Annotated in this window: 69 protein-coding genes, 1 tRNA gene and 1 rRNA gene; 41 read left to right on the top strand and 30 right to left on the bottom strand. The window is 70.1% G+C overall.

All coding sequences use genetic code 11. From position 1 onward, the window contains the following. The 3 genes from ABS52_11435 to ABS52_11445 form a co-directional block, all read right to left on the bottom strand. Positions 1-91: ribosomal RNA gene (locus tag ABS52_11435) — 16S ribosomal RNA — on the bottom strand; the annotation flags it as partial. A 246-nt stretch (positions 92-337) separates the two neighbouring features. Continuing rightward, positions 338-754, bottom strand: coding sequence for a hypothetical protein (locus tag ABS52_11440; GenBank protein ODT02886.1), 417 nt, complete (start codon positions 752-754; stop codon positions 338-340). Between the two features lie 24 nt (positions 755-778). Further along, complete coding sequence (locus tag ABS52_11445; protein ID ODT02887.1) at positions 779-2,620, bottom strand: GTP-binding protein TypA; 1,842 nt, start codon at positions 2,618-2,620, stop codon at positions 779-781. A 104-nt stretch (positions 2,621-2,724) separates the two neighbouring features. Here ABS52_11445 and ABS52_11450 point away from each other — a divergent pair, with 104 nt between their 5' ends. Further along, complete coding sequence (locus ABS52_11450; protein ID ODT02888.1) at positions 2,725-2,913, top strand: hypothetical protein; 189 nt, start codon at positions 2,725-2,727, stop codon at positions 2,911-2,913. 100 nt (positions 2,914-3,013) lie between these two features. Here the strand turns inward: ABS52_11450 and ABS52_11455 are convergent, their stop codons facing one another. The 3 genes from ABS52_11455 to ABS52_11465 all read right to left on the bottom strand — a co-directional run bounded on the left by ABS52_11455 (position 3,014) and on the right by ABS52_11465 (position 6,054). Beyond that, positions 3,014-4,612, bottom strand: a complete 1,599-nt coding sequence (locus tag ABS52_11455) for a hypothetical protein (protein ODT02889.1) — start codon at positions 4,610-4,612, stop codon at positions 3,014-3,016. Then, the gene (locus ABS52_11460) at positions 4,612-5,085 is read right to left on the bottom strand and encodes a hypothetical protein (protein ID ODT02890.1); all 474 of its coding nucleotides are present in this window, start codon (positions 5,083-5,085) and stop codon (positions 4,612-4,614) included. Before ABS52_11460 ends, ABS52_11455 begins: the two co-directional genes overlap by 1 nt. 90 nt (positions 5,086-5,175) lie before the next feature. Beyond that, entirely contained in the window at positions 5,176-6,054 is an 879-nt protein-coding gene (locus ABS52_11465) for a hypothetical protein (GenBank protein ID ODT02891.1), read from the bottom strand. Here ABS52_11465 and ABS52_11470 point away from each other — a divergent pair, their 5' ends adjacent. Beyond that, the gene (locus tag ABS52_11470) at positions 6,055-6,282 is read left to right on the top strand and encodes a hypothetical protein (protein ODT02892.1); all 228 of its coding nucleotides are present in this window, start codon (positions 6,055-6,057) and stop codon (positions 6,280-6,282) included. Positions 6,283-6,308: 26 nt separating this feature from the next. After that, positions 6,309-7,595, top strand: coding sequence for a hypothetical protein (locus ABS52_11475; GenBank protein ODT02945.1), 1,287 nt, complete (start codon positions 6,309-6,311; stop codon positions 7,593-7,595). A 31-nt stretch (positions 7,596-7,626) separates the two neighbouring features. Here ABS52_11475 and ABS52_11480 read toward each other — a convergent pair whose 3' ends face one another. The 6 genes from ABS52_11480 to ABS52_11505 form a co-directional block, all read right to left on the bottom strand. After that, entirely contained in the window at positions 7,627-8,538 is a 912-nt protein-coding gene (locus ABS52_11480) for a 4-hydroxythreonine-4-phosphate dehydrogenase PdxA (GenBank protein ODT02893.1), read from the bottom strand. Between the two features lie 38 nt (positions 8,539-8,576). Further along, positions 8,577-9,929 carry a hypothetical protein gene (locus tag ABS52_11485; GenBank protein ID ODT02894.1) on the bottom strand — a complete coding sequence of 451 codons (1,353 nt, stop codon included), beginning with the start codon at positions 9,927-9,929 and terminating at the stop codon, positions 8,577-8,579. A 108-nt stretch (positions 9,930-10,037) separates the two neighbouring features. Continuing rightward, positions 10,038-11,486, bottom strand: a complete 1,449-nt coding sequence (locus ABS52_11490) for a hypothetical protein (GenBank protein ODT02895.1) — start codon at positions 11,484-11,486, stop codon at positions 10,038-10,040. A 35-nt stretch (positions 11,487-11,521) separates the two neighbouring features. Beyond that, the gene (locus ABS52_11495; protein ODT02896.1) at positions 11,522-14,938 is read right to left on the bottom strand and encodes a transcription-repair coupling factor; all 3,417 of its coding nucleotides are present in this window, start codon (positions 14,936-14,938) and stop codon (positions 11,522-11,524) included. Further along, positions 14,938-16,746: a hypothetical protein gene (locus ABS52_11500; GenBank protein ID ODT02897.1), complete on the bottom strand. Its 1,809-nt coding sequence runs from the start codon at positions 16,744-16,746 to the stop codon at positions 14,938-14,940. The genes ABS52_11495 and ABS52_11500 overlap by 1 nt, the downstream gene beginning before the upstream one ends. Continuing rightward, positions 16,743-17,657 (bottom strand): hypothetical protein, encoded by a 915-nt coding sequence (locus tag ABS52_11505; protein ODT02898.1) that lies wholly within the window; start codon positions 17,655-17,657, stop codon positions 16,743-16,745. Before ABS52_11505 ends, ABS52_11500 begins: the two co-directional genes overlap by 4 nt. 217 nt (positions 17,658-17,874) lie before the next feature. Here ABS52_11505 and ABS52_11510 point away from each other — a divergent pair, with 217 nt between their 5' ends. The 13 genes from ABS52_11510 (at position 17,875) to ABS52_11570 (ending at position 31,025) form a co-directional block, all read left to right on the top strand. Beyond that, entirely contained in the window at positions 17,875-19,512 is a 1,638-nt protein-coding gene (locus ABS52_11510; GenBank protein ODT02899.1) for a hypothetical protein, read from the top strand. 152 nt (positions 19,513-19,664) lie between these two features. Further along, positions 19,665-21,461: an elongation factor 4 gene (locus tag ABS52_11515; GenBank protein ODT02900.1), complete on the top strand. Its 1,797-nt coding sequence runs from the start codon at positions 19,665-19,667 to the stop codon at positions 21,459-21,461. Between the two features lie 153 nt (positions 21,462-21,614). After that, positions 21,615-22,634 carry a hypothetical protein gene (locus ABS52_11520; protein ODT02901.1) on the top strand — a complete coding sequence of 340 codons (1,020 nt, stop codon included), beginning with the start codon at positions 21,615-21,617 and terminating at the stop codon, positions 22,632-22,634. 2 nt (positions 22,635-22,636) lie between these two features. Beyond that, positions 22,637-23,425, top strand: coding sequence for a hypothetical protein (locus ABS52_11525; GenBank protein ODT02902.1), 789 nt, complete (start codon positions 22,637-22,639; stop codon positions 23,423-23,425). A gap of 32 nt (positions 23,426-23,457) precedes the next feature. Continuing rightward, positions 23,458-24,459, top strand: a complete 1,002-nt coding sequence (locus tag ABS52_11530; protein ID ODT02903.1) for a hypothetical protein — start codon at positions 23,458-23,460, stop codon at positions 24,457-24,459. Then, positions 24,456-25,430, top strand: a complete 975-nt coding sequence (locus ABS52_11535; GenBank protein ID ODT02904.1) for a hypothetical protein — start codon at positions 24,456-24,458, stop codon at positions 25,428-25,430. Before ABS52_11530 ends, ABS52_11535 begins: the two co-directional genes overlap by 4 nt. After that, positions 25,427-26,317 carry a hypothetical protein gene (locus ABS52_11540; GenBank protein ODT02905.1) on the top strand — a complete coding sequence of 297 codons (891 nt, stop codon included), beginning with the start codon at positions 25,427-25,429 and terminating at the stop codon, positions 26,315-26,317. Before ABS52_11535 ends, ABS52_11540 begins: the two co-directional genes overlap by 4 nt. Beyond that, positions 26,314-26,868 carry a hypothetical protein gene (locus tag ABS52_11545; GenBank protein ID ODT02906.1) on the top strand — a complete coding sequence of 185 codons (555 nt, stop codon included), beginning with the start codon at positions 26,314-26,316 and terminating at the stop codon, positions 26,866-26,868. The genes ABS52_11540 and ABS52_11545 overlap by 4 nt, the downstream gene beginning before the upstream one ends. Positions 26,869-26,879: 11 nt before the next feature. Further along, entirely contained in the window at positions 26,880-27,161 is a 282-nt protein-coding gene (locus ABS52_11550; protein ID ODT02907.1) for a hypothetical protein, read from the top strand. Between the two features lie 50 nt (positions 27,162-27,211). Then, a complete protein-coding gene (locus ABS52_11555) occupies positions 27,212-27,907 on the top strand; it encodes a cell division ATP-binding protein FtsE (GenBank protein ODT02908.1) in 696 nt (231 codons plus the stop codon). 10 nt (positions 27,908-27,917) lie between these two features. Continuing rightward, the gene (locus tag ABS52_11560) at positions 27,918-28,769 is read left to right on the top strand and encodes a hypothetical protein (GenBank protein ID ODT02909.1); all 852 of its coding nucleotides are present in this window, start codon (positions 27,918-27,920) and stop codon (positions 28,767-28,769) included. After that, the gene (locus ABS52_11565) at positions 28,766-29,971 is read left to right on the top strand and encodes a hypothetical protein (protein ODT02910.1); all 1,206 of its coding nucleotides are present in this window, start codon (positions 28,766-28,768) and stop codon (positions 29,969-29,971) included. The genes ABS52_11560 and ABS52_11565 overlap by 4 nt, the downstream gene beginning before the upstream one ends. Before the next feature lie 154 nt (positions 29,972-30,125). Next, positions 30,126-31,025 (top strand): hypothetical protein, encoded by a 900-nt coding sequence (locus tag ABS52_11570; GenBank protein ODT02911.1) that lies wholly within the window; start codon positions 30,126-30,128, stop codon positions 31,023-31,025. A gap of 100 nt (positions 31,026-31,125) precedes the next feature. On the opposite strand, the gene ABS52_11575 is transcribed toward ABS52_11570, so the two are convergent. Next, complete coding sequence (locus ABS52_11575; protein ODT02912.1) at positions 31,126-33,588, bottom strand: hypothetical protein; 2,463 nt, start codon at positions 33,586-33,588, stop codon at positions 31,126-31,128. 116 nt (positions 33,589-33,704) lie between these two features. Next, positions 33,705-34,049 (bottom strand): hypothetical protein, encoded by a 345-nt coding sequence (locus ABS52_11580; protein ODT02913.1) that lies wholly within the window; start codon positions 34,047-34,049, stop codon positions 33,705-33,707. 220 nt (positions 34,050-34,269) lie between these two features. Between ABS52_11580 and ABS52_11585 the strand changes: the two genes are divergently transcribed. The 6 genes from ABS52_11585 to ABS52_11610 all read left to right on the top strand — a co-directional run bounded on the left by ABS52_11585 (position 34,270) and on the right by ABS52_11610 (position 40,824). After that, a complete protein-coding gene (locus ABS52_11585; GenBank protein ID ODT02914.1) occupies positions 34,270-35,589 on the top strand; it encodes a hypothetical protein in 1,320 nt (439 codons plus the stop codon). 19 nt (positions 35,590-35,608) lie between these two features. Beyond that, positions 35,609-36,532, top strand: a complete 924-nt coding sequence (locus tag ABS52_11590; GenBank protein ID ODT02915.1) for a hypothetical protein — start codon at positions 35,609-35,611, stop codon at positions 36,530-36,532. Continuing rightward, positions 36,529-37,332: a hypothetical protein gene (locus ABS52_11595; protein ID ODT02916.1), complete on the top strand. Its 804-nt coding sequence runs from the start codon at positions 36,529-36,531 to the stop codon at positions 37,330-37,332. The genes ABS52_11590 and ABS52_11595 overlap by 4 nt, the downstream gene beginning before the upstream one ends. Beyond that, positions 37,325-38,152, top strand: coding sequence for a hypothetical protein (locus ABS52_11600; GenBank protein ID ODT02917.1), 828 nt, complete (start codon positions 37,325-37,327; stop codon positions 38,150-38,152). The genes ABS52_11595 and ABS52_11600 overlap by 8 nt, the downstream gene beginning before the upstream one ends. 691 nt (positions 38,153-38,843) lie before the next feature. Then, entirely contained in the window at positions 38,844-39,254 is a 411-nt protein-coding gene (locus ABS52_11605; GenBank protein ID ODT02946.1) for a ribose-5-phosphate isomerase, read from the top strand. A 163-nt stretch (positions 39,255-39,417) separates the two neighbouring features. Beyond that, positions 39,418-40,824, top strand: a complete 1,407-nt coding sequence (locus ABS52_11610) for a hypothetical protein (protein ODT02918.1) — start codon at positions 39,418-39,420, stop codon at positions 40,822-40,824. Positions 40,825-40,934: 110 nt separating this feature from the next. Here ABS52_11610 and ABS52_11615 read toward each other — a convergent pair whose 3' ends face one another. The 3 genes from ABS52_11615 to ABS52_11625 all read right to left on the bottom strand — a co-directional run bounded on the left by ABS52_11615 (position 40,935) and on the right by ABS52_11625 (position 42,660). Beyond that, positions 40,935-41,384 (bottom strand): hypothetical protein, encoded by a 450-nt coding sequence (locus ABS52_11615; GenBank protein ODT02919.1) that lies wholly within the window; start codon positions 41,382-41,384, stop codon positions 40,935-40,937. A 116-nt stretch (positions 41,385-41,500) separates the two neighbouring features. Further along, positions 41,501-42,007: a hypothetical protein gene (locus ABS52_11620; protein ID ODT02920.1), complete on the bottom strand. Its 507-nt coding sequence runs from the start codon at positions 42,005-42,007 to the stop codon at positions 41,501-41,503. Positions 42,008-42,012: 5 nt separating this feature from the next. Continuing rightward, on the bottom strand, positions 42,013-42,660 hold the full coding sequence (locus ABS52_11625) for a hypothetical protein (protein ODT02921.1): 648 nt from the start codon (positions 42,658-42,660) through the stop codon (positions 42,013-42,015). A gap of 173 nt (positions 42,661-42,833) precedes the next feature. Between ABS52_11625 and ABS52_11630 the strand changes: the two genes are divergently transcribed. The 3 genes from ABS52_11630 to ABS52_11640 all read left to right on the top strand — a co-directional run bounded on the left by ABS52_11630 (position 42,834) and on the right by ABS52_11640 (position 48,178). After that, complete coding sequence (locus ABS52_11630; protein ODT02922.1) at positions 42,834-45,137, top strand: malic enzyme; 2,304 nt, start codon at positions 42,834-42,836, stop codon at positions 45,135-45,137. Positions 45,138-45,207: 70 nt separating this feature from the next. Further along, a complete protein-coding gene (locus tag ABS52_11635; GenBank protein ID ODT02923.1) occupies positions 45,208-46,803 on the top strand; it encodes a phosphoenolpyruvate carboxykinase (ATP) in 1,596 nt (531 codons plus the stop codon). A gap of 157 nt (positions 46,804-46,960) precedes the next feature. Next, positions 46,961-48,178 (top strand): hypothetical protein, encoded by a 1,218-nt coding sequence (locus tag ABS52_11640; GenBank protein ID ODT02924.1) that lies wholly within the window; start codon positions 46,961-46,963, stop codon positions 48,176-48,178. 49 nt (positions 48,179-48,227) lie between these two features. On the opposite strand, the gene ABS52_11645 is transcribed toward ABS52_11640, so the two are convergent. The 4 genes from ABS52_11645 to ABS52_11660 all read right to left on the bottom strand — a co-directional run bounded on the left by ABS52_11645 (position 48,228) and on the right by ABS52_11660 (position 52,151). Further along, positions 48,228-48,407 (bottom strand): hypothetical protein, encoded by a 180-nt coding sequence (locus ABS52_11645; protein ID ODT02925.1) that lies wholly within the window; start codon positions 48,405-48,407, stop codon positions 48,228-48,230. Next, the gene (locus tag ABS52_11650) at positions 48,407-49,156 is read right to left on the bottom strand and encodes a hypothetical protein (protein ODT02947.1); all 750 of its coding nucleotides are present in this window, start codon (positions 49,154-49,156) and stop codon (positions 48,407-48,409) included. The genes ABS52_11645 and ABS52_11650 overlap by 1 nt, the downstream gene beginning before the upstream one ends. Positions 49,157-49,191: 35 nt before the next feature. Further along, on the bottom strand, positions 49,192-50,169 hold the full coding sequence (locus tag ABS52_11655) for a hypothetical protein (protein ODT02926.1): 978 nt from the start codon (positions 50,167-50,169) through the stop codon (positions 49,192-49,194). A gap of 119 nt (positions 50,170-50,288) precedes the next feature. After that, complete coding sequence (locus ABS52_11660) at positions 50,289-52,151, bottom strand: hypothetical protein (protein ODT02927.1); 1,863 nt, start codon at positions 52,149-52,151, stop codon at positions 50,289-50,291. A 144-nt stretch (positions 52,152-52,295) separates the two neighbouring features. On the opposite strand from ABS52_11660, the gene ABS52_11665 reads away from it, so the two are divergent. The 6 genes from ABS52_11665 to ABS52_11690 all read left to right on the top strand — a co-directional run bounded on the left by ABS52_11665 (position 52,296) and on the right by ABS52_11690 (position 59,140). Then, positions 52,296-55,214 (top strand): excinuclease ABC subunit A, encoded by a 2,919-nt coding sequence (locus ABS52_11665; GenBank protein ID ODT02928.1) that lies wholly within the window; start codon positions 52,296-52,298, stop codon positions 55,212-55,214. A gap of 241 nt (positions 55,215-55,455) precedes the next feature. After that, entirely contained in the window at positions 55,456-56,865 is a 1,410-nt protein-coding gene (locus ABS52_11670; protein ID ODT02948.1) for a hypothetical protein, read from the top strand. Between the two features lie 92 nt (positions 56,866-56,957). Next, a tRNA-Asn gene (locus tag ABS52_11675) sits at positions 56,958-57,030 on the top strand. 138 nt (positions 57,031-57,168) lie between these two features. Continuing rightward, complete coding sequence (locus ABS52_11680) at positions 57,169-57,456, top strand: hypothetical protein (GenBank protein ID ODT02929.1); 288 nt, start codon at positions 57,169-57,171, stop codon at positions 57,454-57,456. Next, entirely contained in the window at positions 57,453-57,863 is a 411-nt protein-coding gene (locus tag ABS52_11685) for a hypothetical protein (GenBank protein ODT02930.1), read from the top strand. Before ABS52_11680 ends, ABS52_11685 begins: the two co-directional genes overlap by 4 nt. 131 nt (positions 57,864-57,994) lie before the next feature. Further along, positions 57,995-59,140 carry a hypothetical protein gene (locus ABS52_11690; protein ODT02931.1) on the top strand — a complete coding sequence of 382 codons (1,146 nt, stop codon included), beginning with the start codon at positions 57,995-57,997 and terminating at the stop codon, positions 59,138-59,140. A gap of 175 nt (positions 59,141-59,315) precedes the next feature. Here the strand turns inward: ABS52_11690 and ABS52_11695 are convergent, their stop codons facing one another. Continuing rightward, positions 59,316-60,839 carry a fumarate hydratase gene (locus ABS52_11695; GenBank protein ID ODT02932.1) on the bottom strand — a complete coding sequence of 508 codons (1,524 nt, stop codon included), beginning with the start codon at positions 60,837-60,839 and terminating at the stop codon, positions 59,316-59,318. 1,145 nt (positions 60,840-61,984) lie between these two features. Between ABS52_11695 and ABS52_11700 the strand changes: the two genes are divergently transcribed. The 7 genes from ABS52_11700 (at position 61,985) to ABS52_11730 (ending at position 70,304) form a co-directional block, all read left to right on the top strand. Next, a complete protein-coding gene (locus ABS52_11700; protein ID ODT02933.1) occupies positions 61,985-62,422 on the top strand; it encodes a hypothetical protein in 438 nt (145 codons plus the stop codon). Between the two features lie 317 nt (positions 62,423-62,739). Next, the gene (locus ABS52_11705; protein ID ODT02949.1) at positions 62,740-63,471 is read left to right on the top strand and encodes a hypothetical protein; all 732 of its coding nucleotides are present in this window, start codon (positions 62,740-62,742) and stop codon (positions 63,469-63,471) included. Between the two features lie 173 nt (positions 63,472-63,644). Further along, entirely contained in the window at positions 63,645-64,127 is a 483-nt protein-coding gene (locus tag ABS52_11710; GenBank protein ID ODT02950.1) for a hypothetical protein, read from the top strand. 448 nt (positions 64,128-64,575) lie between these two features. Continuing rightward, positions 64,576-67,812: a sialidase gene (locus tag ABS52_11715; protein ID ODT02951.1), complete on the top strand. Its 3,237-nt coding sequence runs from the start codon at positions 64,576-64,578 to the stop codon at positions 67,810-67,812. Positions 67,813-67,934: 122 nt separating this feature from the next. Beyond that, positions 67,935-68,336 carry a hypothetical protein gene (locus ABS52_11720; protein ODT02952.1) on the top strand — a complete coding sequence of 134 codons (402 nt, stop codon included), beginning with the start codon at positions 67,935-67,937 and terminating at the stop codon, positions 68,334-68,336. 74 nt (positions 68,337-68,410) lie between these two features. Beyond that, positions 68,411-68,776: a hypothetical protein gene (locus ABS52_11725; GenBank protein ODT02934.1), complete on the top strand. Its 366-nt coding sequence runs from the start codon at positions 68,411-68,413 to the stop codon at positions 68,774-68,776. 292 nt (positions 68,777-69,068) lie between these two features. After that, a complete protein-coding gene (locus ABS52_11730) occupies positions 69,069-70,304 on the top strand; it encodes a hypothetical protein (protein ODT02935.1) in 1,236 nt (411 codons plus the stop codon). 74 nt (positions 70,305-70,378) lie between these two features. Here the strand turns inward: ABS52_11730 and ABS52_11735 are convergent, their stop codons facing one another. The 8 genes from ABS52_11735 to ABS52_11770 all read right to left on the bottom strand — a co-directional run bounded on the left by ABS52_11735 (position 70,379) and on the right by ABS52_11770 (position 84,887). Beyond that, positions 70,379-73,456, bottom strand: a complete 3,078-nt coding sequence (locus tag ABS52_11735) for a hypothetical protein (protein ODT02936.1) — start codon at positions 73,454-73,456, stop codon at positions 70,379-70,381. Positions 73,457-73,713: 257 nt separating this feature from the next. Next, positions 73,714-75,000 (bottom strand): hypothetical protein, encoded by a 1,287-nt coding sequence (locus tag ABS52_11740; GenBank protein ID ODT02937.1) that lies wholly within the window; start codon positions 74,998-75,000, stop codon positions 73,714-73,716. A 106-nt stretch (positions 75,001-75,106) separates the two neighbouring features. Then, complete coding sequence (locus ABS52_11745; protein ID ODT02938.1) at positions 75,107-78,232, bottom strand: hypothetical protein; 3,126 nt, start codon at positions 78,230-78,232, stop codon at positions 75,107-75,109. A gap of 168 nt (positions 78,233-78,400) precedes the next feature. Continuing rightward, a complete protein-coding gene (locus tag ABS52_11750) occupies positions 78,401-78,886 on the bottom strand; it encodes a hypothetical protein (protein ODT02939.1) in 486 nt (161 codons plus the stop codon). Then, on the bottom strand, positions 78,879-79,571 hold the full coding sequence (locus ABS52_11755; protein ID ODT02953.1) for a Ni/Fe-hydrogenase, b-type cytochrome subunit: 693 nt from the start codon (positions 79,569-79,571) through the stop codon (positions 78,879-78,881). Before ABS52_11755 ends, ABS52_11750 begins: the two co-directional genes overlap by 8 nt. Before the next feature lie 71 nt (positions 79,572-79,642). After that, complete coding sequence (locus ABS52_11760) at positions 79,643-81,358, bottom strand: hydrogenase (GenBank protein ID ODT02940.1); 1,716 nt, start codon at positions 81,356-81,358, stop codon at positions 79,643-79,645. Next, the gene (locus ABS52_11765) at positions 81,351-82,508 is read right to left on the bottom strand and encodes a Ni/Fe hydrogenase (GenBank protein ODT02941.1); all 1,158 of its coding nucleotides are present in this window, start codon (positions 82,506-82,508) and stop codon (positions 81,351-81,353) included. Before ABS52_11765 ends, ABS52_11760 begins: the two co-directional genes overlap by 8 nt. A gap of 288 nt (positions 82,509-82,796) precedes the next feature. Further along, entirely contained in the window at positions 82,797-84,887 is a 2,091-nt protein-coding gene (locus ABS52_11770; GenBank protein ID ODT02942.1) for a peptidase S9, read from the bottom strand. 266 nt (positions 84,888-85,153) lie between these two features. Between ABS52_11770 and ABS52_11775 the strand changes: the two genes are divergently transcribed. From ABS52_11775 to ABS52_11785, 3 genes are all read left to right on the top strand, one after another. Beyond that, positions 85,154-85,648: a 5-(carboxyamino)imidazole ribonucleotide mutase gene (locus tag ABS52_11775; GenBank protein ODT02943.1), complete on the top strand. Its 495-nt coding sequence runs from the start codon at positions 85,154-85,156 to the stop codon at positions 85,646-85,648. Continuing rightward, entirely contained in the window at positions 85,645-86,778 is a 1,134-nt protein-coding gene (locus ABS52_11780) for a 5-(carboxyamino)imidazole ribonucleotide synthase (protein ODT02944.1), read from the top strand. The genes ABS52_11775 and ABS52_11780 overlap by 4 nt, the downstream gene beginning before the upstream one ends. Before the next feature lie 77 nt (positions 86,779-86,855). Next, a complete protein-coding gene (locus ABS52_11785; protein ODT02954.1) occupies positions 86,856-87,365 on the top strand; it encodes a hypothetical protein in 510 nt (169 codons plus the stop codon). Positions 87,366-87,531: the final 166 nt, after the last annotated feature.

The following is an 87,531-nucleotide window of genomic DNA, read 5'->3' on the forward strand; positions in this document are numbered from 1 at the left end:
GCCGGTTGACCCTTGCGGGCCCCCCTTGACTTGCATGTGTTAAGCACGCCGCCAGCGTTCGTCCTGAGCCAGGATCAAACTCTCCAAGAGAATTCGATACATAAGCTCGCTCGAACGCAGTCCTCGGATCAGTCGATCGCTCGGCGATCCAACGACTGCATCCGGAATCAATTCGTGTTTGTGACTCTCCCCGCGGCGCACGATCACCGCGGATCTCCAAGAGCCTCGCACACCACTTCGCTCGATTGTCAAACAGCAACGCCCCCCATGGATCCGAGGGGACGCGTAAGATAAGACGCCCAGTCACACCGTCAAGTGGGGTGCCCCCCACCCGGCACTACTCCTCGTATCGCCCCGGCCCAGGACGAGGACGCTCATCCTCATCCTCCGCATCATACTCGTCGTCCAGGTCGATCAGCGTGTCGTCGAAATCCTCCTCCTCCTCGTCCGCCTCGTCCTCGTCCGCCTCGTCGTCATCCTCCTCATCCTCATCCTCCTCATCCTCGTCGAGGTCGTCGTCGTACTCCTCTTCATCCTCGTCGAGGTCGATCGCCTCCGGATCGTCGAACTGGTCGTCGAACTCCTCGTCCTTCTCCAGTTCGTCGTCCTCCCCCTCCACGTCGTCGTCAAAGTCGTCGTCGTCGTCCCGCCGTGGCGACATCCCGTACGACATCCCGTACGACGTCCCCTCCGACGTCCCGTACGCCATCCCGTACGCGCCGCGCGCCTCCGACGACTCGAACTCGGGCAACATTGCTTTAGTCTCCTCGAATGAAAATTACGGCGCCGCGCGTTCCCGTTCGCGCTTTGCCTCACGAGAGAGCTTCTTCCGGTCGATCGCATTCAACATGCGCTTGCGCAAGCGCACCGCCGCGGGCGTGACCTCGATCAGCTCGTCGTCCTCTATGTACTCCAGCGCGCCTTCCAGCGTCAACTCCCGCGGCGGCTCCAGCTGGATCGCCTCGTCGGCCGACTTGGAACGCATGTTCGTCAGCTTCTTCTCCTTCGTCGGGTTCACGTCCATGTCGCCCGGACGCGAGTTCTCCCCGATGATCATCCCGTCGTACACCTGCTCCCCGGGACGCACGAACAACGTCGAGCGCTCCTGCAGGTTGCCCAGCGCGAACGCCACCACCGTCCCCTGCTCCATCGAAACCAGCGTGCCACGCGTCCGCCCCGTCAACGCCCCCGCCCACGCCCCGTACTCCAGGAACCGGTGGTGCAGGATCCCCGTCCCCCGCGTGTCCGTCAGGAACTCGCTGCGATACCCGAACAGCCCACGCGCCGGAATCCGGTACCGCACCCGTACCATCCCCTGCCCCGGATTCCGCATGTCGATCAGCTCGGCTCGCCGCGGCCCCAACTTCTCGATCACCACCCCGAGAAACTCCTCCGGGACGTCGATCATCAGCTCCTCGTACGGCTCCAGCTTCTCGCCGTTCGGCCCCTCCCGCGAGATGACACGCGGACGCGAGACCTGGAACTCGTACCCCTCGCGACGCATCGTCTCCATGAGGATCGAGAGGTGCAGCTCGCCACGCCCCGATACCGTCCACGTATCGGTCGAATCGGTCTCCTCGACCTTGAGCGCCACGTTCCGCTCCAGCTCCTTGTAGAGCCGCTCCCGAAGCTGGCGCGACGTCACGAACTTCCCGTCCTTCCCCGCAAACGGGGAATTGTTCACGAGGAAGTCCACCGAGATCGTCGGTTCCTCGACCGCGATCCCCTCCATCCGCTCCTGCGCCTCCACATCCGACAGGGTGCTTCCGATCTCTACTCCCTCCAGCCCCGCCAGGGCGACGATGTCCCCCGCCGACGCCGACTCGACCTCGATGCGCTCGAGTCCCTGGTGCGTGTACAACTTGGTGACGCGCGACGTCACGACCGGGAGCGCCGGATCGCTCGGCAGGAGCGCGATGTTCTCGCCCAACTTGACCCGGCCACGCTCGATGCGTCCGACCGCCAGCCGGCCGAGGTAGGGCGAATAGTCGAGCGTGGAGACGAGCATCTGGAACGTCCCGTCCCGGTCGCTCGGCGGCGGGGGGACGTGGGCGACGATCGCATCGAACAGCGGCGCCAGGTCGACCGGCGTCCGGGCAAGGTCGGTCGTGGCAACCCCCTCACGCCCGGATGCGAAGATGAACGGCGCGTCCAGGATGCTGTCGTCCGCCTCCAGCTCGATGAACAGGTCGAGGACTTCGTCGTGGACGCGCATCGGCTCGGCCCCGGGGCGATCGATCTTGTTGATCACCACGATCGGGGCGCGCTTGAGGTCGAGCGCCTTCCGGAGAACGAAGCGCGTCTGCGGCATGGGCCCGTCGAAGGCGTCCACCACCAGCAGAACCCCGTCGACCATGCGCAGGATTCGCTCGACCTCCCCGCCGAAATCGGCATGGCCCGGCGTATCGACGATGTTGATCTTCGTCTCCCGCCAGGTCACGGCCGTGTTCTTGGCCAGGATCGTGATTCCGCGTTCCCGCTCCAGCGGGTTCGAGTCCATCACGCGCTCGGCGACGACCTGATTCTCGCGGAAGGCGCCGGCCTGGCGTAGCATCTTGTCGACCAGGGTCGTCTTCCCGTGGTCGACGTGCGCGATGATGGCGATGTTGCGGATATCCATAGCCCCGAAGTATCACAGGTCAGGGGGGGGACCTTCAACCCTCTTGCCTATCCGGACGGGGAGTGCCAGCGTGTATTTGTCCTGACACTAGCCGGAGGTGTGCCATGCACCAGCAGCAGGAGCCCTCGAAGGACGTGTATCCCCAGGGCCGCGGATACGGCCACGACTACATGCGCGGCGGGGAGGTTCTGGGAGGCTATGGCTACAGTGCGCGCGAGGAGTACGAGCGCAGCCGCGGTGAGTTGAAAGGCCAGCCCCAGTCGACGGGCTCCAACGGCGAGGGCAGTACCTAGGCGTTCGCCCCGCGTGCGGCCATCGGGGCAGCCGGTGGCCGGCCACGTGACCAGCCACGACGACGGCGCGAGGAATGGATTCCTCGCGCCGTTCGCGTTCTCAGCGGCGCGTCCCGTACCCCGCGCGGGGGGGCGGCGTCTTGGCCTGCACCGTGCCCCCCTCCGGACGGGACGGCGACGCGTTAGGCGGCGACTCCGCCTCCGCGAAGGACATGTCGTAGCCGCGCGCCCTGAGGCTGGCCGCAATCGTCGGTTTGTCGATGGCGCGCAGGTACGCCTCCTTCGGCTCGACCATCCCCTTCTCCACCAGCTCGAGCAGCGACTCGTTGAGGCCGATCATGCCCAGGCGCCGCGATGTCTGCATCACGCTCGGGATCTGGAACGTCTTCGCCTCGCGAATGAGGTTCGAGATCGCCGGGGTCGCGAGGAGGACCTCCATCGCCGCCACCCGCCCGCCACCGACCTTGCGGCAGAGCGTCTGGGCGATGACCCCCTTCAGCGACTCCGACAGCATCACGCGGATCTGCTCCTGCCGGTCCGACGGAAACTGGTCGATGATGCGGTCGATGGTGCTCGCGGCCGTCGTGGTGTGCAGCGTCCCGAACACGAGGTGCCCCGTCTCCGCGGTCTCGATCGCGATCCCCACCGTCTCGAGGTCGCGCAGCTCACCGACCAGGACGACGTCGGGATCCTCGCGCAGCGCGGCGCGCAACGCATGCTTGAACGAGTTGGTGTGCATCCCGACCTGCCGCTGCGTGACGAGACATCCCTTGCTCTCGTGCACGAACTCGATCGGGTCCTCGATGGTCACGATGTGGTCCTGCCGCACGCGGTTCACCAGGTCGACCAGGGCACACAGGGTGGTCGACTTCCCGCTCCCCGTGGGACCGGTGACGAGGACCAGCCCCTTGGTCAGCCGGCAGAGCGCCTGCACCTCCGGGCTCAGCCCCAGCTCCTCGGCGGTGATGATGCGCGACGGGATCGCGCGGCACACCGCCCCCGGCCCGCGCCGGTCCGCGAAGGCGTTGACCCGGAAGCGCGCCACCCCCGGGATCTCGTAGGCGAAGTCGGTGTCGTTGTCCTCGGCAAACTCCCGGCGGTTCCGCTCCGGCATGATGGCGTGCAGCATCGCCCCCACGCCCTGGGCATCGAGGCGCGCGTACGCGTCGAGGCGGACGATGTCGCCGCTGATCCGCATCAGCGGATGGTCGCCGGTGCGCAGGTGCAAGTCCGAGGCCCCGCGCGTCATCTGCTCGCGCAGCAGCGCCTCCATCTCGGCGCGCGCCGACGGGTCCACGGCGCCCGTCGGGGGCTCCGCGCTCGCCGTGACCACGGTGGTCGGCACGACGGGCGTGGCCATCACCGCGGGGGGCGACACCGGCGTCGGATTTCCGCGCCCGCCGACCGCGCGCACCTCGGCGCGCCCGGTCCCATCCTGCCGCCACAGGCGCACCGAATACTTGCCTCCGCCCACGGTGGCCGAACGCACCTGCGGGTCCCCCTCGGCCAGCGCATCGACGACGGACGACGGTATCAGCTCCGACACCAGGGCCCGCCAGTGCGCCGCCGAGAGCGGGTGCTTGGTGATCGGGTGGATGCCATCGACTCGCGCGAGCGTGATCGGCTCGCCCTCCACGAGGGAGAGCGCATCGGCGCGCGTACTGGCGAGGACCTCGAGCAGGCGCGGGATCTGGGACATCAGGAGTCCTGCCGCACGTGCGCGATGCGCGCCCGGTTCAGGAGCACGACGCCTTCTTCCTTGTAGAGCGCCACGAAGCGCTCGGTGAACCGATTGAGGTAATCGAGGACGCGCCGGCGCCCCGTGACCTGATGGACGAGGATCGTCCCGACGTGCGCCGCGCCGCCCTGCATCACCACCTCCACCTCGGCCGGGGTGCCGAAGTCCCACTCGCCCTCATCGGCATCCTCACGCGCCACGAACAGTTCGCGCACCTGCTCCTTCGCCACGAGCAGGGTGAGCCCCTTCATGGTCGCGATCGGGAAGAACGGCTCGGCGCCATTGAGCACGTCGTGCGCCGTCTCGTGGCCGGAGCCGTTGCGGGCACTGGCCTGAACGAACAGTTCGCCGCTGATGCGTTCCCCGTCCAGGGTGATCAGCACGACGGGAAGCCGGGCCTTCTCGATTCGGAGGTCGTCCATGAGGTTCCACATGTCGGTCGCGCTTGCCGGGATGTCTCCACCGGAAACGACGCGCCGACGGGTGGTTACGTCACGACGAGGCGGCTGGCGGGAGCTCCCGCCCTACGGATGGCCGTTGTCGCACATCGGCTCGCCCTCGATCTGGACGGTGCAATGCAGGATGCCGAACTCGCGCATGGCCGCGACGGCGTCGCGCAGGACGCGCTGGTGATCCGCCTCACGGGGGACGACGGCGTGGGCGCTCATCGCCACCATCCCCGAGGTCACCGTCCAGACGTGCAGGTCGTGGACGGCCGACACCCCCTCCACCCGGGAGAGCGCGCCCCGCACCGCGCCCAGCGAAATGTGCGACGGAGTGGCCTCCAGCAGGACGTCGACGCTCTCGCGCACGAGGTGCCACGACGAGCGCACGATGAGGAGCGTGACCAGGATGGAGGCGATGGGATCGGCAGCCTGCCATCCGGTGAAGCGAATCGTGGCCCCGGCCGCGACGGTGCCGATCGAACCGAGCAGGTCCCCCAGCACGTGGAGGTACGCCCCGCGGGCGTTGAGCGAGTGGGCATGCAACGGGTGCAGGATCCACGCACAGGCCGCATTCACCAGGAGGCCGCCCGTGGCGACGGAGAGCATCAGCCCGGTGGCGACGGGCTCCGGGGCGCGGAGGCGGCCGAACGCCTCGAAGATGATGAAGCCGGAGACCACCAGGAGCGCCGCCCCGTTCAGGAAGGCGGCCAGGATCTCCCAGCGGAGGTAGCCGTAGGTCTTCTCGGGAACGGCGGGCTGGCGGGAGAACCAGGCGACGAAGAGCGAGAGGGCCAGCGCCGCCACGTCGGTGAGCATGTGGCCCGCGTCGGCCAGAAGGGCGAGCGAGTTGGCCAGGATCCCCCCGACGACCTCGGCAACGAGGAACGTCGCGGTGAGGGCCAGCGCCCAGCGCAACCGGCGCTGGAGCCCGGGATCGGTCCCGCTGTCGAGGTGCATGTGCACGTGATGGTGCCCATGCGGGTGCTCGTGATGGTGCTCCTGATCGTGCTCCCGAGGGTGCGCACGCGGGTGACCGTGCACGTGCGCATCGCCGTGCCCCGGGCCGTGCGCGTGCGCATGGCCGTGCGCCGTACCGGGGGACGGCGGTGGGGGGTGAGGGCGACGTGGCGGGGTCATCTGTACTGTGGACGACGAGTCACGGGGTCGGGTATGTTCCAAGGGTGACGAACAAAGTCCTGCTCATCGTCGCCCTGCTCCTCCTCAACGGCTTCTTCGTCGCGGTGGAGTTCGCCCTCGTCAGGTCACGCCGCACGCGCCTGGAGGCGATGGTGCACTCGGGCGATCGCCTGGCGAAGTACGCGCTCACCGCTACGGGCAATCTGGTGAGGGTGCTGTCGGCCAGCCAGTTGGGGATCACCCTCACATCGCTGGGGCTGGGGTGGGCGATCGAGGGGACGCTGGGAGCGTTCTTCGAGCGCTGGTTCGAGCAGCTCCCGCTGGCGCTCGAGGCATCGCTGCGGGTGAGTCTCGGGGCCGCGATCGCCCTCGCCTGCGCGACCTTCATGCACGTGGTGTTCGGCGAGCTGGCCCCGCGCGCGGCGGCGCTGAACCACCCGGAGCAGTTCGCGCGCTACCTGTCGCCCCTCCTGCTGGCCTTCGCGTGGCTCACGGCCCCCTTCACCTCGGTCCTCAACAAGTCGGCCGAACTGGTCCTGCGCCTCTTCGGTCAGCGCGCCGACGTGGGCGAGGAGACGGTGCACTCGCCCGACGAGCTGCGCATGCTGATCGAGCACAGCGAGGAGAGCGGGGCGATCGAGGCGCGCGACGCGGCGCTCATGGAAGGAGTGTTCGAGTTCAGCGAGAAGAACGCCCGCGAGGTGATGACGCCGCGAACGGAGATCGTCGCGCTTCCCATCGGCGCCACGCTCGAGGAGGCGCTGGCGCTGGTGGACGAGAGCAACTTCTCGCGCTACCCCGTCTACGACGAATCGCTGGACAACGTCGTGGGGGTGGTGCTGGCGAAGGACCTCCTGCGTGCGCTGCGGCGCGCCCCCATGCTGTTCTCCGTGCGGGACATCATTCGCGACGTCCTCGTCGTTCCGGGGTCGCGCGAAGTCGAGGAAGTCCTGTCCGACTTCAAGAAGCGCAAGGAGCACATGGCCGTCGTGCTCGACGAGTTCGGCGGAACGGCGGGAATCGTGACGATGGAAGACCTCCTCGAGGAGATCGTCGGCGAGATCCTCGACGAGTACGACGAGCCGGAACGGCGGGCGGTCGTGTCGTCGTCGGGCGAGACGATCCTGCCCGGGGAGACGCACGTCCCGGAGGTGAACGAGCAGTACGGGACGACCGTCCCGGAGGAGGACTACACGACGATCGGCGGCTACGTCTTCGGGGCGCTCGGGCGCCTCCCGGTGGTGGGCGATCGCGTCTCGGCGGGGGGAGCCACCTTCACGGTGCGCGACATGGAAGGGCGACGCATCAAGAGCCTGGCCATGCTCCTCGACGTGGCCCCGGCCGCGGCCGGGGAGCGTTAGGCGCCCGCGGCCGCCGGGTGCAACGCCGCCGCTACGACGCGGGCGCGCCGGGCGAGAGCGGCACGGCGCGCGCGGCAATCGCGGCGCACATGGTGACGGCGGCGATCATGCTCCCCGCGTCGGCGATGCCCTGCCCGGCGATGTCGAGCGCCGTCCCGTGATCGGGGGAGGTGCGCGGAAAGGGGAGGCCGAGCGTGACGTTCACCGCGTGCCCGAACGACGCGACCTTGATGGCGGTCATGCCGACGTCGTGGTACGGAGCGATCACCGCGTCGAACGCCCCGCGCATCGCCCGCACGAAGACGGTGTCGGCGGGGAACGGGCCGCTCACGCCGGCTTCCCGCGCCACCGGGGCCAGGAGGGTATCGTCCTCGTCGCCGAAGCGCCCGCCGTCGCCCGCGTGGGGATTGAGGGCGCAGAGGGCGATGCGCGGCTCGGCGATCCCGAACCAGTGGCGCAGGCCCTCGCGGGTGACGCGCACCGCGCGCATCAGGGCCTCGCGCGTGACCGCCGACGGCACCTCGCGCAGCGAGACGTGCGTGGTGGCCAGGACCACGCGCAGCGTGTCGGAGGCGAGCATCATCGCCACGTCGGCGCCGGTAAGGGCGGCGAGCATCTCGGTGTGCCCCGGGTAGTCGTAGCCTCCGGCCAGCAGCGCCGCCTTGTCGATGGGGGCCGTGACGATCCCGCCCACCCGTCCGGACTTCGCCAGCTGCACCGCGCGCTCGATCGCGAGGCCGGCCAGCCGGCCAGCGAGGGCCGGCCCCCCCCGGGCGTGCCACTCGCCCACCGCGTGCTGCACGTCCAACCCCGTCCCCGTGGGGCCGACCAGCTCGAACGCCCCGAGCGCCTGTACCTCGCTGCTGTCAAGCGCCTTGCGCACGACCTCCGGGCCGATCCCGCGAGGATCACCGAGGGTGATGGCGATGGGGCGGCGGGGCATGGACGGCGAGGCGAGGCGAGGGGGCGTCGGCGCCGAACTCAGCGAAGGGCGTCCGAGCCCCCAACCGCCCCTGCGCCGTCGAGCATGACGGCGACGTAGGTGTCCTTGCGCAGGCCGTCCAGGAGGCGTCGGTACGACTTCTCCTGCGACAGCTGCTCCCGGATCTGGTTGCGCAGGTCCTGCACGGTGTAGTCGCCCTCTTCCGCCACGTTGACCAGCTGGGCGATCACGAACTTCGGGACCCCGCGCTGCCGATCCTCGACCTCGAACGGCGGGACGAAGTCGCCGTTCTTCTTCCCGTCGAAGGCCTTCTGGTACGACTCGGGGAGGCGGGAGCGCTCGAACGGCTCCAGCACCCCCTTGGCCTCGTCGGAGGCGATGTCGTGGAAGCGCGCCACGAGGGTGTCGAAGGGAGTTCCCTTTTCCCAGAGCATCAGCACCGAGTCGGCCCGCGCTCGCGCCCGCGCGATGTCGGCCGAGTCGTACTTGGGCTTGATGAGGATGTGCCGCGCCTTGCGCTCCGCCGGCTGCACGCGATCGACGCGGATGATGTGGAAGCCGAACTGCGTCTCGACGATCGGCGAGATCTGCCCCGGCGGGAGGAGGAACATCATCTGGTCGAACGCGGGGACCATCTGGCCACGGCGCGACCATCCGAGGTCGCCCCCCTGCACGGCCGATCCCGAATCTTCGGAGACGCGCTTCGCGATCTTCTCGAAGTCGCCGCCGCTGGTGAGGTCCTTGTACACCGACTCCGCGCGGGCGTACGCCACCTTGCGGGCCGCCTCGGACGCCTCGGTCGGGACCACGATCTGGCGGAAGGTCACCGTGGCCGGGCGCTTCGGGAGGCGCTCTCGTTCCCGATTGAACGCATCGGTGATCTCGTCCTCGGAGACGGCGACCGTGATCATCTTCCCGTCCTGCCGCATCTTCTGGACGAGTCGCTCCTGCAGGGCACGGCGCCGTGCCTGGTCGGTGAGCCAGCGGCGATACTCCTCGATGGAGCCGAAGCCGCCGCTCTTCAGCGCCTGCGCGAACTCTCCCTCGTTCTTGAACTGGTCGCGCAGCCGTTTCATCTGCTGTTCGACCGTGGTCGTGAGGTCGGCGTCGGCCACGGTGATGGAGGTGTCGCGCTGGGCGCGCTGGACCATCACCTCCACGTCGATCATCTCGTTGACGATCGAGCGGGCCAGGGCGAGCTGGGCGGTGGAATCCTCGGGGACCTGAAGCCCCTGCGCCCGGCGCTGCGACAACTCCTCGAGCACGTCGCTCCAGAGGATGACGTGCTGTCCGACCACGGCGACGATCTTGTCGACGGGGATGTGAATGGGTTGCTGCGCGTGCGCCGCGCCCGCGGTGGCGGTGAGCATGGCGGCCAGCGCCGCCGCCACCCGAAGCAGATGTCTCATGCGCTCAAGGTACACGAATTGGGGGAGACAAGTTCAACGCGGGCGACCCCGGAGGATCGCCCGCGCCCGAACCATCGGAGTGGACCCGCGTTACTTCCGGGCACCCGTGTCGGCGGACGGCGGCGTGGCCCCCGGGACCGGGACGGCGGACGGCGGCGTCTGGGATGCGCGGGCCGAGTCGGCCTTGGCACGGATCGGCTGCGCGTCGGCCACCGCCTTGTCGAGGGCAGCCGAGTTGATCTTCCAGTCGTACTTCTTGTGGAGCGCCTGCACGAGCGGCGCCGGCACCTCGACGAACTGCGCCTCGCCGTTGACCAGCCGGCCGAGGTACTCGTCGATGCGCGAGGCGGCCAGGCGCGCCTTCTCCCCCTTGTTCTTGGCGCTGTCACCCAGGGCCGACGGGGCGATCCCGAGCCCGGCCCAGACGTTCCCCACCAGCCCCTTGAACGAGTTGCGGATCTCCGCCGTCTCGGCGCTGTCGGTGGTGACGTTGGCCTTCTCCGCCGCATCGAGGATGAGCTCGTTGCGCAGGAGGTTGAGGACGAACGTCTTCATGAGCGAGTCCGGAGCCTGGGCAATCTGCCCGCGGATCTGGTCCGGGTTCGGGAAGCCGTTGATCCAGCGGGCTACCTGCGCGGCGGTGAAGTTGCCGAGGCGCGAGGTGGCGACCACCGTGCGGTCGTTCTCGTGCTCGTTGGGATCGGCGGCGACGGCCTTGACCGTCTTGGCTGCCGTCTCCTTGACATCGACCTTCCCCTCGGTCTCGAGCCCGGTGATGTAGGTGCTCTCGGCGACGAAGCGCTGCCGCTGCGCGAACTGCTGGAGGAACGGCCCCTTGGCCTCGGCGTAGGTGGAGCGGCGCACGATGTGATAGCCGAACTGGGTGCGCACCAGGGGGCCGATCTCGCCCGGCTTGAGGGCGGCGACGGCTCGCGAGAACTCGGGGACCATGGCCGACGGCGGAAAGACGCCGAGGTCACCGCCCACGTCCTTCGTGCCATCGGTGCCGTATTCCTTGGCGAGGGCAGCGAAGTTGGCGGTCGTGGCGCGCTTGCGGACCCCTTCGGCCTTCTGCATCACCGCCAGGGTGTCGGCGTCCTGCCCTGCGGGGACCTGGAAGAGGATGTGCCTGGCCGCGAGGAGGTCCCCCTTCTCGAAGGCCGCCGAGGCCGTCGCATCGGAGGTGTCGGTGACCCACTTGTCCGAGACCTGCTTGTAGAACTTGTTGGTCTTGGCCGACGTGTAGACCGGCCACATGACCTCGTCGATGAGCTTGTCGTCGTTGAGCGAATCGCCGTTGGCGGCGGCGACACCGAGGAGCTGGTAGTTGACCCAGGCATCGGCGATGCTCTGCGCGACTTCCTTGCGGATGGGGACGCGGGACTTGCCCAGGAGGTCGGCCAGCTCCTGCACCGAGAGCTCCTGCGACCCGGCGCGCGCCGCGACGTCGACATGCGAGGAAAAGGCCTCTTTCAATCCATCACACGCAACGAGCGAGACAAGGGCGAGCGCACCACCGAGGAAGCGAAGGCGAGTCATGTTGGTCCGGATGAAGATGCTGGTGAGACTGCTGCTTACCCGCCCCGCGGCGGATCGTTCGGGCGCAGGAGCGAGAGGGCGCGCACGAGACCGTCGAGGATGCCGGCGCCGCCAAGCCGGGTGAGCTTGAGCGACAAGGGCTGCATGCGCCGGATCTCGGCGCGGAACTGCACCTCTCCGAAGGCCGCCGTGAGCCCCTTGAGGCGCGGCGTCGCGGAGTCGCGAAAAGTAACACGGGCTTCGTCACCGTGCACGAGGATCCCCTCGATCCCCAGCTCCCCGCCGACCAGGCGCAGGATGGCGCTGGCAAAGAGGTGATGCGCCTCGCGCGGGAGGGGGCCGAAGCGGTCGCGCACCTCGCCCTTGAGCGCCTCGATGGCGACCGGCTCGGTGAGGGCGGTGAGCCGGCGATAGATGTCGAGCTTCGCGTCGGGGGCGACGATGTAGTCGTCGGGGAGATAGGCCGGGAGGTCGAGCGAGACGTCGGTGGGGACGACGGGGGGGGCGGCATCGCCGGCCTGGACGCGCCTGACCGCTTCCTCGAGCATGCGCAGGTACAGCTCGAAGCCGACCGCCTGGACGTGGCCGGATTGCTCGGCGCCGAGGAGGTTCCCGGCGCCGCGCAGCTCCATGTCCTTGAGGGCCACGCGGTACCCCGCCCCGAGCTCGGTGTGGTGCTCCAGGACTTGCAGCCGGCGCTCCGCGTCCTCGTCGACCTGGTCGGGGACGACCAGGTAGCAGTAGGCGCGCCGGTGCGAGCGCCCCACCCGTCCGCGCAGCTGGTAGAGCTGGGCGAGGCCGAAGTGGTCGGCACGGTTGATGAACATCGTGTTGGCGTTAGGCACGTCGAGCCCGCTCTCCACGATGAGGGTCGAGACGAGGACGTCGACCTCGCCGGCCACGAAGCGGCGCATGACCTCCTCCAGGTCCTTCTCCCGCATCTGTCCGTGCCCCACGGCGACGCGGGCGCGCGGGGCGACCCGCCGGATGTGGTCGGCGATGGCCTCGATGGTCTCGATGCGGTTGTGGACGAAGAAGACCTGCCCGCCGCGATCGAGCTCGCGGGCGATCCCCTCCTCGATGATGCCGTCGTCCCACGGCTCCACGAAGGTCAGGACGGGCGAGCGATCGCGCGGCGGGGTCTGCATCAGCGTCATGTCGCGCAGCCCCGCCAGCGAGAGGTGCAACGTGCGCGGGATCGGCGTCGCCGTCAGCGTCAGGACGTCGGTCTCGAGCTTGAGATGCTTGAGCTTCTCCTTGTGCTTGACGCCGAAGCGGTGCTCCTCGTCGACGACGATGAGCCCCAGTTGGCCGAAGGCGACGTCGTCGGAGAGGAGGCGGTGGGTCCCGATCACGACGTCGATCGACTTCGCGGCCAGGTCGGCGAGGATCGCGGCCTGCTCCTTCGGCGTCTGGAAGCGCGACACGACGGCGATGCGGACGGGGAAGTCGGCCAGGCGCTCGGAGAAGGTGCGGAAGTGCTGCTCGGCGAGGATCGTCGTCGGGACGAGGACGGCGACCTGCCGTCCGCTCTGGATCGCCTTGAAGGCGGCCCGAATCGCGATCTCGGTCTTGCCGTAGCCCACGTCGCCCACCAGGAGGCGGTCCATGGGGCGCGGCTTCTCCATGTCCTCCTTGACGTCGGTCGTCGCCTTGCGCTGGTCGGGCGTATCCTCGAAGAGGAACGACGACTCGAGCTGGCGTTGCCAGGCGGTATCGGGGACGTGGGGGGGGCGGGAGGCCAGGTGACGGCGCGCGTACAGCAGGAGGAGCTCCTGCGTCATCTCCTCGATGGCCAGGCGCGTCCGTTCGCGCTGCTGCGCCCAGCGGCGTCCGCCGAGCTTGTGCAGCCTGGGCGGCGGGGCGTCGTCCCCGACGTCGACCCCCGACCGATACCGCTCCACCTGGTCGATGCGATAGAGCGGGACGTTGAGCCGGTCGCCTCCCTCGTACTCGATGACGGCGACCTCGATGGTGCTCTCCCGCATGAAGAGCTTCTCGATGCCGCGATAGATCCCGACCCCGTGCTCGAGGTGCACGACGTAGTCGCCCGGCTTGAGCGTGGTGATCGCCTCGAGGGCCGACCCGGTCGCATAACGACGGGCGCGGCGGAGGCGGCGCTCGCGGCGGAAGATCTCGTGGTCGGTCAGGACACGGAGCCCGGAGGCACCGGACGGGAGGCGGGAGGTGGGAGGCGGGAGTGCGCCGGTGCGCGGCGCCGTTTCGGGCCCGGCGCCAAACGCCCGTCCCCCATCCACCGTCTCCCGCCGGTCGGGCACGCCCGGCGGCACCACGAAGCCCCCGTTCAGCACGCCGATCACCAGGCTGGCCGGCGAGCGGGCCGCCGCCTCCTCGTTGAGCAGCTCGTCCAGGCGCTCGGCCTGCCCCGCGTTGTCGCAGAGGATCATCGTCGGCGTGCCGTCGCGCACCACCTGGCGGAGGAGGCGGATGTCGCGGGCGATGTTCTCCGGGGGACGAATGGGGAAGGTGATGCAGTCGCGCTCCCGCGACGGATCGGTGGCGGCGATGCGTCCCAGCGTGCCTAACGCGCGCTCGACCTCGGCCGGCGGGAGGAAGAGCTGGTCGCGCGGCACCACCTCCTCGCCGCGGCGCCGGGCCAGCTCGGCGTGGTGCTCCGCCTCGGCCCACGTGCGGGCGAGCTCGGGGACGAGGTGCGACTCGTCGGGGAGGACGAGGACGGTGTCGGGCGGGAAGAGCGCGAGGATGGAGACGCGGTCGCCGCCGGGCGTGCCGACGCTGGGCGCCGCATCGACCGGGAGGATGACGGCGACGGTGGCCGGGCGCGTGCTCCGCTGCGTCCCCAGCTCGAAGTGGCGCAGCTCGACGATCTCGTCGCCCCAGAACTCGAGGCGCACGGGTTCCGCCATGCCGAAGGAGTAGATGTCGAAGATCCCCCCCCGCACCGAGAACTGGGCCACGTCGTCCACCATCGTGACGCGCTCGAAGCCGATGGCCTCGAGATGCGCGGCGAGCTCCTCGGGGCGCCGGACGTCGCCCTTGCGCAACTCGAGGCGCGCCGTGCCTAACGCGTTGGGGAGGGCGGTGCGCTCCAGGAGGGCACGGGCGGTGGTGAGCAGGATGCGCACCGCCCCGCGCGAAACGCGCTCCAGCGTCTCGACCCGCTCGCCGGCCACCTCCGCATGGGGCTCCACCTCGCCGTAGCCCTCGCGCGGCGGGTACAGCGCGGCCGCCGCATCGTCGGCGAGGACGTGCAGGTCCGAGAGCCAGCGCTCCGCGTCGGCCACCGCGTCGGTGACGACGACGAAGAAGCGCTGCGGGAAGCGTCGGGCCAGCGCCGCGACCAGGACGGCGTCGCTGGAGCCGTGCAGTCCGGCGACGGCGACACGCGCCCCGGCCGAGGGGAAGACGTTGGCCACACGGGCGAAGGCGCCAAGGCGCTCGACCGCGTCGAGGATCGTGGGGAGCGCCATCAGGCGGCAGCGCCGCGGCGCTCGCCCCGTCGCAGCACGACCGTCTCGGCCACCAGGAGGGCGAGGGCGAGGACGATCAGCGGCACCTGCAGCGGGCGGCGCGACCCGACGTCGAAGAGCGAGCGCTTCCAGGCCGCGACGTCGGCGGTGACGACGGCCCCGCGTGTGCGCACGCGATCGCGCAGCGCCGCGAGCGGGAGGCGCGCCAGGTCCGACTCCTCGGGCTCGGCGTTCACGACCAGCGCGCCCACGCGATCGGGGCCGCGGCGGAGGAAGTACCCCCCGGCACGCGCCGGCGCGGTGCCGCCAGCCGCAATCGGCGTCACCTGTCCGTCGCCCCCCTCGAGCCCCTCCACCCCGGCCGGAAGGCGGACGCGCCCGCCGGGGGCGGCGTGGAGGATGGCGGTCGCCGACCCCGCCAGGCGCTGGGCGACGACGTCACCGAGCCACGGGACGAAGCTCGCGCGCAGGGGGAGGTCGGTGGCCGAAGGGTCGAGCGGCGAGCCAATGATGACGTAGCCGTCGCCCGCCACGATCCACGGCGCCCCCCCGGCGGTCGCGATGGTGTCGCCCGCGGCCCCGGACTGTGCTTCCAGCGGATAGCGGAACGAGGTGCGCACGCCATCGAACCGGTCGCCGCGCACCGCGGTCTCGTCGCGACGCGGCGGGGCGAAGCGCCACGGAAGTCCCAGGCGCTCGAGCGTGCGGTTGGCGGCGCCGAGCCGTGAGGGCTCGGAGGGCGCGAGGAGGAGGGCCGGGAGCCTGGGGACGCCGTCAGCTGCACCGAGCACGACGTCGTCGCCCGCGGCCACCCGGTCGTCCTGCAGCAGCGCATCGACGGCCGTGCGCAGGAAGGGGCCGGCGGCGGGATCGGGGCGCACGCGCGGGGCGGCGCCGATCCAGACGGCGAAGTGGCGCACGTCGTCGGCGCGCAACTCGTCCGGCTCCAGCTCCACGAGCCCGGCGCGCCACCCCCGGTCGACGGGGGCGGCGCGCACGGTGAGATCCTCACCGTCGCGCGCCGTCCCCCGCGCGAGCGTCCGCTCACCCAAGGCGATGCGATAGGTGGCGGAGTCGGACAGCCGGGCCCGGGCCACCACGGCGCCACGGGGGGTCCAGCGCTCCGGGCGCGCATCCGCGAGGATCACGGCCCGGTTGCGGGGCGGCGTCCCTGCCGGCGCGAGAACCGAGAGCGGGACGTCGCCGGTGGCGACGGGAGCGCTCCAGGTGGTCGCCTGCCCATCGGTGACGACCACGACCTGGCGCGCCGGGATCCCCGATCCGACGACCAGCCCCGCCGCCCGCGTGATGGCCGTGGCCAGGTCGCCTCGGCCGGGGAAGACGTCGGTGCGCGAGATCGCCTGGCGCACGGCGTCGAGCGATCCCCCAACGACGCTCCCGTCGACCGTGACGAGCCAGACCCGGTCGCTCCCGGTGGCGGCATTCGCCGCCTCGAGCGCTCGCGCGCGCAACGTGGCCAGGAGCGGTTCCCCGTCGACGATCGCGCTGGTGCTGAGCGAATTGTCGAGGACGACGGCCAGGGCGGTGGGGACGTGCCCCGCCCCCAGGAAGCTCCCGATGGGGCGCGCGGCGGCGAGGGCGACGGCCAGCACCGCGGCGATCCGCAGGAACATCAGCAGCAGGTTGCGGATCTTCAGCTGCCGGACGTTGTCCTTCTCGGCACGCTCCAGGTAGCGCACCGCGGGGAAGTCGATCCGGTTCTCGATGCGCCGGCGCCGCAGGTGCAAGAAGAGGGGGACGGCGACCGCCCCTGCCAGCAGCAGGTACAGGGGTGCGAGGAAGCTCACGGGAGTCGTTGGCGCGAGGCGAAGGCGCGGCGCAGCGGGACGCCGAAGGGGGAGTCGGTGAAGACGACCTCGTATCCCACGCCGAGGGCGGCCAGGCGCGAGCGCCAGTCGGCGATGGCCCGGTCCACCGTGGCACGGTACGCCTCGCGCACCTCCGACGCGGTGGCCGGGAGGTGCAACGCCTCGCGCTCGGGGTCGACGAAGATCGCCTCGGGGGCGACGTCGAACTCCCGCTCCGATGGATCCATGATGTGCAGGACGGTGACGCCATGCCCGCCGGCGCGCACGACCTTGAGCGCGCTGAGCGTGGCCTCCTCGTCGACGAGGAGGTCCGACACGAGGACGACGAGCCCGGGGCGCGAGACGAGCTTCCCCGCCTGGACGAGCGCGGCCGACATGTCGGAGTCTTCCCCCGCCCCGCCCTCCTCGAGCGCCTTCACGATGCGGCGCCACTGCACGTTGCGCGCGCGTGGCGGGATCACGCTGCGCAGCGCCTCGTCGTAGCGGATCAGGCCGACGGCGTCCTTCTGCCGGATCAGGAGGAGCGAGAGCGCCGCGACGACCTGCTCGGCGTAGGCGAGCTTGGTGAGCCGGGCCGGACTCCCGCGCCAGTCCATCGACTTGGAGACGTCGAGGACGACGGCGGCCCGCATGTTGGTCTCTTCCTCGAACTGCTTGACCATCCACTTGTCGGCCCGCGCCACGATCTTCCAGTCGATATAACGGAGGTCGTCGCCCGGCTGGTACGGACGGAACTCGGCGAATTCGACCGAGAAACCTTTGCGGGGGGATCGGTGTAGCCCTTGCAGGAATCCGTCGACGACCCACTTCGCCACGATTTCCATCCGGCCCAGCGAGGCAAGCTGGGCCGGGTCGATCAGGTCGGCGCGCGTGGCGCGGCTCGTCTCCATAGGGAGGCGGAAGCTAGAAAGGGGGTTGGGGCTGGTCAAATGCATCGAGTGGTGCCGCCTGCCTACGGGGGGCGCATGGAAAATGCTGGCGTGCACGTGGGGGGACGTTAGGTTGGATCGAGCAGGTGAACCGGCGCGAGCCCGCGGCAACCAGCGGCCGCGCCCGTCAGGCGGGAGGCGAGCCATGCAGGGTCGATCGTTGGTCACGGGAGCACTCGTGGCGCTGGCGCTGTCTGCGCCTGCCGGCGCGCAGTCCGTCCGCTGGAACGACCGCGTCGCGGTCGACACCGGTCCCGAGACGCCCACGGTACGCCTGTGGCTCGAGGGGACGCACACCTACTCGTACGGCGCCCCGGTCCGCGTCTGGTTCAACGTCAGCGACGACGCCTACGTGGTCGTCGCACGCGTCGACGGCAACGGGCATCTCACGGTGCTCTTTCCCACCAGCCGGACGCGGACGAGCGAGGTGAAGGGAGGCGAGGACATCCAGGTGCGGGGGCGTCGGGGAGCGGCCACCTTCTACGCGACGGACCGGATGGCCGGCGGCTTCGTCTTCGCCATGGCGTCGTACGACCCGCTGGACCTGTCGCGCCTCACGTCCCGCGACTTCGACCGGTACGTGACCGGGATCTACGTCGGGCGCCCGACCCGGGTCTATGTCGGCGACCCGCACCGGATCGTGTCGCGCTTCGCGAACCTCGTCCTCTTCAGCGACCAGTCGCCGTTCGACTATGCGGTCGACTACTACAACGTCGACGCACCGTACTACGTGACGTCGGCGGGGTTCTCGAACTTCTGCAACGGCTACTACGGACAGTATCGCCGCGGGCTGGCCGAGCGCTGGGACGACGAGATGTATTACGGGGACGGGTTCGGGGCGATGTACAATTGCGGGTTCTACAACTACTGCACCATGGGGTCGCCCTACGGCTTGGGGTACGACCTCTACGGCATGGGATTCGTGAACCCGCTCTGCTTCTATCCGCGCTCCAACCAGCCGACCTCCACACGCCCGCCCGTCCCTCCCCCGGGGAGCGACTCGGCGCGCGTTCCCGTCTGGCTCACCGACAGCGTACGCGTCGGGCGGCCTGACACGGTTGGCGTGGTCCCCGAGCGGCCGGTGGCCGAGCTGCGGGATGGGAACGAGGGCCTTCGTCGCGGCGCGACGGTGACGACCGGCCCGGGACGCCCGATTTCCGTGGGCGACGACGACCCCAGCGGTCGGTCGTACGCCATCCCGGGGCGCGCGCTCCGGCATTCGCCCACCACCTTTGGCGGCGGCCGCGAACGCGACATCGGCGGCGCACCCGGCCCCGATCGCATCTCGCCGGCGACGGACGGTGGCTCGACCATCACCTGGGTGCGCCCACCGCGCGAGGTCGGCGAGGGGGGACGGACGCCGTATGGTGACGGGGCGCTCCCGCGCAGGGGGCGTTCGGGTGACAATCGTGAGCCGGGCGACCTCCGCAACGGGCCCACGACGTTCGTGACCGGCGCCGAAGGTCGTGCGCCGGTTCGCGCCGCGCCGCCACGCTTCGACCCGCCGACACGGACCTACGGTCCGCGATTCGACGCGCCGCCGCCGAGCGTGCGGAACTCGTTCGATGCCCCGCGCTACGATCGGCCGTCGCGCTTCGACACGCCGCGCGACAATGGGGCGTCGCGCTCCGATCCCCCACGGGGCGACGGCGGTCGGCTCTCGCCTCCCATGGGGGGCGCGGGGAGCGGGACGTCGCATGTCGGCGACCAGGTGCGTGCCTCGCCAACGCCCCCGTCATCGGCTCCCGCCCGTGGGGCGGAGTCGCCCCACCCTCCGGCCTCGACGGGTGAGAAGAAGCCCCCGGGCGGGGCGTAGCGGCAACGCATACGGTCGGCGCGCGACATCCGACGGGGGAGCCTGGCGCAGGCTCCCCCGTCCGTGCCTGAAGGCGGGCCGAGTTATATTTCTGGGCTTCCCGGGGGCGTCCTCGTCGCCCCGGTGAACCATCCCATGCCCCGCGCTGCACCGTGAATCTCCAGCATATCCGCAACTTCTGCATCGTCGCGCACATCGACCACGGCAAGTCGACGCTGGCCGACCGCCTCATCGAGACCACGGGGACGCTCGAGCGGCGCGAGATGAAGTCGCAGGTGCTCGACACGCTCGACCTGGAGCGCGAGCGCGGGATCACGATCAAGCTCAACGCCGTGCGCATGGGGTACAAGGCGCGGGACGGGCAGCAATACGAGCTGAACCTGATCGACACCCCCGGGCACGTGGACTTCACCTACGAGGTCTCGCGTTCGCTGGCGGCGTGCGAAGGGGCCATCCTGGTGGTCGACGCGTCGCAGGGGATCCAGGCGCAGACCCTCTCGAACCTCTTCCTCGCGCTCGACGCGGGACTCGAGATCATCCCCGTCCTCAACAAGATCGACCTGCCGGGCGCGGAACCGGAGCGGCGCAAGCAGGAGGTGCACGACCTGATCGGGGTCGCCCCCGACGATATCCTCCTGGTGAGCGCCAAGGAGGGGCTCGGGGTCCCCGACCTGCTCGAGGCGATCGTGAAGCGCGTGCCGCCGCCCAGGGGCGACCCGAACGCGCCGCTCCGCGCGCTCATCTTCGACTCGTACTACGACCGCTACCGCGGCGCCATTCCGAGCATCCGCGTGGTGGACGGCGTGATGACGCCCGGGATGCAGATCACGTTCGGCGCGAACGACGCGCGCTACGAGGTGATCGAGGTCGGGATGTTGCAGCTGCGCCAGGTGAAGCAGGAGCAGCTGTCGGCCGGCGAGGTGGGGTACGTGGTGGCCAACGTGCGCAGCGTGAGGGAGACGCGCGCGGGCGACACGATCTTCGACGCCGACCACCACGCCACCGAGGCCCTGCCGGGGTACAAGGAGGTGCACTCGATGGTGTTCGCGGGGATCTACCCCACGGACACGTCGCAGTACGAGTCGCTGCGCGATGCGCTCTCCAAGCTCCAGCTCAACGACGCCTCGCTGCACTACGAGCCCGAGACGTCCACGGCGCTGGGCTTCGGCTTCCGCTGCGGCTTCCTGGGGCTGCTGCACATGGAGATCGTGCAGGAGCGGCTCGAGCGTGAGTTCAACCTCGACCTCGTGACCACCGTCCCGAACGTGGAGTACCACGTGTACAAGACGGACGGCGAGATGGAGCTGATCGAGAACCCGTCCAAGCTCCCGTCGCCGCAGGTGATCCAGCGCATCGACGAGCCCTACGTCAAGGCGCGCATCGTCTCCCCCACCGAGTACATCGGCCCGATCATGACGCTGGGGACGGAGCGCCGCGGCGTGTACCTGGGGATGAAGTACATCGACACGACGCGCGTGGAGTTCGACTGGGAGTTCCCGCTGGCCGAGATCGTCCTCGACTTCTACGATCGCCTCAAGACCATCTCGCGCGGCTACGCCTCGCTGGACTACGAGATGGCCGACTATCGCCCGGGGAAGCTCGTGAAGCTCGACCTGCTGATCAACGGCGACGTGCTCGACGCGTTCTCGGTGATCATCCACGTCGACAAGTCGTACGACTGGGGACGCAAGATCGCCGACAAGCTCAAGGAGCTCATCCCGCGCCAGCTGTTCGAGGTGATCATCCAGGCCGCCATCGGCACGAAGATCATCGCCCGGACCACGGTGAAGGCGCTGCGCAAGGACGTGCTCGCGAAGTGCTACGGCGGCGACATCTCGCGCAAGCGCAAGCTCCTGGAGAAGCAGAAGGAGGGGAAGAAGCGCATGAAGCAGGTCGGCGCGGTCGAGATCCCGCAGGAGGCGTTCCTGGCGGTGCTGCAAGTTGACTAGGGGCGGGACGGGAGACGGGGGACGGGAGACGGGCACGCGGCGCGCCGTGCGCGCCGCGGAAGGAGAATCCGCCTACCTCCTCGGCCGTCCCCCCCGCGCGCGGCAACGCCGCGCGCACGCTCGCCCCCCGTCCCCCGTCTCCCGGACGTCGTAGTGCGCTCCCTCGTCATCCAGACGAGCTTCCTGGGCGACATGGTGTTGACCACGCCGCTCATCCGCGCGCTGGCGACGCGGGGGCCGGTGGACGTGGTGGCGACGCCGGCCAACGCGGGACTGCTGGCGCATGACCCGCACGTGCGTCACGTGTACCGCTACGACAAGCGCGGGGCGCACGCCGGGGCACGGGGCTTCCGCGAGCTGGTGCGGCTGGCCAAGGCCGGCGGCGCGAGCGATACGGCCTTCCTGGCGCAGGGATCGTGGCGGAGCGCGGCGCTGGCGGTGGCGGCCGGCTACGCGGAGCGCGTCGGCTTCGAGACGTCGGCCGGACGCTGGCTCTACACGCGCCGCTTTCCCTACCGGCGCGACCGTCACCATGCCGAGCGTCTCTGGTCGCTCGCCGGGCACGGCCGAGACGCCGCGCCCCCGCCCGAGGTCGTGCGCCCGGCGCTGTATCCCGGGGTGGAGGACGAGGAGGCGGTGCAGCGCCTGCTGGACGCGCACGCGCATGCCGGAGAGCCGCTCCTGGCCGTGGCGCCGGGGTCGGTGTGGGCCACGAAGCGGTGGCCCTACTATGCCGCGCTGGCGCGCCGCCTGACGCTGCTCGGGCGCGTGATCGTGCTCGGGAGCGAGGGCGACCGCGCGTTGGCGCAGGCGATCGTGAGCGAGACGTTCGGCAGCGCCATCGACGCCACGGGGGCGCTCACGCTCCTCGGCTCGGCGGCGCTGCTGCGTCGTGCGCGGGTGCTGGTCACCAACGACTCGGCGCCGTTGCACCTGGCGTCGGCGATGGACACGCCGACGGTGGCCCTGTTCGGCCCGACCGTCCCCGCCTTCGGCTTCGGACCGCTGGCCACGGCGCGACGCGTGGCGGAGGTCCCGATGCTCGAGTGCCGCCCTTGCGACACGCACGGGCCACGCACCTGTCCGCTCAAGCACTGGCGGTGCATGCGAGACCTGACCGTCGCCGAGGTGCTGGACGCCGTGGACGCGGTGCGCGCCGAAACGGACGCCTGACGATGGGCGACATCGCCAACCCGGTGCTCGGCCTCGCCCTCGGGCTGGGCGTGGGATTCGTCCTTGGGCTCCTCGGCGGCGGCGGATCGATCCTGGCGCTCCCGATCTTTCTCTACGTCTTTCATGTCCCCACCAAGCCCGCCATCGCGATGAGCCTGGCGGTGGTGGGGATGAGTGCCTTCGTGGGCTTCCTGTCGCACTGGCGCCAGGGGACGGTGAACCTGCGCGTGGCGGTCCCGTTCGGCCTGTGCGCGATGGCCGGTGCGTTCGCCACGGCGCGGCTGGCGCACTTCGTCCCCGAGCAGATGCAACTCTCGCTCTTCGCCGCCTTCGCCCTGGCGGCGTCGGTGATGATGCTGCGCGACTCCCTTCGCCCGATCGCCGCGCTCCCCACGGAGGGGAGCGCAGCCGCCGGGGGGCGCTTCTCGTGGCTCCTCGCGCTGCAGGCGCTCGGCGTGGGAATCCTGACGTCGCTGATCGGCGCCGGCGGCGGGTTCGTCATCGTCCCCGCCCTCGTCCTGCTCGCGCAGGTCCCGGTGAAGCCCGCCGTGGGCAGCTCCCTCCTGATCATTACCATGAACTCGCTGAGCGGCTTCGCCGGCTACATCGGGCAGGTCCCGATCCAGTGGGAGCTCGTCGCGTCGTTCACCGGCGTCGCCGCCGTGGGTGCGCTCACCGGAACGCGTCTGGTGCGCCACGTTCCGCAGGCCCGCATCAAGCAGGGGTTCGCTGTCATGATCCTGCTGCTGGGGACATATTTTGCCCTGAGGAAACTGCACATCGTCCCCTAGCACTCCCTCTCGTCTTCCCGTCTTCGCGTCCCATGGCCAGAGCCAAGCGTCCCCGCTACATCGTCGGCGTCGATCTCGGCGGCACCAACATCGTGGTGGGCGCCGTGGCCGAGGACGGGAGCAAGGACTTCGCGATGCGGTCCGAGCCGACGCGTTCCGACCAGGGGGCGCAGGCGGTCGTGGATCGCATCGTCCGAATGATCGAGACGGCGATCCGCGAGACGGCGGCCACCACCGGGGGGCGTCGCGAGGACTTCCTGGGAGTGGGCGTGGGCGCGCCGGGGCCTCTCGATCGCGAGCGCGGCATCGTGATCACCACGCCGAACCTCGGTTGGCAGAACTTCCCGCTGCGCGACGTGATCGCCGAGCGGGTGGGGCTCCCCGTGACGCTCGACAACGACGCGAACTGCGCGACGCTGGGGGAATGGTGGCTTGGCGCCGCGCAGGGGGGGCGCAACGTGGTGGGGATGACGATCGGCACCGGGATCGGCGGGGGGCTCATCCTGGACGGGCGCCTGTACCACGGTTCGTCGGACATCGCGGGCGAGATCGGCCACACGACCATCGACGTCACCGGGCGCCGCTGCAAGTGCGGGAACTACGGCTGCCTGGAGGCGTACGCGTCGGGGCCATCGATCGCCGAGCGCGCGCGCGAACAGATGGCGGGGAACCACGAATCGATCATGTACGCGCTGGTGCACGGTGAGCTGGAGCGGCTGACCGCCGCCATCGTGTACGATGCGGCGAAGAAGGGAGACGAGGCGGCGCTGGAGGTCGTGCGCGAGACGGCGCGCTTCCTCGGGACGGGGATCGCGAACCTCCTGAACATCTTCAACCCCGACGTGGTGGTGATTGCCGGCGGGGTGACCCAGGCGGGCGATACGCTGTTCGACCCGCTGCGGCGCGAGGTTCGGCGCCGGGCATTCGCGCCGGCGGTGGAGGCCTGCCGGATCGTCCCCGGCTCGCTCCCCGGTACGGCGGGGGTGGTGGGGGCGGTGGCGACCTTCAAGCAGCAGGCACCGGGCGTGACGTGAGGCGCGTCGGGGTCATCGGGAGTTTCGTCTGGGACGTGATCCACGGACGGGACCCGCGCAGCGCACCGGTGGAGGAGTGGGGCGGGATCACGTACGCGCTCTCGGCGTTCGACGCCGCGCTCCCTGACGACTGGGTGGTGGTGCCGCTGGCGCGCGTCGGCTACGACCTGCATGCGCGCGCGCGCGAGTTCCTGCGCACGCTGCGCCGCCTCGCCCCCGACGCCGAGCCGATCGAGGTGCCCCAGCGGAACAACCGGGTGGAGCTGCGCTACCTGTCGGCGGAGCGGCGCAGCGAGGTGTTGACGGGCGGTGTCCCGCCCTGGCCGTGGCTCGGGCTCAAGCCGCTCCTGCGCGACCTCGACGCCCTGTACATCAACCTGATCAGCGGCTTCGAGCTGGAGCTGGAGACGGCGCAACTCATCCGGCAGCACTTCGCGGGCCCCATCTACCTCGACCTGCACTCGCTGGCCCTGGAGGTGCAGCCCGACGGGCTCCGCGCGCTGCACCCGGTGCCTAACGCGGCGGCCTGGCTGGCGTGCGCCGACCTGGTGCAGATGAACGAGGACGAACTGGCGATGTTGGCCCCCGACCCGATGGCGCTGGCCGCGACAGCACTGGCGCAGCAAGTGTCGGCGCTGGTGGTGACACTCGGGGCCCGGGGGGCGGTGTACTTCACGGCGCCGGGCTTCGACGGGCTGGGTGACCTCCAGCGGCGCGGCGCCGGAACATCCGTTCTCGGCGCGGTGCGCACGGCGCTCGTGGCGGCAGAACGTGCCGATGTCAAGAGTGGCGAGGGCGACCCGACCGGGTGCGGCGACGTGTTTGGCGCGACACTCTTCTCGCGACTGCTCGCCGGTGATACGTTCACGGTCGCGTTTCCGCGTGCGCTCAAGGCCGCCGCGCGAAACGTCGCGTACCGCGGGGCTCGCGGCCTCGCTCACCACCTCCGCGGCGAACTGATTCCCTCGTGACCACCGTCATCACCGTCCCTCCGTCGCTCGACGATCACACGTTCGAACAGGTGCTCGAGCAGCTGGCGCCGGTGGCCGTCGACCAGAAGGTCCTGGTCGACGCGCGACACACACGATGGGCGTCGCCCTACGGCCTGACCGCCCTCCTCACGCTCGCGCAGTCGCGCGGGACCCAGGCGGCCTTCACCGGCCCCGAGACCGAGGAGACGGCGTCGTACTGGCAGCGCGCGGGATTCTACCGCCATGCCGAGGAGCTCTTCGAGATGCACGGCCACGTCCCGCGCGCCCGCGCGCAGGTGGCCGAGTCGAACGTCCTCCTCGAGATCACGCCGGTGGCCAAGAGCGACGACGTGCACGATGTCGTCGAACGCATCCAGGCCAAGGCGCAGCAGATCCTCGTCAACGAGTTGAACCTGGACCCGATGGCGACGATGCGCTTTGCCATGACGCTTTCCGAAGTTTGCCAGAACATCGTGGAACACGCGCAGACCATGGGGTGGGTGGCGGTGCAGACGTACCGCTACCGCCAGCGGCTCGGCCGGCGCGTGGTGGTCATCGCCGTCTGTGACGCCGGCATCGGCTTCCGCCGCTCGCTCGAGAGCGCGCCGGGGCGCAAGCTGAGCGACCGGTGGGACGACGGGATGGCGCTGGAAGAAGCGGTGATTCGTGGCGTGAGTCGATTCCGGGATCCGGGACGCGGGCAGGGGCTCGCCGGGGTGCGTCGGTACGTCGGGCGGTGGGACGGGAAGCTCGCGGTGCGCAGTGGCACGGCGCGCATCGCCCTCGTGCCGCAGTGGGACGACGACCTCCCCATGCGCGAGAACCTGTCGCCGCTCCCGGGCGCCCAGGTTCAGATCACGATCCCAGAACGAGTGCCGCAGCGGTGATCTACCACATCTCAGTCAGCTCCGTCCTCCGCAAGACGGTCTGCGACCTGTACACGAACCTGGTCACGCGACCGACCGGGGTGGCGGTGCGCCAGGCCATCGAGGCGGCGCTCGCCGAGCTCCCCGAGCCGAACGTGACGGTCATCGACTTCGCGCACGTGAAGATGCTCGACTTCTCGTGCGCCGACGAAGTCGTCGGCAAGCTCCTCGACTACTACCAGCGGGCCGAGGGACAGCCCCAGCGCTACTTCCTGATCCGCGGCGTGCACGACGGCCACCTCGAGGCCATCGAGGCGGTGCTGGAGCGATACAACCTCGCCGTGATCGTCGAGGACGAGCACGGGACGATCCGCCTCGTGGGGTCGCTGGACGACGGGGCGCGCCGCGCGTGGCAGGTGGTCAATGCGCACGGGCGGGTGAAGCCGCAGGAGCTCGAGCGCGAGCTGGGGGCGCCCGCCGGTGTGGCATCGCGCGTACTCGACGTCCTCTCGTCGCGGCGGCTCGTGATGTGGCGCGACGACGGCTGTGTCTCCCTCCCCCAGGCGCTCTAGCGGGCGGCCCGGTGTCGCTGGCGTCCAATCCACCGCTGCAGGTCGTGGCCTTCTGGGCCACGCGTCGCGGTGACCCCGAGCGGGGGCCGCTGGTGCGCATGCGCCCCGACGATGCCGCCGAGCGGCTGCTCAACGAAGGCGACGTGGCCTGGATCCACGGACCGCGGCGGAACGAGCTGGCCACCATCGCCCTGGACGCGACCCTCCCCAAGGGGGGGATCGCCGTGCGCGACATCGCCGGACTGGCCGTCTCCGAGGTGGTGCGGCTCTCGCGCCCCGATCGCCCGCGCTGACCTCGGGGGGCGTTCGTTCGTCCTGTGTCACGGTGACTAGCTTTCCAGCCGTGATCCGATTCGCCAACGTCTTCAAAGAGTATCCGCGCACCGGCGTCGCCCTCAATGACGTGTCGTTCACCGTCAACAAGGGCGAGTTCGTGTTCCTCACGGGGCCGAGCGGCGCGGGGAAGAGCTCGATCCTGAAGCACATCTACTTCGACCAGCTCCCCACGCGCGGAGAAGTCTGGGTGAGCGGGACCCGTTCCAAGGGGGTCACGCGCAAGGAGATCTCGATGCTGCGCCGGAAGCTGGGGGTCGTGTTCCAGGACTTCCGCCTCCTCGAGGACCGCTCGGTCGAGCAGAACGTCGCCTTCGCGCTCGAGGTGATCGGGACACCGCACGACAAGATCCACCCGAAGGTGTCACGGCTCCTCACGCAGATGGGGCTGGCCTCCAAGTCCAGGAACCTTCCGCGCGAGCTGAGCGGGGGCGAACAACAGCGGGTCGCCATCGCCCGCGCGCTGGCCAACGATCCGTTCGTCCTCGTGGCCGACGAGCCCACGGGGAACCTCGACGATCGCGCCACGCGCGGGGTCTTCCAACTGCTGCGCGACATCAACGCGGCGGGGACCGCGGTGGTGATGGCGACGCACGACCTCGATCTCGTGAAGCGCGCCAACCTCCGCGTGCTGGAAGTCAATCGGGGGCAGTTGGTGTACGACTCGTCGGAAGAGAAGCGCCGCGCGCCGGAGCTGACGCCATGAGGGACGACGCATGAAGCTGGCCGTTCGCGAGGCACTGCTGGGATTCAGGCGGGCGCCGCTCCTCAGCGTGCTGAGCATCACGACGATCGCCTTCTCGCTCTTCGCCTTCGGCCTCTTCTCGCTGGTCGCGCTCAACATCCGCAATACGCTGCGCGCGGTGGAATCGCGGGTGGAGATCCGCGCCTTCCTGGCCGAGTCGGCCGAAGCCGAGGCGATCGCCGCCGCCATGGGCGAGGTGGGCGCCCTCCCGGAGGTGGCGCGCGTCGAGTACGTCACGCCGGAGCAGGCGTTGGCACGCGCGCGCCAGGAGCTGGGCGAGTTCCGCGACGTCTTCGAGGCCGGCTTCCTCCCCGGCTCCCTCGACATCCGGCTGCGCGAGGGGTATCGCGACCCCGCCACGGTCAAGCGGATCGCCGACCGGGTCCGGACGTACGCGTTCGTGGACGACGTCCGCTTCGGTGAGGAGTGGGTGCAGAAGCTCTACAGCATCCGCAACGTCGCGACGGCGGCCGGGATCATCCTTGGGCTCGCCTTCGCGGGCGTGGCGATCATCGTGATCGGGGCGACGATCCGCATGGCGGTCATGGCGCGGAGCCGCGAGATCTCGATCATGCGCCTGGTGGGGGCGACGGACGGCTTCATCCGGCGCCCGTTCCTCATCGAGGGGTTCCTCAAGGGGGTGATGGGTGGAGGGCTGGCGCTCCTCCTCACGTACCTGGCGAGCACGCTCATCTCGCGCTACTTCATCCAGACCGAGTTCTTCGACGCGCGGCTCGCGTTCCTCGGCTTGTTAGGCGGGGCCGTGATCGGCATCGTGGGCAGCGCCATCTCGGTCGGGCGCCAGATCCGCCGCGTGCTGTGACGGTGCGCGCCGCGCGCTGGACGGCGCTCGTGGTGGCGGGGGTGGCGCTCGCCCTCCCCCGCCCCGCGCAGGGCCAGAGCGCCGAGCAGCGGCTCCGGCAGCAGCGCGAGGAGCTGGAGACGATCCGCCGCGAGCGCGCGGAGCTGCAGTCGCGCCTGCAGGAGTTGCAGGGCCGGGCGCACGACCTGGCCGACGAGGCGCAGAACCTCCACCGGCAGGCCGAGGCGACCTCCCGCCTGGTCCGGTCGCTCGACCAGCAGCTCCTGACCATCAACGCCGACGTCGACTCCACGGCGACCTCGCTGGCGCGCGCCGAACAGGAGGTGCAGCTCCGGCGCGCCGCGCTCAAGCGGCGGGTGGTCGACATCTACAAGCGCGGCCCGCTCTACACCACCGAGGCGCTCCTGTCGGCCCGCACCTTCGGCGAGTTGGTCGGCCGCTACAAGTACCTGCACGAGCTGGCGCTGCACGATCGCGCCGTCGTGGCCCGCGTCCAGGTCCTCTACGACGAGATCGACCGGCAGCGCGCACTCCTCGTCAAGCTGCAGGAGGAGCTCAAGCGCAACCGCGAGGAGAAGGCGCTGGAGGAGCAGCGGCTGCGCTCCATGGAAGGGGCTCGGACGCGCAACCTCGCGCAGGTGCAACAGTCGCAGCGGCAGATCCAGGACCGGCTGGCCCGCATCCAGCGCGACGAGCAGCGGCTCGCGCAGCTCCTCGCGTCGCTGGAGGAGGCGCGGCGGCGCAGCGAGGCGCGCCCCAACGCGCCAGCCCCGACGGCCAGCACGCTCAAGACGAGTGACTTCGGGAAGCTCGACTGGCCGGTGGAGGGCGACATCATCTATCGGTTCGGACGCGCCATCAACCCGAACAACACCGCCATCCGCTGGAACGGGGTCGGGATCCGCGCCCCGCAGGGGACTCCGGTGAAGGCGATCGCCGCCGGCGAGGTGATGGTGGCCGACCCGATCGGGACGTACGGACTCACGGTGATCGTGCAGCACGGCGGCGGCGACTACTCGGTGTACGGCTCACTCTCGCGCGCCGACGTGCACAAGGGAGACAAGGTGGGGAAGGGCGAGGTGATCGGGGCGGTGGGCCGCGCCGACCCCGAGATGGACGCGCACCTCCACCTCGAGATCCGCCCCAAGGGGCGCGCGACCGACCCGCTGGCGTGGCTGACCCTGCGCGCGGGGAGTCGCTAGGAAGGGCGGACGGGAGTCGGGTGACGGGAGCGCGCGGCTGCGCCGCGCGCTGNCTGGGAGCACGCGCGGCGCAGCCGCGCTACTGCCGGTGGCTTTCAACGGCGATGGTCGGTCCGATACCTTTCGCCTCCGTCGCCGCCCCTCGACCCGTCGCATGCCCACACGCTCTCCCAGTTCCCGGCTCCCGTCTCCCGTCCCGCCCATCGCCCCGTTAGGCGCCCATGTCTCGACGGCCGGCGGCGTCCCGTCGGCCATCCCGCGCGCCAAGGCCATCGGGGCCACGGCGATGCAGATCTTCACCAAGCAGGCGAACCAGTGGAAGGAGCCGGCCATCGCCGAGGGCGATCGGGCCACCTTCCTGGGCACACTGGCCGCGACCGAGGTCGTCGTCACCAACGCGCACGACTCGTACCTCATCAACCTCGCCTCGCCGGACCCGGTGCTGTGGACCCGGTCGCTCATCTCGTTCGTCTCGGAGCTGAAGCGCTGCGAGGCCCTGCGGCTGACGTACCTCGTCTCGCACCCGGGCAACTACATGGACGATCGGGCGAACGGCCTGGCCCGCAACGCGGAGGCCATCAGCATCGCCCTCGACGTGGTCCCGGGAACGACCACGCTCCTCCTCGAGACCACCGCGGGGAGCGGCACGGCGATCGGCGCATCGTTCGAGGAGATGGCGGCGCTCATCGAGACGATCGATCGCTCGGTGCGGCACCGCGTGGGGGTGTGCGTCGACACCGCGCACGTGTTCGCCGCCGGCTACGACCTGGCGAACGCCTATGACGACGTGTGGCAGCGCTTTGGCGACACGATCGGCTTCGCGCGGCTCGGCATGATGCACCTGAACGACTCCAAGGCGCCCTTCGCCTCCCGCAAGGACCGGCACGAGCTGATCGGCGAGGGGGCCATCGGCGAAGGTGCGTTTCGCCGCATCATGACCGACCCGCGCCTCGCGGGCGTGGCCAAGGTGATCGAGACGCCGAAGGGAGACGAGCCCGAGGTGATGGACACGCGCATGCTGGAGCGCCTCCGCGCGTACGCCCGCGGCGAGTGAGGCCGCGCGCAGCGAGCGCGCGGCGAGGTGGCCGCCGTCGGGACTCGAGCCCGCGCGGGGGCGCCGCCAAACTGCGCCCCCGCACGCACGACCCGGCCGCCTAGAACCCGATCTTGTACACCAGCGCCACGTTCCGCCCGGGGTTCGCCGCAAAACTCTTGATGCGGCTCGTCGCGTCGAAGTACCGCTCGTCGAGCAGGTTGTCGGCTCGCAGCACGATCGTCTGCACCGTCGCCCCGCGCAGGAGCGTCCATCCGAGCGACAGGTTCATGAGCGTGTAGGAGTCGGTCGCGACGTCGAGCGCATCACCCGAGACCCTGGACTGGTCGAGGACGTGGCGCACGCCGCCCCCGATGCTCATCCGGGAATTGTCCCACCGCAGGTTCGCCGCCACACGGGCGGCGGGGATGTAGGGAAGGTTCGTGTCATCGGCGAAGCGTCCACGCACCCAGTCGGCGCTCGCGCCGAGGACCCAGTGGCGTGCGACCTCTCCCTCCCCCTGCAGCTCGAAACCGAAGAGCCGCGCGTCCTGCTGGAAGAAGTTCACCAGCGGGACGGTCGCGGGCCCCTCCTCGGTGTCGACGGTGCGCTCGCCCACGGCGCGAGGCGCGATGTAGCCGGCAATGGCGTTGAGGTACGTGCTGACCTGCACGAAGCCGCGCGCCGACTGGGCGCGCAGCACGCCCTCCACCCCCGTGCTCGTCTCGGCGCGCAGGTTGGGGTTGCCGACGTCGTAGGTGCCGACCGCGACGTGATAGCCGTCGGCGTAGACCTCGTCGACCGACGGCGCGCGAAAGGCACGCTGCGCGTTCACGTTGAAGGTGGCGCCCGTCGCGATGGGCAGGCTCAGCCCGAGCGAGGCCGACGTGTGGTTGAAGGCGCGCGTGAACCCCACGCCGAAGCGCGCGTCGTCGGCCGACTCGAGACCGAACCAGTCATGGCGCGCCCCCAGCTGCAAACGGGCGACACGGGCATCGGCTCCCCCGCCGGCTCGCAGCGGGAACTCCTGGAACAGCAGGACGGCGAGGTTCCGGTTGTCGGCCGACGGCGTGAACGCCTCCTCCCCGCGCGGGGTGTACGAACGGAGGTACCCCTGCACGCCCACCGACCCGGTGAGCCGCCCGTGCTGCGTGCGCCCGAGCACGTTGAAGGTCTGCGTGTTGAGGCTGAAGGTCGTCCCCACGGCCCCCGTGGCCTCGAGCTCGTCGTGCGTGTAGTGCTGCGCCGTGCCATCGACGCGGATGGTGGGGAGGAACGACGTCCCGGTGTTGAGGGTCGCGCGCAGCGCCGCCTGATTGCGGCCGCCATCCAGGCGGATCCCTTCCCCGCCGTCGGGGAACGGGACCCCGAACTCGAACTGGGTCGTGCGCACCACCACGCCAACCTGTGCGCGATCACCTACATACCCGATGCCGACGGAGCCCCCGACGTTCTCCGCGTCGGTATTGGCCTGCCGCCCGCCCCCCCCGACGCGCAGGTCGTCGGTCCGTCGCATGGTGCCGCGGACGACGAGGGCGAAGCTGTCACCGATGGGGATCGTCCCCCCGCCCCCCAGGACGCCGCCGGGCGTCACCGTCTCTCCCTGGCCGCCGAGGAAGAAGGATGACGTCCCCGGGACCGACGTCGGAATGTCGTTGGCGATGACGTTCACGACCCCGCCGAGTGCGTTGTTCCCGTACAGCAGCGAGGCGGGGCCGCGGATCACCTCGATCCGCTCGGCGCTGAACGGGTCGATCGAGAGCGCATGGTCCGCGGAGGCGCCGGCGAGGTCGCCGGTGCGCTCACCGTCCTGCAGCACGAGGATGCGATCGCCGGTGAGGCCACGGATGACGGGGATGTTGGCCATCGGCCCGTTGTAGCGCATCGCCATCCCGGGCTCCCCGGCCAGGGTCTGGGCGACCGATCCCCCCATGTTGAGGGCGAGGTTCTTCCCGGAGAGCTCGACGGTCGCCTGGGTGACGGCGAGCGGGTCGGTCCCGGTGGGCGCGGCCGAGACGATGACCCCCGTCAGGCGCAAGGCGGAGCGGCGCAGGACGATGTCCAGCCGCACGTCGTCGCCCGATTCCGGGATCGTGACCACGGCATGCTGTGGGGCGTAGCCGATGAGCGACACGTCGACGTGGTAGATCCCGGGCGCGAGGCCACGGATCAGGAACTCGCCGTTCGCGTCGGACTGGAGCACGCGGTTGACGACGCTCACCACGACCTGCGCGTGGGCGAGCGGGTGCCCCGCGCTGTCGCGCACCGTGCCGGCGATCCCCGGCACGACGGCGGGCACGGCGGCGCGCGGCGTGACCATGGGCCGTGGGTGGGCAGGTGCCGGTGCGTCGAACCCGGCAGGCGCCGACGGCACCGCCGCCGCGGCGATCGGTGCGGCCGCCATGAGGAGGGCGCCCTGTCGCATCGCCATGCGCGCGCCACTCAGCGCCCGCGCGGCCCAACCCGGCGTCGGGGGTCGGTTTCGGGGCGGCGTGCCGAGGGCGTGCACGACGGCGTATGCGATCGTGTGTACGATGGAATGAGGCGCGATCGAGCGATCGCGTACGAGGTATGTGCGTGACATGAGTGAATTCCGCAGCAACGCGTGTGACGCAGCCGACGGCCCGCGGGCGTGCGACTGACGTGGAGTCGGGAGCTGTGCAGGGTCCGCGCGCACTCGAGGGGAGGGCGCGGCGTCACTCAGGCCGGTGGGGCCCTCGACTGGATCGCGGCGTCGAGCGCCGCGTCGTGGCGCGCCAGCCAGACGGCGCGCGGCGGCCAGGCGCGGACGCCTGTGCCCGCGAGGGGCGTGCCCGGAACGAACGGGTCGGCGACGAGGTGTGTCGCCACATTGCACAGGACGCAGTGTTCCTGGTGCGCGATGGCGTGAGCCGACCCGGGCTCCTCGAAATGGACGATCGAGCGCTCGGATGCCGCGTAGGCCGCGGGTCGCGCGTCGATGAGGGACGCGACGCCAGGGGCGAAGCCCTGAACGACCGCCACGAGGGCGGCGAGCAGGCGAAGGGCGAGGCGTCTCGAGAGCATGCCATACCATAGCGGCCGTTGCGGGGCGGGACAATTCCCCGCGGCGCCCCCCGCATCTTCACGGCAATCGTCATGGCACGTACAGGTGCGGCTCCTAAGTTGACCCCGGTTCCGTCACTCTGGCGGGACTCCGGCGACGGGGCGCGTCGCGAGGGGCCCGTCGCGAAGGGAGCGCCGCGTCACCGTGCCAGTCCAAGCGTCGGCAGCCAGCTGCCGTGTCATGCGCCCCACCGCGCGGGGTCACGTCGGCGCGGTGCGCCTCGGCATCTACGTGGGCGTGCTTGCGCTCGTCGCCCTCGCCGCTCCGCTTGCCCTCGCAGCCCAGCAACGCGACTCCACCGCCAAGCGATCCAGGGCCGACTCGCTGCGGGGCGACAGCGCGCGCGCCGCCGACTCCCTCGCCCTCGTGCGGGAGCTCGAAGCGTCCGCGGCAAGCACCCGCCCAGCCGCCGCCGCGCAAGGCCCCAGCGGACCGTCCAACCCGCGCCTCCTGCCGGACCTGAGTGCCGTGGCCGATCTCATTGGTGATCTCTCACCCAAGGGGAGCACGCAAGAGGGGGGGAGTCGCCTCGGGATTCGCGAGGTGGAGGTGGCGATCCAGGCGGCGGTGGATCCGTTCTTCCGCGGCGACATCTACTTCGGCTTCTCCGACGCCGAAGGCGCGTCGATCGAGCAGGCGTATCTCACGGCCACGTCGCTTCCGTGGGGATTGGAGCTTCGCGCGGGCCGGCTCCTGCTTCCGGTCGGCAAGGCGAACACGACGCACCGGCACGACCTGCACACCTTCGAGTATCCGTGGGTGCTTCAACGATTCCTGGGCCCCGAGGGACTCAAGGGAACGGGGCTGTACGCCAGCCGGATCTTTTCACCGTTCGGGTTCTACCAGGAGGTGATCCTGACGGCGATGGATCGCTTCGGTGAGGCGCCCGAGGGGTTGCAGGCGACGGAGCAGCCGAACCGGCGCCTGGCAGGCATGGGGTATTCGGCCCGCCTGCGGAACTACTGGGACCTGTCGCAGGCCGCCAACGTCGAGCTCTCCGCATCGGCGGTGACCGGGCGCCGGGAGCAGCCCGTGACCGGCGCCGCGGGCGTCAACGCGACGCTCGCCCGGCAATCGGTCGTTGGGGGCGACGTCACCTTCCGGTGGCGGCCGCTGCAACAGGGGTTGTACCGGTCGTTCATCCTGCAGGGCGAGCTGCTCCGACAGCTCAACGAGCGCTCGCCGTCATTGCCGGCCGCCAGCGGGCCCGTCACGTACGACGGGCCGACCCGGGACTTCACGGGCGGGTACGCGTTCGCGCGATGGCAGCTGTCGCGGCGCGGCTACCTCGGGGCGCGCATCGACGCGCTGCAGGACCCTGCCTACGGCGGGGGAACGACACGGGCCGCCTCGGGTTACCTCCAGTTCTACCCCAGCGAGTTCTCGAAGCTCCTCGCCGGGGTCGAGCGCGTCGCCCCGCCTTCGGGCAACGCCCGGACGACGCGCGTCATCCTGCAGGCCACCTTCGCCCTTGGCCCGCACAAGCCGCATCCCTTCTGAGCCATCCTCGTCGCTTCCGATGACCCGCACCGCCTCGTTGCACCTGATCCTTGCGATGGCGCTCGCCACCTCCCTCGTCCCCGCGCGGGCGGCGGAGGCGCAGCTCCGCGTCGTCACCAGCACCACCGACCTCTACGACATTGCCCGCGCCGTGGGCGGCGACCGCATCGTGGCGGCCCACATCGGCGAGGGGTACCAGGACCCGCACTTCATCGAGGCCAAGCCGAGCTTCGTGCTCCAGCTGCAAAAGGCCGACGTCTGGGCCTTCGTGGGACTCGACCTCGAGATCGGGTGGATGCCGCTCCTGCTGGACGGGGCGCGCAACCCGCGCATCCGCATGGGGGGGAACGGCTACCTGGACGTGTCGCGCGTCATCCCCGTGCTCGACGTCGCCCGCGGCAACGTGGATCGTTCGCAGGGCGACGTGCACCCGCTGGGGAACCCGCACTACTGGCTCGATCCGGAGAACGGGCGCCGGATCGCGCGTCTCTTTCGTGACAAGTTCTCCGAGCTCGCCCCCGCCGACGCCCCGCGCTTCTCCGCGAATGAACGGGCCTTCGAGGAGCGGCTGGCGGCGGCCGAACGCGGCTGGGCGGGCGACCTCGCCGCCATCAAGGGAAAGCCGGTGGTGGCCTGGCACACCAGCTGGCGCTACTTCGCCGGGTACACGGGAATGACCATCGTCGGCTTCATGGAACCGAAGCCCGGCGTCCCTCCCTCGCCCTCGCACCTGGCGGGGCTCATCCAGACCATGAAGCAGACCGGGGCGCGCGTGATCGTCATGGAGCCCTTCTACGACCGGAAGACGGCCGACTTCGTGGCCTCGAAGACGGGGGCCAAGGTCCTCATCCTCCCCACCTCGGTGGGCGGCGCCAAGGGGCTCGACGACTACGTCTCGGTCATCCGCCACGACGTGCAGCAGATCGCGGCCGCCGTGCGATGAGCGACCTCGTCCTGTTCGAGGGGGTGACGTTAGGCTATGGCCGCCGGATCGTCCTGGCCAACCTGAACTTCAGCATCGCGGAGGGCGACTTCCTCGGCTTTGTCGGTCCCAACGGCGCCGGGAAGACGACGGTGCTCCGCGCGCTGCTGGGGACGCTCACCCCCATCGCCGGGACCGTGCGGCGGGCTCCCGGCCTCCGATTCGGCTATGTCCCGCAGCGAGAGCAGGTCAGCTCGCACTTTCCGCTGCGAGTGATCGACGTGGTCCTGATGGGACGTTACGACCGCATCGGCCTGGGGCGACGGCCGGGGCGCGACGACAGGCAGCGAGCCCTGCGCGCGCTCGAGCAGGTCGGCATCGGCGACCTCGCCGAGCGGCGGCTGACCGCGCTGTCGGGCGGGCAGAAGCAACGAACCCTCATCGCGCGCGCCCTCGTGGGCGAGCCCAACGTCCTGGTGCTCGACGAGCCGACCAACGGGATGGACCTCGTCTCCACGACGCAGATCCTGGGGCTCGTGCGCGACCTGCACGAGCGGAGCGGCCTCACCGTGCTGATGGTGAGCCACGCGCTCAACGAAGTGGCCAACTATGTCGAGCGCATCGCCCTCGTGGTGGGGGGCGGCTTCCGCATCGGCCGGGTCGACGAGATCCTCTCCGAGGAGACGCTGCGCCAGATGTACGGCATCGACGTGGAGGTCGAGAGCTTCGATGGCCATCGCGTCGTCCTCGCCAAGCGCGTCCCGTACAGCGGCGCCTTCCAGGTGACCGGACAGCACCCCGTCGGGAGGCCCGATGCTTGACGCCGTCCTCCTGTTCCGCGAGTCGCTCTACGGAACACTGGTCATCGCGCTGGCATGCGCCGTGATCGGGGTCTACGTCGTCCTGCGCCGCATCGTCTTCGTGGGGGCTGCGCTGGCGCAGATCTCCTCGGCGGGTATCGCGATCGCCTTGTGGCTGGCGGGGCTCGGGGTGGCGCACGGCCTCACCGGGCACCCGCTCGCGGTATCGCTCCTGATCACCCTCGGCGGCGTCGCCTTCTTCGCCACCCCCGACCGCGGCGACATCCCGCCAGACGCGGGGATCGGCGTCGCCTACGCCGTGGCGGCGGCGGCAGGGATCCTGTTCATCGCCAAGGCCAAGTCGGGCGAGGCACACGACATCTTCCTGCAGGGGAACATCCTCGGCATCACCCGGCACGACACGCTCCTCCTCCTGAGTGCGTCGCTCCCCGTCCTCGTCGCACACGCCGTGTTCTACAAGGAGTTCCTCTTCGTCTCCTTCGACCGCGAAACCGCGCGCACGCTCGGCTATCGCGTGCGGCGCTGGGACCTGGCGCTCTACCTCACGCTCGGCGTGGTCATTGCCTTCGCCATGCAGTTCGCGGGGGTGATGCTGGTCTTCAACTTTCTCGTCCTGCCCGCGGTGACCGGCCTCCTCGTCTCGCGGAGCATGCGGGGGACGTTCGTCGTGTCGATCGCGTCGGCCCTCCTCGCCGCGCTCGTCGGCTTCGCCGGTTCCATTCCGTTCGACTTGCCGACCGGTCCGGCGATCATCGCCGTCTCGGGGTTCCTCGTCGCCGTGGCGTGGAGCGTGAAGCACCTGCAACGAGGAAGTGCCTGAGGGGGGGCGGTCAGGGCATATGGGAGGGGTACGGAGGGGCACGGAGGGGCACGGAGGGGCACGGAGGGGCACGAAGGGGCACGAAGGGGCACGGAGGGGCACGGAGGGGCACGGAAGGGCGCTGAAGGGCGCTGAAGGGCGCTGAAGGCCACTGGGAGGCGCCGAGAAACGGCGAGGCGTGCGTATGGGCGCCGCGGAGGCATCGCGAAGGGCGCCGGGCACAGAACCCGCGGCGAGTTCGCGCGCGAGGAGCGTCGCCTCCCTCTCGCGCATGCCAGCAACGACGCATCATGTTTCCGCGTGCGCGACGAAGCCACGCCGATCTTCCGGCGCCGCGCGCGCGTCCCCGCCCTTGCCCCGCGCTAGCCCCGCCCGTGCCCCCCGAAACTCCCCCACTTCACTACCTGGTCGCATGCCCCGTCGCCGGCTGATCACCGAACGAGACGTCGTGCGTGCGCACCGCGAGCACCAGGCATCGATTGCCGCCGACGGCGCGCTCGTCACACCGGCCGCGCGAGACGCAGCCAGCAGACTCGGTGTCGTCCTGTCGACCGCAGCCGCCTCGCCGGGGACGTCGACGCCGGCCCCGGCGCGCCCATCCGTGACCGCGGCGCGCTCCCCCGAGCGTCGTCCCCCTCCGACCGCCGCCGCCACCCGCGTGGCGATCGGCGCCGACCACGGCGGCGTCGCCATGAAGGACGCGATCCTCGCGTACCTGCGCGAGCGCGGCGCGGCGGTGCACGACGTCGGCACCTTCGGAACCGATGCCGTCGACTATCCCGACTTCGCCGTGGCCGTGGCGCGCGCCGTCGCATCCGGGGCGGCCGACGTCGGGATCATGGTCGACGGTGCCGGGATCGGGAGCTGCATGGCGGCGAACAAGGTCCCCGGGGCGCGCGCGGCCATGTGCCACGACGTCACCACCGCGTCGAACGCCCGCGAGCACAACAACGCCAACGTGCTCACGTTAGGCGGGACGCTGATCGGCGCGCGCCTCGCGCTCGACATCGTGCGCACCTTCCTCGACACGCCGTTCGCCGGGGGGCGCCACGCGCGGCGCGTCGACAAGGTCGACGCCCTCGATGCGGCGCGTGTCCCTTGACGCTCCCTGGCGTCGCCTGACATCTCCTAACGCCACCTAATACCACCTAACGCCACCTGACGCCACCTAACGCTACTCGGCGCCCTCACCCCTTCCATCACCCCCACCCCCCGTGCCCCTCCCGTCTGCTCCTCGCTCGTCCTCGCGCCTCCTCGGCGCGTGCGTGCTCCTCGCCCTGGCCGCGCCGAGCGGTCTCCACGCCCAGGAGACCCCGACCCAGCGCGCCGCCGCCGTCGATGTCGTGAAGCGACAGGGTGAGCTGCAGCAGCGCATCGGCGCGGCCGCGCTGGCGACCCGACTGACCACCGCCGGGAACGCGCGGCGCGACGCCGTCGTCGCCCGGGCCCGGGCCCTCTGGGAGACCGAGCTCCAGGCGATGGCCGACGACATCACCCGGCATCCCGAGGTCGGCTTCAAGGAGGAGCGTTCGGTGAAGCTCCTCACCGACTACCTCACCAGGCACGGCTTCGCGGTGGAGACGGGGGTGGCGGGGCTCTCGACGGCGTTCGTCGCCCGCTACACCAAGGGGACGCCCGGCCCCAACCTCGGCGTCATCGTCGAGTACGACGCGCTGCGCGGGACGCTGCGGGACTATCACGGCGACCAGCACTCCGCGCAGGGGCCCGTGGGCCTGGCCGCCGCGGTCGCCGTGGCGGAGTTCCTGACCAGCAGCAAGACGCCGGGGACCGTCACCGTGTACGGCACGCCAGCCGAGGAGATGATGCCCCCGCCCTCGAAGAGCGTGATGCACCAGGGCGGGGTCTTCAACGGCGCCGACGTCATCGTCCGCTCGCACTCGTCGACCAACACGCAACGTCCCGCGCCCGGCTTCGGCACCTGCTGCCTCAACATCGACGGGGTGCGCTACGTCTTCTCCGGCGCGCCGGCGCACCAGATGACCGCCTGGGAGGGGCGCGACGCGCTGACCGCCGTCATCCACCTCTTCCAGGCCATCGACGGGCTGCGCAAGAACATGCGTCCCGAGACGCGCATCCAGGGGATCATCACCGAGGGGGGGAAGGCCCCCAACGTCGTCCCCGACCGCGCGGTGGCCGACTTCTACATCCGCTACCCGGACGAGGTGTACCTGGCACAGGTCCGTGAGCTGGTCGACAACGCGGCGCGCGGCGCCGCGCTCGCGACCGGGACGAGGGTGACCATCGAGAACTACGGCGCCATGCGCGACGGGATCTCGGTTGCGGCGCTGAACGAGGTCGCCTTCGCGTACCTCAGGAAGTACGGCGCGACCCGCGTGCTGACCGAGCCCCAGAAGCCGCAGGGCTACGAGGAGACCGGCTCCGTCTCTCGCGACATTCCCGGCGCCGGCTTCTCCGCATTCACCTCGACCGGCGGCTTCCACACGTACGAAATGGAGGCCGACGCCCTGGGCGAGGTGGGACATGCCGGCTTCCGCATCGATGCCATGGCCATGGCGGCGCTCCTCACCGACTTCGCCACCGACGCCGAGTTCCGCGCCAAGGTGAAGGAGGAGTTCGCGACCACCAGGGCGCTGTTCGGCGATTACGTGGCGGCACTGCAGAAGGCCTACCCCCTCCCGGCGGTCAAGTAGCGCGGCGTCGTCCGCCAGACGCAACAACGGGGCGCCGGCCGGCCTGGCTGGCGCCCCCTCGTCGTCTTCGCGCCTCACGCAGGCGGGAACCCGCCTCGTCCCCGCCCCGCTCAGGCAGGGACCTTGGCGCCTCCCCACCCTGCAGGATCGGCATCCTGCTCGAAGAGCGCGTCGAGGTTCACGAGCAGGCGGTCTCCCTCGCGTCGCACCGCGAAGCGGTCCATCGCCCGTGTGGCACGCCCCGAAATGAAGACGCCATCGGGTTGGTACTGCGACTTGTGGCGCGGACACTGGAAGCGCCCGGCCGTCGGGTTCCAGCGAAGGGCCGTGTTCTGGTGCGGGCAGCTGAGGGCGAAGGCGTACAGCATCCCCGCATGGCGGGCGATGATGACCCCCGCCTGCTTGTCGATCGAGACGCCGTCGGTTGCCGGGACGGGATACGCCACCTCCTGTCCGCCAGCCGCAACCCCGCGCACCACGGCCGCCGGGAGCGCCATCGCGTCGCGGGGGAGGAGGCCGTCCACGGCCAGCGCGGCCAGCGCGGCCAGCGCCGCCGCCATCCCGCCAAGGAAGGCGCGACGGCTGGCGCGCAGGTCACACCCGCCGCAGGCCTCGGCACCGGGCGGCTCGGCAGCTGGTGTGCCTTCTGGTTCCATGCGGTACATGATCTCCCCCATCAGGCAGCGGTCACGAGGAACGTGCTCGACAGCACCAGCGCGAACCACAGCGCCAGGCTGGCGTACGAAAGGCCGGCGAGTCGCTTCCACTGCCGCCGCTCGCCCTCGGGGCCAGGCGGCGCGGGAATCGGGCGTTCGGCGCGCGTGATGAGGGCGCCGTTGGCGAGCAGCGCAACCAGCAGCCCCATCTTCACCCAGAACACCGGCGTCCCCAGCAGCGTCTCCACGTCGGCGGCCAGGAGGAGGATCCCGCTGGCGACGACTACGCCCAATCCCAGGAGGATCGCGCGGTGCGAGGCGCGCAGCCCTTGCAGCGCGTGCGCGCGCTCCCCGGGCTCGCGGCGCGCCGCGGCCAGGGTGGCACGATCGGTCGTCACCGCACCACCGCCGCTGAGCAGCACCCCCCCCAGGTGCGCGAACATCACGAACGACTGCAACACGGTGCTGTGGTTGTACAGGTCTGCCCACGGCTGTGCAGCGGCGGCGAGATGGGCCACGATGGACATCGCGCTCACTCGCGGCGGAATGGCGGCAGCATCATCAGCCACCCCGCGGCCGCGATCCCCATCGAGGTGAGGGCCAGCGACTTGTGCGTCTGCAGGCGTGAGCGGTCGCTCCCCCCCTCGTCCTCGGCGAAGGCCGGGGTGATCGCGAATCCCGCATCGGCGGCGAGCATCAGGACGGCGTGGGCCGTGCGCCAGCGACGGGCAGTCGGGTCCCGACGTGAGTCCCACCAGTTCCACCCCCCCGTGAGCGTGTTCACGCCGAACAGGACCCCCGTGGCGCCGGCGAGCGCCGGGTGCCAGTCGCGCGCCCACTTCGGGGCGCCGTCACGCCCCTTGTCCAGCAGCTGCTGCCCCGCTGCGTACTGCGCGACGAAGATCGGGAGCATCGTCCACGATGCCAGCTGGTGGATGCGCAGCCTACGCCCGTACCAGTCGCTGTACTCGATCGCCGCCGGGCGCCGGCGCGTGGTGTCGCCCGGCGCGGCCACGACCACCGCGCGGGAGGGGAGCTCGCCGGGCGGCCCCATCACGAATGGCGAGGCGACCCGCTCCTGCCCTCCTGCCAGGGAGGGAATCGCAAGGGCCGCGGCGAGCGCCATGGCGCCCAGCGCTCCGGTCGGCGCCCTGCGTCCGTGCGAGGAGTTCACCCACATACCATCCCTCCGCTGGTGGTTCGTCGGTCGCGTCCCGGAGATCTAGCGCGATCCCCTTAACGACCGATGAATGCCCGCGCTCCCCCTTCCCTTCGCGGGCACCGGGATTTCACCCTCACGCAGGGTGGGGGATGCCCATCTTGCATCACCATTCCCCCCGGTAGATTACGGGCATGAAACGCATCGACGCCCTCGACTATCACGCCCTTCCCAAACCGGGGAAGATCGCGGTCGTTCCGACCAAGCCCCTGAACAACCAGCGCGACCTTTCCCTGGCCTACTCGCCCGGGGTCGCGGAACCCTGCCTGGAGATCCAGAAGAACCCCAACGACGCCTACCGCTACACGGCGCGGGGGAACCTGGTCGCCGTCGTGACCAACGGCACCGCGGTCCTCGGGCTCGGGAACATCGGCGCGCTCGCGGGGAAGCCGGTCATGGAGGGCAAGGGCAACCTGTTCAAGCAGTTCGCCGACATCGACGTCTTCGACCTCGAGGTCGGGTCGGAGAACGCCGACGACGTGATCCGCTTCTGCCAGCTCCTCGAGCCGACCGTGGGAGGGATCAACCTCGAGGACATCAAGGCGCCCGACTGCTTCTACATCGAGGAGACGCTGCGGAAGACGATGAAGATCCCCGTCTTCCACGACGACCAGCACGGGACGGCGATCATCTCCGGCGCCGCGCTCCTCAACGCCGTCGAGGTCGTGGAGAAGGACATCTCGCAGATCCGGGTCGTCTTTTCGGGGGCGGGCGCGTCGGCCATCGCGACCGCCTCGCACTACGTCCGGCTCGGAGTCCGGCGCGAGAACATCACCATGTGCGACAAGGCCGGCGTGATCTGGAAGGGGCGCCCCGAGCACATGGATCCGTACAAGGCGCGTTTCGCCAACGACACCAGCGCCCGCACCCTCAAGGAGGCGCTGGCCGGGGCCGATGTCTTCGTGGGGCTATCGGCGGCTGGGGCCATGACCCAGGACATGGTGGCGGTCATGGGCCCCAACCCCATCATCTTCGCCCTCGCCAACCCCGTCCCGGAGATCCTCCCCGAGGAAGTCAAGGCGGTTCGCGACGACGCGATCGTCGCCACCGGACGTTCGGACTACCCGAACCAGGTCAACAACGTCCTGGGCTTCCCCTTCATCTTCCGTGGGGCGCTCGACGCGCGAGCGACCGAGGTCAACGAGGAGATGAAGATGGCCGCCACCCGCGCCCTCGCCGCCCTCGCCAAGGAAGACGTGCCGGAGTCGGTGTCGGCGCTGTACGGACTCAGCAAGGTGAAGTTCGGGCGCGAGTACCTGATCCCCTTCCCCTTCGACCCGCGGGCCCTGCTGTGGGTGGCGCCGGCGGTGGCGTGGGCAGCCGTGGCCAGCGGAGTCGCCCAGGAGTTCATCGAGGTCGAGGAGTACCGCCAGCAGCTGGAGGCCCGCCTCGGCCGCGCCAAGGGGATCATGCGCGGGATCATCAACCGTGCCCTTCGCGACCCCAAGCGGATCGCCCTCCCCGAGGGCGAGGCGCGCAAGATGATTCGGGCCGCCCGCCTTCTCGTGGACGAGGGAATCGCCCAGCCCATCCTGCTCGGCAACGAGGAGACCATTCGGCGCAAGGCGCAGCAGGACGGCATCGACATCTCCGACATCCAGATCGAGGATCCGGCACGCTCCCCGCGACTGGAGAGCTACGCCGTGCACCTCTGGGAGCGGCGGCAGCGCAAGGGATTGTCGCTGGCGGAGGCGCACCGTCGCGTCGTCAATGGCAACTATTTCGGGAACGTCATGGTCGCCAAGGGCGACGCCGATGCGCTCCTGACCGGGATGACGACCACCTACCCGGAGGCGCTCCGCCCCGCCCTGGAGGTGATCGGGGCCAATCCCAAGGCGGGGCTGGTCGCCGGGATGTACATGCTTGTCTTCGAGAAGCACGTCATCTTCTGCGGTGACACGACCGTCAACATCGAGCCGACATCGGAGCAGCTGGCGCAGATCGCCTACGCCGCCGCCCGCATCGTGCGGGCCTTCGGGCAGACGCCGAAGGTGGCCATGTTGTCGTTCTCCAACTTTGGCTCGGTACGCCACCCCGAGGCCTCGCGGGTGGCCCAGGCCGTGGCGCTCGTTCGCCAACGCGATCCGTCGCTCATGGTGGACGGCGAGATGCAGGCCGATACCGCGGTGGACGAAGCCATCCTCGCCGAGTCGTTCCCGTTCAGCACTCTCAAGGAATCGGCCAACGTGTTGATCTTCCCCAACTTGAGTGCGGGGAACATTGCGTACAAGTTGTTACGGGACCTGGGCGGTGCGACCGCCATTGGTCCGATCCTGGTCGGCATGGCCCACCCTGTTCATATCCTGGAGCAGGGGGCGGACGTTCCCGACATCGTGAACATGGCCGCCGTCGCGGTCATGGACGCGCAGGAGCGCGGACGCTCGTCGTCACGGGATCTGCAACCCCCGGGCGGGGCACGCGCGTTTTCCTTCCTCTGATCGTCATACTCCACCTACCAGGGCCACGCCCGGCGCTCCCGGCCGCGGCGTGCCCATTTCCCGACTTCTCATGGCCATCACGACTTCCCCCCAGAATGCCCTCGCGGGCCAGGGGCTCAATCCGAAGGGGACGATCCACTGGAACCTCATCTCCCCGATGCTGGTGCAGGAGGCGATCGCGCGCCACGAAGGGACGCTGGCCGACATGGGCCCGTTCGTCGCCATCACCGCGCCGCACACCGGGCGGTCGCCCAACGACAAGTTCGTGGTGAAGGAACCCTCCACCGCCGGGGACGTCGACTGGGGGAAGGTGAACCAGCCGATCTCGGAGGAGCACTTCGAGCTCCTCCTGGCAGAGGTGCGGGCGTACCTCGATGCGCTGGACGACGTGTTCGTCCAGGACCTCTTCTGCGGCGCCGATCCCCGGCACCGGCTCAGCGTCCGCTACGTCACGCCTAACGCCTGGCACGCCCACTTCGTGCGGAACATGTTCATCCGCCCGGCAGCGGACGAACTGGCGAGCTTCGCCCCCAACTTCACCGTCCTGCACGCCCCCGAGTTCCACGCCACGCCCGAGAAGCACGGAACGCGCAGCGGAACCTTCATCGTCTTGCACCTGGCCAAGCGCATGATCCTCATCGGGGGGACGCGCTACGCCGGCGAGCTCAAGAAGGCGATGTTCACGGTGATGAACTACCTGATGCCGAAGCAGGGGGTCCTCTCCATGCACTGCTCGGCGAACATCGGCCCCAAGGGTGACACCGCCCTCTTCTTCGGCCTGTCGGGTACGGGGAAGACGACGCTCTCGGCCGACCCGGAGCGCGGGCTCATCGGCGACGACGAGCACGGCTGGTCGGACGAGGGCGTCTTCAACTACGAGGGCGGGTGCTACGCCAAGGTGATCAACCTGTCGCCGGAGCAGGAGCCCGACATCTATGCCACCACGCAGATGTTCGGGACGATCCTCGAGAACGTCGTCCTCGACCCGGCCACGCGCAAGGTGCGCTTCGAGGAGCAGACGATCACCGAGAACACGCGCGCCTCGTACCCGCTGCACTACATCCGCAATCACGTCCCCTCGGGACGCGGCGGGCACCCGAAGAACATTGTCTTCCTGACCGCCGACGCCTTCGGCGTCCTCCCGCCCATCGCGCGCCTGACGCGCGAGCAGGCGATGTACTACTTCATGAGCGGCTACACCGCCAAGGTGGCGGGGACGGAGCGCGGCGTCACCGAGCCGCAGGCGACGTTCTCCTCGTGCTTCGGCGCGGTCTTCCTGGTGTGGCACGCCTCCAAGTACGCCGAGATGCTCGGCCAGCTGATCGACGAGCACGGGTCGCGCGTCTGGCTCGTGAACACCGGTTGGAGCGGCGGCCCCTACGGCGTGGGCTCGCGGATGAAGCTCGCCTACACGCGCGCGATGGTCCGCGCCCTCCTCGACGACGCGCTCGAGGGCATCCCCTTCTCCCCCGACCCCATCTTCGGGCTGTCGATCCCGGCCAAGGTGCCTAACGTCCCGTCCGAGGTCCTGGACCCGCGCCGGACGTGGGGCGAGGGCGCCGCCTACGACGCCCAGGCGAAGAAGCTGGCGGAGATGTTCCGGAAGAACTTCGAGAAGTTCGGGGCGGTCGCCCCGGCGATCGTCGCCGCGGGACCCAAGGGCTAGCGACACGACGCGCGCGTCGGCATCCGCGTTGCCGACGTCCCGGAACGACTCACCCGCGCCATCCGGCCGCCCTGCAACAGCATGATGCTGGCGCAGGGCGGCCGTTTCGCCATCTTCTCGTCTTCTCGTCTTCTCGTCTTCTCGTTTCTGTGGTCCCGTGATCATTCGCGACCCCCTCTGGAACAACATCCGCGTCGACCCGTTCGCCCAGCGGCTGGTCGACACGCGCGTCTTCCAGCGCCTGCGCTACGTGCGGCAGCTGGGGTGGGCGTACCTCGTCTATCCCGGTGCCACGCACGCGCGCTTCGAGCACGCGCTGGGCGCCTACCACCTCGCGGGCATCACGTTGCGCCTGCTGGACGAGCGCGGCGCCCTGGCAGGGATCGATCCGCGCGAGGGGGCCATCGTGCGCGCCGCCGCGCTCCTGCACGATGTGGGACACTACCCGTACTCGCACGCCCTCGAGGAAATCGGGGCCCCCCATCACGAGGAGGTCGCACGCCCGCTCATCACCACCGGCGAGGTGGCCGGCGTGCTGGCGGAGCTGGCCCCCGACGCCCCCGAGCGCGTGCTGGCGCTCATTCGCGGCACGTCGCGCTCCCCGCTGCAAGGGCTCGTCTCCGGGTCGCTCGACCTCGACAAGATCGAGTATCTCCGGCGCGACACCCTCATGTGCGGCGTCCCGTATGGCGCCATCGATGCCGACCGGCTCATCAACGCCCTGACCGTCATCCCCGATCCGGACACGGGCGCCCGTCGCATCGGCGTCCTGGAGAAGGGGCTCTCGGCGCTCGAGTCGCTCCTCTTCGCCAAGTACCAGATGTATCGCAACGTGTACTGGCACCACGCCGTGCGCAGCGCGACGGCGATGTACAAGCGCATGGTCGACATGGCGCTCGAGCGGGGGGTACTCGACGTGCGCGAACTCGGGCGCCTGACCGACGAGGCGCTGCTGCACACGCTGGAGACGCGCGCGCCCTCGCCCATGCTCGATGCGCTGCGCAACCGCCGGCTCTTCAAGCGCGCGTTCGAGTGCCCGGCCGCCGACCTGGAGGAGGACGAGGGAGAGTGGATCGCCTCCAACCGCGCGCGCGCGGTCGCCGTCGAGAACGCCCTGGCGGTGGAGTGCGGCCTCGCCCCCGGCGAGGTCCTCCTCGACTACCCCGAGAAGACGCAGATGCTGGGGCTCGACATCCCCGTGGTGCGGCGCAACGGCGAGGTGATGCAGCTGACGAGCGCCGGCCTCAGGGGGGCCCTCAACCTCACGCAGCTCTCCGACCAGCTCTACCGCACGGCGCGCTGGCTGCGGGTCTTCACGGCGCGCCCGGTCGAGCTTGGGGCAGAGCGGGTCATGGAAGTCGTGCGAGCCGGCTGACGAACGCCACGCCTCGCCGGCGTCCCCCGCGCCGGGGCGCGGGGCGATCTCACCCCTTCTCGCGTCCGCGCGCCTCGGCGAGCTTGCGCGCGATGCCGCGGTAGAACGCGGCGTGCTCCTCCTGTCCCTGCTGCTCGAAGCCCAGGGCGCACGCCTCCAGGGCGTAGAGGATGTTCCCCAGGTACAGCGCCGCGATCGCGGCAACCGTCTCGTCGTCGGCCATCGCCATTACCCGCCGTGCGCGGGCCCTTCGGCCGTCGGCGTATCGGAGGTGGTGTCGAGCTGCATCACCTGCACGACGATGGCGGTGATGTTGTCCAACCCCCCCCGGTAGTTGGCCTCCGCGATGAGCGCGTCGACCACGCGCCCGGCCGAGGCCCGCGAGAGCAGGAGCTGTTGCAGCCGGCGGTCGTCGACCATCCCCGTCAGGCCGTCCGAGGCGACGAGGAAGACGTCACCCGTCTTGAGCTCGCCCGAATAGGTGTCGGGCTCGACCACGTCGCTCGCCCCGACACAGCGGGTGATCACGTTGCTGTAGGGGTGGTAGCGTGCCTGCTCGGGGGTGAGGAAGCCGGCGTCGACCTGCTCCTGGACGTAGGAGTGGTCCTTGGTCAGCTGGCGGAGGGCGCCGTCGCGCAGGAGGTACACCCGAGAGTCCCCGACCTGTCCGATGAGGTAGCGCGACCCCGCCACGACGAGGACCGAGGCGGTCGTCCCCATCCCCTGCTTGTCCGCTTCCTGGATGGTGCGGTCGTAGATGGCGCGGTTGGCGATGCGCAGCGACTCCGCGATCCGGAGGCGCGCCGCCTCGCCGTAGGCCTCGTTGAGTTCCTGCAACTCGCGCGAGACGATCTGGACCGCCATCTCCGACGCCACTTCGCCGGCCGCGTGCCCGCCCATCCCGTCGGCGACGATGAAGACCCCCTTCTCACGCGTGGCGTGGGCGAAGAAGGCGTCTTCGTTTCCCGATCGAATCATGCCCACATCGCTGCGGGCGGCAACGGTCAGCTCCACTAGCGACCCTGCAGGACGAGGTAGATGATTACCGCACCGAGTGCCACGAGCGCCCCCCACACCCATCCCGATACGCCCGCGCGCCCAGGCGGAGCTTCACGTGATTCACTGCCGCGCGCAAGCGCCTGCGATTGCTGGTCCGCGTCGACCGGCGTCGGCGCGGACGATGCCACGGCCACCGTCGCCGCCCCACCACGGGAGTACGCGGCGGACGTCGTGGCGCCCGACACGCCGGCCGGGCGCTTCACCGCGGGAATCGCGGCCGTGGCCTGAAGCGACGGCACCTCGGTGAGCGATCGCTGCGGGACCGGCGGCTCGGGATCCGCGTAGAAGCGGAACTCGTCCGGGCCGAGGCGCACGGTGTCACCTCGCGCCAAGGCGAGCGACCCCTGCACGCGATCCCCGTTCACGAAGACACCATTGGTGCTGATGTCGACCAACTCGTAGCCACCGGGCGCCGGCACGATGCGCGCATGCCGACGCGAGACGTTGGTGGCGGCCACCACGACGTCGCACCCCGCATCCCGCCCCAGTGTGAGCCCTTCGGCGGGGACGGCGTACTCGCGTCCGTCGGTCAGCGACACGAGGCGGCCGCGTGAGCGCGCCTCGCCGATTCCGGCGCTCGGCGTCGCCGCCCGCACCTCCCCTTGGGAGGGGAGCTCCTGCGTCGTCCCCGCCTGCGCCTCGTCGGCGAATCGCAGCTCGCACCCGTCGATGACCACGCGATCGCCGTGCAGGAGCGGGGCGGGCTCACGCCCGACCGGAATCCCGTTCACGAAGACCCCCGCCTCGCCCTGGTCCACGCGAAGCGATGCATGGCCGGCCTCGCCGATCGTGATCGCCACGAGCGCGACATCCGCGGCATCACCCGGCGCGGCCCCGGGAGGAACGCGGAGGTCAGCTCCAGCTCCCCGGCCGACGCGCGTCTCGCCCTTGGCGAGCCGATACTGCGCGTCGTTGTGCTGGAGATAGGGCATGCGCTGGGGTGAGGGGCGGGACTTGGGGCACGACCGAAATCCTGCAGGCGGCGTACCCGGTGCAAGTGGGGGAAACTATTGTCTCCCCCGCTGGGGCCGCAAGCTGCGGCAGCGCTTGCTCATGCGCCGCTCTCCACCCCGCGCTGCAGGCGCCAGAGCCGCGCGTACAGTCCGCCGTGTGCCAGCAGCTCGCGGTGCGAGCCACGTTCGCGCACTTCGCCGTGATGCATCACGAGGATCTCGTCGGCGTCCCGAATGGTGCTCAGCCTGTGGGCGATGGCGATCGTCGTCCGCCCACGCATCAACTCGGCGAGCGCCCGCTGGATCTCCCCCTCGATCTCGCTGTCTACCGCGCTCGTTGCCTCATCGAGGACGAGGACGGCAGGGTCGGCGGCGATGGCCCGGGCGAACGACAGGAGCTGGCGCTCGCCGACGCTCACCGAGCTCCCACGCTCGCCCAACTCGTATGCGTAGCCGCCGGGAAGGCGCGCCACGATGCGATCGGCCCCCACCCGCGCCGCCGCCGCGCGGACGTCATCGAGTGAGCGAGGCGACGACAGCCGGATGTTCGAGGCGATGTCGCCGGCGAACAGGAAGATGTCCTGCTGCACGTAGCCGATGACGCGCCGCACCTCGGTCACGGGGAGGTCGCGCACGTCGATGCCATTCACCCGGATGTGTCCCCGCTGCGGCACGTAGAACCGCAGGAGGAGGTTGATGATCGTCGTCTTCCCCGCCCCGGTGTGGCCGACGATCGCCAGGGTCCGCCCGGGACGAGCGGTGAACGAGACATCGCGCAGCACCCACTGCGGCTCGTTCGTGGCGGCATCGTTGGCGCCGCGCTGCGCCGTAGGGTAGGCGAACCAGACGTGGTCGAATTCGATGGAGACGGGAGACGGGAGATGGGGGACGGGAGTGCCGGCCCGCGCATGCGCCACGGCGTCGCCCGCACGTCCGGTCGTCGCCGTCGTGTCCACCTCCTCGTCCAGCAGGCGAAAGATGCGCTCGGACGATGCCATGGCCTGCTGCAGCGTGTTGTACTTGTCCGAGAGGTCCTGGAGCGGCTCGAAGAAGCGGCGTACGAGCTGGAGGAAGGCGGCCACCGTCCCCACGGTCATCGTCCCGGTATCGACGCGCCACGCCCCCGTCACGAGAATGGACGCGATGGCGACGGTCGTGAGCAGTTCGATGACCGGGAAGTACAGCGCATAGACGGTGATCGACTTGAGGTGTGCGTCGAGGTGATCGGCGTTGAGCCGGTCGAACCGGCGCCCCTCCTCGCCCTCGCGCCCGAACAGCTGCACCACCCGGACGCCCGACAGGCGTTCCTGCAGGAAGGCGTTGATGCGTGCCAGTCGCGTGCGGATGGCGCGGTAGGCCTCGCGCACCCGCACCCGGAAGACGTTGGACGCCGCGAGCACGAGCGGGATGACGACGAAGGCGGCCAGGGCGAGGCGCCAGTCGACGACCAGCATCATGATGCTGATCGCCAGGAGGGTGAAGAGATCGCCCAGCCCGGCGACGACTCCCGAGGTGAAGAGCTCGTTGAGCGACTCCACGTCGGAGGTGACCCGGGTGACGAGGCGTCCCACCGGGTTGCGATCGAAGAAGGCGATGGGGAGGCGCTGGAGGTGGGCGAAGAGCTGGGTCCGGAGGTCGTGCATCACGCGCTGCCCGAGGCGCGCGGTGAGGACGGTCTCGCCGTAGCTGCAGGCGAACTGGGCGACGAGGGTCGCGGCGAAGAGGAGGGCGGCGTGCGCGATGTCGGTGGTGTCGCGCGCCGGGACGGCGACGTCGATCACGTGCCGGGTCAGGAGGGGACCCACCAGCTGCAGCGCGCCATCCACCATGAGGAGGGCGAGCGAGGCGAAGATCACCCCGCGGTACGGCCACGCGTAGCGGAGCAGGCGTCGCGCGAGCCGGGCGTCGTACGCCTTGCCGAGGACTTCCTCCTCGGTGGGATCGGGGGGGTGGTTGGACATGCCACGAGAAGGCTAGCCGACGATGGCGGAGCCCGCGAGGCACCGCGCGCGATCGGGCGCCACGTCACCGACGAGCGCCGGCGAGGCGGCGCCCCCGGCGAAGGGGCGTCGACCAGCCGTGCGACGGCTGGTAGCTTTCCGAAGGTGAAGGACGCGATCGTCATCCGGGGCGCCCGGCAGCACAATCTCAAGGGGATCGACGTGGCCATCCCGCGGCGCGCCGTGACCGTGGTGACCGGGCCGTCGGGATCGGGCAAGTCGTCCCTCGCCTTCGACACGATCTACGCCGAGGGGCAGCGCCGCTACGTCGAGTCGTTGTCGTCGTACGCGCGGCAGTTCCTCGAACGGATGGAGAAGCCCGACGTCGATGCCGTCGACGGGATCTCGCCGGCGGTGGCGATCGAGCAGAAGAATCCCACCAAGTCGTCGCGGTCCACCGTGGGGACGGCGACCGAGATCTACGACTACCTGCGCCTGCTCTGGGCGCGCGTGGGGCGCACCGTCTGCCCCCTCTGCGGGCGTGAGATGACGCCGGACACGGTGGACGCCGTGACCGACCAGCTCCTCGCCCTCCCCGCCGGGACGCGGATGCTGGTCGCCTTCCCGTTGCGGCTGTCGAGCAAGGTGACGCACGCCGTGGTGGTGGAGAACCTGCGCGCCCAGGGCTTCCTGCGCGTGGTGGCCGACGGGCGCACGCTGCACGTGGACGACTTCGCGGCCGAGCGGATCGACCTCACGAGGGTGGGCGAGCTGCTCGTCGTGGTGGATCGGGTCGCGAGCCATCCCGAGCAGCGGGGGCGCATCGCGGAAGGGGTGGCGACGGCGTTCCGGGAGGGGGAGGGAGACTGTGCGGTGGTGGTGCAGGAAGACGGGACTGGGGAGCCGGGAGACGGCGGTGGTGCCGCGCGCCCTCCCGTCGCCCGTCGCCCGTCGCGCGTCGTCCGATTCACCGAGCGCTTCGAGTGTCCCAACGACGGCACCCGCGCGCCCGCGCCGTCGCCCCAGCTCTTCTCGTTCAACAACCCGCGCGGGGCCTGCGCCACCTGCAACGGCTTCGGCGCCGTGCTGGAGTACGACGAGGCGCTCATCGTGCCTAACGCCGAACGCTCCGTGCGCGACGGGGCCATCCACCCGTGGACCATGCCGCGCTACGAGGCCAAACGGCGCGCCGTCGTCGAGTTCTGCCGCAAGGAAGGGATCGACCCCGACGCGCCGTGGAGCGCGCTCGCCCCGGCGCAGCGCCACGCCCTCCTGCACCACACCGGCCGCGGCTACAAGGGGATCTTCCCCTTCCTCCGCGACCTGGAGGAGAAGCGCTACAAGCAGTACATCCGCGTCTTCCTCCGGCAGTACCAGTCGGCGAAGGAGTGCGGGACCTGCCACGGGAGCAAGCTCCAGCCGGCCGCCCTCGACGTGCGGGTCGCCGGACGGACGATCGCCGAGGTCTCGGCCCTCCCGATCGACCAGCTGCGTGCCTGGCTCGACGCGCTCGCGCTCACGCCGTTCGAGCAGCGGGTGGCCGACCACATCCTCCGCGAGGCGCGGGACCGCGTGCGCTTCCTCTGCGACGTGGGGCTCACCTACCTCACCCTGCACCGCGCCACGCGGACGCTGTCGGGGGGCGAGGCGCAGCGCATCTCGCTCGCCAACGCCCTGGGCTCATCGCTGGTCGACACGCTCTACGTCCTGGACGAGCCGTCCATCGGGCTGCACGCGCGCGACCTCGACCGGCTCCTCGCCCTCCTCGCGCGGCTGCGCGACCGCGGCAACACGGTGCTCCTGGTGGAGCACGACCTGGCCGCCATCCGCACGGCCGACCACATGGTCGAGCTGGGGCCGGGGAGCGGCGAGCACGGGGGGCGCGTCGTCTTCGCCGGGCCGGTCGCCGACGCCGCCGCGTCGCCACTCACGGGGCAGTACCTCACCGGGGCTCGCGCCATCCCCCTCCCCGCGCGGCACCGCGCGGCGGGGCCGCGCTGGCTCACCCTGACCGGGGCGCGCGAGCACAACCTGCGCGGGGTCGACATCCGCATCCCGTTAGGCACGCTGACCTGCGTGACCGGGGTGTCCGGTTCGGGGAAGAGCACCCTGGTCCACGACGTCCTCTATCGCGCCCTCGAGTACCGCCTCACCGGCGAGCACTCGGCCAAGCAGCACCTCGGCGAGAAGGTGGGGGCGTACACCGAGCTGCGCGGCCACGAGGCGCTCGACGCCGTCGTCCTCATCGACCAGGACCCCATCGGGCGCTCCCCGCGCTCCAACCCGGTCACCTACGTCAAGGCGTACGACGAGATCCGGCGCATCTTCGCCGCGCTCCCGCTCGCCCGGCAGCGGAAGTACTCGGCGTCGACCTTCTCCTTCAACGTGAAGGGGGGACGCTGCGACAAGTGCGAGGGGGCCGGATACCTCGAGGTGGAGATGGTGTTCATGGCCGACGTCTTCGTCCCCTGCGAGGACTGCGCCGGCCGCCGCTTCAAGCCGGAGGTGCTCGAGGTCACCCTCCACGGCAAGAGCATCCACGACGTCTTGCAGCTCACGGTGGACCAGGCCATCCGCTTCTTCCCGTACGAGGAGAAGCTCGGCCAGGCGCTCTGGCAGCTGCAACAGGTCGGGCTCGGGTACCTGCGCCTGGGCCAGCCGGCGACCACGCTGTCCGGTGGCGAGGCGCAGCGCGTCAAGATCGCCCGCGAGCTCGCCCTCGCCGGACGGGCCGGCGGGCGCAAGCTCTACCTGCTGGACGAGCCCACCACGGGATTGCACCTGGAGGACGTGCGCAAGCTGGCCGAGGTGCTCGACCGGCTGGTCGACGCGGGCCATACCGTGCTCCTCATCGAGCACAACCTCGACGTCGTCAAGCTGGCCGACTGGGTCATCGACGTCGGCCCCGACGGGGGCGACGGAGGCGGAACCATCGTCGCCATGGGAACGCCCGAGGACATCGCCACGACCGACGGGTCGCACACGGGGCGCTTCCTCCGCGAGCTGCTCGACGGCGGCACCGCTCGGACGGCGACGCGACGACGCCCGGCGCCGCGTGCCGCCCGCAAGCCGCGCGCACGCTAGCTGCCGCGTCACCCCGCCGCGCGCGGGCGGGCGTGGGGCGCCGCCGGCGGGCGTCGACCGCGCGCCCCGCAACCGGTACATTGGCTCGCCACCACCGCATGGAGACCGCCCACGCATGACCAGCCCCCGCTACGCACGCGCGCTCGCACTGAGCTGCGCCGCCGCCCTCGCCGCCGCGAGCGCCGCGGGATGCGCGCGGGGGGCAGCGTCGGGCGATGGGGCGGGACGCCCCGCGCCCGCCATGGCGCCGGCGACGACGCCAGCCTTCACCATCCTGCACTTCAACGACGTGTACGAGATCACCCCCGTCGAAGGGGGACGATCGGGGGGGCTGGCACGCGTGGCCGCCCTGCGCCGGCGACTGGCCGACTCGGTCGGGCCGGTGGTCACGACCCTCGGCGGAGACTTCGTCTCCCCGTCGGCGCTCGGGACCGCGCGCGTCGACGGCGAACGCCTCGCCGGGCGGCAGATGGTGGCCGTCCTCAATGCCCTCGGCCTCGACTGGGCCACGTTAGGCAACCACGAGTTCGACATCCCCGAGGCGGCCTTCCGCGCACGCCTGGCGGAATCGCGCTTCCGGTACGTCGCCTCCAACGTGACCGACAGCGCCGGCCGCCCCTTCCCCGGCGTGTCGCCCCATGCCATCGCGACCGTTGCATCCGGCGGCCGCACCATCCGGATCGGCTTCGTCGGCGTGGTCCTTCCCGCCAACCCGCAGCCATGGGTGCGCTACGACGCGCCGATCCCCTCGCTCCGCCGGCACGCGGCCATGATCCGCGATTCGGTCGACGTGCTCGTCGCGCTGACGCACCTCGCCATCGCCGACGACCAGCGCGCCGCCGAGTCCATCCCCGAAATCGACCTCATCCTCGGCGGGCACGAACACGAGAACTACCTCCTGCAGCGCGGGGCGCACTTCACCCCCATCATCAAGGGTGACGCCAACGTGCGCAGCGTCGCCGTGGTCCGCGTCGAGGCCGGCGCGCCGGGGAGGCACCCGCGCGTGCAGAGCACGCTCGTCCCGGTGACCGATGCCCTGGCCAGCGACAGCGCCGTTGCCGCCGAGGTGCACCGATGGGTCGACAAGGCGTACGCCGGCTACCGCAGCCAGGGGTTCGCCCCCGAGAGCGTGGTGGCCGAGCTGCGCTCGCCGCTGGACGGGCGCGAGAGCGTCGTGCGCACCCGCTCCGGCTCGCTGAGCGATGTCATCCTCGCCGCGATGCGCGCCGACGTCCCCGATGCCGACGCCGCGATCTTCAATGGCGGGTCGATCCGCATCGACGACGTCGTCCCGGCCGGGCCCATCACGCAATACGACGTGATCCGGATCCTCCCCTTCGGGGGGAACCTCGTTCGGGTGCAACTCAGCGGCGCCCTGTTGCGCCGGGTGCTGCAAGCGGGGCGTTCGAATGCCGGAAGCGGCGGCTTCCTCCACGTCTCCGGCGCCTCGCTCGACGCGGCGGGGAGTGCTGTGGTGGGCGGGGCGCCCGTGGACGACGGGCGATACTACACGGTGGCGCTCACCGACTTCCTCCTCTCGGGCAACGAGGTCGGTCTCTCGTTCCTGAAGCGCGATGCCGACGGGGTACGCGGCGTGCAGGAACTGCGCGACATCCGGCAGGCGCTCATGGCGCAGTTGCGGCGGATGTAAGCGATTGGCCCGATGGGATTTGCAGCAATGCCCAAGCGGGGGGCGACGCGGGTTGACCGGGTGCGGTGGGGTGTCTACTTTTCGCGACCTGATCCCGAGTAGCTCAGGTGGTAGAGCGGGTGACTGTTAATCACCATGTCGGGGGTTCGAGTCCCTCCTCGGGAGCTGTCCCAACCGCAAAGGCCCGTGCCGGAAGGCACGGGCCTTTGCGCGTTCTGGCGACCACGGTCCGCGCACGTCCGTATGCCCGCTCGATGCACACATGCACTTGACAACATGTACGAGTGCATCGAGGTTACATGCATGAGCCAGCATGATTCAGCTCCGAAGCGTGTCCGCGAGCCCGTCCAGGTGTATCTGGAAGCCGACGACAGCGCGCTGCTCTCCCGTCTCGCGGAGGAGACGGGGCTGTCCAAGGCCGAAATCCTGCGTCGCGGCCTGCGCGGCTTCGCCACGCAGCACGGGAGTGGGAGTCCGATGCTTCGTTTCGTCGCCGACAGCGACGCCTCGGGATGGCGTACGGGGGTGGCGGCGGCACACGACGAAGTCCTGGCGGAGAGCTACCGTGCCAAGCGAAAGCAGCGCGCGTGAGTGGGGTCTTTCTCGACACGTCGGGATGGTTCGCGGCGCTGAGCCCGAAGGAGCCACGACACGCGGAAGCGTTCGCCGCCTATCGTGAATGGATCGAGGGACGCGTGGCGCTGGTTACCACCAACCTGGTGGTCGCCGAAATGCAGATCCTGCTCACCAGGTACCGGGGGAGCGCCGAGGGGCTCCGATTCCTCGACAGCCTGTACCAGGATCCCACCCACACGGTCGTCTTCGTCGATCGAACCATCGAGCGCGCGGCCGTCGACCGATGGCTGCGACGATTCGGCGATCAGCGCCTGAGCCTGGCCGATGCCGTGAGCTTCGAGGTCATGCGATCGCGAAAGCTCCGGTACGCCCTCGCTCTCGACGAGCACTTCGCCATGGCGGGGTTCGAGGCGGTGCCCTGAGGCCGCGCGCCGTCGGCGCCTAGGACGCGCGCCGTCGGCGCCTAGGACGCGCACGGCGGCGGGCTCGACGATGAGGCGCCCCACATGGGTCCACCGGGAACTTCCCCGCCCTGCGCCGGCTACAATTGTCGATGCAGTTCTCGCCGCCGAGTGCGCCGCGAACCCGCGGCGCCCTGCGCCTGCCACCGATGCCCGCCCTGCTCGGCGCCGCCCTCCTGGCCGCCCAGGGGCCCACGACCGCGAGTCCTTCCCGCCCCGACGCCGCCCCCGTGATCGAAGTCCACCCGTGTAGGCAGCTCCGAGCCGACCGCACGACCGCCCCGGAACGCCAGCTCACCTGGAGCAGCCGGTGGAGCACGGCACACGCCTCCTGGTGCGACGCGGTCGGGCCGGCGCTGGGGCATCGCCCGGAGAGCGACGGCGCACGCGAGGTCGCCCTCGAGGAGCTCGCCATCGTCTCGTGGAACATGCAGGGTGGCGGCGGCGACATCGACTCGCTCATTCGCGACATCCGACGCGGGCGCGTGCACGGCGCTCCGCGTCCGGACTTCGTGCTTCTGGTGCAGGAAGCCGTTCGCACCGGGGGCGACGTCCCCGAGCGCCCCGTCGCGGGGAGCAAGGTCGGGAAGCGCGTCGCACCAGGGGTGCAGGGGCGACGCCGGCAGTCCATCGACGAGGTTGCGCGGCGGAACGGGTTGCACCTGTTCTACGTCCCTTCGGTGCGCAACGGGGGAGCCGCCGATCCGGCAGAAGACCGGGGGAACGCGATCCTCTCATCCGTCCCGCTGGATGACCTCGAGGCCATCGAGCTCCCACTGGAGCGCGAGCGTCGCGTGGCCGTGGCCGCGCGCATTCGCACGCGGAGCGCGGCGGGTGACCCCGTCGCGGTGCAGCTGGTGAACCTGCACCTCGACCTCCGCTCGTCGTGGGGGCGCGTGCACCGCAGCCTCGGTGCGGCGCGCGCGGAGCAGGCGCGGAGCACGGTGGAGCGCTTCACCGGCGATTCGGTCGTGGTGGTGGGCGGCGACCTCAACACCTGGTTCCGGGGGCACCGGGAAGACGCCGTGCGCATCCTGCGCGAGGCGTTCCCTCACGCGGATACCGTGACCACGACGCGCACCCTCAGCACGCCGGCGTTCCTCCCCGACCTGACGCTGGATCACCTGTTCTTCCGGCTCCCGGGCGGGATGTCGGCCACGCACGCGGTGCTGGGAGATCGCTACGGCTCCGACCACTACCCCGTGGCGGCGCAGTTGCGCCCGCGGGCGCTGCGCTGACGCGAGCCGCTGACGCGAGCCGCTGAGGGGCGCCTGAGGGGCGCCTGAGGGGCGCCTGAGGGGCGCCTGAGGGGCGCCTGACGCACGACAGAGGCACATCGGGCCCGCGCCCGACGCCCCGCGACCGCATGCGTCCGCGGGGCCACCGAGGGTGGCCCCGTGACCCTGCGCGACGCTATCCGGCCAGCACCGGGAGCCGCCGGAGCTTCTCCTCCCACTCCTTCGGCCCGCTCTCGTGCACGTTGTGCCCGGCCGCATCCACCGCGACCGTCACCGGCATCTCCTCGACCTCGAACTCGTAGATCGCCTCCATCCCTAAATCGGCAAAGGCGACGACGCGAGACGACCGGATGGCCTTGGACACGAGGTAGGCCGCGCCGCCCACCGCCATGAGATAGGCCGCCTTGTGCTTGCGGATGGCCTCGAGCCCAGCAGGCCCGCGCTCGGCCTTCCCGATCATCGCGATGAGCCCCGTCTGCCCGAGCATCATCTCGGTGAACTTGTCCATGCGCGTCGCCGTCGTCGGCCCGGCTGGCCCCACCGCCTCGTCGCGCACCGGATCCACCGGCCCGACGTAGTAGATCACGCGGTTGGTGAAGTCGACGCCATCGGGGAGCGTCTCTCCCTTGGCGAAGAGGTCGGCGATGCGCTTGTGCGCCGCGTCGCGACCGGTGAGGAGCTTGCCGTTGAGCAGGAGGCGGTCGCCGGCCTTCCAGGTGGCCACGACTTCCGGCGTCAGCGTGTCCAGGTCCACGCGCTTCGCGTTCGCATCCGGCTTCCAGGTGACCTGCGGCCAGTCGGAGAGCTTCGGGATCGGGAGTTGCGCGACGCCGGAGCCGTCGAGCGTGAAATGCGCGTGGCGCGTGGCGGCGCAGTTGGGAATCATGGCGATCGGCTTCGACGCGGCGTGCGTCGGGTAGTCGAAGATCTTCACGTCGAGCACGGTCGACAGCCCGCCCAGCCCCTGCGCCCCGATGCCTAACGCGTTGATCTTGTCGCAGAGCTCGATGCGCAGCTCCTCGATCTTGTTCTGCGGCCCGCGGGCCTTGAGCTGCGCCATGTCGATGTGCTCCATCAGCGACTCCTTGGCCATCACCATCGCCTTCTCGGCCGAGCCGCCGATCCCGATCCCCAGCATCCCCGGGGGGCACCACCCGGCGCCCATCTGCGGGACGGTCTTGAGGACCCAGTCGACGATGGAGTCGCTGGGGTTGAGCATCGCGAACTTCGTCTTGTTCTCCGACCCGCCCCCCTTGGCGGCGAGCTTGACCTCGACGGTGTCGCCGGGGACGAGCTCGTAGTGCACCACGGCCGGGGTGTTGTCGCGCGTGTTCTTGCGCGTGAAGGCGGGGTCGGCGACGATCGAGGCACGCAGGACGTTCGTGGGCTCGAGGTAGGCGCGGCGCACCCCCTCGTTCACCATCTCCTGCACCGACATCGACGCGTCCCAGCGTACGTCCATCCCCACCTTGAGGAAGACGACGACGATCCCCGTGTCCTGGCAGATGGGGCGATGTCCCTCGGCGCACATGCGCGAGTTCGTGAGGATCTGCGCGATGGCATCCTTCGCCGCGGGAGACTGTTCGCGCTCGTACGCGTCGGCCAGTGCCTGGATGTAATCCAGCGGGTGGTAGTACGAGATGTGCTGGAGCGCGTCGGCGATCGACTGGATGAAGTCGGCTTGTTTGATGGTCGTCATGCGTCGAAAGCTACAAGGAATGCTCCACGTGCCCAACCACCGCCGTGTGACATACATATCTTGCCCCCCCCTCGAGTCGACGCTAGGGTAGAGCGTCCTGCCAATCCCGGCATGGCCGAGCAACGTTGGAGGCAACATGCGAAACGCATTCGCGGGGTTGATGACGGTGGTGCTTGCGGGGCTCCTGCTCGCGGGAGCACCAATGCTGACGGGGGCGCCGGCGAACGCCGCGTGCACGGACGACGGGTGTCCGAACGCCAATCCGAACGTGGACTGCTGGACGAATGGGCAGTGGTATTACAACCTCTGCAACCAGGCCTGCATCTGAAGGTGAACTGCGCGGGCGAGTCGCCCCTGTCGACGCGCCCGCGCCACACCAGAGGCCCCGAAGCGCCCCCACACGCCCACATCGAACTGGAGGATCCACGGTGCCGATCTGTCGCCGCGCCAGCCTCGTCGCATGCGTCGTGATTCCGCTCCTGCTGGCGTGGAGGGCCGCTCCCGCGCAATCGCGGTGGCGTCTTTCCGATCCGGTAGTCGCGATCGGTCGAGGCGAGAGTGCGGGATTTGGAAATGTCGCTGGGGCCCTTCGCCTTGCAAACGGCGGCATCATCGCCGCCGACGGTCAGACCCTCGAACTTCGCTACTTCGACGCCAGTGGGCGACTCGTCGCACGGGCCGGGCGGCGAGGTGATGGCCCGGGGGAGTTCCGATCGATCCGCGCCCTGTTGCGGTGCGGGGGCGACTCGGCATTCGTATACGATCCGATCCTCTTGAGGGTCTCGGTATTCGCGCCGTCTGGTCGATACGTTCGCGCTATCGATCTGCGGGCGGCGGGGATCGGCATTCCTCCATACGAGGCGTACTGCAACAGCCGCGGCATGTTGGTATTTGTCAACCGGTCGCCGTCACCGCCCGCGGCGATCGGCCCGCGACGTCCGATGGTTGAACTGACGGCTCTCCCCACATCCGGCTCGGGACTCAAGTCGTTCGGGCGCTCCCCCGCCAGCGAACGCTATTTCACCGGACGGGAGGACATGCCGCGCCCGCTTGGCGCGCTCACACTCGTTGCCGTCGGGCCCTCGGGTATCCACGTGAGTACCGGGCGAGATGAAGCTGGCGAGCGCCGCGTGGAGATCCGAAGAATGCGGGCCGACGGGACCCCGCGCCGTCCCGCGATCGTGGACCTCCCGCGCGCGCGAGTGACGAGTCGACAGCTGCAAACCTTCATCGACGCGCAGGTCGACGCGCAGCGCAGCCGGTCGGACGGCGCACGCGTGCGCAGCCTGCTGGAATCGTTGCAGTACCCCGATGAGTATCCGCCGCTCGCCCGACTCCTCGCCGGCGCGGGCGGTGACCTCTGGGCATCCGAGTATCCGATCCCGGGCGCCGATTCGGTCCGCTGGCACGTGATCGCGCCGGATGGAGCGTTGCGCGCCACGCTCATGGCCCCCGTGGCGCTCGACATCGTCGATGTCGGCGACGGCGCACTGCTCGGGGTCTGGCGCGACGACATGGGGGTGCCGACCGTGCGGGTGCATCGGTTTGGCGCGAGCGGTGGGAGAGCTGACGCTCGTCGCTAGGGGCGGGGCGTGTGGCGACGCGGGGCCCCGAACCGACAATGGTTCAAATGACCCAAGCCATCCCCTTCGTGTGGTCGTAGTCTCCTCGCACGGCGCCGCGGAGGTCGCGCGCTGGCCTCCACGGTGAGACGACCGCAACGAAGGTGAGCGAAATGGCAGCGCGAACGATATTTCGGTGGGGTGGGCGGATCGTGGCAGGGCTCCTGGTGCTGGTGCTCCTCGGCGCCGCCTCCGCGTATGGCGTCTCCGAACGCCGCGGACGCCGGACGTACGACGTCCCCGAGCACTCGGTCACCGTCGTCTCCGACTCAGCGACGATCGAGCGCGGCCGTCACCTGGCGACGATTCGCGGCTGCAACGAGTGCCATGCCCCGAACATGGGGGGGAGGGTCATGGTCGACGACCCGGCCATCGGGCGCCTCGTGAGCACCAACCTCACGAATGGGCGCAAGGGCGGCGCCCTCTCCGATCGTGACTGGGAGCGCGCGGTACGGCACGGGGTGCGCGGCGATTCCACCCCGCTCACCGTCATGCCGGCGCACGAGTTCACGGGCTTCGCCGACGAAGACCTCGCCGCGATCATCGGGTGGACGCGAAGCTTGCCGTCGGTCTCCGATTCGCTTCCGACCACGCGCGTCGGTCCGCTCGGGCGCGCGCTGCACGCGGCGGGAGAACTCGTCCTGTATCCCGCCGAGCGAATCGATCACGAGGCGGTGCACCCCGGGCGAGTCGTCCCCGCCCCGGATGCGCCGTACGGCAAGTACATGGCGGCCGGGTGCATCGGATGCCACGGCGCCACCTACTCGGGCGGCAAGATCGCGGGCGCCCCGCCCGAGTGGCCAGCGGCCGGGAATCTCACGCCGACGGGGATGACAGCATACGACGAAGCGAGCTTCATCGCCGCCCTGCGCACCGGGAGGCGTCCCGACGGGACCGCGATCCGTCCGCCGATGGACCCGAAGCTGATGGGGGCGATGACCGACGTGGAGCTGAAGGCGGTCTGGGCCTTCCTCAGAACGCTCCCGCCCAGGGCGACGGGCGAGCGATAGGCGTCGCCACCGGCAACGACGACGAGGCGCGGCCGGCGGGCCGCGCCCTTTTCACGTTCCTTGTGGCCGTGGCGTAGGCTCCACACGCGGTCGCCGGAGCGCGACTACATTTCGGCATCGCGGCGCACTTCCGCGCCCGTCCGAGCATCGTCCGACGTGTGAGCCTGCAGCAGCTGTACGCCCAGTACCTCCCGATCCTGCGTCCCGTCCTGCGCGTCGGCCCCATCGTCGGCGGGATCGCGATCCTGGCGTGGCGCGTACGCGAGACGCGCGTGCCGGTCACCCCCCGCGCCATCGTGATCCCGCCGCTGGCGATGAGCACCGGCTTCGCCATGTTCGCCGTCCCGATGACGCGCGTTCCGTGGTCGTGGGCCATCGGCGCCTTCCTCCTCGGCGCCCTCGTGCTCTCCTGGCCGCTGGTGCGCTCCACCCGCCTGGAGCCGCGCGATGGAGTGATCTACGTGAAGCGGTCGCGCGCGTTCATGGCGATCCTTCTCGTATTGCTGGCACTGCGGCTCGCCCTGCACGACTACGTTGGTCACCTGGTGACGCCATTGCAGACGGCGGCGCTGTTCTACCTGCTGGCGTTCGGGATGATCGTGCGGTGGCGCGGCGTGATGTACGGGCAGTATCGCGCGCTGGCCGGCACCCGCTAGTACCCTTCCGCACGACGGCCGGCGCGCCAACACCCCTCCGCGTCGCCGGCGCGCCCCGGGAAACGGTTCGGGGGCCCCATCGCGCCCTAACGCGACGGAGCCCCCGTGTTACGTGACCGCGCGGCGCGGTGCGCCTTACAGCCAGTGCGGACGTGCTTACCAGCCTCTGGCGATCCGCGCCGTTCTAGGGTCAGTAGACAATGGATCACCTCCTCGCTGCAGGGTGGACGTTGAGGGTACGGTAGCGCGGGGGAAGATCGGCGGTGGACCGGGGGGGCGCAATACTCCCGCCGGGGCCACGTCGCAGCACGGCGCTTTGACGCCGCGTATCCCCGGGGATAGGATCTTGCCGACCGCTTCCGGCAGGGCGAGGCGCACCTTCATGAGCATCACCTCATGCGGCGCGTGCCCCGCGTGCCTGCCGGCGCACGCCACCCCCGAGGCCGTGATGCCACACGCTCCCCGCTTCGCCGCCCGCGCCCTCGCCGGGCTCCTCCTTGCCCTCCCCTCGCTCGCCCTGGCCCAGGGCGCGGCGGCTCCCGCGCGCATCGCCACCGACAGCTACCGTCAGCTGCATTGGCGCACGATCGGCCCCGAGGGGAACCGCTTCACCTCGGCGGCCGGGATCCCCGGCGACCCGCTCACCTATTACGTCGGCGCCGCATCGGGCGGCGTCTGGAAGACGTCCGACGGCGGGACCAACTGGACCCCGCTCTTCGACGACCAACGGGTGCAATCCATCGGCTCGCTCGCCGTGTCGAAGTCGGACCCCAACGTCGTCTGGGCCGGGACGGGCGAGGGGAAGATCCGCAGCCACATCTCGATCGGCGAGGGCGTGTACAAGTCGGTCGATGCCGGAAAGACCTGGACGCTGATGGGGCTCGAGAAGACGGCGCGCATCCCGCGCACCATCATCCACCCCACCGACCCGAACACGGTCCTCGTCTGCGCGCTGGGGCACGCCTACGGGCCGCAACCGGAGCGCGGCGTGTATCGCACCACCGACGGCGGGGCCACGTGGACACGCGTGCTGTTCGTCGACGAGAACACCGGGTGCTCGGACCTGGCCATGGACCCCAGGAATCCGCGCATCCTGTTCGCCGGCATGTGGCAGTTGGAGATCCACACCTGGGGGAGGACCAGCGGCGGGCCGGGGAGCGGGCTCTTCATGTCGCGCGACGGCGGCGCCACCTGGACGCGCCTCACGGGGCATGGGCTCCCCAAGGGACCGGTGGGCAAGGTGGCCGTCGCCATCGCCCCGTCGAACCCCGATCGCGTCTATGCGCTGATCGAGACCGGCGACGGCATTCCCTGGAACGGACAACCCACCGAGAGCGGGCAGCTGTGGCGCTCCGAGAACGGCGGCGAGGACTGGGCCCTCGTCAGCCGCGACCGCAACGCGATGGGGCGTGCGCACTACTACTCGCGCATGGCCGTCGCTCCGGACGATGCGGACGAGGCGTACTTCCTGACCGCGTCGTACGCCAAGACGCTGGATGGCGGGAGCACGATCCGCGTGCTCGGCGGCGGACTGGCGCCGGGCGGCGACCACCACGACATCTGGATCGACCCCACCAACGCCAACCGCCAGATCGTCGCCCACGACCAGGGGCTCTCCATCACCCAGAACCGCGGCAAGACGTGGTACCGCCAGCGCCTGCTCAACGCGCAGATGTACCACGTGACGGTGGACAACGAGATCCCGTACAACGTGCTGGGAAACAAGCAGGACGAGCCGTCGTATCGCGGGCCGTCCAACTCGCGCGTCATGGGCGGACGCGGCGCCGGGATCTCGCGCGGGATGTGGCACTCGGTGGGGGGCGGCGAGAGCGGATGGGCGACCCCGGACCCCACCGACTCCCGGATCATCTGGTCGACCGCGTCGGGCTCCGGCATGGTCGGCGGGATCGTCGTCCGCTTCGAGGAAGACCGCCGCCAGTTCCGCAACGTCGAGGTCTGGCCGCAGCAGTCCAACGGCCCGGCCGATGGGGTGAAGTACCGCTTCGTGTGGGACTCGCCGTTCCACATCTCGCCGCACGATCACAACACGATCTACGTCGGCAGCCAGCACGTGCACCGTACCACCAACGGGGGGCAGAGCTGGGAGGTGATCTCCCCCGACCTCACGCTGAACGACCGATCGCGCATGGGGCCTTCGGGGGGGCTCACCCCCGACAACATCGGCGTCGAGTACGCCGGCGTGGTGTACGGCATCGCCGAGTCGCCGCGCGAGCAGGGGCTCATCTGGGTCGGGACCAACGACGGCCTCGTGCAGCTGACGAGGGACGGCGGCAAGACGTGGACGAACGTCACGAAGAACATCCCGAACCTCCCGCCGTGGGGGTCGGTGCGGAGCATCGCCCCGTCGCGCTACGACGCGGGGACGGCGTACCTGACGGTCGACTTCCACCAGGTGAACAATCGCGATCCGTTCATCTACAAGACCACCGACTACGGCAAGAGCTGGAAGAGCATCACCACCGGCATCCCGAGGAGCGCGCTGAGCTACGCCAAGGTCATCACCGAGGACCCGGTACGCCGCGGGCTGCTCTACGTGGGGACGGAGAACGCGATCTACGTCTCGTTCGACGACGGGGAGAACTGGCAGCCGTTGCAGAACGACCTCCCGCACGCCCCGGTGTCGGGGATCGTGGTCCAGGAGCACTTCAACGACCTGGTCATCTCGACATACGGGCGCGGCTTCTGGATCATGGACGACATCACGCCGCTCCGGCAGCTGACCCCTGACGTGCTGGCCAAGGGCGCGCACCTGTTCACGCTGCGCGCGGCGTATCGCTTCCGCCCCATCACCGCCCCGTCGACGACGTACGACGACCCCACGCGCGGCGAGGATCCCGAATACGGGGCCTCGATCAACTATTACCTCAAGGCGCCCGTCGCGGGCGGGGTGAAACTCACCGTGACCGACGCGCAGGGCCAGGTGGTGCGCACGCTGACGGGGAGCAACGCGGCGGGGATCAACCGCGTCTATTGGGACCTGCGACACGAGCCCACCATGGAAGTCCGGCTCCGCACCAGCCCGATATACGCCCCGCACATCATCCCCGGCCCCAATGGGCGCACGGCCCCCGGGACCGGGCAGCTCGCCATCCTCGCCCCGCCCGGGCGCTACACGGTGACGCTGTCGGCGGGAGGGGTGGAGCAGCGCCAGCCGCTCGAGGTGCGCAAGGACCCGAACTCCGGGGGGACGGAAGGCGACATCGCCGAGCAGGTGCGCCTGCTCGCGGCGGTGGCGCGCGACATGAACGACGGCGCGGATGCCGTGCATCGCATCGAGGCGGTGCGGGTGCAGGTGGACGCGATTGCCCGCGTGGTGGACGACGGGGACGTGAAGCGCGCCGCCGAGGCGCTGCTGCAGAAGTTCACCGACCTGGAGATGAACCTCGTGGACTTGCGGCTGACGGGCGGTGGACAGGACGGCGTCCGCTTCGGCTCCAAGCTGCTGGGGAAGCTCAACTACCTGGCCAATGGCCTGTCGGGATCCGACTACCGGCCCACCGACCAGCACGTGGAGGTGCAGGCGTTGCTGGACGGCCAGCTCAAGGAACAGCTGTCGGCGCTGGACGGGTTGATCACGAAGGAGCTGGCCGCCTTCAACGAGCTGCTGAAGGCGCGAAGCGTCCCCAACGTCGTCGTGAAGCCGCGCGGCCCCATCAGCGACTGATCGGGCCCGCGGCACCTTGCGGCGGCCACCGGCGGACGTTGGTTGTCCACGGGCGGCCGCCGCTGGCGTTTCTTCCCCTTCCACCATCACACGAGAGACCGCCCGTGCCCCGGACCCCACACCTGCCCCCGTTCTCGTTCCTGGCGAAGGCCACGTCCCGCCTGGCAGGGCGCCCCTTCTCGTTCTTCCTCGCCCTCATGGTCATCGCCGCGTGGCTCGTGAGCGGACCGCTCTTCGGCTACAGCGATACCTGGCAGCTGGTCATCAACACCGGGACGACCATCATCACATTTTTGATGGTGTTCCTGATCCAGAACACACAGAACCGTGACACCGAGGCGTTGCAGATCAAGCTCGACGAGCTGGTCCGCGCCACCGAAGGGGCGCACAACGCCCTCCTCGACCTGGAGGAGCTCGAGGAGCAGGAGCTCGACCGGATCCGGGATAACTACGTGGTCCTGGCGCGCCGGGCCCGCGCCGGACTGCGCGAGGGGACGAGCGACACCGACCGCCCTCCGGTCTGAGCCCCCGCGACACCTCGCGCCCCGGCTTTCCGTATTGTCGGTGGCGCCCCTTCACTCCCCTACCCTCTCCGCGCATGTCCATCCTGATCCGGCTCCTCATCAACGCCGCCGCACTCTTCGTCGCCACGCGCCTCGTGAACGGCATCGAGTTCAAGGGGACGCCGATGGCGCTCCTCGGCGTGGCGCTCGTCTTCGCGATCGTCAACACCTTCGTGAAGCCCATCATTTCCTTCTTCTCGCTCCCCTTCATCTTCGTGACGCTCGGACTCTTCCTCCTCGTCATCAACGCCGTAATGCTGATGGTGACGTCGGGGCTCTCGCGCTCCCTCGGGCTCGGCTTCTCGGTGCGCGGCTTCGGCGCCGCGCTCCTGGGGTCGATCGTGGTCTCGCTCACGAGCCTCGTCCTCGGCGCATTCCTGGACGGAGGCAAGTCGGACTGACGGGGGCCGAGAGGGCGCCCGCCCGGCACCCTCGGCACCCTCGGCACCCTCGGCCCCCTCGGCACGTCGGCACCCTCGGCCCCCTCGGCACGTCGGCATCGCGGGCGCACGGAGTCGTGGACACGACTTTCGCCGGCCCATCTCTACGTCATGGCCCTCCGGCCGCTACGTCACTCATCCGATGTAGCGGCCGGACCGTCTCTCCGACCTTGGTCACGCGCTCATGGGGAGCGCACGTCACCTCGCATGAGAGGAGAGGATCATGACTTACGCACGCGGCATTTCCCTCGGCATGGCGCTGGCCTTCATCACCGCCTGCTCCGACACCCCCTCGCCACTGTCGCCCGACCGCGCACCGCAGGCGGCGCTCGAGGAGTCCAATGCGCTCTTGCAGCGGTACGTCGCCATCGGGACGAGCGTCTCGATGGGGTGGCAGTCCGACGGCCTCACCGCCGCCTCACAGTACGACTCGTGGCCGGCGCAGTTCACCCGGATGTCGGGGGTCGCGTTCACCCAACCGTACGTCTCGGGGACCGGATGCCGCGCCCCGCTGGCGGCGCCGCTCGCGTCGGGACTCCGGATCTCCGGCGAGCCGGCCGGGGCGCCGGCGGCCTCGCTCGCATGCGCCCCATTGCAGGGCGGCATCACGCTGCCGACGCAGAACGTCGCCATCAATGGGGCAACCACGTTCAACGCGCTCAACAGCACGCCAGAGTCGTTCGCCGACCCCTTTACGCCGAAGCTGTATGGGCTCGTCCTCCCTCCGGGAACGACGCAGCTGCGGGCGGCGATGCAGCAGAAGCCGCGCGTCGTCTCGGTCGAACTTGGCGCCAACGAAGTGCTGCCGGCGCGCAGCGGCATCGCCATTCCCGGTACGACCATCACCCCATTCGCCGCGTGGGCGCCGCTGTACGACGCGCTGGTCGATACGGTTCAGCAGGTTGCACCGCGCGTCGTCCTGGTCGGGCTGATCAGCGACGTCGCCACCTTCCCGGGCTTCCGCCGAGGGGCGGAGATCTACGCCGACGCCGCGATGCTCCTCGGCGCCTTCCACGTCCAGGTCGCAGCGGACTGCGATGCGAACCAGAACCTCGTGTTCGTTCCGGTACGCATTCCGACGGCGGTGGCAACGGGGATCGGTCGCCGCAACGCCGGGCTGTCACCCACCGTGCTCTCGTGCGCCGATGGCGGGAGCGGCGTGCAGGACTTCATCCTCACCCCAGCGGAAGCAGGAGTCGTCAATGCCGCGCTCGGGCAGATGAACGCCCACATCCGCGCCGTAGCCGATCGCCACAAGCTGGCGCACTTCGCGCTCGAGACGCTGTACGGGATGCCTGGGCTCAAGCCGCCGTTCTCCTCGGTGCAGCTGATGACGTCGGCTCAGCCCTACGGGTCGCTGATCAGCCTCGACGGCATCCATCCCAGCGGCGCCGGACATGCCATCCTCGCCAGCGCAGCGGCGCGGGCGCTCAACGCTCGCTACAACATGCGCCTGCCGGAGGCATCGGCGTTCATCGCAGGTCGTTAGGCTGTCGCGGCGCGGCCGAGCCGCACGCCGGACACGGACGCCGGCCGGGCCATCTGCGCCCGGTCGGCGCTCGCCTATCTCACCGGCGGGTCGTCGTCGGCAAAGCCCGGCTGGGCGCGAAGGACATCCACCAGCGCTCCGCGCGAGTCCACCCCCAGCTTGCCGAACATGTTGGAGAGGTGCGTGCTCACCGTCCGCGCCGAGATGTCGAGCCGCGTCGCGATCTCCTTGTTGGTGAGGCGTTGGGCGACGAGGCGGGCGATGTCGAGTTCGCGCCCGGTCAGGGAGAAGGCGCCGTCGGTCGTCCCCCGCGGCGGGAGGCGCACGCCCAGCGAGCGCAGCTCGCTCCGCGTGCCGCGCAGTTCGTACTCGGCGCCGAGGCGGGCGAAGACCTCGTGCGCCTTCCGCAGCTCACGCACCGCGCCGTCGACGTCACGATCGGAGAGCATGACCTGGGCCGCATTGCGCCGCACCCGCGCCGCGTGGAAGGGAAACGGGATCGCCTCCAGCTCGGCGGCTGCCGACAGGAGCGCCGCCGCGGTGTCCGGGTGGTGCTCCTCGAAGCGCAACCTCAGTGCCTCGGCGGTGGTGGCCCACGCGAGTCCGAGGCGATGCCCCAACAGGAGGGACTGCTCGCGCAATCGCACGCTCATCTGCCTGACGAGTGTGAACTCCTGCAGCCAGAGCGCCGCCTCGATGATGCCGGGCATGAGGCGATGGATCCCCCAGACGACGTATCCGAAGCGATCGGCGAGCGCGAGCCCCCGCTGGCCGTACTCGAGCGCCCGCTGCCATTCGCACCGCGCGAGCCAGTAGCCCGCCATCCCGGTGTGCGCGAGGACCGCGGTGTGCACCTCGCCCTGCAGCGGCGTTCCCCCCGCGCGGATCGCGGCCTCCACCTCCTCGGCGCGCGACAAGCGCCACGCTTCCTCGATGAGTGCCCACCCCCGCTCCTGGTCATCACGGGCGAGCACGATGAATCCCGTCCAGACGAGGAGCCGTGGCAGCAAGGTGGCGGGAGCGATGGCTCGCGCGACGGGGATCGCCCGCTCGGCGCGGGCGAGCCCCTCGTTCCAATCGCCGACACCCGACGCGTGCTCGATGGCGATCTCGGCGATCTGCAGTTGGAGCAGCGGCGAGCGGAGTTGCTCCGCCAGCTGCTCGGCCTCGCGCCGGTGCCGAGCGACGCCCTCCGCGTTCCCTCCGAACCCTTCGAGCACCGCCAGCCCCCAGTGCGCCCAGAAGGCGAGGACCCGCTCGTCGCTGGCGGTGGCGTGCGCGAGCGCGGCAGCGCCGTGCGCCCGAGCCTTGTCGGCGCGGCCGGTGAAGCTGTAGAGCAACGTGAGCGCGCGATGCACGCGCGCCTGCAACGCGTGGTCTCCGGTTCGCTCAGCCACCGGGAGGATCTCCTCCAGCGCCACCCGCGCGTCATCGCCACGTCCCATCGCCTGCAGGAGCATCCCCTTGTCCACACGCACCCGGATGGCGAGGTCCATGCGACCGGCCTCCGTGGCGGTGACCTCCGACTCGTCGAGGGATCGCAGCCCGTCTGCCGGACGACCGGCGACAGAGAGTGCCAGCCCGATTCGGCGCAACAGGCGAGAGCGGGCCACCGCATCGCCGGCCTCGGTCGCGAGCCCGAGAGCCCGCTCCCACAGCGCCATCGCCCCGCCCCGATCGCCCGTCCTCTGGCGCGCGCGCGCGAGGTCTTCGAGCATCGCGCGATAGTCGGCGGCGTCGCTCCCCTCGCCCGGGAATCGCTCGGCGATGGCGACCGCGTCGGTGAGCAGGCGCAACGCCTCGTTGTCGGCATACCGGTCGAGCGCCTCGCGTCCGGCGGCGACGACATATCGCAGGGCTCGCGCATCACCCCCGAGGGCGTCGCCCTCCATCAGGTGGCGGGCGATCTCGCGAGCGTGCCCCAGGGAGGCCGCCCCGAGCGTGCGCTCCATCTCGGTCGCGGTGGCGAGGTGCAGTGCGCGGCGGCGCGCCGCCGTCAACCCGGCCATCGCCGTCAGCTGCATCAGCGGGTGCACGAACTCGTACTGCGGCATCCCCCCCTCGCCGACCTCGCGCAGCACCCGCTTGGCGCACAGGACGTCGATCGCGTCGGCAAACGACTGCGCTCCGAGCGTCGTCACGCCCTGCAGGAGAGGGAGCGGGGCGCGCGTTCCGATGACCGCCGCGGCTTCGGCCACCCTCCGGGCGCCGGCGTCGACCTCCGCCAGCCGTCCCTCGAGCGCCTCACGAATGGTCGCCGGGAGTCCGACGTCGTCGACCTCGCCGAGCACCCAGCGTTCGCCCTCGTAGCGCAGGCGCCCCGCCCCCACGAGGTGCCGCAGGAGCTGGTCGACGAACAGGGGATTGCCGCGCGCCCGCTCATGGAGCCGCTCGGCGAGGCGTGCCACGTCTTCGGCGGCAAGCGCGAAGAGCTGCCGCAGGATCTCGGCCACGTCGTAGCGCGTCAGCGGCGGGATCCGGCGAACCGTCGCCTCGCCGCGGGACACCAGGGAGCGTTCGGTAGTCCTGAGGGCGACGGGGAGTTCCTGCTCGTCGTCGGCGTAGGTGACGACCAGGAGGATCGGCGCCTGCCGCAGCTGCCGGGCGACGAAGTGGAGGAGTTCCATCGACGACGGGTCGCTCCACTGCGCGTTCTCGAGGACGAGCCGGAGCGGTTGGCGCGCGGCGAGTCGCGAGAGGAACTGGGCGAAGTTCCAGAGGAGGCGTGCCTTCCGGTCGCCATCGTGGGCGACCGCCGGCTCGGGGCCGTCGCGCCCGAAGGCGAGGCCGTGCAGGACCATTCCCAGCTCCTGCTCCGCACCGCGCGCCAGCACCAACAGCGTCGACGCCGGGAGGGCGCGGAGGGGTGGCACCAGCGCGTCGGAGATCATCCCGTAGGGGATGCCCGCCTCGACGGCGTAGGCCCCACCCGATGCGACCATGACCTCGCGACGTATGGCGTCGCGCACCACGGCTTGGACAAGCCGTGTCTTGCCGACGCCGGCGTCGCCAGCGAGGAAGATCACCCGACCGCGTCCGTCGATCGCGTCATCGAGCGCGAGCCGAAGCGCGCCGAGGTCTGCCCGACGTCCGACGAGCGGGAGCTCGGTCTGGGAGGTGAAGGTGCGCGGGGTGTCGCCGACCATGGACATGGGCAGAATCTTGGGGCGCGGCGCAATCCTGCGCTAGGGTGGGCCTGCGCCAGTGACACCGGGGTGTCCGTCACACCGACGGCGCACCGCTGGCGCGCATGCCGGCACGCTGGCGCTCCTCGGCGCGGCACCCCTCGGCGCGAAGCCCGTTGTGGGCGGCGGCCGGCGCACCCCCACGCCCGCAGGCGACACGACCCGCGAACGCCGTAGGCGCCCGCGGGCCGTGTGCTGAAGCTGTGATGGGACTCCGAATGCCGTTAGGCGCTCCGGTTGGTGCACCCGTTGAACTTGGGGTTGTTGCGCTCGTCCACCACGATCGGGAAGTTCACGTCGGTTCCGTACGCTCCCCCCTTGTAGTGGATCCCCTCGGGGAACACGTCGGTGACCGCGCGGCCATACTGCCGGACCAGGCGCCGCATGTCCCCAAGACGCTGGCCGCGACTGAAGGTCCAGAACGCCTTCTCACGGAAGTGCAGATCCAGGCGAGCAGCCGGCGTTCCCGGGTCGGTCAGCGGCGGCATGGCGGCGGGCGTCACGGTCCCCAGCGTCGGAGGCGATGCGCGAAGCGTGTTGTGAATGGAGAGGAACTTCGCGACATCACCGGCCTTCAGTGCGGCCTCTGCCTCGATCATCCGCGCATCGATGCCATTGACCACGTCCACAGCGGTGAGCTGCCCGTACAGGGCCGTCATGCGGACGCGCGTCAATCCGTCCTGGCCGAGCGAATTCAGCACGGTAACCGGGAGACGGGGATCGCCCTTCGACACGAAGGGGATGGCGTTCTTGACCAGGATGTTGCGGGCGTTTCCCTCCGCCGAGTCGCCGACCACATAGCGTCGCGACGAGAAACCCTGGCCCCATATGGTGTTCGAGCCTGTCGTGAGGGCGAACGTCTGCTGGTAGGCGTAAGACGTCGGAATACTATCGACCGTGACCGCCGCCTGGGCGATCTGGTTCAGCCCGAGTTGGGCGCGCCCCTTGCCAATACGGATCGCGCGCGCGAGTGCGACGCTGGCCGCATCCTTCCCATTCGCGAAGGCGAGCGCGCTGTCGTAGGAGGCCACCGCCTTGGTGAAGACTTCCTGTACACTCAGCGGATCACCATCGGTCGCAACTCCGTCCACCAGCTCGCTCAGCGGGATGCCATTGCAGAAATCCTGCGCCAGCTGCATCTCGGTGAACCCTCGTGCGAAGTACATCTCGGCCCGACGCACGCGATCGTCGGGACGATACTCGGCCAGTGCCCGGATCGCCTCTGACGCCCGAATGCGCGACCGATAGAGGCGATAGAGCATGTTCGTGACCTGCAAGTTGTTCTCCTCGATGCGCCGCTGATCGGTCTGGTCGTTCTGCGGGAACGTGGACGAGGTGGACCATTCATCGGCCAGGAGGCCGCCGAAGAGCCAGGTGCTCTCGTTCCCTGCGGTGATGTCGCGGAAGCTGGCCAAGGCGCCGTTGGCGAGACCGATGGCCCCCTCCGACGACTTCAGGTCAGCGGGATTGATGATGTCCGGGTCCGTGGCCTCCAGGAGCGAATCGGTCACACTGGAGCACGCCGTCGTCGTTACGAGGGCCAGGAGCAGGGCTGCGCGCCTCCCGAGGGAGCGGGGGCGCAGGGTCTGTGCATTGCGCATATCGGCTCCGTTGGGGTTAGTAGCCAAGGTTGATCCGGAAGATGAAGTACGACGGCGGCGCGATGGTCTGGAAGTCGGCCGGGACGTCGGTACCGCTGGTGAAATTGAAGGCCGTCTCCGGATCCGTGCCGGGGTAATTGGTCCAGAGTGCCAGGTTGCGGCCACTCACGACGACAGAAGCGGTACGAGCCCGCAGGAAGCGCTGTGCAACGCTCGGCGAGAGCGTGTACTGCACCGATGCCTCGCGGAGCCGGACGAAGGGCCCCGACTGGAAGTAGCCGTCCAGCGTCTGTATGGGCATCTCGAGGCGGGCGATGTTCGCCGCCTGCAGGTCGAATGGCGCCTTCGGATTGTTGCGACCGCCGCAGTTCGGCCGCTGGCAGCGCAGGCGCTCCGTGTCATTGTACCACTTGTGGCCACCACGGTAGTCGAACAGCGTCTGTAGACGGAGGCGACGGCTCAGCAGATCGAAGCCCGACACGAGCGTCGCGATGTAACGCGGCGTGGAATACCCACGGAAGATCGCGGAGTCACCGACGAACACCTCATTCTTGGTCGGATCGGCCCAGTAGGTCAGGATTCCATCCTTGTTCTTGTCCTCCCAGCCAAGGATCGGCGGGGCCCAGAGCCCACCGATTGGATAGCCGACGACGACGCGTGAAGCGGTGCCGATCTGCGGCGGCGTGTTTCCGAGGCTCTCGACCTCGTTCGCGTTGAGCGACGCCGAGATGTTGAGATCCCACGCCAGCCACTTCCTGTCCAGCGGGAGCGCGTTCACCTGAAACTCCCAGCCGCTGTTCCGCACCGCGCCCAGGTTGGCGAGCTGGCGCGTCACGGATCCATAGGACGGGGGGACGATCCGCTCGATGAGCGCGTCCTCCGTCTTCTTGTTGTAGTACGTGACGTCGAGGGTCAGGCGCGAGTTCAGCAGTTGCGTCTCGAAGCCTCCCTCGATCTCCGCTGACCGCTCCGGCTTGAGGTTCGGATCGCCCAGCGATGCGAAGGTGACGGTCGGTTGGTCGACGTTCGCGATGTTCGTCGTGTTCGCGGTGTAGAAGCGCAGGGCATCGTTCGGTCCCGGCTGCACGCCCGACTGTCCGTAGGCCAAGCGGAATCGCATCGTGTTCATCCACGACGGGGCCTTCCAGAACGACTCCTCCGAGACGAGCCACGACGCACTGAACTTCGGGTAGAAGACGCGCTGGAACTCCGTGCCGAACGCCGAGTTCTGGTCCGATCGGACGGCACCCGTGAGGAAGAGTTTGTCGCGGAGCGCCACGGCCTGCTCGACGAAGACGCCGAACGTCTTTTGCAGCGTCGTCCCCTCGAACACCGACGGCTGCGCCCCGGATTGCACCGTCTGGGCACCAGGCGCGAGCTGCGACCCGCCGGTCTGCGCCTGCGAGAACCGATAGTTGATGTACTGCACCCCCGCCGTCGTCTTGAGGTTCATCCAGGCCCGCGGATTGAATGTCGCCGTGCTGCCGAGGTCGACGGTGAAATTGTTGATGTTCACCCGGCTGACGCCGCGAGAGCCCAGCCGCGTGTTCGCCGATAGCGGCGGCCCTTCGCCTCGCAGCAGAAGGTTTTCATCGGAGCGCATGGTGAAATCCTGACCGACCGTGGCGCGGTTCTGGAGCCACGACGTCGGGCGCCAGTCGGCGCGGGAACTCCAGATGAAGCGCGAGATGTTCTGCTCCGTCTTCTCCTGCCACATGTACCCCGGCGTCCAGGCGCGATAGCCGTTGAGCGGCGTCCCGAGCCCCGACACGGTACCGTTGTTCCGGTAACCGGGGCCACCGAAGACGTGCGATCCGAGGCCGGCGGTCGAGTTCGACTCGAGCGCGTAGCGCTGCGTGAGATCGATGAAGTTGGTCTGAGCCGACAGGTCGAGCTTCGGATTCACTGCCGCATTCAGGTTCACGCGCAGCGAATTCCGGTCCAGCGCATTCGGACGGTCTGTCCAGTCGTGCAGCGGAAGGCCGGTCGCCTTGAACCGATCGCGCTCGAACTCCGGCAGCGAGAGGACGCCGACTTCGTTCTCGTTCTCCGCCGCCATGAAATAGCGAATCTGCTCGGTTCCTCCGGAGACCTGCACGCCACCCTGACGTCGATTCCCCGTCCCGACGGGCGTGAGATCACCTTCGTTGAAGATGTTCAGCGCGCCAATCGAGTCGACCTTGCAGAGTCCGGTCCCGACGCGCTGCAGGTTGCAGAAGCTGGGGGCCGTCGGCGTTACGCCATCGGTGCGCGTGCCAAACAGGGTGTACGCCCACGGATAGTCATTGCGATCCTGGATGATGCCGCCCTCGCCATAAATGCTCCACTGAGCAGCGCCGGCCCGTCCGCGCTTGGTGGTCACGAGAATCACGCCATTCGCCGCGTCCGTGCCGTACAGCGTCGCCGCCGAGGGTCCCTTGACGATCTCGATGCTCTCGATCTCCTCGGGATTCAGGTCGCCCACGCGACTCGCGTTGTTCCCTCCCGTGTTGCTCGACGCACCGTTGCCCGTGACCGTGGAGAACGATCCGTTGTTCGACGTCATGCGAACACCATCTATGATCCAGATGGGCTCGTTGTTCAGCGATATCGAATTCATGCCGCGCACGCGGATACGAGAGCCCGTGCCGGTCTGGGTCCCCGTGGCCACCTGCACGCCGGGCGCGCGCGCGTTCAGCACGTCGCTCAGGCTCCCCACCGGCGCGGCCGCCACGACCTCGGACGCGGAGATGTTGGCCGTCGCGTTGCCGATCTCCTGGCGACGCTGGGTACCTGTTGCCGTGGTGACGACCGGCGCCAGGGTCAGCGCCACCTCGGTGAGCGCGAACTCGACATCGGCCGTCTGTCCCGCCGTGACGGCGACGCCCTTCTTCTGCTCCGAGAAGCCGACGCGCAGCACGCGGACCTGGACCGTGCCAGCGTTGACGTTCCGGAAGGTGAAGCGACCGTCCGCATTGGTCAGCCCTCCGAACGTGGTCCCGACGATCACGACTTGGGCCTGATCGAGGGGCCGTCCGCTCGCGGCCTCCGTCACACGGACGTTGATGCTCCCTTGCGTTCCCTGCGCGGCGACCGTGCCGACTCCAACTGCCAGCAGCACGACGGCGGAACGCAGGGTTCGTCCGAACGAGCGAGCACTCATTCTGGACCTCCTGACTGTGGGGGGTGGATGCCGGGCCATCGCCTGGCCGAGGCGCCTGCACGGTGCGTCAGTCGACCGCTGCCGAGGCGCGACCGCCCTAAACGGCAAACCCCTCGCGCTCAGCGACGGAACCCGGGCGCGCTACGATAGAGCCCGATCGACGGCGCGTCAACGGTCCCGGCTCGCCCACGCCTCCAACTGCCCGACCGCCGCGACCGCCACGGCCTCGACCGCCGCCGCGACCTCGGGTGAGAGCGTTCCAACGAGCTCCACCACCGCCGGCTGCGCGCCAATGGCGACCACCTCGGCCGGCGCGCGCCCTCGCAGTGCGGCCAGGGCGAGCACCTCGCGCATGTCCACTTGATGCGGCGAGACTTTCGTCATCAGGTACGACGGGATCTCGTCATCGCGGAGCCGCACCACGGTGCCGGGCGTGCCTCCGCACTCGATGGCGTCGAGCAGGAGGAGGCGTTCGGCCCGCTCGACGACGGGCAGGAGCGACAACCCCCACGTGCCCCCGTCCACGAACTCCACCTCGGCCGTGGGCGCCCAAAGCGCCCGCAGCGCATCGAGCGCCGCCAGGCCGAAGCCGTCATCTCCCATGATCGGGTTGCCCAACCCGATGACGACCGTCGCGCCCCCCCCGTCAGGCATCCTCGAAGTGCTCCTGCGCGCTCACGAAGCGCCCGCCGCTGATGATGGACGAGACCACGGCGCCGTGGTCGAGCAGCTCGTGCCGGATGGCGAGGTAGATGTGCATGGGGACGAAGATCACCACGACCCAGGTGAGGACGTGATGGACGAAGCGCACGACCTGCATCCCGCCGAGCAGCGGCGCCACCCACGCGAAGGTCCGCGCAATCAGGCCGTCCGGCGTCGCCTGGCCGTACAGGGCGAAGCCGGTGCAGACCATGACCAGGATCACGAAGTAGAGCCCGGTCACCGCCACCTGCTGCAGCGGGTTGTGCCCGAGATACTGCGGCGCCTCGTCGGGGCGGATCAACGCATACGCGCGAAAGGTGCGCCAGAGGTCGTAGAGCCGCTTTCGGCTGAACGGGAAGAGCGCGCCGAAGCGCTCGTACCGGTTCCCCATGAAGAACCAGTACAGGCGCAGGATGCCGGCCGCGACCAGGACGCCCCCGCAGACGAAATGCACGAGCCGCATCCACCCCATCACGAAGTGATTGCTCGCTTCGCCGGCAATGAGGAAGTAGGGGCGTCCGATGTACAACCCAGTGACGACGAGGATGACGATCGCGAGCGCCGAGGTCCAGTGCACCACGCGCAGCGGCCACCCCCACAGGTACACCCAGCGATAGTCGCCCGAGGGCGAGCGCAGCTGGCTGCGCAGCTCGAGGCCGGCCGGCCGGCGCCACTTCTTCGGCCCGCGGATGGGTTCCGAGGTTGCGCTCATTGCACCTGCACCTCCACGACCGGCCGCCCCTCGGCATCGATCACGTGCACGCCGCAGGCCAGGCAGGGATCGAATGAGTGGATGGTGCGCAGGATCTCCAGGGGCTGGTCGGGCTTCGCCAGCGGGTGGTTGTCCACCAGCGACTGCTCGTAGGGCCCCATCTGCCCCTGGGGATCGCGGGGCGAACAGTTCCACGTGGAGGGGACGACGCATTGGTAGTGCTTGATGGCCGGCCCCTCGATCTGCACCCAGTGCCCCAGCGCCCCGCGCGGGGCGTCGAGGTAGCCGTACCCGCGTGACGTCGCCGGCCAGCTCTCCGGCTTCCATTTGTCGCCGGCAAACGTCGTCGTGTCGCCGCTCTTGATGCGCTCGACGAGCTGGTTGTACCACACGTCGAGGCGACGGGCGATCAGCACCGTCTCCGCCGCCCGCGCCGCCGTGCGCCCGAGCGTGGAGAAGAGCGCCTCCGGCCCGACCCCCAGCCTGCCCAACGCTTCGCCGACGATGGCCTTCGCCTCCTCGTGCCCCGACGCGTAGGCCACCAGCATCCGCGCCAGCGGCCCCACCTCCATCACCCGCCCCTCGTATCGCGGCGCCTTCATCCACGAGTACTTCTTCTCCTCCTGCAGGAACTTCCAGGGCGTCGGCGGTCCCGAGTACCTCGGCGTCGTTTCCCCCTCGTACGGGTGCAACTCCGCCTCGTTTCCGCCGGAGTACTCGTACCAGCTCGAGAAGATGTTCTCCTTGACCTTTTCCTGTTCGTAGGGATGCACCTTCGTCAGGTCGCGGTCGAGGATGATGCCCTGCGGGAAGTACAGCGACTTCACGTCGCGGATGTCGTGGTCGGGGAACTCGCCGCATGCGAGGTAGTTCTTCGCCCCGCCCCCGATCGACGCCCAGTCCTTGTAGAAGCCGGCGATGGCCAGCACATCGGGCCAGTAGACCTGCTCCACGAAACGCTGCGCCGTGGTGATGAGCTGCCGGATGTCGGTGAGGCGCTCGGCGTTGATGGTCGCGGTGGAATCGAGGTTGATGGCCGAGGCCATCCCGCCGACCAGGAAGTTGGGGTGCGGGTTCTTCCCGCCGAAGATGGCGTGCAGGCGAATGATCTCCCGCTGCCAGTCCAGCGCCTCGAGGTAGTGCGCCACGGCGATGAGGTTCACCTCGGGAGGAAGCTTGTACGCCGGGTGCCCCCAGTACCCATTGGCGAAGATCCCGAGCTGCCCGGCCCCCACGAACTTCTTGAGCCGCTCCTGCACCGCCCCGAAGTACGTCGCGGAGTTGTTGGGCCAGGGCGAGAGGGAACTCGCGATCCGGGCCGCCGCCGCCGGATCGGCCTTGAGCGCGCTCACCACGTCCACCCAGTCCAGGGCGTGCAGGTGGTAGAAGTGCACCACGTGGTCGTGCACGAACTGCTGCGCGAGGACGAGGTTGCGGATGAGGTTGGCGTTGGGCGGGATCGTGATGCCTAACGCGTCCTCCACCGCCCGGCACGAGGCCACCGCGTGCACCACGGTGCAGACCCCGCAGATGCGCTGCGTGAAGGCCCAGGCATCGCGCGGATCGCGGTCCTTCATGATGAGCTCGATCCCGCGGAATTGCGTGGCCGCGGCCCAGGCGTTCCCGATCTTCCCGTTCTCGGCCTGCACCTCGATGCGCAGGTGCCCCTCGATGCGCGAGATGGGGTCGACGACGACGCGCGTGCTAGCCATGGGTCGATTCCTCCTTCGTGGCAGGGGCGGCCGTGGCGGCGCTCCCGGCTTCCGCCTTCCGGCGATGGCGGATCTGGTAAATCCCGGTGGCGGTGGCGTGCAGGGCGACCCCGGCGGTCACCGCCCCGGCGAGCGTCGCCCCGATCAGGTCGGCCCGGCGCTCCACCCCGATCCCAACCACGCCGGGGAGCCGGTCGTAGAAGGGGGTCATCGTGTCCCAGAAGTACGGCTCGGTGCAGCCGATGCACGGGTGCCCGGCCCCGATCGGCCAGCTGGTGCGCGTGTTCCACAGGAAGATCGGGCACGGCGAGAACGTCGCCGGTCCCTTGCAGCCGACGTGGTAGAGGCACCACCCCTTCCGCGCCGCCTCGTCATCGAACTCCTCGACGTACTGCCCGGCGTCGAAGTGTGCGCGCCGAGGGCACTGGTCGTGGATCCGCTTCCCGTAGGCGAACAGCGGACGCCCCTCGCCATCCACCGCCGGCAGGCGACTGAAGGTGAGGTAGTGCGCAATCGTCGCCGTGATGACGTCGCCGATGGGCGGGCAACCCGGAATGTTCACCACCGGCTTGTTCTTGATGATGTCGCGCACGCCCACCGCCCCGGTCGGGTTCGGGCGCGCCGCCTGCACGCTCCCCCAATAGGCGCATGCTCCCACGGCGAGGATCGCCGCCGCCCCGGCCGCCGCCTCCTCGAGGATCTCCTGCGCGGGACGCCCGCCGATGGTGCAGTAGATCCCGTTCTCCCTGGTGGGGATGGAGCCGGTCACGACCAGGACGTACTTTCCCTTGTTCTCGGCCATCGCCGACTGCAGCGCCCGCTCGATGTCGCTCCCCGCCGCCGCCATCAGCGTGTGCTGGTAGTCGAGGGAGATGACGTCGAGCACCAGGTCGCCGACCGTCGGCTCCGCGCTGCGCAGGAGGCTCTCGACGCACCCGGTGCACTCTTGCAGCTGAAGCCAGACGACAGAGGGGCGCCTGAGGGACTGCAACGCCTCGGCCATGCGCGGCAACGCGCTGTTGGCCAGCCCGAGGATGGCCACCATCTTGCCGCAGAACTCCAGGAACTCGCGGCGCCCGATGCCGCGCTCGTCGAGGTGCGCGCCGAGGGTCTCGCCGTCGACCCACGGGTGTGTGGAGGGACCGTGCATCGTCGCCCGTCTCCCGGTTGGAGGAAAGTCCCCCGCCCCTGACATCGACTCGCTGGACCCACTCGCCAGCGCACGGAACGGTGGAACGTCGAGCCGTCGTGACGGTCCACCATGGAGACGAGCCCACCCCCTCGCAATAGCGATTCGTCCGACATGGACGGGCGCGATGCTACGGGACAATCCCCGACGCGGCACCCGGGCAGCGGCGGGGATCGTCTCGTCTGCATTCGCATTCAAGGGGTGCAAATCACGTACGGTCCGTACAGGATGCCGTCGCGCCCCCCTACCTCAGCGCAGCCGGCGCTCCAGGAACTCGGCGGCCGCCCGGTACGCCGCCAGCCACGACGCATGGCGCAGGAACGAGTGGACCTCGTCGGGGAAGACCAGCTGCTCCACCTCCACGTTGCGCTCGCGCAGTCGCTCGACGAGGGTGATGGTCTCGGCAAACGACACGTTGCGGTCGTCGTCACCGTGAATCACCAGCACCGGCGCCTTCCACCGCTCGAGCGAGGCTAGCGGCGACGACTCCAGCGCCTGGCGGGCACGCTCCGGGTCCTCGAGCGTGTTGTAGCTCGGGACGAAGGTCCGGATGCCGACATTCCAGTCGTGCACGCCGTGCAGGTCCACGCCGGTGGCGAAGAGCTCGGGGGCTCGGGCGAGCCCCATGGCCGTCAGGTATCCCCCGTACGAACCGCCCCACAGCGCGATCTTCCCCGGGGCCACGTCGGGGCGGCTGCGCAGGTACAGGCCGGCGCCCACGACGTCGTTGAACTCGCTGGCTCCGCCGGCCCCGTAGCGTTCCGCCTCGCGAAAGGCGAGCCCGTAGCCGATGCCGCTCCGGTAATTCACGGACAGCACCACGAAGCCCCGGCTCGCGAGGTACTGGTTGAGCGAATAGGCGTTGTGGTAGTACTCGCCGTAGTTGTAGCCGAGGAGCATCTGCCGGCGCGAGCCGCCATGGAAGAAGATCGCCGCGGGGCGCCGCTCGCCCGGGCGCCCCCCGCTCGGGAGGAAGAGCTGGGCCGGTATCGGCATGCCGTCGGCGGCCGTGATCGTGACCGCCTGCGGTACCACCAGGCGCGCCGACGGGAAGCCGGCCAGGAGGGCGGGGGCCAGCGGCGCCGGGCTCCCGCCAGCGGCAAGCCGCACCGCGTGCGCCGGCGTGCGGGCATCCGACCGGAGATACACCAGCGAGCCGTCGCTCAGCTCGGTGGGGGCCCACTCGATCCCGTCGCCGCGGGTCACGGGGCGCGGCGTCCCCCCTTGCACGGGGACGCGCCAGATGTGCCGGCGGTCGATGTCCCCCTGGTTGCTGTTGTAGATCACCTCGCGGCGGTCGCGTGACAGCGTGACGTACTCCACCTCGCCCTCGCCGGGCGTGAGGAGCACCGGGCGCCCACCGCCCAGCGACACGGAGTACAGGTGGGTCCACCCGTCCTTTTCCCACGGGAAGACGAGGGCGTCGCCCGCGCCCCACAGGAGCTGGTTGTCCCCCACGATGCCGCGCACCACGCTTCCATCCCCCTCGTCGGCGGTCCACACGGTGCGGGCCGCCCCCGTGGCCACGTCGGCCACCATGATGGACCACGGACGCCCGCTACGCTGGGCACGGAACAGGGCGAGCGCGCTGGACGCGGGCTCACGTACGAAGGCGATGCGCGTCCCGTCGGGGGACCAGACCTGCGCCCCATCCGTGTCGACGCTGGGCGCGAGGAACTTCACCGTGCGCGTGGCAACGTCGTAGACGCCGATGAAGGCGTGGTCGCCCCGGTTGCTCACGAAGCTGAACTTCGATCCGTCCGGCGACCAGCGCACGTTGACGAGCGCCCCACGCACGTTGACCAACTCGGAAAAGTCGGCGTCGGGATCGCGCAGCGAGCGTGCCCAGAGCTTGCCCCGACTGATGAGGAGCGTGCCGCCGTCCGGGGAGATGCTGGGGGCGGTGCCACCGCCCAGGCGCACCGGGGCCCCGCCGGCGAGCGCCACGCGGTAGATCGCACTCTCCGCGCCGCGCGGGTCATGCGCCGGATTGGGGCTCTCCCCGGCCCGGTTCCGTGCCCCGCCGCGCACGTACACCAGCGACGTCCCGTCGCTCCCCCAGGTCAGGGAGGAGATCTCCTGTCCGTCATCGTCCGTGTAGCTCGTCAGGCGCCGCCCGGCATAGGCGGGCGGCGTCGCCACCCAGATGTTGCGCGCTCCCTGCTCGTTGAGGATCCACGCGACGCCCCCCCCGCGTGGCGCCGCGCTGATCGCGGTCGGGAAGGGCGTGGCCAGCAGCGCCTCGAGCGTGAGGGCGCCGCTCCCCTGTGCGTGAAGCGTCGGCTGGGGCGCGGCGAAGGCCGCGGCCGCCGCGAGGGCGAGCAGGAGTCGTCTGGACATGTTGTGCGGTGGTATGAGCCGGGGAGTCATCGGGCGGTGACGCAGGGGCAGGAATATGCGCCGGGTGCGCCCCCCTGGCGACGACGGCATCCGACGCCGGCTCCCGGGGCGACGCGCCGTCCGTCGACGTAGCCGCACGCCCCCGAGCCCCTTCGTCCATGCTCGCCCGCGCGGCATATTTCGTGGTCGAAGCCGCGGCCGGCCCGTGCCGGCTTCCCCCGGGGCGCCCAGCGTGCCGCCCCCCACTCCTCTCCCCACCGCCCTTCATGCCGCAGTCGACCACCCCACTCGTCGGAGTGGTGATGGGCTCCAAGTCCGACTACGAGCACATGCAGCACTGCTGCGCCATGCTCGACGAGCTCGAGGTCCCCTACGAGGCGCGTATCGTGTCGGCGCACCGCACGCCGGACTGGATGTTCCTGTACGCGGAGCAGGCCGAGTCGCGCGGGCTGCAGGTGATCATCGCCGCCGCGGGGGGGGCCGCGCACCTTCCCGGAATGCTCGCGGCCAAGACGCTCGTCCCCGTGCTCGGCGTCCCGATCCCCGCCACGGTGCTCAACGGCCAGGATGCGCTCCTCTCGATCGCGCAGATGCCGGCCGGCGTCCCCGTCGGGACGCTGGCCATCGGGAAGCCCGGGGCGGTCAACGCCGCGATCCTCGCCGCCGAGATCGTGGCCTCGCACGACCCCGCCCTCCGGGAGCGCCTGCGCGCGTGGCGTTCCCAGCGCCGCGACGACGTGCTGGCGCAGGTGCTCCCGTGAGCGTGATCCTCCCCGGAGCCACCATCGGGATCCTGGGCGGGGGGCAGCTGGGGCGCATGACCGGGATGGCGGCCCGCTCGTTAGGCTACGACGTCCACGTCCTCGACCCCGACCCCGACTGCCCCGCGCGCGCCATCGCCTCGCGCGTCGTCACCGCGCGCTTCGACGACGCCGACGCCGCCGCCGACCTGGCGCGCGATTGCGACGTCGTGACGCTGGAGATCGAGCAGATCGCCCGTCCCGCCCTCGAGGCGGTGACCCAGGTGGCCCCGCTGCGCCCGCGCGCCGAGGCGGTCTTCACCGTGCAGGATCGCATCCGCCAGCGCACGTGGCTCGACTCCCACCACTTCCCGGTGGGGAGCTATCGCGCCGTGAAGACCGAGGACGAGTGCGCCGACGCCGTCGCGGCGCTCGGCCCCTCCATCTGCAAGGCGCCGATGGGGGGCTATGACGGGCGCGGCCAGCGCCGCGTGCGCACCGCCGACGAGGCGCGCGAGGCCCACCGGTCGTTGGGCGGCGGCCGCGTCATCGTCGAGCAGTTCCTCGACCTGGAGCTGGAGCTCTCCGTCCTCGTCGCCCGCCGCGAGGACGGCATGGCGGCCGTCTACCCGCCCTCGGTCAACCACCACGTCCACGGCGTCCTCGACTGGGCCATCACCCCGGGCGCCCTCGCCCCGGAGCTCGTCGCCCGGGCCCAGGAGCTCGCGCGCGGGATCGCCGACGCCATGGGGATCATCGGGCTCATCGCCGTGGAGCTCTTCGTCACACGGGACGGCCAGCTCCTGGTCAACGAGCTCGCCCCGCGCCCGCACAACACGTTTCACCACACCGAGCGCGGCCACTCCACGTCGCAGTTCGAGCAGCTCGTGCGCGCCGCCTGCGGCCTCCCGTTAGGCGACGTCCACGCCGTCGTCCCCGCCGCCATCGCCAACCTCCTCGGCGACCTCTGGGTCGAGGGGGAGCGTCCACTCTTCGCCGAGGCGCTCGCCATTCCCGACGTGCGACTCCATCTGTACGGCAAGGCCTCCGCGCGCCCCGGACGCAAGATGGGGCACCTCTCCGCCATCGCCCCCACCGCCCAGGAAGCGCTCGACAAGGTGCTGGAGGCCCGTCGCCGTCTCACCCCATGACCACCCGTCCCATGCCGCACCTCCTTCGCTCGCCCTTCCCCGCCGTCGTCCCATCGACGGCGTCGCGCGCAGGCGTCATCGCCACGCTCGTCCTCGTGCTCTCCGCCTGCGCATCCTCGCAACGCGGCGCCCCCGCCCCCTTCGCCCAGGCCACCCTGCGCACACCAGCCGGGGTCGAGGTGGGGACGGCGACGTTCCGCCAGATCGACCGCGGCATCCATGTCGACCTCGACCTGCGCGGCCTCCCCGACGGGGTGCACGGATTCCACATCCACGCGGTGGGACGCTGCGATCCCCCCGACTTCGCCTCGGCCGGCGGCCACCTGAACCCGGACGCAAAGAAGCACGGCGTGAAGAACCCGGAGGGGCCCCACGCGGGCGACCTTCCGAACGTGGTCATTCGCGGCGGGCGCAGCCAGGGATGGACGGCGGGGACGCTGCGGGTCACCAACGACGCCGGCCCCGCCGGCCTGTTCGACGCGGACGGCTCCGCCGTCGTGCTGCACGCGCTCGTCGACGACGAGATGACCGACCCCAGCGGCAACAGCGGAGCCCGCATCGCCTGCGGCGTGATCCAGCGGCGCTGAGCTCGCTTTGGGCAGCGCGGGGCGCCGGTGCCCGCGCCGCCCAAACCGTTCGCACCACCCGCGATCCTATCGGCACCCGGCATTGACAGCCGGGACACCTGCGGTAGTGTGCGGTGTTTTCCCATGGAACCAACTCGCGGGTCGTACCGCGCCGGGCGAATCCATT

Source organism: Gemmatimonadetes bacterium SCN 70-22, assembly GCA_001724275.1.
Classification (GTDB): Bacteria; Gemmatimonadota; Gemmatimonadetes; order Gemmatimonadales; family Gemmatimonadaceae; genus SCN-70-22.

What these genes read in the sequence shown, in the direction of transcription:
- ABS52_11575 (ODT02912.1), bottom strand. Translation starts at nt 33,588, where the DNA reads ATGTCACGCACATACCTCGTACGCGATCGCTCGATCGCGCCTCATTCC.
- ABS52_11495 (ODT02896.1), bottom strand. Translation starts at nt 14,938, where the DNA reads ATGGCGCTCCCCACGATCCTCGACGCGGTCGAGCGCCTTGGCGCCTTC.
- ABS52_11490 (ODT02895.1), bottom strand. Translation starts at nt 11,486, where the DNA reads ATGACTCGCCTTCGCTTCCTCGGTGGTGCGCTCGCCCTTGTCTCGCTC.
- ABS52_11700 (ODT02933.1), top strand. Translation starts at nt 61,985, where the DNA reads ATGCGGGCCGACGGGACCCCGCGCCGTCCCGCGATCGTGGACCTCCCG.
- ABS52_11750 (ODT02939.1), bottom strand. Translation starts at nt 78,886, where the DNA reads ATGCCTGACGGGGGGGGCGCGACGGTCGTCATCGGGTTGGGCAACCCG.
- ABS52_11730 (ODT02935.1), top strand. Translation starts at nt 69,069, where the DNA reads ATGGCGCTGGCCTTCATCACCGCCTGCTCCGACACCCCCTCGCCACTG.
- ABS52_11715 (ODT02951.1), top strand. Translation starts at nt 64,576, where the DNA reads ATGCCACACGCTCCCCGCTTCGCCGCCCGCGCCCTCGCCGGGCTCCTC.
- ABS52_11635 (ODT02923.1), top strand. Translation starts at nt 45,208, where the DNA reads ATGGCCATCACGACTTCCCCCCAGAATGCCCTCGCGGGCCAGGGGCTC.
- ABS52_11480 (ODT02893.1), bottom strand. Translation starts at nt 8,538, where the DNA reads ATGCCCCGCCGCCCCATCGCCATCACCCTCGGTGATCCTCGCGGGATC.
- ABS52_11620 (ODT02920.1), bottom strand. Translation starts at nt 42,007, where the DNA reads ATGTCCATCGTGGCCCATCTCGCCGCCGCTGCACAGCCGTGGGCAGAC.
- ABS52_11625 (ODT02921.1), bottom strand. Translation starts at nt 42,660, where the DNA reads ATGTGGGTGAACTCCTCGCACGGACGCAGGGCGCCGACCGGAGCGCTG.
- ABS52_11745 (ODT02938.1), bottom strand. Translation starts at nt 78,232, where the DNA reads ATGAGTGCTCGCTCGTTCGGACGAACCCTGCGTTCCGCCGTCGTGCTG.
- ABS52_11505 (ODT02898.1), bottom strand. Translation starts at nt 17,657, where the DNA reads ATGGAGACGAGCCGCGCCACGCGCGCCGACCTGATCGACCCGGCCCAG.
- ABS52_11570 (ODT02911.1), top strand. Translation starts at nt 30,126, where the DNA reads ATGCCCACACGCTCTCCCAGTTCCCGGCTCCCGTCTCCCGTCCCGCCC.
- ABS52_11455 (ODT02889.1), bottom strand. Translation starts at nt 4,612, where the DNA reads ATGTCCCAGATCCCGCGCCTGCTCGAGGTCCTCGCCAGTACGCGCGCC.
- ABS52_11605 (ODT02946.1), top strand. Translation starts at nt 38,844, where the DNA reads ATGAAGGACGCGATCCTCGCGTACCTGCGCGAGCGCGGCGCGGCGGTG.
- ABS52_11760 (ODT02940.1), bottom strand. Translation starts at nt 81,358, where the DNA reads ATGGCTAGCACGCGCGTCGTCGTCGACCCCATCTCGCGCATCGAGGGG.
- ABS52_11680 (ODT02929.1), top strand. Translation starts at nt 57,169, where the DNA reads ATGAGCCAGCATGATTCAGCTCCGAAGCGTGTCCGCGAGCCCGTCCAG.
- ABS52_11725 (ODT02934.1), top strand. Translation starts at nt 68,411, where the DNA reads ATGTCCATCCTGATCCGGCTCCTCATCAACGCCGCCGCACTCTTCGTC.
- ABS52_11525 (ODT02902.1), top strand. Translation starts at nt 22,637, where the DNA reads ATGGGCGACATCGCCAACCCGGTGCTCGGCCTCGCCCTCGGGCTGGGC.
- ABS52_11615 (ODT02919.1), bottom strand. Translation starts at nt 41,384, where the DNA reads ATGGCGGCGGCGCTGGCCGCGCTGGCCGCGCTGGCCGTGGACGGCCTC.
- ABS52_11660 (ODT02927.1), bottom strand. Translation starts at nt 52,151, where the DNA reads ATGTCCAACCACCCCCCCGATCCCACCGAGGAGGAAGTCCTCGGCAAG.
- ABS52_11695 (ODT02932.1), bottom strand. Translation starts at nt 60,839, where the DNA reads ATGACGACCATCAAACAAGCCGACTTCATCCAGTCGATCGCCGACGCG.
- ABS52_11465 (ODT02891.1), bottom strand. Translation starts at nt 6,054, where the DNA reads ATGCACCTCGACAGCGGGACCGATCCCGGGCTCCAGCGCCGGTTGCGC.
- ABS52_11690 (ODT02931.1), top strand. Translation starts at nt 57,995, where the DNA reads ATGCAGTTCTCGCCGCCGAGTGCGCCGCGAACCCGCGGCGCCCTGCGC.
- ABS52_11670 (ODT02948.1), top strand. Translation starts at nt 55,456, where the DNA reads ATGGCGCCGGCGACGACGCCAGCCTTCACCATCCTGCACTTCAACGAC.
- ABS52_11770 (ODT02942.1), bottom strand. Translation starts at nt 84,887, where the DNA reads ATGTCCAGACGACTCCTGCTCGCCCTCGCGGCGGCCGCGGCCTTCGCC.
- ABS52_11560 (ODT02909.1), top strand. Translation starts at nt 27,918, where the DNA reads ATGAAGCTGGCCGTTCGCGAGGCACTGCTGGGATTCAGGCGGGCGCCG.
- ABS52_11650 (ODT02947.1), bottom strand. Translation starts at nt 49,156, where the DNA reads ATGATTCGATCGGGAAACGAAGACGCCTTCTTCGCCCACGCCACGCGT.
- ABS52_11630 (ODT02922.1), top strand. Translation starts at nt 42,834, where the DNA reads ATGAAACGCATCGACGCCCTCGACTATCACGCCCTTCCCAAACCGGGG.
- ABS52_11460 (ODT02890.1), bottom strand. Translation starts at nt 5,085, where the DNA reads ATGTGGAACCTCATGGACGACCTCCGAATCGAGAAGGCCCGGCTTCCC.
- ABS52_11645 (ODT02925.1), bottom strand. Translation starts at nt 48,407, where the DNA reads ATGGCGATGGCCGACGACGAGACGGTTGCCGCGATCGCGGCGCTGTAC.
- ABS52_11590 (ODT02915.1), top strand. Translation starts at nt 35,609, where the DNA reads ATGACCCGCACCGCCTCGTTGCACCTGATCCTTGCGATGGCGCTCGCC.
- ABS52_11450 (ODT02888.1), top strand. Translation starts at nt 2,725, where the DNA reads ATGCACCAGCAGCAGGAGCCCTCGAAGGACGTGTATCCCCAGGGCCGC.
- ABS52_11765 (ODT02941.1), bottom strand. Translation starts at nt 82,508, where the DNA reads ATGCACGGTCCCTCCACACACCCGTGGGTCGACGGCGAGACCCTCGGC.
- ABS52_11440 (ODT02886.1), bottom strand. Translation starts at nt 754, where the DNA reads ATGTTGCCCGAGTTCGAGTCGTCGGAGGCGCGCGGCGCGTACGGGATG.
- ABS52_11735 (ODT02936.1), bottom strand. Translation starts at nt 73,456, where the DNA reads ATGTCCATGGTCGGCGACACCCCGCGCACCTTCACCTCCCAGACCGAG.
- ABS52_11655 (ODT02926.1), bottom strand. Translation starts at nt 50,169, where the DNA reads ATGCCCTATCTCCAGCACAACGACGCGCAGTATCGGCTCGCCAAGGGC.
- ABS52_11530 (ODT02903.1), top strand. Translation starts at nt 23,458, where the DNA reads ATGGCCAGAGCCAAGCGTCCCCGCTACATCGTCGGCGTCGATCTCGGC.
- ABS52_11595 (ODT02916.1), top strand. Translation starts at nt 36,529, where the DNA reads ATGAGCGACCTCGTCCTGTTCGAGGGGGTGACGTTAGGCTATGGCCGC.
- ABS52_11600 (ODT02917.1), top strand. Translation starts at nt 37,325, where the DNA reads ATGCTTGACGCCGTCCTCCTGTTCCGCGAGTCGCTCTACGGAACACTG.
- ABS52_11775 (ODT02943.1), top strand. Translation starts at nt 85,154, where the DNA reads ATGCCGCAGTCGACCACCCCACTCGTCGGAGTGGTGATGGGCTCCAAG.
- ABS52_11445 (ODT02887.1), bottom strand. Translation starts at nt 2,620, where the DNA reads ATGGATATCCGCAACATCGCCATCATCGCGCACGTCGACCACGGGAAG.
- ABS52_11585 (ODT02914.1), top strand. Translation starts at nt 34,270, where the DNA reads ATGCGCCCCACCGCGCGGGGTCACGTCGGCGCGGTGCGCCTCGGCATC.
- ABS52_11580 (ODT02913.1), bottom strand. Translation starts at nt 34,049, where the DNA reads ATGCTCTCGAGACGCCTCGCCCTTCGCCTGCTCGCCGCCCTCGTGGCG.